Here is a 111,196-nt window from a genome sequence, read left to right as displayed (position 1 = left end):
ACCAGCGCACGGCGCAGGAGTACATGGGCCGGCTGGCGGAGACGCCGGATTTCCTCGATTCGCCGCGTTCGGGCGAGCCGCGGGTCACGCCAGAGGGCCTGCGCCTGACGCTGTCGCCGGAGGACACGCGGCTTTACCTGGAGACCCTCAAGACAGGGCTCGAGAACACTCTTGCGCAGGCCCCCGACGCCACCGCGGTTTCCGACTATCTGACGATGGTGGATGAGCTGCTGGCCTATGGCGACGCGAACCCGCAGCCGCGGTCGGTCCCCTATGGTCCGGGCGAGGGCCCGCAGACGCCAGGCGGGGCGCCGCTCGAACCGATGGGCAGGACGGTGCCCACCCCGGTCCAGGATGCCTCCGTGCTCGACGTGACGGGGCCGTCCGTGCCGCAGACGCCCGGACCGGGGCTCTTCTCGGCACCCGGCCTCGGCCTCGACAACGTGACCTTCCCGCAGGCCGGCGCGGGCGTGGCGGCACACACCGCGGTCGCCTTCGCCGATGCGGCCATCCCCAGCCTTCCGGGCTTCGACCGGGCCGCGGGCGATCCGGGCCAGCGCGGTTCCTATGCGCAGACGCTCGGCCGCCATCTGTCGGAACAGAGCGGCGGTACGCAGGAGGGCATGGCCGCCGCGCTCGACGCCCTGCGCAACGACCCGGCGCAACTTGCCGACCTCGCGGAGACGGCGCAGGCGGTCTACCTGCGCGACCGGGCGGAGGTGGCGCTGGGCGAGATGCTGCCGGCCGATCTCTACGGTGCACTTTCGGCGGAGGAACTGGGCGCGATGGAGGGCGCGCTGGCGGCCCGCATGGCGGCGGAGACCGACGGCACGCCCGCCGGCATCACGGCATGGCTCGGCACGCTCGACGCAGCGACGCTGCCGTCGAGCCTGCTCGATGCCTCCGCGCAGGATGCGGGCGAGGGCAGCCGCTATATTTCGCTCTTCGGCGACCCGGACTTCAGCCTTTCGTCCCTTCAGGATGCCTTCCGCTACATGGGCAACCGGGTGAGCGGCGCGGTCGATCCCTCGCACTATCCGGTCTATGAGCCGGGCATGGAGGACGAGGGCCTGGGCGTCGAGGTGCGGCTGCGCCAGATCACCCCGCGCGAGAACGATCCCGACCAGCCGATCCTCAACTGGATCAACGACAACATCCTGCAGAGCGGGCCGGTCAAGGCCTTCCTGCAGACGCGCGGCATCCGCGACGTCTATCTCGCGGAGACGGGCTTGCGCGTCGGCACGACCTATCCGTTCGACCAGCGCCGCCAGTTCATGGAGATCGACGATGCCGCCCGCCTGCTGCGCAAGGGTGTCGCCGACATCGCAGGCGCGCTGCGCAGCGGCGACATGGGGCAGGTGAAGGCGGCCTGGGCCGACCTGAAGAACGAGCTTTACGTGAGTTCGGACCTCGCCTTCCGTCCGAACCGCGGCACGCTGTCGGAACCGGTGCAGGCCCCGGCGCTCGACCAGGGGGCGTTGCTCGGCATCACGACCGCTCTGGGTGAACTCCTTCCCGCCCTGCCGCCGACCGAAGCCGCCCGCTCCCTCTTCGTCGAGATGAGCCTGAAGAACAACCAGCAGACAGGCGGCATCGTGGAGGATCCGAACGCGCCGTCGGGCTATCGCATGAATGTCGCGCGCGACGAGGCGACGGGCGAATACGTGGTCCTGAAGCCCATCGTGATGAAGTCGATCCTGCAGTTCGAGACCTACTCGCAACTGCCTGAAGCGATGAACCCCATGCAGTTGCCGTTCGTTGGCGGCATCTATCCGTCGCTGGAGATGCGCACCATGGACTATGTGGGGCCGAACGCGGGCTACTGGGTCATCCCGCCCGGCCAGCGCCTGACCGAGCGGCAGGTCGCGCTCTTGCAGGAGGGGATCGTCGATCCGGCGCTCTTCTCGGAGAACGGCAGTCTGCCTGACGCCTGGCGCCCGCTGTTCCGGGGCTTCGAGTCCGATTCGCTCTTCGGCCTCAACGTCCGCAACCGTGACGACCACATGACGCAGCTTGCGCCGGACGCGCGCCCGGCCACGGGCGAGCCCTATCGCACGCGCATGGACTTCGAGGTCGGGGCCGACGTGGTGCTTACCCCGACGGCGGGGACGCCGCTGGCGCCCTTCGGTGCCTATATCGGGGTTTCGCCCTTCCGCATGGGCGGGGGCGCGGTGGTGAAGGCCGACGTGTTCCCGGAACCGCCGGGCGTGGGCCGCGTCATCACCATGAACGACGCGGGCGAGATCGTCGACCGGCCGGGCCGCGACGGGGTATCCTTGCGCAACCGCACCTTCGAGAACCGGCCAGACGGCCTGACCACCGTGTTCGTGCCGCCGGAGCTTCAATCCTCGCCCAACGCGATGCCGGACGAGCAGATCGTCGTGAACCTGCCGAGCCAGACGGCGTTTGCGCTGGTGCCGGAGATCGGCCGCTGGGGCAAACACTCGGAGGAAGCGACACTTGCCTGGCTGTCGTCGCTCTCGGACGACGCCGACCCTGGCGTTTCGGCGGCCGCGGCGCGCGCGCTCGTCGTCTGGGGCCGCCAGCCGGCCAACCCGGGCAGCCGCATCACCGAGGATCAGCGCACGGCGATCGGAAACGTGGTGACGGCGCTGATCGACCTCTACCAGCGGGCCGAGCCGGTGCGACTGCCTGAGGCGGAGGCCGGCCCGGGCGCGGGCGCCATCCAGATCGAGCGGGAAGACGACAGCCTGGACGATTTCTGAAGGTTGCCGGGACCACTGTCCCGGATGTAAGAAAACTGACAAGCGAGGGGAGGGGGCGGCTGCGAACCGCTCTCTCCCGTGTGCTTTGCGGGAGAAAGCCGCGTGACTACGGTGGGATGGCGGGCCGGGTGGAAAGAATCGCTTGGAATGTCATAAAATTCTCATAGAGCGGGGGTACCCCCTCCGTTATCGTTTCCCGGGGCGGAAACGGGCCTGTCTGGCCTGTGCCCCGGGTCTCAGCACAATCAGGTACGGTCGCACGTGTTCGTCATCACACTGATCTATCTCGTCTTTCTGGCGGCGCCGATTGTGCTCCTGTTTGTGGGCTCGTTCGGGGCGAGCTGGACGAACACGCTGCTGCCGAGCGGGTTTACCGACCGCTGGTACATGGAGGTCTTCAGCGACCCCAGCTTCCAGCGCGCGTTCACGACCAGCCTGCAGGTCGTTGCGGCGACGTGCCTCATCAACGCGCTGCTTGGCGTGCCGCTCGCCTACGCGATCTTCGCCGCCGCCCACCGGGGCGTGCAGGTCGCGGCCCGGATCATGTCGCTGCTGCCGATCGCGGTGCCGGAACTGGTGCTGGCTTTCGGCTTCATCCTTGTGTTTTCGAGTGACACGCTGCCCTTCCTCGGCAGCGTCTGGCTGCTGATCGCGGCCCATGTGGTGGTGACATTGCCTTACCTTCTGAACACGCTGCTTGCCGACATGCGCCACCTGGGCCTCGGCGAGATGGAGCGCGTGGCCGACACCCTCGGCGCGAGCTTCGCGAACCGCTTCTTCGACATCGTCCTGCCGTCGCTGCGCTACAGCCTGCTGTCGGGCCTCATCATGGTGGCGGCGATCTCGATCGGGGAGTTCCAGATCTCCAACCTGGTCGCGGGCTTCCTTTCGCGCACCTATCCGGTGGTGCTGTTGCAGGCGTTCTACGGCGCGACCGGCTTCGCCTGCGCGGCGACGGTCGTTCTGCTGGTGCTGGCGTTCGTGGCAGCCGGCGGCGGGGCGCTTGCCGCCCGCGCCGGCCACGCGCGCTGAGCGGGGAGGGCGGTTCTTGTCGGTTTCCTTCCAGAACGTCAGCTACACCTACCCGGGCACGGAGAACGGGGTCAGCAACATCTCCTTCGACATGGCGCCGGGGGAGCTGCTTGCCGTCATCGGCCCGTCCGGTTCGGGCAAGAGCACGATTCTCAACCTGCTCGTGGGCTTCATGAAGCCGGACGCGGGGCGCATCCTCATCGATGGCGTGGACATCACCGATCTGCCGCCGCGGGCGCGCGGCGTGGGCGTGGTGTTCCAGTCCTACGCACTCTTCCCCCACATGACCTCGTGGCAGAACGTCGCCTATCCGCTGAAGGTGCGCGGCATGGCGGTGGAGGAGCGCAAGGCCCGCGCACTCAAGGCGCTCGAAGCGGTGGGGCTCGCAGCCTTCGCGGAGCGGCCGCCGCGCAACCTCTCGGGCGGCCAGCAGCAGCGCGTCGCGCTGGCCCGCGCGCTGGTGTTCGAGCCGCGCGCGCTCCTGCTCGACGAGCCCCTGTCCGCCCTGGACGCCAACACGCGGGAGGACATGCGCGACGAGATCATGCGGGTACAGCAGCAAGCGGGCATCGCCACGCTGCACGTCACCCACGACCAGGAGGAAGCGCTCTCCATCGCGCACCGGGTCGCGGTGATGCATTCGGGCCGCCTGCTGCAGCTTGCCGCGCCCAAGGAACTGTACGACAACCCCGTGGACCGCACGGTCGCGGCCTTCGTCGGCCACGCAAACCTGTGGGACGGAACGGTGGGCGAGGGCGGCACGGTCATGACGCCCGTTGGCCCGCTCACCTGCGACACGGGCGGCTACCGGGCCGGCCAGCCCGTGACGGTTCTCGTCCGGCCCGAGCACGTGATCGCCCACGCGGACGCGGTCGCGGCTGCCGGGGCGGCCAACCTCTTTGACGGAATGCTCGACCACGACCGCTTCCTCGGCGCCGTGCGCCGCTTCGACCTTGCTGTCGCGGGGGGGAAGATCCGTGGCGAGACACGAAATCGGGACGCGCTTACCGCCGTCTCGATACCGCCGGAACACGTCCGGCTTCTACCGCCTGTGGTGTAATCGTCTGCGCTTTCAGCCTGGGGAGGCAAAATCATGCGGACTTGGATGATCGGGGCCGGTCTTGCGGCCATGATGACGGTGCCGTTCGCGGCGCACGCATTCGAAGGGCCAGAGCTTTACGAGGGCGAGAAGGCCCTCTACGAAGCTGCGGCCGCGGAAGGTCTGGTGGTGTCGTTCGACACCGGTCCGACCTGGGCCAACTGGGCTGCCCAGTTCAAGGCCTTCAAGCAGCGCTATCCGGGTGTCGAGATGGTCTACAACGACCTCGGCTCGGCAGCGACGGTCGTTGCGCTCGACAAGTCGCGCAACCGTCCGCAGGCCGACACGGCCTACTACTTCGCCGGTTCTGCGCTCGATGCGGTCGACAAGGACGTCGTCGCGCCTTTCGAGCCGGTGAACTTCGACAAGCTGCCGGCTGCGTTCAAGCACCCGGAAGGCAAGTGGTTCACGATCCACACGCTCAATGTCGCGTTCCTTGTGAACACCAAGCTCGTCAAGAACGTGCCGACGAGCTGGGCCGACCTGATGAAGGACGAGTACAAGAATGCCATCGTCTATCTCGACCCGCGTTCGACGGGACAGGGCCAGGTGGTGACGTTCGGTGCGGCCTTCGGTAACGGCGGCAGCATGGACGACGTGCAGCCGGGCATCGACTACCTCGCCAAGCTGCACCAGGCGGGCAATGTGCTGCGCGTCGTGGGCACCACGCCCTACGCCCAGTTCCTGAAGGGCGAGATCCCGATCTGGATCGGCTACGAGAACGACGGCCTCAAGGCGAAGTACCGGGACGGCATGGGCGACGACATCGCGGTCGTGATCCCGGCGGAAGCCTCCGCGGCCGCGCCCTATGCGATCAGCCTCGTCAAGGGTGCGCCGAACCCGAACGCCGGCAAGCTCTGGCTCAACTACATCATGACCGAGGTGGGCCAGGCGACCTTTGCCGACGGCTTCGTGCGTCCGTCCGTGCCGGGTGTGACGCTGCCGGAAGCGGTGGCCGACAAGATGCCGGCCGCGCCGCAGCTTCAGCCGCTCGACGTGGCGAAGGCGAAGGCGAAGAAGGCCGAGATCGACACGGCCTGGGCCAAGGCCGTTCTCGGCCAGTAAGCGTCACGTGAAGCAAGGGAGACGGCGGGCATGACACCGCGGCACATCCTGATCTGGCTGAGCCTGCCGGCCGCCGTCTTCCTGTTTCTCTTCTTCGTGCTCCCGCTCTCGGTCCTGGTGGTCGAATCCTGGGAGGGCGGCGGGGCCGCGTACGGGCGGCTGGTTGCCGATCCGGTGTTCTGGAAGGGGCTGCAGGGCAGTCTCGTCCTCGGCGTCGCGGCGCCGCTCTTCTCCGTCCTCGTGGGCCTGTGCGTCGCGCTCTATCTCGCGCGGCTGGGCGAAGGGGCGCGGACCACGCTGCTGTTCGTGATCTCGCTGCCGCTCACCTTTTCCGGCCTGATCGTCGCCTATGGCTTCATCCTGGTGTTCGGGCGCGCGGGCTTCTTCACGATGTCGGTGGCCAAGCTGGGCGCGGACCCGGCGGTCGTCGGCGGTTTCATCTACTCGCCGCTCGGCCTCGGCTTCGCCTATTCCTACTACCTCATCCCGCGCGTCGTGATGGTGGTTCTGCCTGTCGTGCAGAACTTCGACCATGCGCAGCTTGCCGCCGCGCGGTCGCTCGGCGCGGGCAATCTGCGCGCCTATCTCGACATTCTTATCCCGCAGATCTTTCCCTCGCTGCTGACCGCGTTCTGCCTGACCTCGGCGGTGGCGATCGGGGCCTATGGCACGGCGCTCGCGCTGGTGGGTACGCAGGTCAACATCCTGCCGCTGGTGCTCTATTCGAAAATCTCGGAGACCGGATCGGACTTCCCTGCGGCGGCGGCGATCTCGGTCGTGCTGATGGCGATCACCTGCGCGATCATCGCGGTGGCGGAACTGTTCGGCGGGCGCGACGCGGCCCGCGCTGCCACCCGCCGCAAGCCGGCCTGAGGCCGCGCGCCCCTCGCCCCGGCCAGCCGTCATCGGTCTGGCCGATGATCTACATTCCGAATTTCTATTTGAACGGGGCGTCCTGTGGCGCGACCTTCGGGTACCTGCGCCGGCCCCGCGTCCCTTTCCGCGGTCCGCGCGCGCACCGAAAGACCGCCCGGACGAAACTCCGGCCCCAGGGATGAGAGAGCGCGCATCACGATGAAGGTCATCTTCAACGACGCCCAGCGTCGGCACGACCCGAAGTTCTTCCTGTCGAGCGGCGCCCCGCGCCCGAACCCGGAGCAGCCGGCCCGTGTCGACCGCCTGCTGGCAGGGGCGAAGGCGGCGGGGCTCGCGCGCATGGAGCCCGTCGAGCATGGCCTCGGTCCCATCGCGGCGGTGCACACGGCCGAATACATCCAGTTCCTCGACACGATCCGGGAGCGTTGGGCGCGCATCGACGGCGCCTCGGAAGAGGTGATCCCCAACATCCACCCCGACCGGCGCGGAGGGGCCTATCCGGCGTCTGCCGTGGGGCAGGCGGGCTATCACCTGGCGGACACGGCCTGCCCGATCTCCGAGCATACATGGGAGAGCGCGAAGGTCAGCGCCTGGACCGCGGTCACGGCCGCGGACGAGGTGGCGGGTGGCGCGCCTGCCGCCTACGGCCTCTGCCGTCCGCCGGGGCACCATGCGTTCAAGGATCTCGCGGGCGGCTTCTGCTACCTGAACAATTCCGCGATCGCCGCGGAGCGTCTGCGCGCGAAGGGGGCAGCGCGGGTCGCCATCCTCGACGTCGACGTGCATCACGGCAACGGCACGCAGGGCATCTTCTACGACCGGGGAGACGTGCTGACCGTCTCGCTCCACGCCGACCCGGTGCGCTTCTACCCGTTCTTCTGGGGCTATGCGGAGGAGCGGGGCGAGGGGGCGGGCCTCGGCGCGAACCTCAACATTCCTCTGCCGCGAGGGACCGCTGACGACGCCTACCTGGAAGCGCTGGAGGCGGCGCTGAAGCGCATCCGCGCCTTCGCGCCCGATGCGCTGGTGGTCGCGCTCGGCCTCGATGCCTATGCGGGCGACCCGTTCCAGGGCCTCGCGATCACCACGGAAGGCTTCGGACGGATCGGCGCGGCCATCGCGGCGCTCGGCCTGCCCAGCGTGCTGATCCAGGAGGGCGGCTACCTGAGCGACGAACTGGGCGACAACCTCGCGTCCTTCCTCACCCGTTTCCGGGACGCGCACGGGAAGCAGGGCTGAGGCGCGCACGCCCCATGCGCCCTTGACGGACCGGGCGGGGTCGGCACTCTCTGCGGCTGTCTTCAGCAGAAAGGACCGATCCCATGACCATCACCCGCATCGACCAGGGCCCGCGCATGAGCCAGGCCGTCATCCACAACGGCCTCGTCTGGCTCGCCGGCCAGGTGGGCGAAGGCGCGACCGTGACGGAGCAGACGCAGGACGCACTCGCCCGCGTCGACAGCCTGCTCAAGAAGGCGGGCACGTCGAAGTCGAAGCTGCTGTCGGTGCAGGTCTGGGTCGCCGACGTGGCCGACGTGGCGGAGATGAACGCCGTCTACGACGCCTGGATCGACCCGGACAACAAGCCGGCGCGTGCCTGCGGCGAATCGAAACTCGTCCAGCCGCACTACAAGGTCGAGTTCCTGGTCGTCGCGGCGCTCTGACCTTTGCGGCGATGAGCCTTACGGCAACCGGACTGCTTGCGGTCGCGGCGGGCGGCGCGCTGGGGGGCGTAGCCCGCGCAGCGGTCTCCGGCGCGGTGGCGCGTGGCGTGGGGGAACGGTTCCCTTGGGGTACGCTCAGCGTGAACCTGACGGGCTCGTTCCTGATCGGCCTGCTGGCAGCTGTTCTGGCGGGCCGTCCAGAGGCGGCAACCCTCTGGACCTTGCTCGCCACGGGTCTGCTCGGAAGCTACACGACGGTCTCCTCATTCAGCCTGCAGACGCTGGCGCTGATGCAGGCGGGCGACTGGCCGCGCGCGGGTGCAAATGTCGCGGTGTCGCTTGGCGGATGCATCGGGGCGGCGGCAGCGGGCTGGCAGGCCGCGCCGGCGCTGGGGCTGTCCTAGATGGATGGCGCGCTCGCCCGCCATGGTGCCATTGCAGCCGGTGCGGCGTTGGGCGCGGTGGCGCGCGCAGGACTGGGCGCGGCGCTGGGTGGCGGGCTGCTTGCGGGCACGCTGGCCGCCAATGTGCTGGGGTCGGTGGCCATCGGCCTGTTCGCGGGGCTGACCGTTCCCGGCGGGCGCTACGAGCCCTCGCCGGTCGCGCGCCAGTTCGTCATCACGGGGCTTTGCGGAGGGTTCACCACCTTCTCCATCTTCAGCCTCGAAGCGCTGGAGATGCTGATATCGGGCCGTGCGGGCCTCGCAGCAGGTGCCGTTGCGCTGTCCGTCGCGCTCTGGCTTGGCGGTGTGTGGGCCGGGTTCCGGCTGGGCAAGGGGCTTTCGGGCCGCCCGCCCGCAGGCGCGTGAGCCGGGAGCGCAAATTGCCCCCGGCCCATTGGCTTGCCTGTCAGGCAGTGCGCCGGCGGCTGAGGCCCAGCGCGGCGAGGCCGAGCGCCAGAAGGGTAAGCGGCGCGGGCGCGGGAACCTGCGTGCCCGGTTGCGCCTGGGTCAGAGGTTCGCTCTCGCGGCTCTCGGACACGACCAGCGTTTCCTCCCCGGCATAGCTCGTGCCGCCCGCGTCGTCGTATCCCATGGCCCGCACCAGCGCGTTGCCCTGCGCATCCATGCGCAGGTCGAACCAGCCGAAGAGCGTATCGGTCGCGGTCGCCAGCATGATGCCGAGGAAGCCGTCGGCAATGGCCGTGCCTGCGTTCCACTCGCCATTGTAGGAGATGTAGGTTCGGCTCGGCCAGCAGCTGCGGCGGAACCAGCTGCCCGAGCAGCCGCCCGGAGAGTAGGAGTAGTTGTAGTCGGCCAGATGCCGTGTGCTGGTGAAGCCGAGCGCGGCGTCGATCGCATCGCCCGCCGACAGCGGTCCGCCGGTCGCGATCTGCGCGCCGTTGAGCCCGGTCACATGGAGGTCCGACCAGCGCGAATAGTAGGAAGAATAGCCGTAGGACTTGTCGAAACGGACGTCGTCGATGCCGTCGCCGTTGATGTCGTAGGTGCGGCTCGTCGAGCCGCTGATCCAATGGTTGATGTCGGTCCTGACCGGCGCGGCCTCGGCAGCCGCGACCGTTCCGAGCGCCAGCACGAGCGCGGCCGCAATGGTCTTGATGCGTGTCACCCCTGGGTATTCCCTGCGTTCTTGTCGGATCCCCCCGGCGATTGCCGGGCGCCGATGAAAAAAGCAGGGTTCGTGCCAAGCGCATCGCATGGCAGGAAACCGCCCGTTCCATGGGCGGTTATATGGTTAACGCCGGGCCCGTGGCGCGGGCGATGTGTCAACGAGACGTGACGCCTGTGTCAGCATCGGTCAGGTCCGGGCCGGTGGAGGGCCGTTGAAGGGCGTGCCCGCGTAAGGCTTCGCCAGCGCGCGGGCCACCATCTCCAGCCGGTCCTGGCCGTAGAACATGTCGCAGTCGACGACATAGGTGGGCGAGCCGAAGACCGAGCGGGCGATGGCGTCCGCCGTGTTGGCATCGTAGACCGCGCGCACTTGCGCTGTGTCCGCCGCGGCGAGCAGGGGGGCGGGGTCGAGCCCGCATTCGCGCGCGAGGCGCGCTAGCGTCGGGGCGTCGGCGAGGTCGGCGTCGTCGCGCCAATGCGCCTCCAGCATCCGGTGCGCGAGGCGGTCGATGGTGTGCCCCGTCTCCATCGCGGCGATCAGCAGGCAGTTCGGCAGCCCGATATCGTTGGCGTGGTGCGTTGGGAAGCCGTCCATAACGGGTGCGTTGCGCTCCTCCGCCCAGCGGACGATCTCGCGCCCGAAGAAATAGGCCATGTGTGCGGGGCTGCGGTCGCGGAAGGGCACGGGGCTCGCCGCCGCCACGACGCGGCGCAGGTCCATCGGGCGGTGGACGATCTTCACGCCCGCCGCGCCCGCGATCTCCATGAGCCGGGCCGATCCGAGGTAGGCAAAGGCGGAATGGGCGGAATAGAAATATTCGAGGAGGGGCATCAGGTCGCCTTCGTGATGGACAGGGGCAGGTGCGGAGGACAGGCCGTGACGGGAGACGACGCAACGCCGGTGGCGGGCACGCTGGTTCTCGTGGCCGGGCCGTCGGGTGCCGGCAAGGATACGCTGCTTGCAGGCGCGCGGGCCAGCCTGGCGCACGATCAGGGCTTCGTCTTCGTCCGCCGCACGATCACGCGGGCCCCGGACGCTGGCGGGGAGGCGCATGACGCCATGACGCCCGAAGCCTTTGCCGATGCGGAGGCGGCGGGCGCCTTCGCGCTGTCGTGGCGGGCGCACGGGCTTGCGTACGGTCTGCCCGCCGCGATCGGGGACGATCTCGCGGCGGGGCGCGTGGTGGTGGCGAACGTCTCCCGCACTGTCGCGGACGAGGCGCGGGCGCGCTGGCCCCGCGTTCTGGCGGTGCTCGTCACGGCCTCGCCCGACATCCTCGCCCGCAGGCTGGCGGAACGGGGCCGCGAGGGCGGCCAGGCCCTGCGCGACCGGCTGGCCCGCGCGGCGGAAGGCGAGGCGGTCTTCGCCCCCGACGTGCGCATCCTCAACGACGGGGTTCCCGAGGACGGGATTGCCGCCCTCGTGGAGGCCCTGCGGGCGGTGCGGTCCTAGCTGCTGCTGCCGGACTTCGCGTTCGGGAAGAACAGCTGCTGGCCGTCGAGCTTGTAGTCGGCGATGGCCTTCTGCCCCTCGGCAGAGATCAGCCAGTCGATGAAGGCCTGGCCGTCGTCCTTCTTCACGTGTGCGTGCTTCTTCGGGTTCACGAGGATCACGCCGTACTGGTTGAAGAGCGCTGGATCTCCCTCGACCGCGATTTCCAGGTCGGCCTTGTTCTTGAAGCTGATCCAGGTGCCGCGGTCGGTCAGCGCATAGGCGGGAAGCTGGGCGGCGGTGTTCAGCGTCGCGCCCATGCCGGAGCCCGTCTCGCGGTACCAACTCCCCTTGGGCTCGATGCCCGCCGCCTTCCACAGGTGCAACTCGGCCTTGTGGGTGCCGGAATCGTCGCCGCGGGAGGCGAAGGTGGCGGAGGCTTCCGCGATCTTCGTCAGCGCCGCCGCGGCGTCGGACATGCCCTTGACGCCGGCCGGGTCGGCCGCCGGCCCGGCGATCACGAAGTCGTTGTACATCACCTCGTTGCGGACGACGCCGTAGCCCTCGGCGACGAACTTCTTTTCCGCGGCAGGCGCGTGGACGAACACCACGTCGGCGTCGCCGCGCCGCCCGGTCTCCAGCGCCTGGCCGGTGCCCTGCGCGATCACGCGCACCTCGATCCCGGTCTTCTTCTTGAACAACGGCAGGATATGCTCGAACAGGCCGGAGTTCGCCGTCGAGGTCGTCGAGGCGACGGTGATGAAGCGGTCGGCGGCCGTCGCCGGAACGACGGCAAGCGCCGCGAGGCTGGCCAGGGCAGCGACCGCTGTGCGGCGGGTCAAGGTCAGCATGCGTTTTCTTCCCTTTGCGGCATGTTGTGTCGGATGGCTCACGAGAGCAGGTCGCCGTTCAGGAAGCGGCGCGCGTCCTGCGTCGCGGGCGCGGTGAAGAACCGCTCCGCCGGTGCCTCCTCCACCAGGCGCCCCTTGTTCAGGAACAGGATCCGGTCGGCCATGCGCCGGGCCTGCCCCATCTCATGTGTCGTCATCACGATGGTCATGCCATCGGCGTGACAGGCCATGATCATCTCCTCGATCGCGCGCGTGGCGGTGGGGTCGAGCGCCGACGTCGGTTCGTCCAGCAGCAGCACCTCCGGCCGCATCGCCCAGGCGCGCGCGATGGCAAGCCGCTGCTGCTCCCCGCCCGACAGCACCCGCGCCGGGCGGCGGGCAAGGTGCGTGAGTCCGAAGCGGGCGAGCGAGGTGGCCGCGCGCTCCTCGCGCTCCGGGCGGGCCATGCCCTGCGCGCCCAGCGCGTGCGTGATGTTGGCGAGCGCGGAGCGGCGCAGCATCAGCGGGCGCTGGAAGACCATTGCGCGGCGCTTCAGCGCCAGGGCTCCGGGCGCCGTCCCCCACGAGACGCTGCCCGAAGCAGGTGTCAGCAGCCCGTGGCAGAGCCGCAGCAGCAGGCTCTTGCCCGCGCCGTTGGGGCCGATCACGACCAGGCGCTCGCCCGGCTGCAGATCGAAGCTCACCCCGTCGAGCAGGCGGGCGCCCCCCGCCTCGAAGGAGAGGCCGCGGACGTAGAGCGGCAGGACGCCGAGGGGGCCGTGCATCGCCGTCACCCTCCCGCGATCCGTTGCGCGACGCGCGCCGTTGCAAAAGCCGCTGCGTTGAGGCCCAGCGTGATCGCCAGAAGGATGATGCCGAGGCCGAGCGCGAGCGCGAGATCGCCCTTCGACGTCTCCAGCGCGATGGCCGTGGTCATGGTGCGCGTGTGGCCCGCGATGTTGCCGCCGACGATCAGCACCGCACCCACCTCCGCGCTCGCCCGCCCGAAGCCCGCGAGGATGCCGGTGACAAGGCTGAACCGCCCGTCCCACAGAAGGGTGGGGATCGCCCGCATCCGGCTCATGCCCAGCGCGCGCAGATGCTCCGCATACTCCGCCCAGAGATCCTCGACCGTCTGGCGCGTCAGCGAGACGATGATGGGCAGAATCAGGATGGTCTGTGCAGCCACCATCGCTTCCGGCGTGAACAGAAGCCCCAGAAAGCCCAGAGGCCCGGCCCGCGACAGCAGCAGATAGACGGCAAGCCCCGCCACCACCGGCGGCAGGCCCATCAGGGCGTTGACCACCACCACCACCACGTTGCGCCCAGGAAATCTTGCCAGTGCCAGCGCCGCACCCGCCGGAAGGCCAATGAGCAGCGCGATCCCCAGCGCCGACAGCGTGACGCTCAGCGACAGCGCGACGATCTGCGCCAATTGCGGATCGCCGGAGAGAACGAGCGCGACGGCGGTGGCGAAGGCGTTGTCCTGCATGAGGCTCCCTGTTCCTTGCGGCAATTATGGGTCTGGTGTAGCCTTTTTCAAATATCCGTAATCCTCGCAATACAGCGCATTAAAATGCAGGCAAAAGGCTATCTGACGACGGCCGAGGTCGCGGCCTATCTCCGCCTCAAGGAGCGGACGATCTATGACCTCGTGGCGCGCCGGGCGATCCCGTGTTCGCGCGTGACGGGCAAGCTTCTTTTCCCGCGCCGGCTGGTCGACCGTTGGGTGGAGGACGCGGTGGAGATGACGGGGCGCGTGCCGGTGACGCCGCCGCCCATCTTGGCGGGGTCGAGCGATCCGCTGCTCGACTGGGCGCTGCGGGAGTCCGGGGCGGGGCTCGCGGCGCTCTACGAGGGCTCGTCGGCGGGACTCGCGCGCTTGGCGGGCGGCGAGGCGATGGCGGTCGGCCTGCACGTGCCCGACCGTTCTGCCGCCACCTTCAACCTGGAGGCCGTGCGCACGCTCTCGGACATCACGGATCTCGTGCTGATCCGCTGGGCGCGGCGCCAGCAAGGGCTGGTCGTGCCCGCCGGCAATCCGAAGGGACTTGCCACGCTCGCCGACGTGGCGCGGACGGGTGCGCGCATGGTGATGCGACAGGCGGGCGCGGGGGCGCAGATGCTGCTCGGCCGGCTGCTGGAAGCGGAGGGTATCGACCCCGACACGCTGACGCCTGCAGAGGGCCATGCGCTGACCGAGGCGGACGTGGCGAGCGCAGTCGTCTCCGGCGCGGCCGATTGCGGACTTGCCGTCGGCGCGGTCGCAAGGGGACGCGGTGTCGGCTTCGTGCCGCTCGCGTGGGAGCATTTCGACATCGCCTGCCGCCGCCGCGACTGGTTCGAGCCGCCCTTGCAGGCGCTCTTCGCCTTCGCGCGCACGCCGGTGTTCGCGCGCCAGGCCGACGCGCTCGGCCACTACGACATATCGGTCACCGGCGCGGTCGCCTACAACGCGTGAGCGTGGGCTTTGCGCGGGCGCGCGGTGCGGGCTAATGTCCGCGGCCTGTCGCTTTCGCCTGCCGGGGGATCCTCGCCGCCATGAATCGCCTGTTTTCGGCCTTGCCCACCACCGTTTTCGAGACCATGTCCTGCCTCGCGCGGGAGCATGATGCGATCAACCTCGGCCAGGGGTTCCCGGACGATCCGGGGCCGGAGGCGGTGCGCCGCGCGGCCGCCGATGCCGTGGTGGACGGGTGGAACCAGTATCCGCCCATGATGGGCCTCGATGCGGCGCGGGAAGCACTGGCGGCATTCTACGCCGCCGAGCAGGGCATCGCGCTCGACTGGCGGGCGGAGGTGATGGTCACGTCGGGCGCGACCGAGGCGCTGGCGGCAGCCATGTTCAGCCTGATCGAGCCGGGCGACGAGGTGATCCTCTTCCCGCCCATGTACGACGCCTACCTGCCGCTGGTGAAGCGGGCGGGCGGCGTGCCCGTCTTCGTGCCGCTGGAGCCGCCGTCCTGGCGCTTCGATGCAGACGTGCTGCGCAAGGCGTTCACGCCGAAGACCCGCGTCGTCCTGCTGAACAACCCGGTCAATCCGTCGGGCACACTGATCCCGCGCGAGGACCTGGAACTTCTGGGCGCGCTCACGGCGGATGCAGGCGCCATCGTCGTCTCCGACGAGGTGTGGGAGGGGACGGTCTACGACGACGCGCCCTTCACCAGCGTCCTGCACATCGACGCCTTGCGCCACAGCGCGGTGAAGATCGGCTCGGCGGGCAAGCTCTTCTCGCTCACCGGCTGGAAGGTCGGCTGGGTGTGCGCCGCGCCGGCGCTGACCGCGCAGCTTGCCCGCGCGCACCAGTTCCTGACCTTCACGACCCCGCCCAACCTGCAGGCGGCGGTGGCCTTCGGGCTCGGCGAGGGGCGGGGCAGCATCGCGGAGACACGCGCCATGCTGCAGGGGCGGCGCGACCGTTTCGCGGGCGGGCTGGAACGGCTGGGCTTCCGGGTGAACCCGTGCGCGGGCACCTACTTCCTGACCATCGACACCCGCGGCGAGGACGACGTGGCCTTTTGCGAGCGTCTCGTGCGGCAGGGAGGTGTCGCGGCGATCCCGGTCAGCCATTTCTACGCCGGGCACGATCCGCAGCGCGGGACCGCGCGGCTGTGCTTTGCGAAGTCGCCGGCCACGCTCGACGCTGCGCTCGACCGGCTCGCGGCCTTCGTGGCCAAGGCTGCCTGAGCGGGGAGGGGGAAGGACATGCCGGCACGCGACGTTCTGGTACTTCCGCGTCTGCCCGACTATGTCGGCCGCGCGCTCGACGCCCGCTTCACCGTGCACCGTCCCTGGGAGACGGCCGACCCCGACGCCGCGCTCGACGCGGTCGCGGACCGGATCGGCGCGGTGGTAGCCTGCCCGATGTGCGATCCCGTGACGGCGGCGCTGATCGACCGGCTGCCAGGTCTTTCGATCGTGGCGAACTTCGGCGTCGGCTACGACACGGTGGACGTGGCCCACGCGAGCCGGCGCGGCCTGATCGTCACCAACACGCCCGACGTGCTGTCGCAGGAAACGGCGGACACCGCCTGGGCGCTGGTGCTGATGGCCGTGCGCCGGTTCGGCCATGCGGAACGCTGGCTGCGCGAGGGGAAATGGGAACGCACCGGCCCCTTTCCGCTGTCGCCCCTGTCGATGCTGGGGCGGACCGTGGGGGTCGCGGGCCTCGGCCGTATCGGGGGGGCGATCGCGCGTCGGGCGGCGGCGTCCGACGTCGAGGTCGCCTACACCGCGCGCACGCCCAAGCCGGACGTGCCTTATGCCTATTACCCGGACATCCTCTCGCTGGCTGCGGCGGTCGACACCCTCGTGCTGGCGACGCCGGGCGGGCCGGAGACGCAGAACCTCGTCGATGCGCGCGTGCTCGACGCGCTGGGTCCGCGGGGCGTGCTCGTGAACATCGCGCGTGGGTCCGTCGTCGACCAGGAGGCGCTGATCGCCGCGCTGAAGGAGGGCCGCATCGCGGCCGCCGGTCTCGACGTCTACACGGACGAGCCGCAGGTGCCTGCGGAGCTCATGTCGCTCGACAATGCCGTGCTCTTCCCGCACGTAGGCTCCAGCACGCAGGCCACGCGCGAGGCAATGGCGGACATCGTCGTCGACAATCTCGTGGCGTGGGAGGAGGGGCGCCCGCCGCCGACGCCGGTGGCCGAGACGCCGTTTTCAGGCTGGTCGTAAGAAGAACAGGCCGAAGGAGGTCTCTTGGGATGCTGCAACCGATCGAGGGCATGGACCGCATCGGGGAGGAGAACGCCTTCGCCGTTCTCGCCCGGGCGACGCAACTGGCGACCCAGGGCCGCGACATCGTCAACCTGGGGATCGGCCAGCCCGACTTCCCGACGCCGCCGCACATCGTCGAGGCCGCGGTCAAGGCGCTGCGCGACGGGCATCACGGCTACACGCCCGCGACCGGTATCCTGCCGCTGCGCGAGGCCGTCTCCGCCGACCTGCACCGACGCCACGGCGTCGAGGTGAGCCCCGACAATGTGGTCGTGGTGCCGGGCGGCAAGGTGACGATGTTCTTCGCCATCCTGATGTTCGGCCGGCCGGGCGCGGACATCCTCTATCCCGACCCCGGTTTTCCTATCTACCGCTCGATGATCGAGTTCACGGGCGCGCGCCCCGTCCCGGTACCCCTGCGCGAGGAGACGGGCTTCGGCGCGACGGCGGACGACGTGCTGTCGCGGCTGACGCCCGCGACGCGCCTCGTGATCGTCAACTCGCCCGGCAATCCGTGCGGCGGCGTGATGCCGAAGGCGGAGGTGGCAAAGCTCGCCGCCGGTCTGGCGCAGCGGCCCGACGTGGCGATCCTCTCGGACGAGATCTATTCCTGCATGACCTATGACGGGGAGGCGCACGAGAGCCTTCTGAAGTACCCGGAGATCCGCGACCAGCTGATCATGCTGGACGGCTGGTCCAAGACCTATGCCATGACCGGCTGGCGTCTCGGCTACGCCGTGTGGCCCGACCAGCTTGTGGGCCATGCGCGCAAGCTCTGCGTCAACGCGCATTCCTGCGTGAACGCGCCCGCGCAATGGGCGGGCAAGGCCGCGCTCGAAGGCCCGCAGGACGCCGTCGCCGAGATGCTGGCGGCCTTCGACGCGCGCCGCAAGGCGGTGGTCGCAGGGCTCAATGCGCTGCCGCATGTCACCTGCGCGACGCCCAAGGGCGCGTTCTATGCCTTCCCCAACATCTCCGGGACCGGCTGGAAGGCGAAGCCGCTCGCCTCGGCCCTGCTGGAGGAGGCGGGCGTGGCCACCATCGGCGGACCCGACTTCGGCATCCACGGCGAAGGCTACATCCGCATCTCCTACGCGAACTCGCTGGAGAACATCGAGCGTGCGCTGGGCCGCATCGGCGATTTCCTGGGCGAAAGGGATAAAACGGCATGAGCAGGACGGCAGAAACGGCGGAGATCCCGCGCGCGGCGGCCTGGCTCGGGGGCCTGGGGCTGCTGCCCTTCGCGTTCGGGGCGGGCGCGGCGCTGCTGGGCGACCCGGTCTGGCGGACGGTGGGCGGGCATGTGCTGCTGGGTTATGGCGCGGTGATCCTCGCTTTCATGGGTGGCGCGCAATGGGGCGCGTCCATGCACCATGAGCCGGGGATCGCCCGCCGCCTCACGCTCTCGGTTGTGCCCGCGCTCGCGGCCTTCGGCGCGCTGCTGCTCGGGCCGCAGGGGCTGTGGGTGTTGATCGCGGGCTTCTGGGGTGTGCTTGTCGTGGACATCGGCCTTGCGCGCGACGGGCTTGCGCCCGCCTGGTACCCGCGCCTGCGGATCGCGCTGACCGCGACCGTCAGTCTTCTGCTGCTGACGGGGGCGGCGGCACCTTTCCTCTAGGGCGCGCGCGCCGGCAGGCGTCGGAGCAATAGCGCACCTCGTCCCAGACGTCGGCCCATTTGCGCCGCCACGCGAAGGGGCGCCCGCAGGCCGCGCAGGTCTTCTGCGGCAGGTCGGACCTGCGTCTCATCCGGGCCATCGTCACCTCGCGTGCGGGGGTCGCCCGCGTTGCCACCGGCCCTATATGGTTCGCAGCGGCGGAACGGGCGAGCATGCGCCCGGCGCGTCCGCGGGAGGGGATGCACATGGACTGGATCATGGCCGGTACGGTCGTGTCTGGCGGACTGCTGCTCGGCGGGATGGTTTTCTTCTCCGCCGTCGTCGCGCCGCTCGTGTTCGTCAAGCTGCCGGAGCAGGAGGCGGCCCGCTTCATCCGGGCGCTGTTTCCCTTCTACTACCTCTATGGCGCGCTGACGGCGGCGGCGTGCGCCGTGCTCATGTTCGCGGTCAACATCACGCTCGCCGTCGTCGTGGCGCTGGTGGCCGGTCTCTTCGTCTATGCACGCCAGGTCCTGATGCCGCAGATCAACGCGGCACGGGACGCCGAACAGGGCGGCGACGCAGCAGCGGGGCGGCGTTTCAGGTACCTGCACCGCTGGTCCGTCACGCTCAACGCCGTTCAGCTTCTGGGCGTTCTGGCCGCACTCGCGCGGGTCGCCGGAAGCTGAGTGCTGGGACTAGGCAGAAAGGTGGATATGTCGCGCATGCAGCCATCTTGCGGACGCGGCGATTTCGGGTCACGCTGACCCGCAATCGGGCCGCCGTTCCGGACGGCCCGCGGCGCGCCGGCGCCCAAGCAACATCGTGCAAGCGAGCCCAACGACTACGGGGCCAATTTTTCAGGTGGGAGGCTTTTAATGCCAAAAGTTACTATGAGTGTGAACGGTCGCCAGGTCTCCGGCGAGTGTGAGGATCGCACTCTGCTGGTGCATTTCCTGCGGGAGAACCTGGGTCTTACCGGCACGCATGTCGGCTGTGACACCTCGCAGTGCGGCGCCTGCGTCGTTCACGTCGACGGGCTCGCGGTCAAGTCCTGCACGATGCTGGCGGCGCAGGCCGACGGCAGCAACGTGACGACCATCGAGGGGCTGGCCAAGGGCGATGAACTGCACCCGATGCAGGCCGCCTTCCGCGAGCATCACGGGCTCCAGTGCGGCTTCTGCACGCCGGGCATGATCATGGCGGGCATCGACATCGTGAACCGCAAGGGCGGGCCGAACCTCGACGAGAAGACCGTCCGCGAGGAGCTTGAGGGCAACATCTGCCGCTGCACGGGCTATCACAACATCGTCAAGGCGATCCTCGACGCGAACGCGAAGATGAGCGGCGCCCAAGCCGCCGAATAATCGCCGACAGGGATCGACAGGGAGGAAGATCATGGGAGCTGACGGACTGGGTCAGCGCGTCCTTCGCAAGGAGGACAGGCGCTTCATCACCGGAAAGAGCCGCTACACCGACGACATCGCCGTGGCGCGCGCCACGCACGCGGTCTTCGTGCGCTCGCCCTACGCGCACGCGCGCATCCGCAACATCGACGCGTCCGAGGCGCTGGCCATGCCGGGCGTCCACGCGGTGCTGACGGGCAAGGACTTCGCCGAGGACAAGCTCGGCAGCCTGATCTGCGGGTGGATGATCCATTCGAAGGACGGCACGCCGATGAAGGTCGGCGCGCATCCCTCCATCGCCGCCGACACGGTGAAGCACGTGGGCGACCAGGTCGCCGTCGTGATCGCCGACACGCGGGAGCAGGCGCGCGACGCCGCCGAGAAGGTGGCCGTCGACTACGAGGAACTGCCCGCCGTCATCGACCCCGTGAAGGCGATGGAGCCCGGCGCACCGCAGATCCATCCGGAGGCGCCGAACAACCACATCTTCACCTGGCCGATCGGCGACGAGGCGGCGACGGATGCCGCCTTCAAGGACGCGGCCCACGTCGTGAAGATCGACGTGGTCAACAACCGCCTGATCCCGAACGCGATCGAGCCGCGTGCCGCACTCGCCGTCTATGACGAGGCGGAGGAGAGCTACACCCTCTACAACACCACGCAGAACCCGCATGTGGCGCGCCTGGTGCTGTCGGCCTTCGTCGGCGTCGCGCCGGAGCACAAGCTGCGCGTGGTCGGCCCCGACGTCGGCGGCGGCTTCGGCTCCAAGATCTACGTCTATCCGGAGGAGACGGTCTGCCTCTGGGCCTCCAAGAAGGTCGGCCGCCCGGTGCGCTGGACGGCGGAGCGGACGGAGTCCTTCCTGACTGACGCGCACGCGCGCGACCATGTCACCCACGCCGAGATGGCCTTCGACGCCGACCACCGCATCATCGGCTTCAAGGTGAACACGATCGCCAACATCGGTGCCTACATGCAGATCTTCTCGTCGGTCACGCCCACCTATCTCTATGGCACGCTGCTCTCCGGGCAGTACGACATGAAGAACATCTATTGCGAGGTGACGGCGGTCTACACCAACACGAACTGCGTCGACGCCTACCGCGGCGCGGGGCGGCCGGAGGCGACCTATCTGCTCGAACGCCTGATCGAGAAGGCGGCGCGCGAGATGGGCGTCGACCGTGTGGAGTTGCGGCGGAAGAACTTCATCAAGTCCTTCCCGCACCAGACGCCGGTGATCATGAACTACGACTCCGGCGATTTCGACGCGCTGATCGAGAAGGCGCTGGAACTGGCGGACTACAAGGGTCTGCCGGCCCGCAAGGAGGAGGCGAAGACGCGCGGCAAGCTGCGCGGCCTCGGCTTCTCGACCTATATCGAGGCGTGCGGTCTCGCCCCATCGGCGGCGGTCGGTTCGCTCGGCGCCGGCGTCGGCCAGTGGGAATCGGCGGAGGTCCGCGTGAACCCCACCGGCAATGTCGAGGTTCTGACCGGCAGCCACAGCCACGGCCAGGGCCATGAGACGGTCTTCGCCCAGCTGATCGCCGACCGTCTCGGCATCGGGGTGGAGAACGTGCAGATCGTGCACGGCGACACCGACAAGGTGCAGTTCGGCATGGGCACCTATGGCTCGCGCTCGGGCCCCGTCGGCCTCAACGCGATCCACAAGGCGCTGGAGAAGGTCGAGGCGAAGGCGAAGAAGATCGCCGCGCACCTGATGGAGGCGGCGGAGGACGACATCGTCATCGAGGGCGGCAAGCTGAAGGTCGCGGGCACCGACAAGGAGCTGAGCTTCGGCGAGGTGTCGCTCGCGGCCTACACCGCCCACAACCTGCCGCAGGGGATCGAGCCGGGGCTGAAGGAAGGCGCCTTCTACGACCCGATCAACTTCACCTTCCCGTCGGGTTGCCACGTCTGCGAGGTCGAGGTCGACCCCGACACCGGCCACACGGAGATCGTGAAGTTCACCGCGGTCGACGACTTCGGCAACATCATGAACCCGATGATCGTCGAGGGGCAGGTCCATGGCGGCCTGACCCAGGGCATAGGCCAGGCGATGTTCGAGGGCTGCATCTATGACAAGGAGACGGGCCAGCTTCTGACCGGCTCCTACATGGACTATTGCATGCCGCGCGCGGCCGACGTGCCGTCCTACACGCTCGGCCATTCGACGACCGTCTGCCCGTCGAACCCGCTGGGGCTGAAAGGCTGCGGCGAGGCGGGCGCGATCGGCTCGCCGCCGTCTGTCATCAACGCGATCATCGACGCCACGGGAAGCGACAACATCGCCATGCCCGCGACGCCGGAGCGTGTCTGGCGCGCGATCCACGGCTGATCCGGGTGCCTCTCTCCGTCCCGCCGCGACCGGCGGGGTGGGGGCGGGCGGCCCGCACGAACATCAGGGAGAAACGAGAACCATGTATTCCTTCACCTATCACCGGCCCACGAGCCTGTCGGAGGCCAAGTCCCTGCTCGGCGGGGCGGAGGACGGCAAGCTGCTGGCCGGCGGGCAGACGCTGCTGCCGACGATGAAGCAACGCCTTGCCATGCCCTCCGACCTGGTCGACCTCGCCCAGGTTGCCGAGCTTCAGGGCATCGAGGTCACGGGCGACGCCGTCGTGATCGGGGCGGCGGTGCGGCACGCCGACGTCGCCTCCTCGGCGGAGGTGCGCAAGGCGATCCCCGCGCTCGCCGATCTCGCCTCGCACATCGGCGACCCGCACGTGCGCCATCGCGGCACGCTCGGCGGCTCGGTCGCGAACAACGACCCGGCTGCGGACTATCCGGGCGCGGTGCTGGGCCTCGGCGCGACCGTGTACACCGACGCCCGCCAGATCGCTGCGGACGACTTCTTCAAGGGCATCTTCGAGACGGCGCTGGAGGATGGGGAGATCATCACGAAGATCTCCTTCCCGATCCCGGCCAAGGCGGCTTACGCCAAGTTCCCGAACCCGGCCTCGCGCTATTCCCTCGTCGGCGCCTTCGTCGCGCAGATGAAGGACGGCTCGGTGCGCGTGGCGATCACCGGCGCTGGCGCGAGCGGCGTCTTTCGTGTAGCCGAGATGGAAAAGGCGCTCGCGGGCAACTTCTCCGCCGATGCCGTCGCCAATGTGAAGGTGTCGCCGGACGACGTGAACGGCGACATCCATGGCTCGCCGGAGTATCGCGCCCATCTCGTCACCGTGATGGCGAAGCGCGCGGTGGCGGCTGCCGGCTGAGGCGGTCCCGGCGCGTTCGGCTGGACGCGCGGCCCCTTCGAACCCATGTCAGGCGGGGGGCGATCCCCGCCTGATGCCGTTCAAGGGAGGCCCGACCGATGACCCTCGCCCGCCTTGCCGCCGCTGCCGCCGCCGCGCTTGCCATCGTGCCTGCCGCGGCATCTGCCGCCACGCCCGAACAGGTCGCGAGCCTGCGCCTGCCCGACGGCTTCAAGGCGGAACTCTTCGCCGAGGTGCCGGGCGCGCGCGAGATGGCCGTGATGGACGACGGACGCACGATCTTCGTCTCCACGCGCGGCGAGACGGTATGGCGGCTGGACGACGTGGACGGCGACGGGCGGCCCGACGCGCGCACCGCCGTCATCACGGACGGCAAGATGCCGCACGGCATCGACATCGGTCCGGACGGCCGCCTCTATGTCGTCGAGACGCACCGGGTCCGGCGCTTCGCCCTCAGCGAGACCTGGCCGCGCGAGCCGGGGCCCGGAGAAATGCTGCACGAGGGGCTGATCGACCGGCGGCACCACGGCTGGCGCGCCGCCGAGTTCGGGCCGGACGGGCTGCTCTACGCGGCTGTCGGCGCGCCCTGCAACATCTGCGCGGTGGAGGGGCTCGCGGCGACCCTCGTCCGCTTCGATCCCCGGACCTGGGAGCCCGAGACGATCGCGCGCGGCGTGCGCAATTCGGTCGGGTTCGACTGGCATCCGGAGACGGGCGTCCTCCATTTCACCGACAATGGCGGCGACAACATGGGCGACCATATCCCGCCGGACGAGCTGAATCGGCTCGACGCGCCGGGCCAGCACTTCGGCTTTCCCTTCGTCTGGGGCAAGGCGGAAAAGCCCTATCCGCAGTTCGCCGATGCGACGCCGCCCGAAGGCACGGTTACGCCGCTCGCCGAGATCGAGGCGCATGCGGGCGCGCTCGGCATGGTGTTCTACACGGGCGCCATGTTCCCGGAGGAGTACCGCAACGACGCCTTCATCGCGCTACAGGGCAGCTGGAACCGCGATCCGATGGACCCCTCCGGCTATCAGCTTCTGCGCGCACGCTTTTCCGCCGATGGCGGCTTCGAGCGGCTGGAGATCTTCGCCGACGGTTTCCTCGCCGGGCAAAGCTCGCGCACGGCCTGGGGCAAGCCCGCGCAACTGGCGCTGCTGCCCGATGGATCGCTGCTGATCGGGGACGACTACGCGGGCGCGATCTACCGCATTTTCCACGAAAACTGAGGACTATGGCGGGCCGAAGGGGCTGGTTTACGCCCTCTTCACCCTTCTGCCCTAAAGTTCGGGAACCGGGAAAAGCGATGCGGAATCGCGCCCGTAAACGAATCACTTGTTGAGTCTCGTTAAGAACGTTGCTTCAATTGTAAAGGGTTTCTTTGGGGCACTTCGGACGCAGCCAGCAAGGGGTCACCATGTCCGTACGTCACCTCGCCATCGCAGAGTTTCGCGATGCCACGCGCGTCTCCGGCGGCACGATGCGCCGCGGCGGCCGCCCCGAACGCGATCCGGACAAGCCGATCGGCGCCGTCCTGCGCGAACGCCGGATCGGCCGCAACGAGGACGCGCACGACACCGCATCCAAGCTCTGCCTGACCAAGACCTATCTCTTCGCGCTGGAAGAAGGCGCCTACGACCGGCTGCCGGCCGCCTGCTACACGGTTGGCTATGCCCGCGCCTATGCCCGCCACCTCGGCCTCGACGCCGACGAGGTCGCGGGCCGCGTGAAGGCCGAACTGGAGCAGGCCGGCCGGACCGAGGAGATGGAACTGCCGAAGGGGGAGGCGGAACGCCGCGCTCCGCGCAAGAGGTTCCGTATCGGGGCGGCGGCCATCGTCGGCCTGTCGCTCGCCGCCGTCGTGGTGCTGGCGAGCGTGGCAGCGCTGGCTGCCGTTACCATCTTCTGAGACGCTTCAGCCGCTGAACGGCGTGAGGAAGGATGAGCCCGCGCGCGGGCCATTTCGCGGCTGTACGCTTGCGTGCCCCGGTGAGCGTGCGGCCTTGGGCATGTGCGCGGCAGGGCGCGCGCGGCGCCTTACGCCGCCGCCCGCCCCGACCTGATCCAGTTCTCGATGTTCTTGCGCGAGACGCGGAAGCCATAGTGGCCGCAGGTCGCGCCCACCTCGTCCTTGAAGAAGGCGACGGCGTCCTTGTCGGTACGGTCGACCGGCCAGTCGATATGCGACCATTTCTGCTTGGCCGCGATGTGGAAGAGGCCGTTCACGAGGTCTTCGGCCAGGCCATCCGCGCCCGCCGCCTCGGTGACATAGATCGTCTGCACCTGCGCCCCGGCCGACATGGTGTAGGGGTCGTAGGTGTGAGAATACATCAGCATGCCCGACGGGCGGGCCCGATGGAATCCGATCAGGCACTCGAACAGGCCCTTTCCGCCGGGTCCGTCCTCCTTCAGGCGCTCGGCGACCTTGTCGCGCTCGATCCCGTCGCCGCCCTCTGTCTCAGACAGCATCTTGAGGACGATATAGGCGAGGGCCTGAGCGTCCTCCGCGCCCGCGGCACGGATCGTTTGACCTGACATGTTCGGTCCCATCCCTGAAAGGCCGTTAGGTCACTTGATAAGACCACGGCGAATCTTAAGGGGAGATTGACGGGGACCGCACCGTCAGCGGTTCAGCAGCCCCCGCAGCAGATCTTTCGGAGATGGTGGCGACGAGGAGGGTGCCGGCTCCTCCTGCGTCGTCGTCGTGCCGGACGGGCTCTCCTGCGCGGGTGCTTGCTGCGTCTGGCTGCCGCCAAGCACCTTGTCGAGCACGCCGCCCAGCGGACTCTTCGTGCCTTCGGTGGTCCCGCCCTCCGACGTTCCGCCGCCGCCGAGCAGGCTGCGGATCGCATCCGTTCCGCCGCCCTTCAGCCCCTCCAGCCCCTGTTGCAGGGCCTGCGGATCGCGCAGCGCACCCGTGATGGCGCCCGTGAGGTCGGGCCGGTAGGAGAGGTTCGACCACGGGCCAGACACGACCACGGGCACGACGATGCCCTTGAGGTCACCCTGGCCGCCCTGCCCCTGAAGGCTCGCCACCGCCTTGGGCTCGATCCGGTAATCGACAGTGCGCGCGGGAAGGTCGACCGTGCCGGCACCCGTAACCCGCAGCAGCGGCCCAACGAGCGCGAGGTCGTTGTTGGTCACGATGCCCTTCGCGATGGTGTAGGTCGCGGTCAGCGCCGCGAAGTCGGTCTTCTGCGTCTCGCGCGCCGAGGAATCGAGGAAGGCGTTCGCGGCATTTCGCACCATCGCCGCCAGGTTGATCCCGACTATGGCGCCGTCGCGCACGTCGATCGCGCCCTTGCCGCCCAGCGCGGACACCATCTGCTTCACGCTGCCGCCCGCCGTCGTCACGTCCATCTCGACATTGCCGGTGCCTTCCAGGCGGGTGAAGTCGGCCGCGTCCTTGAGGAGGGGGCCAAGCTGCACGCCGGCCAGTTTCAGCGCGCTCGCAAGCTGCGGTGCCGCCCCGCCCGCGGCCAGCGTGATGCGCCCGCCGCCGGTCCCGCCATATAGGCCCAGGTCGCTGAGGTCGAGCCGCAGCGTGCCGTCCTTCAACAGCAGGCGCGATGCGGCCTTGTCGAGCTTGAGCCCGCCTGCCCGCACGTTCGCCGCTGTCAGTTTCAGGTCCGCGTCGGCGAGAGACAGGGCCGACAGGTCGATGGGTGCGTCGCTCCATCCGTCCTCAGCGGGCTTTGCCTGTGCCGGCGCGTCTCCGCCGCCAGCCGCACCGGCAAACGCGTCCACGTTGAGATTGGCGAGTGCCAGTGTGCCCTTCACGTCCGGCCGGCCGTTGAGGCCCGCGGCGCGGATGTCGCCCGTGACGCTCGCCTCGTCCAGGTTAAGCGTCAGCGCCTCCAGCGCGACGCGCGCGGGCGTCGCGTCCACGCCCGTCTGCAGCGCGAGCGCACCCAGAGTGCCCTGCGGCGTCTCCACCGGGATCTCGAGCCAGGCGAGAAGATCGCGCACCGACGGGCTGTCGACGGTCAATCGGCCCTTCACCGCCGGGGCGTTGCCCGCCGTGCCCGTGCCCTTGAACGTCGTGGTGACCTTCGGCGAGGCGACGGCCGCGTCGATCGCGATGGGAACGCCCGCCATCGGGTCGCCCGCCGCGTTGGCTGTCAGCGTGATGGCGAACGGCTCCCCACGCCAGGTGAGTGCCCCCTCGCTCGTTGCCTCCAGCGCAGCATCCGTGCGCTTCACGCGGCCCTGGAACGAAATGCCGGACAGCGCGGCGAGCGTCGGGCTGACCGGCTGGCCCAGCCAGGTGCCGAGGTCGGCAGGCGCGGGCACGCCGAGGCTGTAGGTGCCATCGAGAAGCGGCAGGGCGTCGGTCATGGCGACCGTGCCCGCATAGCTCGCGCTCAACAGGTCGGAGGTGACCTTCGCGTCCAGCGCGACCGGCGCGCCGCTGCGCGGATCGCCCTCGCCGCGCGCGGTGACATCCACCGTCATCTGCCGTCCGTTCCAGCCGGCAGCGCCCTTCACCTCGGTGTCGACGCCGTCCGCGTCCGCGCGCAGCCGTCCTGTCACGTCGATGCTTTCGAGCGGGGCCGCGTCGTCCGGCAGGCTCTGACCGGTCCATTCCGCCAGCGCGTCGGTGGACGGGACCTTGAGTTCGAACGTGCCGTCGACGGCGGGCAGGGGCCCGCCCGGCTGCACCGTTCCCGCAAACGCGATGGTCGCAAGCTGCGAGGCGAGGCGCGCCTCGATGCGCGTGCGTTCGCCCGCCTGCGCCGACGCAAGCGTGTCGAGCGTGACGTCGATGTCCGCCTGCTCCCCGTCGAGGCGCAGGCCGCCCTTGGCGGTCAGCGGCTGGTCGATGGCGGGCAGCGACACCGCAAGATTGATTTCGCTCGCCTCGCGCCGCTCTCCGGTGCGCCGGTCCGTGAATGTGACGAGACCGTCCACGATCTCGACGTTTTCCAGCGAGATGTTCCGGGGAAGCTGGCCCGCCCCCTCCGATGCATCGCCGCGGCCCTCGCCAGCGGGTGCCTGACGCCCGGCCGTGCCCCCTTCGCCGCCGGGCTTGCCGAACATCCAGTTGGGGGTGCCGTCCTCGGCCACCTCGAGATGAATGACGGGCTTCACCAGCCGGAAACCCTCAACCTTCACCTCGCCGGTCAGCAGCGGCATGAGCGCGAGCTTTGCGGTGATCTGTTCCGCCGCAATCATGTCGGGATCGCTTGCCCCCTCCGCGTTGGAGAGGGTGATTCCGCCCGCCTCGACCCCGAGACTGGGGAAGACGGACGGCGCGACGTCGCCACTGATCGTCAGGGTGCGGCCGGTGGCGCGTTCGACCGCAGACGCCACTTGCGTCTTGATCGTCTCCGCCGGGATGAGGAAGGGCAGCGCCACCACGCCTGCGATCAGCACCACCACCAGAATGCCGAGGCCGATCAGAATCCGCTTGAGCATGGCTGCGACTCCCCTTCGCGTATCTTGCCGGAAAGCTATGCACAATCGGGATGGCGAAACAACGGCGGGCCGTGTTCTTCCGTAAGCCCGGCCCATGCGCCCCGCCATCCCCCGGGGGCCTTGCGGGCAGCGGGGGCGCGAGGCCATAAAGGAGCGCAAGGGAACCGTCGCGCCAGCAAGAGCCGGGGAGGATGCCGCCGCCATGACCACGCCCATGTGGACGCCCGATGCCCAGCGCATCGCCAATGCCAACATCACGCACTTCCGGGAGCAGGCGGCGCGCGACTGGGCGGTGGACCTGCCGGATTACGACGCGCTGCACGCCTGGTCCGTCGACCGGCCGGAGCAGTTCTGGTCGAGCCTCTGGGACGGCTGCGGCGTCGTTGCCAGCGCCCGCGGCGACACGGTGATCGAGAACGGCAAGGCGATGCCGGGCGCGCGCTTCTTCCCCGGTGCGCAGCTCAATTTCGCGGAGAACCTGCTGCGCCGGCGCGACGGTGGGCCGGCGATCATCGCCCATGCCGAGGACAAGACGAAGCGGACGCTGAGCTGGGCGGAGCTTTACGACGCGGTCTCGCGCATGGCGGCGGCGCTGAAGGCGATGGGACTTGAGCCCGGCGACCGCTGCGCCGGTATCGTGCCGAACGGCCCGGAGGCGGTGGTCGCCATGCTCGCGGTGACGAGCCTCGGCGGCGTGTGGTCCTCGTGCTCGCCCGATTTCGGCGTGCAGGGCGTGCTCGACCGCTTCGGCCAGATCGAGCCCCGCGTGCTCTTTGCCTGCAACGGCTACTGGTACGCGGGCAAGACGTTCGAGCTGGGCGCGAAGGTGAAGGAGATCGCCGCGCAGATGCCCTCGCTGGAGCGCGTCGTCTTCTTCGACCACCTGCAGCACGGCAAGACGCCCGAAGGGATCGACAAGGCCCTGAGCTGGGAGGCGATGGTGGCGGACCATCCGGCGGGCGAGATCGATTTCGTCCAGCTTCCCTTCGACCACCCGCTCTACATCATGTTCTCCAGCGGCACGACCGGGGTTCCGAAGTGCATCGTGCATTGCGCGGGCGGCGCGCTGCTCCAGCACCTCAAGGAGCACCGGCTGCATTGCGACATCCGCAAGGACGACCGCGTCTTCTGGTTCACCACCTGCGGCTGGATGATGTGGAACTGGCTCGTGACCGCGCTCGCGTCCGAGGCGACGCTGCTGCTGTTCGACGGCTCCCCGTTCCATCCCAAGCCCACCGCCGTGCTCGACTTCGCCGACGAGACCGGCATGACCTGGTTCGGCACGTCCGCGAAATACATCGACGCGATCAAGAAGGAGGGCCTGCGCCCCGTCGACACCCATTCGCTGGCGAGCGTGCGGGCGATCGGGTCCACGGGCTCGGTGCTGGTGCCGGAGAGCTTCGACTATGTCTACGAGGCGGTGAAGCCCGACGTGCACCTCGCAAGCGTCTCGGGCGGGACGGACCTGCTCGCCTGCTTCGTCGGCTGCGACCCCACTGCTCCCGTGTACCGCGGCGAGATCCAGGGCAAGGCGCTCGGCATGGCGGTCGAGGTCTGGGACGACGAGGGGCACGCCGTCCTCGGCGAGAAGGGGGAGCTTGTCTGCGTGAAGCCGTTCCCCTCAATGCCCATCGGCTTCTGGAACGACAAGGACGGGCAGAAGTACCACGACGCCTATTTCGCCCGCTTCCCCGGCGTCTGGGCGCATGGCGACTTCGCCGAGATCCGGCCCGACACGGGCGGCATCATCATCTACGGTCGCTCCGACGCGACGCTCAATCCGGGCGGCGTGCGCATCGGCACCGCGGAGATCTATCGCCAGGTCGAGCAGATCCCCGAGGTGATCGAGGCGCTGGCCATCGGGCAGGACTGGGACGGCGACGTGCGGGTGGTGCTGTTCGTGCGTCTGGCGGAGGGCGTCCCGCTCGACGCCGACCTGCAGAAGCGCATACGCACGCGCATCCGGGAGGGCGCCTCTCCCCGCCACATGCCCGCCCGCATCGTCGCGGTCGCCGACATCCCGCGCACCAAGTCCGGCAAGATCACCGAGCTTGCGGTGCGCGACATCGTCCATGGGCGCGAGGTGAAGAACAAGGAGGCGCTCGCCAATCCGGAGGCGCTGGATCTCTACCGGAACATTCCGGAGCTTCAGCGCTAGCGGCGCGGGGCCTCAGGCGCCGGGCGCGCGCCGCACCTCGCGCGTGCGCCCGCTGGCGCGCGCCAGCAGCAGCACAGGCAGGATGCCCGCCGCCACGATCATCAGGGCGGCAGGGGCCGCGCGCTCGATCTGTTCCAGCGAGGCGAAGACATAGACGTGCGTCGCCAGCGTCTCCAGCCCGAACGGGCGGAGCAGCAGGGTCGCCGGCAATTCCTTCATCGCGTCGACGAAGACGATCAGGGCGCCCGTCAGAAGCGACCCGCGAATGAGCGGCAGATGCACCTCGCGCAGCACGCGGAACGGACCGCGGCCGAGCGTGCGCGCCGCCATGTCCATCGAGGCGGTCACGCGCGTCAGGCCCGCTTCCGCAGTGCCGTAGGACAGCGCCATGAACCGCACGGTCAGCGCAAAGACCAGCGCCGCCACGCCGCCCGTCAGCAGCAGTCCCGTGGACAGCCCGAAGGTCGCCCGCATCCAGGCATCGAGCGCGTTGTCGAAGGCCGCGAGCGGGATCAGAACGCCCACCGCCAGCACAGCGCCCGGCACTGCGTAGCCGAGTGTCGCGATCCGCACCGCCCAGCGCAGCGGGCCGCGTGGGCTCAGGCGGCTCGCATAGGCAAGCAGCAGCCCCGCCGCGATGGCTGCCGCCGCGGTCAGAGTCGCGACCGTCAGGCTGGCGCCCGCCAGCGGCACGATGTCGGAGAGCCAGCGCGACGGATCGCCCGCCCGCGACAGCGAAACCAGCATGGCCACCGGCGCGACGAAGCCCAGGGCCACAGGCAGCGCGCAGGCGAGAAACGCGAGCCAGCGGGCGACCGGGCCCAGCGCGCTGCGCGGGATCGCCTGCCGGCGGCCCGTGGTGTGGTGGTACTGGCGGCCGCGCCGCGAGGCCCGCTCGGCCAGCAGCAACACCAGCACGAAAGCGAGCAGCACCAGCGCGATCTGTGCCGCGCCCGCGGCATTGCCCATCCCCATCCACACGTCGAACACGCCGCGCGTCAGCGTCGGCACCGCGAAATGTTCCACCGTGCCATAGTCGTTCAGGCACTCCATGAGCGCGAGCGCCACCCCGACGACGATGGACGGGCGCGCCAGCGGCAGCGCGACCCTCAGGAACCTCCGCCAGGGCCCGAGCCCCAGGGTGCGGGCAACCTCAAGCACGCAGACCGATTGCTCCAGGAAGGCCGAGCGGGCCGCGAGATAGACGTATGGGTAGAGCGTGACGCCCATCACCGCAATCGCACCCCACAGGCTGCGCACCTGCGGGAACCAGTAGTCACGCGCACTCTCCCACCCGAAGAGATCGCGCAGGAGGCTCTGCACCGGACCGGCATAGTCGAACATGCTGACCGCCGCATAGGCGACGATGTAGCTCGGCATGGCGAGCGGCAGCAGCATCGCCACGTCGAACACTCCGCGGCCCGGGAAACGGAACATCGTGACCAGCCACGCCGTCCCGATGCCGAGGACGAGCGTCGTCAGCGCCACGCCCAGCATGAGCGCCAGCGTCGTCGTCACATAGGTGGGAAGAACCGTCGAGGCGAGGTGCGGCCAGATGTTCTCCGCCGGCGTCAGCGCGATCCAGACGACGGCGCCAAGCGGCAGGAGGGCAAGGGCCGTTACCAGCAGGACCGGTCCGAACAGCCCCACGCGCGCCGCCGCACCTGTACCGGCACGCACCGCTGCCCGCCGCCACGCAGGGTCCAGCGTCTCGAGGTTCGGATCGGCGGCAAGCGTCATGGCGCTCCCGGCAGGGGAACCCTGCTGCGTTTGAGAAACATTCGCAAACAGCACTTAGGCCCGCGCACGCGATCTGTCGAGTGCCTTGATACCGCGGGACTGCGTTGCGGAGGGTGCGGGGATCAGACGCCGGCCACGCACTCCGGCCCGAAGATGATATGCACGGCGGTGCCCTTGCCCTTCTCGCTCTCGATCTGGAAGCGCGCCTTCATCGCCTCCGCCAGCGCGCGGGCAAGGGGGAGGCCCAGCCCGGTGCCCGCCTGGTCGCGGCGCACGTCGCTCTTGACCTGTCCATAGGGCTCCAGCGCCTCGCGCAGTTCCTCCGGCGTCATGCCGATGCCGGTGTCGCGCACCACGATCTCGACGCCGCCGCCTTCCGCCCGGCGCACCCACATGGACACGCGGCCGCCTTCGCGGGTGAACTTAACCGCGTTCGAGGCGAGGTTGATGATGATCTGGCGCAGGCTGCGCTCGTCCGCGCGGATCAGCGGCAGGCCGTCGACGACGCGGGTCTCCAGCGCGACCTTGCCGGCCATCGCCTGCGGGCTTACGAAGCGTTCGCTGGCCTTGACCACCTCGCCGACGTCGAGCGGTTCGAGATGCAGGTCGAGGCGGCCCGCCTGCGCCTTCGACAGGTCCAGCAGGTCGTTGACGAGGCTGAGGACGTGCAGGCCGCTGTCGTGCACGTCGTTGAGATACTCCACGTATTTCGCGTTGCCCACCGGGCCGAAGGTTTCCTTCAGCATCAGGTCGGTGAAGCCGATCATGGCGTTGAGCGGGGTGCGGATCTCGTGGCTGACATTGGCGAGGAAATTACCCTGGAAGCCGCCACCCATCACCCGCGCCTGGTCGAGCTGGTCGACAAGCCGCTTCTGCTCCGACATGTCGCGGACGACGGCGACCAGCCGCTCGGCGCCCTTGCCCTCGATCCGCCGCAGGACGAGCGAGAGGGGCAGCGTGGTTCCGTCGAGGCGGACGCCCTGCACTTCGCCGCCGCTTTCGAAATTGGTCGGTGCCATGACCGGACCGAAGCGGAGGAAGCTGTCGAGACGGCGGGCCGAGGGCTCGTTCAGGAAGCTGGCAAAGCGCCGCCCGATCGCATCCTCGGCATCGATGCGGAACAGGTGCGCCGCACCGTGACTGATCGCCACCACGTCGCCCGCGGCATCGAGCGTGAGGATGCCCGTCCCGGCGGCGTCGAGCGCGGACATGATCGCCTGCTGCGTCGCAGCCTCGCCGGTCTCCGCCGCCGGGGCGGGACGTGCGGCGGCCGCCTCTTCCTGCGGGGCCGCGGCTTCCCCCAGGAGGGAGCCCAGCGGCGGCAGGCCGGAACCGGGCGTCAGCGCGCCGAATGGCGAGGCCGGTGCCTCGGCGCGGGTGGCGGAACGGGCGGCCTGCGCTGCCGTGCTGCGGGACAGGACCTCTGTCCCGGCGCCGTCCGCCTCCGCCTCGGCGGCGTCCGGTCCGGCGTCGTCCGGCGCGTCGCCGGCCGTCCGGGCAGTCATGACGGGTGCGGGTGCGCCTGTCTCCGCTGTGCGGAGGGTATCGGTGCCGACGGCATAGGCCGCCGGGGCGGCGCCTGCCTCCTCGAACACCGCGATGATCGACGTCTCGCCGGTCTTGGGATCCGTGAAACGGCGCATGGCGACCCGCATCCGCGCAGGGCCCACCTCGGTCATGACGACGCAGACACGCGCCGCCGAGCCGTTCGACAGTGCGCTGGCGAGCAGCGTGCGCGTCCGCTCCGGGTTCATGATGCGCCGCGTCAGATGCCCGCGGGAGGCCGGGCCGAACAGGCGGTCGGCCTCCTCGGTCTGGAAGCGGGCGCGCCCCTCGGCCGAGTAGACGGTCATCGGGACCGGAGAGAGCCGCACGAGAGCCTCGAGCCGCAGCACTTCCGGGGCGCGGCTCGTATCGGGTTCGGCCAGCACGAAGACCACCTCGCGGCCCGACGAAAGCGTGACCCCCGCCAGTTGCAGGGCGGCGGGAATGGCCTCGCCGTCGCGCAGGATCGTCGCCCGGCGGGCAACGATCTTGCCTTCGGACAAGGCGGCGCGGGACGCCGCGATGAGACGGGCTGCCGGATCTTCGCTGCCGAAGTCCCGTACCCCCAGGTCGGCGGCCGACTCCTCGCGCCAGAAGTCGAGCGCAGGCCTGTTCGCCCAAAGGATGCGTGCGCGCACCGGATCCCAAAGCCATGCAGGCCGGGGGTCGGCCTCGAAGGCGCGGATCGCGTCTTGTGCGGGTTTCAGGCTCACGCGCGCGGTTCTCTCTCTGACGTGCTTCGTGTCTGCGGGCGTCCCATGTCGGGACGTGACGAGGTGCTTCGCCGGAAGGGCTGCAAGCCTCGTACCATTGGCGCAAAGCGCGCGTGCGCGGAAGAGGGCATGCGCGCGCTTGATCGTCGCCGCGCCCTTTGTTATTGCAGTGCAGCAGAGCGCGTGCAGCACGTTGCCGTGCGCCGCGCCATCCGCGGAATCCAGCCATCGGAGCCTGAAACAGATGAGCGACCAGCCGCAGACCGTGAACGAAACCCCCGAAACAGACGCTGCCCCGGCGAACATTGCCGCCGCAGAGGCGCCGCAAGCCGGGCCCGCGGCGGAAGCCGTATCCGAGCCTAAGGCCCGACCGAAGGCTCAGCCCAAGGCGCAGCCGAAGGCTCAGGCCAAGGCGCAACCGAAGGCCAAGTCGCGCACGGCCGCGAAGACATCTGAATCTGCTGCGCCTGCGAAGGCCGCAGCCTCTTCCGGGCCCGCTCCGCGCAAGGCCAAGGCCGCCCGTCCGGCGCCGCGTCCGGCCGTCCGCAGCCCGCGCAAGGCGCCGGCCGCTGTAAAGACTGTAAAGTCCGCTGTTCCCGCCGATGTCCGCGGCGAGGCCGCCCAGGCACTGCCCTTCGATCCGTTTGCCGGCTCCCGGAAAGGGGTCGAGTCGCTGCGCCGCATGGCGGACGCGATGCAGGCGGCAGCCCGCGAGACGCGCGAGAGCCTGGCCGAGGCACAGAGCGCCGCACAGACGGGCGTGCGCGACCTCAATCGCCAGGTTCTGGGCTTTGCGCAGGACCGTGTAAATGCCGGCATCGCCGCCATGCGCGACACGATGACGGCCGGCACGCCGGCCGAAGCGGCGCGGGTGCATGCGGACTTCCTGCAGGACGCAGCGCGCGCCTACCTGGCGCAGGTGCGCACCCTCACCGGCGAGGCCACACGCCTGGCGGAGGAAAGTGCGGCCCCGATCCGTGCCGCGATGACGGCGTCCTACGCGCAAATCGCCGAAACCGTCCGCCGCTGACGGATGCCGCGTCGAGAGACGCTTGAATTCCCGCGGGCCCGGTTATAGTTTCCGGGTCCGCGTTGCCGGGCACCCGTAGCTCAGTTGGTTAGAGCGCCAGATTGTGGATCTGGAGGTCCCCCGTTCGAGCCGGGGCGGGTGTACCATCTCCCAGCGTGACGTTCGGCCGGCACGAAACGCGAAAGGCGCCCCGTGGGGCGCCTTTGCCGTTTCCGGTCTGTGCCGCCTGCGCATGGCGCGGGCAGGGGCGGTGCCGTCAATGGGCGGTCTGCTTTACGGTCGACGGATCCGCCCAGTAACGCATCAGGAATTCCGCCCCCTCCCACTTGATCTGGTCGAACAGGCGGCCGAGGTTGTCGGCGTGCGAGAACGGCTTCGGCGCGCCGCCGCGCACCCGGTCGAGCGCAAGGAAAAGCTGCACGAACTGTGTCTTCTGCATGCCGAGCGATTTCGCAAGCAGGGCAAGTGCCTCGCCGCTCTCGTCATGGGCCATGCGACGCGCCGTCTCGCGCGAGACCCGCGCCGTGCGGGCAACCGCGTCGACGACCGCCTCGATCCGGCCGGAACGGATAGCGGTGGCCAGTGCATCGGCACCCGACTGCCCGTAGACCGGCTGGTCGCGCAACGTGTTGACGGCGGCCGCCGCGACCGGGTCGGCCTGCAATTCATAGAGCGCGTCCTCGGCCCCTTCCTGGAACCGCCGCTTCAGGACTTCGAGGTCGAGGTCGAACCTGTCGAGGATCTTGCGCCGATATTCGCTCGCCACCGCCCAGAACAGGTCCGCCAGCAGGTTGCGCGGCGCGTCCTGGCGGGCGATCATGAGTTTTTGGAGGTCGGCATCTCCCTCGCTCGTGCGGCAGATGCGGCGGAAGGTGCTGCGCGAGATGCGGGCGGAGCGGTTCTCCAGAAGCGTCCGGACGACGGGCGCTTCGCCCTGTTCGACCAGGGCTGCCGAGACGGGGGCGGAGATGTTGCGCCGTTCTGCCACGGCCATCCGATGCTCCACGGTCAGGCGGCGGACGATGTCGACGAGATCGACGTCCGACAGCCCCTGTCCGCGGGACAGCACGGGTTGTGCCACCTCCGCCTCGTCGAAGGCAAGCGCCCGCAGGATCTGCGCCGGCGGCATCTCCATGTCTGCGACCCGTTCCGAAAGCGTCCGGCGCAGCGTTGTCTCCATGTGGCCGATCAGGCGCACGAGAATGTCGTCGAGCAGGCGCCATTCGTCGTCGCTCAACGCGGCATCCGCGGTCGCGAAGCGCACGAGATGTTGCGCGAGTTCGCTGCGCGCGTCCTCGGCACGGTCGCGCGACAGTTCAACGAGCGAGGCCACGTCCGCCCGCGCAAGCGGGGGAAAAAGGGCGGCCGGATCGCGGTCGAGCGGGCTTGGCATTCTGCATACTCCGTCACGCACGAAAGGCCCGAAGGGACTCTGGTTCACAACAAATGTTGGTTTGACACTCTTCTTTGTCAAACTGAAAATACTGAAAACTCTAGAAGATAAAATTACGTGAAATTCTATGTTTAACGAATAATAACCATGCAAGAGGCCTTGCAATTTCTTGCCGGGGTGTGGCGGGTCAGCGCGCTTGTGGCCGCCGACGCGATGGGGTAGGAACGGCGCCGAAACGCCAGCCGTTCTGCGCCATTCACGCGGTTCTGATACACCCATGCCGAAGATCACCGACCAGGAAGAGACCCGGCCGCAGGCCCGCCTGCCGCGCGGATTCCGCGACATTCCCGCTGGCGACGTGCGTGCGCGCGGCGCGATGCTCGCCACCATCCGGGAGGTGTACGAGCGGCACGGCTTCTCCGCGCTTGAAACCCCGGCGATCGAGTATCTCGACGCGCTCGGCAAGTATCTGCCGGATGTGGACCGCCCGATGGGCGGTGTGTTCGGCTTCCAGGACGAGGACGGCGACTGGCTGGCGCTGCGCTACGACCTGACCGCGCCGCTCGCGCGCATGGTGGCGATGGCGGGCGACCGGCTTACCAAGCCTTATCGCCGCTACCAGGTGGGGCCCGTCTATCGGAACGAGAAGCCGGGCCCGGGCCGGTTCTGCGAGTTCTTCCAGTTCGACGCCGACACGGTCGGCACGCCGGTCATGGCCGCCGATGCGGAACTGACCATGATGGTCTCCGCGACGTTCGAGGCGCTGGGCATCCCGCGCGGCGACTATGTCGTCCGTGTCAACAACCGCAAGGTCCTCTCCGGCGTGCTGGAGGCGATCGGCCTCGGCGAGGATGGCGACGCGGCCCAGCGCGGAACGGTGCTGCGCGCCATCGACAAGCTCGACCGACTGGGGGCGGACGGGGTGCGCCTGCTGCTCGGCAAGGGGCGCCGCGACGAGTCGGGCGACTTCACCCAGGGCGCACACCTGGGCGAGGCGCAGATCGGGACGGTCCTGGCCTTCGTCGCGGCGGGGGCGGGCACGAACGCGGAAACGCTGCAAAAACTGCGCGACCTCGTCGGCGGCAGTGCGGTCGGCGCAGAAGGCGTGGCAGAGCTTGAGGAGATCGCGGCCCTCGTCGATGCGGCGGGCTTCGCCGAGGACCGCATCCTGATCGATCCCAGCGTGGTGCGCGGGCTTGCCTACTACACCGGCCCGGTTTTCGAGGGGGCGCTGACCTTCCCCGTCCAGAACGAGCGCGGGGAAACCGTGCAGTTCGGCGCGGTTGCGGGCGGCGGGCGCTACGACGACCTCGTGAAGCGCTTCACAGGCCAGGAGGTGCCGGCGACAGGCATCTCCATCGGCGTCGACCGGCTGCTGACGGCGCTGGTCAGCCGCGGCCTCGTGCGCACCGATTCCGAGGATGGGCCCGTTCTGGTTCTCGTCCTCGACCGGGGCGAGATCGCGCGCGCCCAGGCGATGACGGCGGAACTGCGCGCCGCGGGGATCCGCGCGGAAATGTATCTCGGCACCTCCGGCATGCGCGCCCAGCTGAAGTACGCCGACCGCCGCACCGCGCCGATTGCGGTGATCGAGGGCACGGACGAGCGCGAGAAGGGCGAGATCACGCTGAAGGACCTCAAACTCGGCGCCGAGCTTGCGAAGTCCATCGAAAGCCACGACAAGTGGAAGGAGCATCCGTCGCAGGTGACCGTGCCGCGCGGCGACCTGGTGGCCAGCGTCCGTCAGATGCTGGCGGCGCAGGCCGCGCGCCAGGAGGGATAGCCCAGATGTCGCGCGCACTTTCCGAACGGCTGATCGGCATCGCCGGCGCGGGGGCCTATGTCCGCGTGGACCCGCCCGTGCTGCAGCCGGCCGATGTGTTCCTCGATCTGTCGGGCGAGGACATTCGCCGCCGCCTGTTCCTGCTGGACGACACGGGCGGCGAACGGCTCTGCCTGCGTCCCGACCTGACGATCCCCACCGCGCTCGCCTATCTGGGCGATGCGGACCGCGCGGGGCTGCCTGCGCGCTTCGCCTATGCGGGCAAGGTATTCCGCCAGCAGCTTGCAGGCTCGACCCGCCCGCGCGAGATCGCGCAGGTCGGCTTCGAATGCTTCGGCGAGGTGGACGCGGCCTCGGCGGACGTGGAAATCCTCGGCCTCGCGGTCGAGGGCGTGCGCGCGGGCGGTGTTGCGGACGCGCGTCTCGACCTCGGCGACCTGGGGCTGCTGCACGGGGTGATCGATGGCCTTGACATGCCCGAGCGCTGGCGCGCCGCGCTGAAGCGGACCTTCTGGCAGGGCGGCAAGTTCCGCGCGCTGCTCGACCGGCTGGCGGATGGCGACACCGCGCCCAACGCGGCGGACCGGCGCGCGTTTCTGGCCGCACTTTCCCGTCTCGACCGCGACGCGGCGCAATCCATGATCGAGGGCGTGCTGGAGTTGGCAGGGATCCCGCAGACCGGCGGGCGGACGCCGGGCGAGATCGCGCGCCGGTTCCTCGACCAGGCGGCGGACGCAACGGCCGAGCCGCTGGACGCCCGCGCCCGCGCTACCATCGAGGCAGTGCTGGAGGTCGACGGCGCGCCGCGGCCCGCGCTCGACCGCGTGCTGGAGATCGCGCGCGGCGCCGCTCTCTCGATCGATGCTGCGGCGGACGCCTTTACCCGGCGGCTCGACCGGATGGAGGCGGCGGGACTCGACACGGCCTCCATGCGCTTCTCCGCCGATTTCGGGCGGCGGCTCGAATACTACACGGGCTTCATGTTCGAGGTCGTCGCCGTGCGTGGCGGCGAGGACGTGGCGCTCGCCGGCGGCGGGCGCTACGACCGGCTGCTGCGCGAACTGGGGGCGGAGGTGGAGACGCCAGCGGTCGGCTGCGCCATCCGTATCGACGATCTGGCCCGGCTTGGTCAGGGAGACTGGGCATGAGCGCGCGCCTGACCATCGCGGTGCCGTCGAAGGGGCGGCTTCAGGAGAAGGCCATCGGCTTCTTCGCGCAGATCGGCACGCCCATCGAGACGGCGGGCGGCGCGCGCGACTATGTCGGCCGGCTGGGTGGGCTCGACGGCGTGGAGGTACTGTTCCTGCAGGCCGCCGAGATCGCCGACCGGCTGCGCGACGGGACCGTGCATCTCGGCATCACGGGCGAGGATCTGCTGCACGAGCACGAGGCGACGCCCGGCGAGAAGGTGGAGATCCTGAAGCCGCTGGGCTTCGGGCGTGCCGACCTCGTGGTCGCCGTGCCGAAGACCTGGATCGACGTGGACACCATGGCCGACCTGGACGAGGTCGCGGCGGGCTATCGCGCGCGGCATGGGCGGCGGCTGCGCGTGGCGACCAAGTACCTGAAGCTGACGCACGGCTTCTTCGTGCGCCATGCCGTCTCCGACTACCGGATCGTGGAGAGCCTCGGCGCGACCGAGGGTGCGCCCGCGTCCGGCACTGCGGAGATCGTGGTCGACATCACCTCGACGGGCGCGACGCTCGCCGCGAACAATCTGAAGATCCTGAACGACGGGGTCATCCTGCGCTCGCAGGCCGTGCTCGGCGCGTCGCTGAAGGCGGCGTGGGGGGAGGGGGCGCTGGCCGCGCTCGCCCGCATCCTCGACCTCGTCGCCGCGGACGAGACCGGGCGCCGGGAGCGGATCGTTGAAGCCTGGCCGAAGAGCGCCCCGTCCGCCGATCTTCTGGCGCGGCTCGAAGACGCAGGTCTCTCGGTCATCGCGAGCGGGGAGGGCCGTCTCGTCGGCCTCGCGCGCGCGGATGCGTTGGCTGACATCGCGGACGTGTTGCGCGCGGGCGGCGCCGACCCGGTCGTCGTGCGCGAGGCGGAAGCGGTGTTTCATACTGCTGCGCCTGTGTTAGATCGCTTTCGGGTGTCCCTCGGTCGTTAACTGTCGCGGCGGTTTACCTCACCGTAAGCCGGGTGGCGCAAAGTGCGCTGCAACACGGAGACGGCGAACTGGAGCGAGCAGGTCTTATGGCGCGTACGTGGCGAGTGTGCATTGTCGGGACCGGAAATATCGCCGCGGCTCATGCCGAGGCCCTGAAGGGTATTGATGGCGTCCGGATTGGTGCGGCGGTGGACCCTTCGGAAGCTGCGCGCACAGCCTTTGCTGCCAAGTGGGGCGCAGAGGGGGCGTTTGCGAATGTCGAGCAGGCACTCGCGTCAGGTAGTTTCGATGCCGCACATATTCTCACTCCGCCCGATCATCACAGCGCGCCCGCGCTTGCTACCCTCGCTGCCGGGCTGCCGACGCTCGTGGAGAAGCCGCTCGCGGTCTCGACGGCGGAGTGTGACGCTCTGATCCAGGCAGCTGAAGCGGGTCGCGCAACGCTCGCCGTCAACCAGAATTTCGTGCATCACCCCTCGTTCAGAAAGTTGCGCGCCCTAATGGAGTCGGGGGCGATCGGGCCGATCAGCCATGTTGCGTGTGTCTACCGGGCACCCTTGCGCCAGCTGGCCTCGCGCCAGTTCGGCCACTGGATGTTCCGCAAACCGGTGAACATCCTGTTGGAGCAAGCGGTGCATCCGTTGTCGCAAGTCCGGGCCCTGGTCGGGCCGCTTGGAGGCTTTGTGACGCGCGCAGGCAGGGTCGACAAGATCGGTTCGGACATTCCCCTGCTGAGACAAGCCGACGTGATGTTCGAGGCGGAGCGGTGCCCGGTCAGCCTGCATTTCGAAGTGGGTGCCGACTTTCCCGTGTGGCAGTTGACCGCCTATGGCTCCGACGGGATCGCAATTGCCGACATGTATCGTGGCCAGTGTTACGTCACTGGTCGCACGCGCTGGATGGAACCGGTTGACTTGCCGCTGACGGCGCTGCGGACTGCTTCGAGCATGATCGCCGATACGGTCGGTCGCACAATCCGATATAGCCTCTCGCAGATAAAACTCGTGCGCCGGTCAGATGTGTTCTTTGAATCAATGGCGTCATCCGTCGCGGATTTCTACGATTGTCTTGCCAGTCAGCAGGTGCCGGAAACCAATGGAGCGTTTGGCGCAGAACTCGTCCGGGTATGCGAAGAGATCGCGCACGAGATCGCGCCCGCCCCTGCAGAGGCTACGGCAGTCGCCGCTGAGGGGCCGGAAGCGTGGGATGTGGCCGTGCTCGGCGGTACCGGATTCATTGGGACGCATACGGTGCGTGCGCTGGTCGACCGGGGCTGGCGCGTTGGCGTGATGGCGCGCAACACCGTTAATCTCGACCCCATCTTCTCGCATCCGAACGTTCGGGTCCTTCGAGGCGACGTCAAGAACCCCGACGATATCTCACGTGCCATCGGCCCTGCCCGTTTCGTGGTCAATCTCGCCCATGGCGGCGGTGGCGCCAACCTCGACCAAATCCGTGCGGCGATGCTGGGCAGCGCGCAATCGGTTGCCAATATCTGCCGCGAAAAGAAGGTCGAGCGACTGCTGCACGTTGGGTCGATCGCCTCGCTCTATCTGGGGCCGGACGCCGGGATCGTGCGCGACGACACGCCCTCGGACCCATATCCGGAGGCGCGCAACGACTATGCCCGGGTGAAGGCGGAGACCGATACCTGGCTGCTCGATGCACACAAAACAGATGGGCTTCCTGTCGTCATCCTGCGCCCGGGGCTTGTCGTCGGTGAGGGTACCTCTCCATTCCACGGGGGCCTCGGCATTTTCAACAATGAACAGCACTGTATTGGCTGGAGCAGTGGGCGGCATCCGCTTCCTTGGATCCTCGCCGAGGATGTCGCGAGCGCCATTGTCCAGGCGCTCGAGGCACGCGGTATCGATGGCAAGACCTATAATCTGGTAGGCGATGCCCGCCCTTCGGCGCGCGAGTTCCTGGAGCAATATGCTCGCGTTTCGGGACGTCCGCTCGTCTATCACTCAGGTTCACCTACTCGGTTGTGGCTGACCGATGTGGCAAAGTGGATGATCAAGCGGATTGGTGGCAGGCGTGTGGCATTGCCCTCGCGCCGGGATGTCGTATCCCGTGGCCTCTATGCCATATTTGATTGCGGTGCGGCCAAGGCCGATCTCGATTGGTCGCCTGTGAGTGAGCTAACCGTTTTTTATGAGCGGGCACTTCCGCGTCCGGGCGCCTAATCGCAGGACGTCGAGACATGACAGGCCCACGTCACCTGCTGCACGTATATGCCACATTCGCAGTCGGCGGCCCGCAGGTCCGGTTCCTGAGCCTGGCCAAGGCGATGGGGGCGGGCTTTCGGCATTCGATCCTGGCGATGGACGGGGACTATGCGTGCGCGGCGCGGCTCGATCCGGCGCTCGACGTGACGCTGCTGAAGGACGTGTCCGTCACCAAGGGCGATACGCTCGGCAACCGCAGGCGCTTCCGCGCCGTGCTGAAGGAGATGCGGCCCGACCTGCTGCTGACCTGCAACTGGGGCTCGATCGAATGGGCGCTGGCGAACACGCCGCGCCTCGTGCCGCACCTGCATTTCGAGGACGGGTTCGGGCCGGAGGAGGCGACGGGGCAGATCCCGCGCCGGGTGTGGATGCGGCGGATCGCGCTGCGCGGCAAGACGGTGCTGCTGCCCTCCCACACCCTCTACCGGATCGCCCGGGACATCTGGCGGCTGCCGGAGGACCGCCTGCGCCTCGTCCCCAACGGCGTCGACGTGGCGCGCTTTCCGGGCACGCCTGCGCCCGAGCTTCTGGCGAAGATGGGCGATCCGGCCATGGGGCCGCTGCTCGGCACCATCGCGGCGCTGCGGCCGGAGAAGAACCTGCCGCGCCTGGTCGAGGCGTTCGCGAAGGTCAATGCCGAACGGCCCTGCCGCCTGGCCATCGCGGGGGAGGGCAGGATGCGCGAGGCTGCCGAGGAGACGGCGCGCAAGCTGGGTGTGGGGACCCGCGTCTTCTTCACCGGCTATGTCGCCGACCCGGCGAGCGTCGTGGGGGCGTTCGACCTCTTCCTCTTGTCCTCGGATACCGAGCAGATGCCCGTGAGCGTGCTCGAAGCCATGGCGAGCGGCCTTGCCGTTGCCACCACCGACGTGGGCGACATCGCGCAGATGGTGGCGCCGCAAAACCGGCCCTATCTGGTGGCGAAGGACGCGGGCGCGCTGGCCCGCTCGGCGCTAGCGCTGCTGGCCGACGAGGCCCTTCGCGCGCGCATCGGTGCGGCGAACCGGGAGAAGTGTGAACGCGACTATTCCCTCGACGCGATGGTCGAAAGCTGGCGGACGCTGTGGGAGGGGAACGTCTGAGCGGCGTCCTGCCGCGGGAGCGCGCAATGAGAAAGGGCGGACCCTCGGGTCCGCCCTTTCCGCGTTTCCAGGACGTGTCCGGCCGAACTTAGAAGTCCATGCCGCCCATGCCGCCCATGCCGCCCATGTCGGGAGCGCCAGCGCTCTCCTTCTTGGGCTTCTCGGCGATCATGGCTTCCGTCGTGATGAGCAGGCTGGCGACCGAGCCCGCGTCCTGCAGGGCGGTGCGGACGACCTTGACCGGGTCGATGATGCCGGCCTTCACCATGTCGACGTAGGTCTCCGTCTGGGCGTCGAAGCCGAAGTTGTCGTCCTTCGACTCGAGCACCTTGCCGACCACGACCGAGCCGTCGACACCGGCGTTCGCCGAGATCTGGCGGATCGGGGACTGCAGCGCATGACGGACGATGTCGATGCCGCGCTGCTGGTCCGGGTTGTCGTTCTTGAGGTCGGCGAGCTTGGCGGATGCCTTGAGCAGGGCCACGCCGCCGCCCGGGATGATGCCTTCCTCGACGGCTGCGCGGGTTGCGTTGAGCGCGTCGTCGACGCGGTCCTTTCGCTCCTTCACTTCCGTCTCGGACGCACCGCCGACGCGGATCACCGCGACGCCGCCGGCGAGCTTGGCCAGACGCTCCTGCAGCTTCTCGCGGTCATAGTCGGACGTGGTGTCCTCGATCTGCTGCTTGATCTGCGAGACGCGCGCCTGGATGTCGTCCTTGGAGCCCGCCCCGTCGACGACGGTCGTGTCGTCCTTCGTGATGCGGACCTTCTTGGCCGTGCCGAGCATGTCGAGCGTGACATTCTCGAGCTTGATGCCGAGGTCCTCGGAGATCACCTGGCCGCCCGTCAGGACCGCGATGTCCTGCAGCATGGCCTTGCGGCGGTCACCGAAGCCCGGGGCCTTCACGGCGGCGATCTTCAGGCCGCCGCGCAACTTGTTGACCACCAGCGTGGCGAGCGCCTCGCCTTCCACGTCTTCCGCGATGATGAGGAGCGGACGCGAGGACTGAACCACCGACTCGAGGATCGGCAGCATGGACTGCAGGTTGGAGAGCTTCTTCTCGAAGATGAGGATGTAGGGCTCGTCCAGTTCCGCCACCATCTTGTCGGCGTTGGTGACGAAGTACGGCGAGATGTAGCCGCGGTCGAACTGCATGCCCTCGACGACCTCGAGCTCGGTCTCGAGCGACTTGGCTTCCTCGACCGTGATGACGCCCTCGTTGCCGACCTTCTGCATCGCCTCGGCGATCATCTGGCCGATCGCGGCCTCGCCGTTCGCGGAGATCGTGCCGACCTGCGCCACTTCGCTGTTCGACTTGATCTTGTTGGCGCGGCCCTTGAGGTCCTTGACCACTTCGGTCACGGCAAAGTCGATGCCGCGCTTTAGGTCCATCGGGTTCATGCCGGCGGCAACCGCCTTCATGCCCTCGCGCACGATCGCCTGGGCGAGCACGGTCGCCGTCGTGGTGCCGTCGCCGGCCAGGTCGTTCGTCTTCGAGGCCACTTCGCGCACCATCTGCGCGCCCATGTTCTCGAACTTGTCGGTCAGCTCGATCTCCTTGGCGACGCTAACGCCGTCCTTGGTGATGCGCGGCGAACCGAACGACTTCTCGATGATGACGTTGCGGCCCTTCGGACCGAGCGTCACCTTCACGGCGTTCGCGAGAATGTCCACGCCGCGGATGATCTTTTCACGCGCGTCGGCGTCGAACTTCAGTTCCTTGGCAGCCATGGCCAATACCCTCTATTTCTTTTCGTGTTCCAACAGGATCTCGGCGAAGGATGCGGCGCCCGAAGGCTCAGGCCGCCTTCTTCGCCTTGTCGCCACCTTCGATGATGCCGAGGATGTCGGCTTCCTTCATGATCAGCAGCTCTTCGCCGTCGACCTTCACCTCGGTGCCGGACCACTTGCCGAACAGAACGCGGTCGCCGGCCTTGACGTCGAGCGCGCGCACCGAGCCGTCCTCGCGGACCTGGCCGCTGCCCACGGCGACGATCTCGCCTTCCTGCGGCTTCTCCTTCGCGGTGTCCGGAATGATGATTCCGCCGGCGGTCTTGGTGTCGCTTTCGATGCGCCGGACCAGAACCCGGTCGTGCAACGGACGGAAAGCCATGATGAGCCTCCTTCGAGATGATCGCATTGACTGCGCTTGTTGATGCCCTGTTAGCACTCCCTCACGGTGAGTGCCAACGTCGTCCGCGGAGTTAAGGAGCGCGGCAAAAACCGTCAAGAGGGGATTTGTGAGAAAATCGCTTTCCGGCGCACACGGCAGGGCCGCGCGGGGGCCGGTCTTGCCCGGCGGTGCGGTCACTGGTGAGGCCGCGCGCGCTCTGATAACCTGATCGCAACGAGGATGATACCCCTGCATGCCCGTGCGGGGATGAGAGGGAGACCCAGGGGATGCTGGACAAGGACATGGCGGACGCGCGCAGCGGGGGCGGCACCGTGCCGAACGACCTGGAGGCGCTGTGGCTGCCCTTCACCCCGAACCGGCAGTTCAAGCGCGAGCCGCGCATGATCTCGCGCGCGAAGGACATGCACTTCTACACGCCCGAGGGGCGCGCGATCCTGGACGCGACGGCGGGCCTCTGGTGCTCCAACGCCGGCCATTGCCGCGAGCCGATCGTGCGCGCGATCCAGGAACAGGCGGCGGAACTGGATTTCTCGCCGTCGTTCCAGTTCGCCCATCCGAAGGGGTTCGAGGTTGCGAGCCGGATCGCGCAGCTTGCGCCCGGCGACCTCGACCACGTGTTCTTCGCCAATTCGGGCTCTGAAGCCGCGGACACCGCGCTGAAGATCGCGCTCGCCTACCAGCGGTCGCGCGGCGAAGGGACGCGCGTGCGCCTGATCGGGCGGGAACGGGGCTATCACGGTACGGGCTTCGGCGGCATCAGCGTCGGCGGCATGCCGAACAACCGCAAGTTCTTCGGCCCGCTGCTCGCCGGTGCCGACCATCTGCCGCACACCCACCTGCCCGAGAACCGTTTCACGCGCGGAGAGCCGGAGCATGGCGCGCACCTGGCCGACCGGCTGGAGGACCTGGTGGCGCTGCACGATGCGTCCACCATCGCCGCGGTGATCGTTGAACCGTTCGCGGGCTCGACCGGCGTGCTGCCGCCGCCGAAAGGCTATCTCAAGCGGCTGCGGGAGATCTGCGACAAGCACGGCATCGTGCTGATCTTCGACGAGGTCATCACCGGCTTCGGCCGCATGGGCACGGCGTTCGGCGCGGAATACTGGGGCGTTCAGCCCGACATCATGACGTTCGCCAAGGGCGTGACGAGCGGCACGGTCCCGATGGGCGGCGTCGTGGTGCGCAAGCACATCTACGAGGCGTTCCAGACCGGGGCCGACCACGCCATCGACCTGTTCCACGGCTATACCTACACGGCGCATCCGCTGGCCTGCGCTGCGGCGCTGGCGAGTCTGGACGTCTATCGCGACGAGGGCCTGTTCGAGCGGGCGGGCCAGATGGCGAAGGTGCTGGAGGATGCGATCCACACGCTGAAGGGCCACCCGCTGGTCGCCGACATTCGCAATTGCGGGCTGGCCGCGGCGGTCGACATCGTGCCGCAACCGGGCAGCCCGGGCCTGCGCGGCTTCGAGTCCATGAAGCGCGGCTATTTCGACCACGACATCATGTTGCGCATCACCGCCGACACCATCGCCGTCTCGCCTCCCTTCATCGTGACGGAGGACCAGATCGGCCAGTCGGTCGAAGCGATCCGCGCGATCCTGACGTCGCTCGACGGAGGCTGAGACAAAGGGGGCGATACAAGGACCCCCGGCGCCATGACTTGCCCAGCGTGTTAACCCGGTTGCGCCACCATTGGTTAACCGTATCGCAAGACCTCGCGGCGATGCTGGTGCCGGGACAGGTCTGCCGCCTTCGCGGCGGACCCATGCCCGCCGGTCTCAGAAAGCGGCCGGCCGAGGGTTCGAGCAAGGGGCAGAGTCGAGCGTCATGGTTCCGGTCTCCCACGGAGTATTCATCGTTCTGAACGCCATCATCGCAGGCGCCGTCGCGGCGCTGGCGCACTGGATGGGCGGGTCGGGTGCAGCGGCCTTCGCGGTGTTTCTTGCCGCGTTCGCGCTGGCCTGCCTCGTGCAGTCGGTCCTGAGCGCACGCAGCCAGGTGCGCACCTTGCGCCGGCGCGTCGCCGCGCAGGACGAGCTGCTGACGGCGTTCAAGAAGGAATTCAAGGTCACGCGCACGCTGCTCAACCAACTGGCAGACTCGCTGGAGGACGTGATCCGTCAGCGCGACCTGCCGAGCGCACCCGCCGAGCCGGTCGCCCGCGCCGACGCCGGACCGGCCGCCCAGCCGCGCATGCCCCGGCAGGAGCGTCCCTCCGGCATGGCCGCAGCCGAACCCGCACCCGCCGTGACCCGCGAGACCGCCCGCGCCGAAGTCCCGGTCGGCGGCATGCAGACGCCGACAGCGACGTCGAACCTCGACGCCATGCTCTCGCTCGACGAGGGCGCGGGCTGGTCCAGCCCTGCGCCTGCCGCACCGCAGGCCTTTCATGACGAAGCGGAGGAAGAAACGCGGCTCGTCGCCGGCGGCGGAGCCCGCTATGGCATGACCGCGCCGCGCAGCCGCACGGCGCCGGAGCGCACGGCACCCGCGCAGGCCGCGCCCGCAGTCCCTGCGTTCGACGATGACTTCGACGACGATTTCGGCGGCGATCTGCTCGACGATCCGACCGAGCAGGTGCCGCCGATGGAAACCCCTTCGCTGGCCTCCGCGCTGCGCGAAACCGCCGAGGAACTTCAGGCCGAACGGGGCCAGCCCGACCGTGGCGGCCCGGCCCGTGTCGATCCCTTCGCCTTCCTCGACGAGCCGGAGGCCGCCGCCGCACCCGCGGCCGACCACCGGGCAAGCCGGGATGCGCTGGCCTCCATCCTCGACGAACTGGAGCGCGAGGATGACGCCGTCATCCTGACGCGCACGCCGCCACCGCAGGCGCCTGCGCCGGAGGCCGAGGCTCCGCGAGCGACTGCACCGCAAACGCCCGCACCGCGCGCCCAGGCCCCGCGCGCACCGCAGGCGCCCGCACCCCAGCCGGAAAGGGCGCTTGCGCCGCAGCCCGTGCAACAGCCGCCGCGGCAGGCGGCAAGCCCGGCCCGCGAGGTCCCGGTTGCAGCGCCCGCACCCCAGCCGCCGCTGGAGGGCGAGGCAGCCGGACTGCGCAGCCGCATCGCGTCGGCGCTCAACCGGCCCGCACGCGCCGAGGAATCCGCGCAGAGCTTCGCGGCCGAGCCCGTCCGGTCCGCTGCGTTCGAGTCCGTCGAGGACGAACCGCGCGACAGCACTCTGGGCCTGCCGCTCGATTTCGATGCGGAGGACGACGGCGACTTCGTTGACGTGACCGCCCACTATTCGGGCCGCGAGCTCGATCTCGACATGCTGGCCGCGACACCCGCGGCGGAGGTTCCTGCCGAGGCCGGGCCGCAGGCGGGCACGCCCGCACCGCAGCCGCAGCCGGCCGCGCAGGCGCCCCAGCCCTTCGAGACAACGGCTGACGAGGAGCCTGCATCAGACACGCTGGCGCCGTCCCTCAGCGCATGGATGCAGGGCATCGAGAGCCAGAACGGCGCCGAGAAGCCGGCTCTGCGCTCGGCCACCGAGGAGTGGACCGACACGCCGGACAGTGCGTCTGCCTGGGATGACAGTGCCTGGGATGCGCCGGACTCCGATTCCTATGCCGGCGACGAGACGGTCTATGCGGGCGAACCGCAGCAGACCCCGGCCGCATCCGCCGTGCCCACCCCGGCGCCGGCTGCCCTGCCGAGCCTGGGCGAGGTGCTGGGCGCGCCTGCGGAAGAGAGCGCGACATTCGACGAGGACGACCTGCCGGTCGAAGGCGTGCGCCGGACGGCGAGCGCGTTCGGACGCCGCGGCCGCCCGGCTGCGCCGCCGGCGGCATCCGCACAAGCGCCTGCGCAGAACGCACCCGCTCCCCAGGCGACCGCCCAAGAGCGCGTACCCGCACAGCCGGTATCCGCGCCGCAGCCGCCACGGAAGCAGGTGGAGCCGAAGACGCCGGCTGCGCCGCCGCAGATCCGTCTCGACGTGATCGACACGCTCAACTGGGCGATCAGCCAGAACGCCGTCGACCTGTTCCTGCAGCCGGTCATCAAGGTGCCGGAGCGCAAGGTGCATTATTTCGAAGGCTTCAGCCGCGTGCGTGCGCCCGACGGGCAGTACTTGATGCCCGATCGCTACCTGAAGCCCGCGGCCGAGTCGGGCCTGATCGGCACGATCGACAACCTGATGCTGTCGCGCTGCATGCAGCTCGTGCGCGCGATGAAGCGCGCGGGCCGCGACATCGGCGTGTTCTGCAACATCTCGGGCAACACGCTGAAGGACGAGGTGTTCTTCGAGGAATTCCTGACCTTCATGCGCGAGAACCGCGATCTCGCCCGCTCGGTCATCTTCGAGATGACGCAGGCGACCGTGAAGGAGGCTGGCGAGGAGGAGTGGGAGCGCGTGCGCGAGCTTGTCCGCCTCGGCTTCCCGCTCTCCATGGACAATGTCTCGGACTGGGTGATCGACTTCGGCCTGCTGGCCCGCCGCGGCTTCCGCTTCATCAAGGTGGATGCGGCGACCGCGCTGCGCGGCATGGCCGACAATGGCGCGATGATCCGCCCGAACGAACTGCGCGACAAGCTGCACCAGCGCGGCATCTCGCTCATCGTCGAAAAGATCGAGGACGAGGACACGTTCAAGCGGGTGCTCGCCTGCCACGTGGACTATGCCCAGGGCTATCTGTTCGGTGCGCCCGAGAGGATCGACGAGGGCGAGCTGGGCTGATCCCGGCTTCCGCCCGACACACTTGACGAGGCATGGGGCGCAAGGGTCTATGTGCGCCCCATGACCATTTCCGAACACCCTTCCTCCACCCCATTTGCCGTTCCCGCGCTGACGGGCATCGCCAGCCTTGCGGGTCGCTACGACGCGCTTGTCTGCGATCTCTGGGGCGTCGTGCACGACGGCATCGCGCCCCATGAGAGCGCGGTCGACGCGCTGATCCGCTTCCGTGCCGGCGGGGGACGTGTGGTGCTCCTGTCGAACGCACCGCGGCCGCGCGGCTCGGTGGCGGCGCAGCTTGCCCGCATCGGCGTGGACCGGGGCGCGTGGGACGCCATCGTCTCTTCCGGCGACCTTACCCGCGCCGAGCTTGCAGTGCGGCCGGGCGCGCAGGTTCACCACATCGGACCGGACCGCGACCTCGCGATCTTCGAAGGCCTCGACGTCGCGCTCGTCCGGCTGGAGGAGGCGCAGGCGCTCGTCTGCTCCGGCCTCGACGACGACGAGGCGGAAGGGCCCGAAGACTACCGCGACAGGCTGGAGGCCGCGCTCGCGCGCAAGCTGCCGATGCTGTGCGCGAACCCCGACCGGCGCGTGATGCGCGGCGACCGCGTCGTCTATTGCGCAGGCGCGATCGCCGAGCTTTACGAGCGCATGGGCGGTGAGGTGGCCTGGCTCGGCAAGCCCTATCCCAAGGCTTACGCGATGGTGGAAGAGGTGCTGGCCGAATTGCCCGGGGGGACCGTTCCCCGTGCGCGCCTGCTCGCCATCGGCGACGGCCTGCACACCGACATTGCGGGCGCGCGGGATGCGGGCATCGACGCGGTGCTCGTCACCGGCGGCCTGCATGCCGAGGAGTTCGGCGGCGCGGAGACGCCCGACGCGGCGCGCGTGGCGCGGGCATGCGCGGACATCGGCGCGCGGCCGCTGGGCTTTCTTGCCCGGCTTGCGTGGTAGCGCCTAGCCCAGCAGGGCGTCGACCTGTGCCTGGCTCACCCCGTCGCCGTCAAGCGCGGGGCCGTTCAGGAGGGAAACCCTTGCGGCGGTCCCGGCAGAAGGTGCGGAAGGTACGTGCGGGGCGGGCGCATCCCCGCTCTCGGACGTGACGCGGACCAGATCCGTCAGGCGGCTGTCGATGTGGTCGAGCGTCTCGATGACCTTGGCGATGCGCTGTCCGGTGATGTCCTGGAAGGAGCAGGCCTCGAAGATTTCCGTCACCTTGGCGTCGATCAGGGCGCGGTAGTCGTCCACCGTCTCGGCCCGGGCGTTCATCAGGGCTTCGGCGGCTTCCATGATCGCATGGGTCGCCTGCTCGGTCTGCGACACGATGGCGGTCAGTTCGCGGCCGGCGCGGGGTAGCTGTTCCTCCTTCAGGTCGCGCGGCTGAAGCGCTAGAATTTCCGCCTTCGCGCGCGCCACATAGTCCGCCATGTCCCGGAATTCGGCATAGAGGCGCGTGTCGAGGCCGCCGAGGAAGGCTTGCAGCGAGCCGATCAGTACCTCCGCGATGCCCGCCACCTCGGCCACGGAGACCGGTGCGGCGCGGTTGGCGCGCAGATGGTCCGCCAGCGCCGCGACGTGGTCGCGCAGCACGTGGCCGGTGGCTGTCTCAGCCCTCGCCGAGGACGGCATGGATCTTCGCCTTGAGCGTCGCCGCGTTGAACGGCTTGACGATGTAGTTGGAGACGCCGGCCTGCTTGGCGGCAATGACGTTGTCGGCCTTGCTCTCGGCCGTCACCATGATGAAGGGAAGGCGCGTCAGCGCGGCCTCGGCGCGCACTGCCTTGAGCAGGTCCAGGCCGGTCATGGGCGCCATGTTCCAGTCGGAAATGACGAGGCCGAAGGGACGGGTCTTCAGCTTCTCCAGCGCCTCGGAGCCGTCGGACGCCTCGTCCACGTTCTCGAACCCGATCTGCTTCAGCAGGTTGCGGATGATCCGCACCATCGTGCGGTAATCGTCCACCACCAGGATCGGCAGGGAGGTATCTACGGTCATTCTTGTCCCGTCGCGTCTGGATGCCGGTCAAATCCTGTGCGAAAGGTTACGGAGCGCCGCTTGAAGAAACGGTTAAGCCTGTTGCGGGCTGGCGCTGCGCGAAACGCCAGATCGAAGGGGCAGGGAACATGAGCGGCGGCTGGTTCATCGAGGACATGAAGGTCGGTCAGAGCGCCGACTATGTGCGCACGGTCACGGCGGAGGACATCGAGGCATTCGCCCGCGTCTCCGGCGACACGAACCCGGTGCACCTCGACGAGGAGTACGCCAAGGCGACGCCATTCGGCGGGCGCATCGCGCACGGCATGCTGTCGGGGGCGTTCATCTCCACCATTCTCGGCACGAAGCTGCCCGGGCCGGGCACGATCTACCTCGGCCAGACGCTGAAGTTCCGCGCTCCCATCCGCATCGGCGACGAGGTGACGGCGCGCTGCACGGTGCGCGAGATCGTGGCGGAGAAGCGCCGCGTGGTCATGGACTGCGTCTGCCTTGTCGGCGGCAAGCCGGTGACCGAGGGCGAGGCGACCGTGATGGTGCCCTCGCGCAACGCCTGATCAGGCCGCGCCTGGTACGCCCTTCGTGGTCGAATATTCGAAGTGCAGCGCCTCGCCCGGATGGACGAGCGGATGGATGGCGTGCGCGGCGGACGCCGCCTCGGCGAAGCCCGTGAGGATCAGCTTCAGCTTGTGCGGATAGGTTGCGATGTCGCCGACCGCGAAGATGCCGGGCACATTGGTCTCGGCCGTCGCCTGGTCGATCAGCACGTGGTTGCGCTCGAGCCCGAGACCCCAATCCGCGATCGGTCCCAGCGTCATGGCAAGGCCGTAGAAGGGCAGGAGTACATCGGCCACGAGCCGCCGCTCCTCGCCCGCCAGATCCTTCACGATCACGGTGTCGAGCGTTCCGTTCTCCCCCTCCAGACGGGAAAGCTGGAAGGGCACGACCATCTCCACCTTGCCGGCTTCGGCGAGGCCGCGCAGGCGGCTGACCATTTCCGGCGCGGCGCGGAACTTGTCGCGCCTGTGGACGATGGCGACATGGGCAGCGACCTCGGCCAGCGACACCGCCCAATCGACCGCGGAATCGCCGCCGCCAGCGACGACGACGCGCTTGCCCGCGAAATCCGCCCGGCGGGTGACGAAATAGCGCACCGCACCCGTCGCCTCAAAGGTCTCGAGGTCGTTCAGCGGCGGACGGTTCGGGCCGAACGCGCCCGCGCCCGCCGCGACGATCACAGCCCGCGCTGCAATCCGCGCGCCCGCGTTGGTCGCGGCAAGGAAGCCGCCGCCGGCCTGCTTCTCCAGCGCGACGACCTGCTGGCCGAGATGATAGACGGGCTCGAACGGCGCGGCCTGGGCCACGAGTTCGTCGACCAGCGCACCCGCCTCGATCCGCGGATAGCCCGGAATGTCGTAGATCGGCTTCTCGGGATAGAGCGCTGTGCACTGGCCGCCTGCGGCGTCGAGTGCGTCCACCACATGGCAGCGCATGCCGAGCATGCCGCACTGGAAGATCGCGAACAGGCCCACCGGGCCTGCGCCCACGATCAGCACGTCGGTCGTGTGGGTATCGCTCATGCCGCGCGGGCTCCCTTGCGTTGCCGCCACCTGATGCCTTGGCGGTTATAGGGTTCCGCGCCGTCCTGTCCAAGGGGGCGCGCGCCGGGGCTTACGCAGCGGGGTCCCGATGGGGTAGGTGAGGGCGCATGACCACGAACGAGCCCTTCTGGCGGACGAAGCGCCTCGGCGAGATGACGCGCGCGGAGTGGGAGTCGCTCTGCGACGGCTGCGCCAAGTGCTGCCTCGTCAAGCTGGAGGACGAGGACACGGGCGAGATCGCCTACACGCGCCTTGCCTGCCGCCTGCTCGACATCGCCGCGTGCCGCTGCACGGACTACGCCAACCGTGCCCGCCGGGTGCCGGGGTGCGTGGTGCTGACGCCGGAGAAGATCGGCGACCTCTCCTGGATGCCGTCGACGTGCGCCTACCGGCTGCTGTCGGAGGGCAGGAACCTGCCGGACTGGCACCCGCTGGTGACGGGCGACCCCGAGAGCGTGCATCGCGCCGGCGCGAGCGTGCGCGGGCGCGTGCGCAGCGAACGCGGCGTGCCCGAGCACCGGCTTGCCCGCTATGTCGACGAGAGCCTGGGCTGAGGCGCAGGCGCCTCCCGCATGGCAGGCGCGAACCGGGGCGCGGTTGACACTGGCGCCACCGGTCCTGTGTTCTGAAGCGGCATGGATGCGCATGAGCCGTCATGCCGTGGCTGTTTTCCCGGTCTCCGGAGGGTGCGTCCCCTTGTTCTTTGCGAGCGACAATTCGAGCGGGGTGGCCCCGCAGATCCTCGACGCCATCGTGGCCGCGAACGCGGGCTACACGTCCGGCTATGGCGCCGACGCGCTGACGAAGCGGGTCGAGGCGCGCCTGTCGGAGATGTTCGAGCGCGAGGTGACGGCATTTCTGGTCGCGACGGGGTCGTCCGCGAACGGGCTGGCGCTGTCGGTACTGACGCCGCCCTACGGTGTCGTCTATTGCCACGACCACGCACACATCCAGGTGGACGAGGCGGGCGCGCCGGAGTTCTACACCGGTGGCGCGAAACTCTGGCCGCTGCCGGGTGAGGCGGGGCGGATCGACCCGGCCGCGCTCGACCATGTTCTGACCTATCTGCAGCGCGGCAACGTCCATAATCCGCAGCCGGCGGTACTGTCGCTGACCCAGGTGACGGAGTGGGGCACGGTCTATTCGCTCGACCGGATCCGCGCGCTCACCGACCGGGCGAAAGCCGCCGGCATGGCCGTCCACATGGACGGCGCGCGCTTTGCGAACGCGGTCGCCGCACTCGGCTGCACGCCCGCGGAGATGACGTGGAAGGCGGGTGTCGACGCGGTCGTCGTCGGCGGCACCAAGAACGGCTGCATGGGGGTCGAGGCGGTCGTCTTCTTCGACAAGACGAAGGCGGCGGACTTCGCCTTCCGGCGCAAGCGGGGCGGGCACCTGTTCTCCAAGATGCGGTTCCTGGCGGCGCAGATGGACGCCTATCTCGAAGGCGGCCTGTGGCAGGACCTCGCCACGACGGCGAACGCGCGCGCGGCCCGGCTGGCCCGGGGCCTGGAGGGGGCGGGCGTGCGCTTCGCCGCGCCGGTCGAGGCGAACGAGGTCTTCGCGCTCATGGAGCAGAAGGAGGCCGACGCCCTGCGCGCCGCGGGCGCGGTCTTCTACGACTGGCCGTTCGGGGCGAAGGTGCGCCGCTTCGTCACGTCCTTCGCCACGCGGGAGGAGGATGTGGATGCGCTCGTCGCCGAGGTGCGCAGGATGAGGAAGGCTGCCTGACATGCGCGCGATCGTCATCGGTGCAGGGATCATGGGGCTGTCCGCTGCGCGCGCGCTGATCCAGCGCGGCGCCGAGGTGACTGTGCTGGAGCAGGCGGCCAGCGTGCCGAACGAGGCGGGCTCCTCCGTCGACGAAAGCCGGCTCATCCGCTACCCCTATGGCGCGGAAGCGGGCTACACGGCCATGGTGGAGGACGCCTTCGCCGCCTGGGACCGGGTGTGGCAGGACATCGGCCGCACGCACTACACCGAGCGCGGCACGCTCTGCCTCTCGTTCGAGGACGGGGACTGGACGCACCGCGCCGAGGGCCTCATGTGCGACCGCGGCATCACCTATTCGCGCCGCACGGGGCCGGAGCTGGAGGGGCTCTATCCCCAGTTCGACATGGGCGACATCCACGCCGCCTTCACGACGCCGACCGGCGGCATCCTGGAGGCGCGGGAGATCGTGGCGGACCTCGCGCGCTGGGTGGCCAAGCGCGCCCGCATCCGGATGGGCGCACAGGTGACGGACCTCGATCCGGGCAAGGGCACGGTGACGTTGGCGGGCGAGGGCACGCTCTCCGCCGACTCGCTGGTGATCGCTTGCGGGCCGTGGGCCGCAAAGCTGCTGCCGTCGCTCGCGCCGCGTGCCATCCCCTCCCGCCAGGTCAGCGTCTGGCTGCAGGTACCTGACGCGTGGCGCGACGAGTGGGCGCGCGCGCCGCTGCTGATCGACATCGCCCCGGGCAGGGGTTTCTACGCCGTGCCGCCGAACGCGCAGGGGCAGATCAAGCTCGGCGACCACAGCTTTGCGATGACCGGCGATCCGGACGCCGACCGTGCAGCGGCAGAGGCCGAGGTGGAGGCGATCCTCGCGCTCGCCCGCCAGCGCATCCGCGACTTTGGCAGCTATCGCGTGACGGCGTCGAAGGCATGCTTCTACACGGTCGCGCCGGAGGAACGCTTCGTGGTCGAGCCCCTGGGCGAAAAGGCCTGGGTGATGGCCGGCTTCTCCGGCCACGGCTTCAAGTTCGGCCCGCTGCTGGGCGAGGCGGTTGCCGCCGCGTTCCACGGGGCAGCGGACGCGGACGCCATCCCCCGCTGGGCGGCGGGGGAGGCGGTCGCGATGCCGTTTGCGCCGGGCGCGTGAGGGCGCAGAACCTCACCAGCTTCCGGTGTTCTCCATGCTCGCCCACGGCTCGGCCTTGGGCAGGGCGTCGCCCTTCTGGAGCAGCTCGATCGAGATTCCGTCGGGGGAACGCACGAACGCCATGCGCCCGTCGCGCGGCGGGCGGTTGATCGTGACGCCGCCGTCCATCAGGCGCTGGCAGGCCGCGTAGATGTCGTCGACCTCATAGGCGAGGTGGCCGAAATTGCGCCCGCCGCCATAGGTTTCCGGATCCCAGTTGTAGGTCAGCTCGACCATGGGCGCGCGGTTCTGCTTCGCCGCCTCGACATCCTCGGGCGCGGCAAGGAAGATGAGGGTGAAGCGGCCGGCCTCGGACTCCTTGCGCATCACCTCGGCAAGGCCAAGCTTGTTGCAGAAGAAGTCGAGCGTCTTGTCGACGTCCGACACGCGGATCATGGTGTGCAGGTAGCGCATGAGAACTCCTCCGGTGGATTCGGATGACAAGCTAGGCATGGAGGCGCACGCTGGCCACCCCTGGACAGGCGGAACGGGCATGCGGGCCGCGTTCGCGCAAGCCGAGGCCGCGGGCGCGCGGGGCGAGGTGCCCGTGGGCGCGGCAATCGTCGACCCCGCGACGCGGGAGGTGATCGCCGCCGACGGCAACCGCACGCTCGAACTGAAGGATCCGACGGCGCACGCGGAGATGCTGGCGATCCGCGCGGCCGCCGCGAAACTGGGGTCGGAGCGGCTGGCCGGGCACGACCTCTACGTAACGCTCGAGCCGTGCCCGATGTGCGCGGGCGCGATCTCGTTCGCCCGCATCGCGCGCGTCTATTATGGCGCGGAGGACCCCAAGGGCGGCGGGGTCGACCACGGCCCCCGCGTCTTCTCCCACCCGACCTGCCATCACGTGCCGGAGGTTTATGGCGGCATCGGCGCGCTGCGGGCCGCCGACCTGCTGCGGTCGTTCTTTTCCGGGAAACGCTGAGTTCGAAGTAAAGGGCATTGTTTCCCGATTGCGGGCGGGGCATATGCCAGTTTCACAGTCCGCCGCACAGGGGCCGAACCATGACCGAAACAACAGCGCAGCCCGCCGTCTTCGTCTCGCACGGCAGCCCGATGATCGTCGTGGAGGAGAGCCCCGCAGCCCGTTTCCTCAAGGGCCTGGGCGACGAGATCCCGCGTCCCTCGGCGATCCTCGTCGCCACGGCGCATTGGGAGACGGCGGAGCCCACGGTGGGCGGGAACGCCGCGCCAGAGACGATCCACGATTTTCGCGGCTTTCCGAAGGCGCTCTACGACATGCGCTACCCCGCGCCCGGCGCGCCCGAGGTGGCGGAGCGGGCGCGCGCGCTGCTGACGGAGGGCGGGTTCGCGGCAGGCGTTGATGCGGGCCGCGGCCTCGACCACGGGGTCTGGACGCCCTTGATGCTCGCCTGGCCCGATGCCGGCATTCCCGTCGTGCCCCTGTCGGTGCAGCCGCACCGGGGCGGGGCGTGGCATTACCGCGTGGGCCGGGCGCTGGCCCCGCTGACGGAGGAGGGGGTGCTGATCCTCGGCTCGGGTGCTGCGACGCACGATCTCTCGCGCTGGCGCGGCCAGCCGCTCGACGCCGACCCGCAGGAGGACGTGCAGGCCTTCCACGACTGGCTGATGGTCGAAACGCAGGCCGACGACCGGCTTTCGCTGCTGGGCTGGCAGCAGGAGGCGCCCTTCGGGGCAGAGAACCACCCGACGCCGGAACACTTCATGCCCTTCTTCGTGGCGCTGGGCGCGGCCCACGGGCGCGGACCCGCGCGCGTCCTGCACCACAGCATCGCGCACGGCGTCATCTCGATGGCGGCCTTCGCCTGGGGCTGAGCGGGGGTGCGCCTTCGTCACGGTGACGGCTCGGGCTCCGCGCGCTAAGGTGCCTCGCAAAGACGCGGAAAGAACAGGGCGCGGGGGCGAGCGGGTTCCCTCGTGCCGGATATGCGAGGGACGCCCATGGATTTCGCCTATACCCCCCGTGCGCAGGAGCTGATGACGCGCGTCCAGGATTTCATGGACGCGCACATCTATCCCAACGAGCACCTCTATCACGAGCAGCACGCCGCCTTCGGGCCGGACAACATCTGGCAGGTTCCGCCCATCGTGGACGAGCTGAAGGCCAAGGCGCGCAAGGCGGGGCTGTGGAACCTGTTCCTGCCGGAATCGGAGCGTGGCGCGGGCCTCCTCAACGCCGAGTACGCGCCGATCTGCGAGATCATGGGCCGCGTCCACTGGGCACCGGAAGTGTTCAACTGCAACGCCCCCGACACCGGCAACATGGAGACGCTGGAACGCTACGCGACCGACGCGCAGAAGGAGGAATGGCTCGATCCCCTGCTGGAGGGCAAGATCCGCTCCGCCTTCCTGATGACCGAGCCGGACGTCGCCTCCTCCGACGCGACCAATGTCCAGACCGAGATCCGGCGCGAGGGCGACGAGTACGTCATCAACGGCCGCAAATGGTGGTCGTCCGGCGCGCCCGACCCGCGCTGCAAGCTGCTGATCGTCATGGGCAAGACCGACCCGGGCGCCGACCGCTACCGCCAGCAGTCGATGATCCTCGTGCCGCGCGACGCGCCGGGGGTGAAGATCGTCCGGCACCTCACGGTCTATGGCTACGACCACGCGCCGCACGGCCATGCCGAGGTGCTGCTGGAGAACGTGCGCGTGCCTGCGAGCAACATGCTGCTGGGCGAGGGGCGCGGCTTCGAGATCGCGCAAGGCCGCCTCGGCCCGGGGCGCATCCATCACTGCATGCGCACGATCGGCGCCGCGGAACGCGCGCTGGAGATGATGTGCAAGCGGCTGATGTCGCGGCATGCCTTCGGCAAGCTGATCGGCGAGCATTCGGTCTGGGAGGAGCGGGTGGCCGACGCCCGCATCGAGATCGAGTGCGCGCGGCTCCTCACCCTCAAGGCCGCGTGGATGATGGACACGGTGGGCAACAAGGTCGCCCGCTCCGAAATCGCGATGATCAAGGTGAAGGCGCCGGTGATGGCGCTGAAGGTGATCGACGACGCGATCCAGGCGCACGGCGCGGCCGGTGTGAGCCAGGACCCGGGCCTTGCCGCCATGTGGGCCCACATCCGCACACTGCGCTTTGCCGACGGCCCGGACGAGGTGCACCGCCGCACCATCGCGCGGCTGGAGTTCGGCAAGCACGTCGACATGAAGGCCGCGCGCGGACGCTGAACAGCCATCGATGGGCAAGAAAAAGGGCCGGCGGGAGCGATCCTGCCGGCCCGTCGTGTTTCTTGGGGAGAGGGGGCTACTTCGCCCCGGCGGCGCGTGCGAACTCCCACGCGAGTTTCGCAAGGCCGGGGATGCCCTTCACGGTCTGTTTCGCCGCGTCGCTCGTCGCCGTGCCGTCGCGGACGCGCCCTGCGATGCCTTGCAGGATCGCCGCGATCCGGAAGGCGTTGTAGGCCATGAAATAATCCATGTTGCGGATCATCGGGCGCTTCGTGCGCGCGCAATAGGCCTCGGCATATTCGGCCTCGGTCGGGATGCCGAGCGCCGTCAGGTCCGCGCCCGCCATGCCGGGAAAGGCGCCCTCCGCCGGCAGCCGCCAGAGCATCAGATGATAGGTGAAATCGGCCAGCGGATGGCCGAGCGTCGACAGTTCCCAGTCGAGGATGGCCAGCGCCTCGGCGCTGTCCTTCGCAAAGACCACGTTGTCGATGCGGTAGTCGCCGTGGACGATGCAGGTTTCCTCCGTGCGCGCCTCGTCGGGAAGTGCGCCGGGCAGCCAGTCGATCAGGCGGTCCATCTCCGGGAGCGGGTCGGTCTCGGACGCCTTGTACTGCTTCGACCAGCGGCCGATCTGGCGCTCGAAATAATTGCCGGGCTTGCCGAAGTCCGCGAGGCCGACCGCCGCCGGATCGACCGTGTGCAGGGCGGCAATGGCGGCGTTCATGGAATCGTAGACCGCCGCGCGCTCCTCTCCCGACGAGGCGGGCATCAGCGGCTCCCAGAAGATGCGGCCCTCGGCGAAGGACATCACGTAGAACATGGTGCCGGCGATGCTCTCGTCCTCGCACAGGTGCAGGGCCTGCGGGACGGGCACGGGCGTCGGGCCCAGCGCCTTCATCACGCGGTATTCGCGGTCGACGGCGTGGGCCGAGGGCAAAAGCTTGCCCGGCGGCTTGCGGCGCAGGACATATTTGCGCGAGGGCGTTTCCAGCAGATAGGTCGGGTTCGACTGGCCGCCCTTGAACTGGCGGATCGTCAGGGGGCCGGAAAAGCCCGCGATGTGCCGCGCCAGATAGGCCTCGAGCCGGGCGGCATCTATCGCCAGGTTCTCCGAAACCTCCTTGGTGCCGCTGAATGTTTCCTGCCTGGACGTCGCCATCCCGTGTTCATCCTCCCCGTCTGGCGCGGTGATTGCCTATCGCGGGCGACAGGATGCGACGGCGGGGCGGGCGAGGGCAAGGCGCGACGCACGCCGGGCCGGGTTGCGGGTGGGGCGCGCTAGCTCTCCCCACGCTCCCGCGCGACCGCGCGCCAGCCGATGTCGCGGCGGCAAAAGCCTTCCGGCCAGTCGATCCGGTCGACGGCGGCATAGGCGCGGGCCTGGGCGTCCGCGACGCACTGCCCCCGCGCGGTGACGTTGAGCACGCGGCCCCCCGTCGCGACCAGCCGGCCGTCTTTCAGCGCGGTGCCCGCGTGGAAGACGCGCACGCCCTCCATCTCCTTCAGCGCGTCGAGGCCGCGGATCTCGCTCCCCTTGTCATAGGCGCCGGGGTAGCCCTTCGCCGCCATCACCACGGTCAGCGCCGCCTCGTCGAACCAGCGTACGCTCACCCGGTCGAGCGTGCCGTCGCAGGCCGCGAGCATTAGTGTCAGGATGTCGTCCTTCAGCCGCATCATCAGCACCTGCGCCTCCGGATCGCCGAAGCGGGCGTTGTATTCGACGAGCTTCGGCCCGTCCTTCGTGATCATCAGGCCGGCATAGAGCACGCCGACATAGGGCGTGCCGCGCGCCTTGAGCGTTGCGACCGTCGGGCGGACGATCCGCTCCATCGTCTCGGCGACGAGGGCGTCCGTCAGCACCGGCGCGGGCGAGTAGGCGCCCATGCCGCCCGTGTTGGGGCCGGTGTCGCCGTCGCCCACGCGCTTGTGGTCCTGCGCGGTGCCGAAGGGCACGACCGTCTCCCCGTCGCAGAGCGCGAAGAAGGAGGCTTCCTCCCCCTCCATGAATTCCTCGATCACGACCTCCGCACCCGCCGCGCCGAACGCGCCCTCAAAGCAGGCGTCGACGGCGGCGAGCGCCTCCTCGACGGTCATGGCGACGGTCACGCCCTTGCCCGCGGCAAGCCCGTCGGCCTTCACGACGATGGGCGCGCCCCGTGCCTCGACATAGGTGCGGGCGGCGGCGGCGTCGGCGAAGCGGGCGTACGCCGCGGTCGGGATGCCCGCCTCGTCGCAAAGCGCCTTGGTGAAGCCCTTGGACGCCTCGAGCTGCGCGGCCTCCCGCCCCGGTCCGAAGGCGCGGATGCCCGCGCCCGCGAGATCGTCGGCGAGGCCCGCGACCAGCGGTGCCTCAGGCCCGATCACCACCAGTTCCACCGCGTGCGCGCGGGCGAAGCCGATGACGGCGGCGTGGTCGGCGACGTCGAGCGCGACGCACGTCGCCACCTCGGCGATCCCGGCGTTGCCGGGCGCGGCGTAGAGCGTGCCGAGCAGCGGGCTCTTCGAGATGGCCCAGGCCAGCGCGTGCTCGCGTCCGCCCGATCCGATGATGAGTACGTTCATGGCTGCCCGTCCCTGCCCTTACCGTTGCGCCCGCCCTCCTATATGATCGCGGGCATGAGCGCACAACCGCCCGATCCCATTGCCGAACCCACGTCTTCCTCCAACGCGCCCGAATGGAGCGTGTCGGAGCTGTCGTTCGCCCTGAAGCGCACGCTGGAGGATGCCTTCGGCTTCGTGCGTCTGCGTGGGGAGATCTCGGGCTTCAAGCGGCATTCGTCCGGCCATTGCTATTTCACGCTGAAGGACGAGAACGCCAACATCGACGCCGTGATGTGGCGGGGAAACGCCGCACGCCTGCGCTTCCGGCCCGAGGACGGGCTGGAGGTGATCGCGCAGGGCAAGATCACGACCTATCCGGGCCGGTCGAAATACCAGATCGTCGTCGACAGCCTGGAGCCCGCAGGCGTCGGTGCACTGATGGCGCTGCTGGAGGAGCGGCGCAAGGCGCTCGCCGCGGAAGGCCTGTTCGATGCCGACCGCAAGCGCGCGATCCCCTTTCTGCCGCGCGTGATCGGGGTGGTGACCTCCCCCACGGGCGCGGTGATTCGCGACATTCTCCACCGGCTCGACGACCGGTTCCCGCGCCGGGTGCTGGTCTGGCCCGTCGCTGTGCAGGGGGAGGGCGCGGCGGCGCAGGTGGCCGCCGCCATCCGCGGGTTCAACGCGCTCGCGCCCGCCGGGCCCGTGCCCCGTCCCGACGTGCTGATCGTCGCGCGCGGCGGCGGCAGCCTGGAGGATCTCTGGGCCTTCAACGAGGAGGTCGTGGTCCGCGCTGCGGCGGAGAGCGCGATCCCGCTCATCTCGGCGGTCGGGCACGAGACGGATACGACGCTGATCGACTTCGCCTCCGACCGGCGCGCACCGACGCCGACGGCGGCGGCGGAAATGGCGGTGCCGGTGCGCGCGGACCTGCTGGCGACGGTCGCCGACTTCGCGCGGCGCCAGCATGCGGCAGCGGCGCGCCTGATGACGGAACGGCGGGAGAAGGTGCGGGGCCTCGCCCGCGCCTTGCCGCGCCCTGACGACCTGCTGGCGCTGGCGAGCCAGCGTCTGGACACCGCACGCGACCGGTTGCCCCGGGCGCTCAAGGGGTTGCTCGACAAGGGCAGGGCGGACCTCGGCGTGCGCGGGGCTTTGCGGCCCGCGGTGCTGTCGCGCATGGCGGAGGATCGGCGGGCGCGCCTCGACGACGTGGCGGCGCGTCTGGCGCGCGCGCGCGGGCGCGCGGCGGCGGACACGCGCGAGGCGCTGGCCCGCGACCGGCAGCGGCTCGTCGAGCTTCAGGCGCGCAGCACCCGCGCCGTGCGGCAGCGGATCGCGGTATCGGCCGAGCGGCTGACCGCGACGGCGAAGCTGCTCGACACGCTGAGCTATCGCGCGACGCTCGCACGAGGGTTCGCGCTGGTGCGCGACGCGGACGGGCGGCCCGTGCACGCGGCGGCAGGGATCGCCGGCGGTGTCGCGCTCGACATCGAGTTCGCCGACGGACACGTCCGGGCGACGGCGGAGGGCGGCGGCGGACCAACACTCCCGAAGCAGAAGGCGCAACCGAAACCACCGACGCCCGCAAAGCAACAGGGCAGCCTCTTCTAATTGCTGCCCGGAATGATTACAGAGAGCACATGAACGACACACCGATCCTGCATGGCCAGGCTGCCGAACTGATCTACGACGACGGGCAATTCCATGTGCGCACGGCGGGAACGCATGTGTTGTGCGCCGTCACAGGGCGGCCCATCTCGCTGACCGAGCTGAAATACTGGAGCGTGGAGCGGCAGGAGCCCTATGCCACGGCGGCGATCGGTCTGAAGCGCATGCAGGAGCTTTCGGCGGCGCGCAAGCGCGAGGGCTGAAGCGGCCTGGGCCTACGCGCCCGTCCGGTGCCGGGCGGGCAGCATGTCGAGCAGCGCCTCGACCTGGTCGTCGCTGTCGAAGCGCAGCTCCACCGTCACGATCCGCACTTCGCCGCGCAGGTGCGCAGGGATGCGGACCATGTCCTTCTCCGTCGTCACCGGCATGGCGCCCAGGTCCTGGGCCTCGCGCACCAGGCGTTCCACGATCAGGCGGCTGTAGGGATGGTGGTCGGGGAAGGGGATCGTGCGGACAAGGCGCGCGCCCATCGCCTTCAGCGTCGCGAAGAACTTCTCCGGCCGCCCGATCCCGGCGAAGGCGAGGACGGACACGCCTGTCAACGACATGCCCTGGGCGAGCGGGGCGAGGCGCCCACGCATGAGGCGCGGGTCGCGCGGATCGAGCGGGGGCGGCACATGCCCAGCGCCGATCAGCACGATCCCGTGCGCCTTGGCGAGCGCGGCGGCGGCCGGTTCCCGCAAGGGCCCCGACGGCATCACGCGGCCATTTCCGAAGCCCTGGGCCGCGTCCACCACGAGGATCGCGAGGTCGCGGCGCAGGCTCGGATGGTTCTGCAGCCCGTCGTCCATGACGATGACGTCTGCCCCGGCTGCATCGGCGGCCTTCGCGCCCGCGACCCTGTCCTTCGCGATCCAGGTGGGGGCGTAGGCGGCGAGCAGCAGCGGTTCGTCGCCCACCTCTGCGGCGGTGTGCGCGATGGGGTCGACCTGCAGCGGTCCCGTTTCCGAGCCGCCATGCCCGCGGGAGAGGAAATGCACGGCGTGCCCGCGCTCCATCAGCCGGCGGCCGATGGCGATGGCCGTGGGCGTCTTGCCAGCGCCGCCCGCGACCGCATTGCCGATGCAGACGACAGGCGCGCGGCCCTCGTATCCGCCTGCACCACGGAACCGGAGCCTGCCCGCGAGCGACCAGAGCGCCGAGACAGGCGCCAGCAGCCGCGCGGCCAGCGGCATGCCGGCTTCCTCCGGCGGATACCAGAAGCCCGGGGCCTTCATGGGCCCGGTTCCGGTGCGGGCAGGAGCGGAGCCAGCGCCGAAACGATCCGGTCCACGACGCTGCTTTCGTCGACGGCCAGCGCGCGGGCCGCGTCGCCCATGCGCGCCAAGATGTCGGGCGCTGCGGCGAACTCCGCGATCCGTGTCGCGAGCGCATCGGCGTCCGCCACCGTCGCGGCCCCGCCCGCTTCATCGAGACGGGCGTAGATCTCGGCGAAATTGCCGACGTGGGGGCCGTGCAGGATGGCACAGCCGAGGCGCGCTGCCTCCAGCGCGTTCTGCCCGCCGTGCGGCACCAGCGAGCCGCCCAGGAAGGCGAGTGCCGCCGTGCGGTAGAAAAGCCCAAGCTCGCCCAGCGTGTCGGCGACATGGACGGCAGTTGCGGGGCCGATCGCCTCGCCCGCCGACCGCAGCGTCACGGCGAGGCCCTGGCCGCGCGCGAGTGCCGCGACCTCCGCCCCCCGTTCGGGGTGCCGGGGCACGAGGATCAGCAGCGCGTCCGGCGCAGTCCTGCGCAGGTGCGCGTGGGCGCCGAGCACTTGCGTCTCCTCGCCCGGGTGCGTGCTGGCCGCCACCCAGCGCGGCCGGCTTCCAAGCTGGATGTCGAGGGCGGCCACCTCTTCCGCGTCGGCAGGCAGGGGCGGGGCGGCGTACTTCAGGTTGCCCGGTACGGCGACGTCGCGTGCACCGAGCGCCCGCAGCCGTTCGGCAGTCGTCGCGTCCTGGGCGAGGATGCGGGAAAAGGCGGCGAAGAGCCCGCGCGGCGCGCCGGGCCATGTCCAGCGGGCGGCGGACCGGGCCGACAGCCGCGCATTGACGAGCGCGAGCGGCACACCCCGCGCCCGTGCCATGGCGATCAGGTTCGGCCAAAGCTCCGATTCGAGCAGCAGCCCCGCATCGGGCCGCCAATGACCGAGGAAACGCGCCACGGGGGCTGGCGCGTCGAGCGGCGCAAACTGGTGCAGCGCGCGCGGCGGCAAGCGGCGGGCCATCATCTCGGCGGACGTGCGCGTTCCCGTCGTCAGCAGCACGTGCAGGCGCGGATCGCGGGCGAGCAGCGCCTCGATCAGGGGCAGCGCGCTCACCGCCTCGCCCACGCTCGCGCCATGCAGCCAGACGAGCGGTCCCGCAGGGCGGGCCTGCGTGTAGCGGCCGAGCTTCTCGCCCATGCGCGCGCGGTCTTCCTTGCCGCGGGCGGCGCGCCGCTCCAGCAGCCCGGGCAGGAAGGGCAGCGCGGCCCGCGTCGCCAGCCGGTAGAGCGGCAGCAGCGCCGTTCCGGGCAGGGCGCTTGCGCTTTCGGGTCGCCTGCTCATGGCCGGTCACGCGGCGCCGCGGGTGGGATGGGCGCGCGGCCCATCTCCCGGTCGGCGGCTTCGGAGAGCGCATTGAGCCTCGTCTCGACGAGCAGGCGCATCTCCTCCGGGTCGCCGTCGCGCGGAAGGACGATCGGCGCGTCCCAAAGGATCAGCCCGCGTCCGAAGGGCAGTGGCATCACGAAGCGGTCCCAGCTTCCGAACCTGATGCCGCGCCGGACGGCGCCGGTGACCGGAACGATGGGTGCGCCCGACATGCGGGCGAGCGTGACGACCCCGTCCTGCGCGCGCTGGCGCGGTCCGCGGGGACCGTCCGGCGTGATCGCGACGACCGCACCCCGTTCGAGCCGCGCCAGCATCGTTTTCAGCGCCTCGCGCCCGCCCTTGTGCTTCTGGGGCTTGCGCGGATCGCGCGAGGAGCCGCGGATCGCGCCGATGTTGAGAGGGGCGACCGTCTCGGCGATCAGGCTGCCGTCGAGATTGTTGGAGATCATGACCTCGACGGGGAAGGGATGCGGGCGGCAGTGCACCAGCATCATGATCCGCCCGTGCCAGAAGGGAATTATGAAGGGCTTTCCCGCCGCGATCAGGGCCTGTGCCTCCGGGTGGATGCGCCGCTCCCAGCGTACCGCCCAGCCGGTCAGGCGGATGTACTGCCGCGCTGCCCAGGTGAGCAGCCGCCAGCCCGGTCCGAGCGGGCGCGGCGCCACCGGCAACGGCTGTGCCTCCGCCGCAGCGGTGCCGGGCCGATCATCCGCGCGCGGCTGCACGGGGCTCCTCCGGTGCGGGCGTCCCGGCCGTGTCGGTGTCGTCCGACAATTGCGTCTGGTAAAGGCGCGCGTATAGGCCGTCGAGAGCCAGAAGCTCAGCGTGCGTACCCTGTTCGGCCACCCGGCCGCCGTCGAGCACGAAGATCCGGTCGGCGTCGATCACGGTGGAGAGGCGGTGCGCGATGACGAGCGTCGTGCGCCCGCGCATCAGGCGGCGCAGGGCGGCCTGCACCTGGCGTTCGGATTCGGTGTCGAGCGCGCTCGTCGCCTCGTCGAGCAACAGGATCGGCGCGTTCTTCAGCATGGCGCGCGCGATCGCGATGCGCTGGCGCTGTCCGCCGGAGAGCTTCAGCCCCGCCTCGCCCACGCGGGTGTCATAGCCCTGCGGCAGGCCCTCGATGAAGTCGTGAGCGGCGGCGTCGCGGGCGGCTTGCACGATCTCCGCCTCGCTGGCGCCGGGGCGGCCATAGGCAATGTTGGCGCGGATCGTGTCGTCGAACAGGAACGGCTCCTGCGCGACCAGCGCGATGGCCCCGCGCAGGGAGGCAAGCGTCGCCGCGCGCACGTCGGTGCCGTCGATCCGCACCGCGCCCGCCGTCGCGTCGTAGAAGCGGGGGACGAGGTTCAGCACCGTGCTCTTGCCCGCGCCGGACGGGCCGACGAGCGCCGCCGTCGTGCCCGCGGGGATGTCGAGCGTCACCTCGGCCAGCGCAGGCGGTCCCTCCCCGCCATAGGAGAAGGAGACGCCGTCGAACCGGATCTGCCCCTGCACGGCCTCCAGCGGACTGGCATCCGGTGCGTCCTTGATGGTCGGCGCGAGGTCGATGATCGCATAGAGACGTTCGGCTGCTGCAAGGCCTTCCTGAAGCTGCGTCTGAAGACCGGCGAGCGCGCGCACCGGCTGATAGGCCATCATCATGGCGGCGATGAAGGAAACGAACTCGTTCAGTTCCATCGCGCCCGACTGGCCCTTCCAGCCCGCATAGGCGATGGCCGCCGCGATGCCGATGCCGGTCAGTGCCTCGGTAAAGGGCGTGCTGGCCGTGCGCGCGCGGATCGCCTTGACGAGGTGGGCGAGGCGCCGTTCGATCGAGGCGGTCGCCTTCTCCGTCTCGTGCGCCTCCTGCCCGTAGGCGCGGACGATGCGCATGCCGGTCAGCGCCTCCGACACGAGCGTCGAGAGCGTGCCCGTCTCCTCGAACGTGCGCTGGGAGGCCTTGCGGGTGCGCCGCGACAGCCGCTTGACCATGCCGACTGCCGGCACCAGCACGAAGAGCGCGATGCAGGCAAGCTGCCAGTCCTGGTAGAACATGACGCCCGCCAGCACGACGACCGTCAACGCCTCCTTCACCAGTCCGGCGATGATGCGGGAGGCGGCGTCCCGCACGTGGATCGCGTCGTTGACGAAGCTGGACACGACCCGGCCCGAGTGATTGGCGTTCAGCCAGGCGAGGTCGGCGCGCATGATCGCCTCGAACATGCGGATCTGCAGGTTCGAGACGATCCGCTGGCCGAGCGAGGACATCAGCATCGCCTGGCCGTAGGACGCCACCGCCTTGACCATCGACACGACGATGACCGCCGCCGGGATCAGGATCAGCATGTCCGGATCGCGGTCGAGGAAGATGCTCTTGATCGCCGGGTCGAGCAGCCAGGCCGTCGCGCCCGTGGTCAGCGCGACCACCACCATGCACGTGATCGCCACCGCCAGGACGCGCCAGGCGGGTCTCAGTTCCTCGCGCGCGAGCCGGGCGACAAGCTCCCGGCCGGTGCGGGGACGTTCGGTCGGGGTGCCGGTCACGCGCTCTCCGGTGTCTTGGCCGGGTCGTCGGCCGTGCGCAGGCGCGTCAGGTCGGCAACGAAATAGCGCACCATCGCGTTGTCGACTGTCGCCTGCGCAGCCGCACGCCAGGCCGACAGCGCCTTGGCATAGCTCGAATAGATGCCCACGACCTCGATCTCGTCGGGATTCACGAAGTCGGTCCCGTCGAGCGATTTCAGTTCGCCGCCGAACACGAGGTGCAGTCCGCTTTGGGCCATGATGCTCTCAACTCCCGCTGACAGGGCGGCCGGGCCGGAGGAGCCCGCACGCCGCCAAAGAGTACCGGAACACGGTGACGCTGGGGAGAAGCGCCCAAGCGCCGCTCCCTGTCAACACCCGCGAGATGGCAAACCGCACAAGGGGTGCGGGGGCTCAGGCGCCCGCGACCGTCATTCCCTCGATCGCCAGGGTCGGTGCGTTGGTCGCGTTGCGGAACACGAGGTCGTCCGCAGGCGTCAGGCTGGCGAACATGTCGACCAGGTTTCCGGCCACGGTAATCTCGCTGACAGGGTATGCGATCTCGCCGTTCTCGATCCAGAAGCCCGCCGCCCCGCGGCTGTAGTCGCCGGTGACCCCATTGACGCCCATGCCGATGAGTTCCGTGACATAGAGACCGGAGGCGATACCGGACATCAGCTCCTTCGGCGTGACGGCGCCGGGGTGCAGGTAAAGCTCGCTCGCGCCGGGCGAGGGCGGGCTGCCCACGCCGCGCCGGGCGCGCCCGTTGGTCGCGAGCCCGAGCTGGCGCGCGCTCGCGGTGTCCAGAAGCCATGTCTCCAGCACGCCGTCGGCCACAAGGTCGAGCGGGCCGGTCACCACGCCCTCGCTGTCGAAGGGATGGGCGCCGAGGCCGCGCACGCGGTGCGGATTGTCGGTAATGCGGATGCCGTCGCGGAAGATCTTCTGGCCGAGGCGGGCACGCAGGAAGCTGGTCTTGCGGGCGACCGACGTGCCGTTGACCGCGCCCGCGAGGTGGCCTACCAGGCTGCTCGCCACGCGCGGGTCGTAGACGACGGGTACGCGGGCCGACTTCGCCTTGCGCGGGTTGAGGCGGCGCACGGCCCGCATGGCGGCCTCTCTCCCGACTTCCTCCGGGCTGCGCAGGTCGCCCGCGTGGCGGGCGCGGCTGACGTCGTAGTCCCGCTCCATGCCCGTGCCCTTGCCGGCGACGAGCGAGGCGTGCAGCGCGTGTCCCGTCGCACGGTAGGCGCCTGCGAAGCCTCCGGAGGTGACGAGCGCCATGCCGCCCAGCGTGAAGCTCGCGCCCGCGCCGTCGCTGTTGGTGACGCCCTCGACCGCGCGGCCGGCGTCCTCGGCTGCACGCGCAGCCTCGATCAGCGTCTCGGGCGCTGGCTCCACCGGGTCGAACAGGTCGAGATCGGGCCAGGAGGTCGCGAGCCGGTCCGGGTCGGCAAGTCCGGTGTAAGGGTCGGGCGGGGCGGCACGCGCCATCGCGACGGCGCGGTCCACCAGCTCGCCGAAGCTGCCGGACGTGAAGTCGGTCGTCGACACGGTCGCCTGCTGCTGGCCGATGAAGACGCGCAGGCCCATGTCGCGGCTTTCTTCCCGCTCGATGTCCTCGACCTTGCCGAGGCGGACGGAGGCCCCCAGCGCGCGGCTTTCGATCACCACGGCCTCCGCGGCGTCGGCGCCGGCGGCCTTCGCCCGCGCCACCAGGTCGGCGCCGAGGTCGAGGAACGGGCTCATCGCGTCGGCGGCGAGGTCTGTCATGGGCAATCGGGTCCTCTCGTGGTCCTGGCCCGATGCACCGGGCCGGTCAGGGTCGGCGGGGCCGGACGAGCCGGCGCAGGCGGGCGAGCGCCCCATGCTCGGCGATCCAGTCCGCATAGGCGACATAGACCGGGTCGCGCCGCAGGTGCCGCTCCTCCGTCCTGGCACGGAGGTAATAGATCAGGTTGACCCCGGCAAGGAGAAGCGACAGGCGCAGCGCTTCCGCCGGTCCCTCCGCCGAAAGGAACGGCACCGCCAGCAGCCACCAGGAAATGTTCTTGGAGATGTAGGCCGGGTGCTTCGTCCAGCGGAACGGGCCGTTGGTGAGGACGCCCCGGTGCGTCAGGTTCGAGAAGCGGATGCCGAACTGCACGGTCGCCCAGGCGTAGATGCCCACGCAGGCGAGGATCATCAGAGACCAGGCGAACCGGATCCACTCATGGTTCCAGAACCAGGCGCCCCAGGCGAGATTGTCGGCGTCGTAGGCAAGGTATTGCCCCGACACGACACCCCAGAAAGGCGGGTAGCAGACGAGGCACACGAGCCAGCCGAGCAGTGTCGGCTCGGTGGAGCGGATCTGCGCGTCGAACAGGCGCAGCGTCAGCAGATAGCCAACGGTCGCAAACGCGACGTCGACCATGAACATCGACCGGTAGAGCCATTCATAGAACGCCATCCACTCCGCCGCGCCCGCGCCCGGCTGGAACAGGGCGAACACGTCGCGGCTCCACCAGACGTCCAGAAACCATTGCAGGTCATTGGCATAGAAGGACAACATGAGAGGCAGGAAGAAGCCCTTCACGAGCCAGCCGAGCGCATGCTGGCGCAGCACGTCGCCGTCCGTATCCGCCCATCGGCCCGTGACCAGAAGCCCTGTGTGCAGGTAGCCGTCCTCCGGCCGCTGCATCCGCGCATCGGTCACCCAGACATAGAGTGGCGCGATCAGCAGGAAGGGCAGCCAGAGAAGCTCCACCAGCCGCAAGAGGAGCGCGGCCTGACCGTCGCGGTAGACGGGAAACGCCCAATAGACGGCAAGCACGGCGGCAAGCGTTGCGCCGAGGCCCAGAAGCTTCAGCCCCACGCGCGCCGTGCGGTCGCCGACGCGCACCGCGTTCACCGGTGGGTCGACCGGGCGGAAGGGGATGCGCATGACGCCGGTCGCCCATTCCAGCACCACGATGGGAACGGCAATCCCGGCGAATGTGAGCAGCAGCGCCCATTCGGGCTGCGGCCGCCAGGTATTGACGGCCCAGAGCGCGAGCGCAAAGCCGGCGAGCCCGGTGAAATTGATCCAGGAAACCGTCGCCGAGGGCGGCGGCGCGGGCCGGTCCCGCGCAGGCGTGCCCGCGATCGTTTCTGCGGGGGCGGTGGCTGGGGTGGGGCTTGTCGTCTCGCTCATCGGCGGCACTCTAGCGCGCAATCGCAAAAAAAGCGCAACCGAAGGGAGAGCCCTCGCCTGTCATTTTCGCCAGATCGACTTGCCCGATCCGGGCAGGCCGAGACGGTCCCACATGGCGTCGACCTTTTCGACCACGGCCTCGTCCATGGCGAGTTTCTTGCCCCACTCCCGATGCGTCTCGGGCGGCAACTTGTTGGTGGCGTCGAGACCGATCTTGCCGCCGAGCCCCGACTCCGGCGAGGCGAAGTCGAGATAGTCGATGGGCGTGCCCTCCACGACCGTGATGTCGCGCGCGGGGTCCATGCGGGTCGAGAGTGCCCACATCACGTCCTTCCAGTCGCGCGCGTCGATGTCGTCGTCCACCACGATGACGAATTTCGTGTACATGAATTGCCGCAGGAAGGACCACACGGCCATCATCACGCGCTTGGCGTGACCGGGATAGGCCTTCTTCATGGAGACGACGGCGATCCGGTAGGAGCAGCCCTCCGGCGGCAGCCAGAAATCAACGATCTCCGGGAACTGCTGGCGCAGCAGGGGGATGAACACCTCGTTCAGCGCCTCGCCCAGCACCGACGGCTCGTCCGGCGGACGGCCGGTGAAGGTCGAGAGATAGATCGGGGCCTTCCGCATCGTGATCGCCGAGACGCGGAAGACCGGGAACGGCTCCACGGAATTGTAGTAGCCCGTGTGGTCGCCATAGGGTCCCTCGTCGCCATACTCGTCGAGCATGACGTGCCCCTCGATCACGATCTCGGCCTCCGCCGGGACCTTCAGCGGCACGGTCTTGCAGTCGACAAGCTCCACCTTGCGGCCGCGCAGGAGCCCTGCGAACTGGTACTCGCTCAGCGTGTCCGGCACGGGCGTCACGGCGGCGAGAATGGTGCCCGGATCGGCGCCCAGAACCGCGGCGGCGGGCAGCGGTTCGGGCCGTTCCTTCTTCCAGCGCTGCCAGTGCTGCGCCCCGCCGCGGTGCTTAAGCCAGCGCATCAGCGTCGTGTCGCGGCCTGTCACCTGCATCCGGTAGATGCCGAGGTTGAAGTCGTCCTCCTTCGCCTCCGACGGCCCCTTCGTGACCACGAGCGGCCAGGTGATGAGGGGTGCGGGCTCCCCCGGCCAGCAGCCCTGCACCGGAAGGCGCGACAGGTCGATGTCGTCGCCGGTCAGCACGACTTCGTGCACGGGCGCGCGGCGCACGGTCGCGGGCCGCATCGCCATGACGGTGCGGGCGAGCGGCAGCAGATCGAGCGCCTGGCGTAGGCCGCGCGGCGGTTCCGGCTGGCGCAGGAAGGCCAGCGTCTCGCCCACCTCGCGCAGCGCCTCGCCGGTGCGCCGCTCGGTCCCGCCCATGGTGACGCCGAGGGCGACCCGCTCCACCGTGCCGAAGAGATTGACCAGCACCGGCATCTCCGCGCGGGATCCGTCGGGGTTCAGCGGATGCTCGAACAGGACCGCAGGCCCGCCCTCCGCGAGCAGCCGGGTCTGGATCTCCGTCATTTCCAAGTGGGTCGAGACGGGCTCCGTCACGCGGACGAGCAGCCCCTGGTCCTCGAGGATCCTCAGGAACTCCCGCAAGCTCGCATAGGCCATGACGCTTTCCCCCGTTCGGCGCCCCGCGAAGGTAAGCGCCCCCGCCCGCCGGTCAAGCCGCCGTTCGCCCGCACGGCAATCATTCCTGGAGACGTTAACGGGTTCTTAGGCGGCGATGATGTTTCTGAGATGCGGTGAGTTGTGTGAGGCGAGTTCAATCATGCCCAATGTCGGTGCGTTCCTTCAGGATCGCGGTGCCGCAGTTGCGGTGATCTTTGCGCTTTCGCTCGTGCCCGTGGCGGGCGTGGCAGGCATTGCGCTGGATTACGCGACGGCGCGGTCGGCCCAGCGCCATCTCCAGGCCGCCGTCGATGCCGCAGCCCTTGCCGGCGCGGCCCGCCTCGGCGCACCGGCCGGCCAGGTCAAGAAGACGGCCGAAGACTCCTTCTCCACGAACATGTCGGCCTTTCCCTATGCCGGCGAGATCAAGACGCCCAAGGTCGAGGTGAGATCCGATCGCGTCGAGGTCTCTGCCGCGGTCGACGTTCCGACGAGCCTGTCGGGCATCCTCGGCATCTCGCAGATGAACGTCGCCGCCGATGCGATCGCGTCCACGGTCTCCGGCCAGCCACTGGAGATCGTGTTCGTCGTCGACGTTACCCAGTCCATGGGCTGGAACGGCTCGTTCGACACCGCGCGAACCGAAATCGGCAACATGCTCGACGGCCTGCAGGCCCGCATGGCCGGCGGGGACGACATCGTCATGTCCTTCATCCCCATGTCGGACCGGATCAATGTCGGCACGGCGCGGGGGGCTGCCTGGCTTAGCGCCCCGGCCCCCGGCAACTGGCAAGGCTGCGTCGAGCCGCGTGTCGAGGCGGAGACGGGGTATCCCTTCATGGAATCCGCGCGCGCGCCGTCCGAACTGGGCTTTGTTCCCACGCCGGGACAGTTCAGCATCCTGCGTGCCGCGGGCATCCCGCAGGAAATGCATACGCGCGGGTGCAAGACGGCGATCATTGGTCCGACCACCAGCATAAACGACCTGCGCACGGCCATGAACAGCATCCAGAAGGATGGCACCGGCCGGATCGACCAGGGCATCGTCTGGGCGTGGCGGATGCTGTCGCCCGCATGGCGGGGGGAGTGGGGGCGCTCCGGATATCCCGCCAACACCGGCGAGCGGCGCAAGATCGCCGTGCTGATCGGCGACGGACATTCCCACGGTTACTACTATGAAATGGGCGGAACGAACGGCAATCCGCCCGCCGGCGAACCCTATCTTGGCAATGTCCCCACCTTTCTTGCGCTGGAGCACATGCAGGAACTCTGCAGCCGCATGAAGGCCGACGGGATCGAGATCTTCGTTCTCTACCTGAACGGGACCGAGCGGGCGCGTCCCTACATGCAGGCCTGCGCCAGCGATCCGAACGCAATGTATTCGGTGAGCGATACCAGCGGGTTGGAGCAGGCATTCCAAGATATCGGGAGCTCGCTTGTCGCGCAGGGGGGGCCCCGCCTCGTCCGTTAACCGGAGGCTGCGGGTCCGCCGCACTTCCCATCCGTGGAGTTGAGACATGAAATCGGTCCGCAGCTTTCTTTCGGATAGCAATGCCGCAGTCGCCTTGCTGTTCGGTGTGGCCCTGCTGCCCGTGATGGGGCTTGCGGGGGTTGCCGTGGACTATGCCACCGCGCGCGACGTGCAGCGCTATCTCCAGGCGACGGTCGACAGCGCGGCACTGGCCGGCGCAGCCGCGATCAAGGAGCCGGAGGGGCAGATCAAGAAGATCGTGAAGGACAGCTTCGGCACCAATGTCGCGGGCATCCCCTTCGAACTGACGCCATCAAACCCGAAAATCGTGCCGACAGGGAGCCAGGTCGAGGTCGAGGCGAGCGTGGCCGTGCCGACGACGCTCAGCAAGCTGCTCGGCATCAACGAAATGTCGGTTTCGGCGCGTGCCGTCGCGGGCAACGCCGGCGTCGACCCGGTCGAGATCGTCTTCGTCATCGACATCACCGAATCCATGGGCTTCAACGGTGCCTGGGAAAAGGCCCGCACCGAAATGGACAAGATGCTCGACGAGATCAAGAAGGCTGCGGAGGATGGTGACGACGTCATCATGGGCCTCGTGCCTTTCTCCGACCGCGTGAACGTCGGCGTGGCACGGGCCGAGAACTGGATTACGGGAAAGGCTCCCAAGGATTTTCAGGGATGTCTGGAGCCGCGCGTGGAATCGGAAATCGATTTTCCGCACATGGAGAGCGCGGCTTCTCCCTCGGACATCGTATTTACGCCGACGACCCCGAAGAATTTCGGTATCTTCAGAACCGTGCGCGGATGGAATTGGGCAACCGCAGGCTGCCTCGACAGCCCGATCGTCGGTCCCACCACCGATGTCAAGGACCTGCGAACCGCTTTCCAGAAGATCAAGAAGGGCGGGACGGGGCGCGCCGAACAAGGGCTTCTTTGGGCCTGGCGGATGCTGTCGCCGGACTGGGCAGGCCAATGGGGCATGGCCAATTTCCCGGCGGCCAAGGGCGAGAAGCGCAAGGTCGTGGGGCTGATCGTCGATGGCCGAAGCGAGGGCTATTATTGGGAAATGGGCGGGAGCAAAGGAAATCCGCCCGCGGGAGAGAAGTACGTCAACAACTCCCCAACCGCCTATGCAATGAAGCACTTTCAGGAAATCTGCAAGCGCATGAAGGGCGATGGGGTCGAGATCCATGTTTTCTATGTCAACGGGGAGGCGCGCGGCAAAGATTACTACAAGGCCTGTGCGAGCGACGAGAACACGATGTATTCCGCGGACAACATGCAGTCGCTGACCGACGCCTTCTCCAGCATGAAGCTGTCGTTGAGCGGCGGTTCCGGACCGCGTCTGGTCGAGTAGTCTTCAATGCACGATGGCTGATTCCGGCGCTGCATCCTTGTCTGCGAACCTCGGCCCGCTGCCTTCGGGTGTGCGGGTCGAGCGCGTTGCGGAGGACGGGTCCATACGTCTCGCCATCGGGCTTTCGGGGCGGCGCGCGGGCGGCGTGATCGGGCTTGCCGCGGCGCTGCCGCTGGCGGTGCTCGGCTCCGGCCTGTGGCTCGCGCCCGATCTCTGGCGGCCCGTGCTGACGCTCTCGCTGATCCTGGCCGCGCTGGTGGCTGTGCTTGGCCTGGTGCTGCGCCTGAGCGGGCGGCGCGGGCTCCTGCTGACGGCCGATGGGGTGTGCCTCGACCAGCCGGTTGCACGGGTGGGTGCGCGTGCGGCGTCCATCCTGCCGGTTGCGCGGAAAGGTTTCCTGCCGCCGGTCGCGGAACTTTCGCGTGCCGAGGTGCGCCGCGTGCGCCGGGCAGCGGTGCCGGGCGCGCCTGGCGAGGCGCTGATGATCGAGGGGGAGGGGGCCGCGATCTACGTGCCCTCCGGGCTTGCCGGTCCGCGCCAGCTCGGCTGGGCTGAGCGCTTCCTCAAGGCCGAGCTTCTGCCCGGCGGTCAGGCGGATGCGGGGGCAAGCCGGTAGACGCGGGCGTTGCGAACGTCGGTGTCCTCCAGTTCGCGCGAGGTTTGCACCGCATAGGCCGCCACCTCCGCCAGGTGCGCGCGCGGCAGGTAGGTCCGGCCCGGATCGCCCACCAGCACGTCCGCGCCGCGGTGCGCAAGGTCCGTCAGCCACGCGAGCAGGCGGTCGGCGAGCGGCTTCTCGTAGCAGACGTCGCCGCACAGCACCACGTCCCAGCCGCCGTCCGTGCCGATCAGGTCTTGCGTCGTCACGGCGATCTCCACGCCGTTCAGGCGCGCATTGAGGCGCATGGCGGCCGCCGCGAAGGGGTCGATGTCGGCGGCTGTCGCCTCGCCCGCGCCGGCCATCATCGCTGCGATGGCGACGAGGCCGGAGCCCGCGCCGAAGTCGAGCACGCGCTTGCCCCTGACCGTCTCCGGCTCATCGAGGATGTGACGCGCGAGCCCCTGTCCCCCCGCCCAGGCGAAGGCCCAGTAGGGCGGCGGCAGACCGGTCTCTTCAAGCTCGGCTTCCGTCATCTGCCAGAGGGCGATGACCTCGCTCGCCAGGTGCAGCCGAACCTCCGGGATGAGCGGCGGCGTCAGGATCTGCGTCTGGGTGCGGACGAAGGTTTCGGGATCGCGTGCGGCGGAGGCGAGCGGGGCGGGCTCCATCGCCGTCCTCAGGCGGGGGCGGTGGCGCGCGACGTCGCCATGCGCAAGACCGCGAGATAGCCCGGCTTCGTCTCCATCCTTGCATGCATGCCCGCCTCGCCCAGCGCCTTGTGCAGCCTCGGAAGCTGCCAGCACGGCACGTACATGTAGAGGTGGTGGTCCACGTGATAGTTCACCCAATAGGGCGCGAAGAACACGCGCTCCAGCAGGTTCGCGTGGGTCGTGCGGGCGTTGCGGAAGGGGTCGTCGTCGTCCGGCACCATGGCATGTTCGGCGATGTTCCGGATACGCAGCACGAACTGGTACCAGGTCGCAAGCGGCACGATCCAGAAGGCGAGATAGACCCACCAGTAACCGCTGAGCGCGAGGGCGGCGAACAGCCCCGCGTTGACGGCGAGCGGTCCCCACAGCGACGGCGTGCCGAACGCCTGAACCGCGCCGGTTGTCTCGTCGGCGTTCTTCTGCGCGTCGAGCGTCATGCGCACCTGCGCGGCGCGCTGCTTGAAGGCGGTCTGTCCGGTCAGGTCGCGGACCGCCTTGCGCCAGAAGCTGGTCCGCGTCACGGGGAAGGGCTTCGACAGCACGAGGTCGGGGTCTTCTGGCTGCTGCGTGTAGCGGTGGTGCTTCAGATGGTAATGGCGGTAGGCGGCCATGTCCGCGAACACGGGGTAGGCGCAGGCCCAGGTCCCCACCGTCTCGTTCAGCGCCTTGGTCCGGAACAGCGCGCCGTGGGCCGCGTCGTGCATCAGGATGGCGAGCCCCATCTGGCGCGAGCCGATCACCATGATGGCGAGCACGACAGTCACCGGATTCGGCCAGATCGCCGCGACCGCCGCCGCGCCCGCGATCACAGCCCAGGCGTGAAGGACGAGCCAGGCCCCGCGCGCGTCAGAGCGTTCGGAAAGCGCCCGCACCAGCGGTTTCGGCAGGATGTCGCGGCCCGTTGTCATGCCCTCTAAGGTGACGCTTGCGTCAACCCATTTCAAGCGATCAGAAGCGCCGCCGCGATCAGCAGGCCCGCATCGCGGTTCGCGCGGAAGCGGGCGAGGCAATTGTCGCCGTCGTCGATGTCGAGCGTGCGCTGCTGCCACGTGAAATGCGCGGCCGCGGGCGCGAGCAGCAACGGCGTCCAGGCCGCGCCCGCGCTTGCGATCATGGCCGCCGCCACGAGGGCCAGGGTAGCGGCGTAAAACACCGCGATGGCCGCGGGCGTCGCGTTGCCGAGTTTCAGCGCGGAGGACTTCACGCCGACGAGCACGTCGTCCTCCTTGTCCTGGTGGGCGTAGATCGTGTCGTAGCCGAGCGTCCAGAAGATCCCCGCCACGTAGAGCAGGACCGCCGGCGCCTCCAGCGCGCGCGTCACCGCGACCCAGCCCACCAGCGCCCCCCAGTTGAACGCGAGGCCGAGGAAAATCTGCGGCCAGTAGGTCACGCGCTTCATGAACGGATAGATCGCGACGAGGCCCAGCGACGCGATTCCCGTCCACACTGCCGCCCAGTTGAGCTGCAGCAGGACCGCGAGGCCGATCAGGCACAAGCCCGCCATGAACGCCGCCGCGCCCGTCACGCTCACGTCGCCCGACGGGATCGGGCGCTTGGCCGTGCGCGCGACGCGCCCGTCGATGTTGCGGTCGACGATGTCGTTGAAGACGCAGCCCGCCGCCCGCATCACCACGCTGCCCACGGCGAACAGGATGTAGAGACCGGGCCGCTCCCACGGCATCGCGCCCGCCAGCGCCAGGCCCCACCAGCACGGCAGCAGCAGCAGCCAGGTGCCGATGGGACGCTCGATCCGGGCGAGACGCAGCCATGGCCGCGACCACGCGGGCGCGCGATGGTCGACCCAGTTGCCCTTCACGGCGTCGGCGATGTGCGTGCGGTCTGTCATGGCCCGCGAGGGGTAGCACGTCGCGGGCGTCTTGTGGATTCCCTCGCGCGGGCGATTCTGGCCGCTACGGGTCGCCCTCGGGCCTGTCCCGAGGGCCCATGCCCGGGGTCTGTGCAACAGGGGCAGGGCGGTGGCCGCCGCTTCGCTTTGGCACGCAGACGGCAGTGTTCATGGATCCCCGGGGCAAGCCCCGGGGATGACGGTTTCTCATGGGGCGTCGTCCCCGGCCCCCGTGCCGGGGACCCATGCGCGGGGCGGTGGCGGGTTTGTCGAAGGCCCTGCAAACACGCCCTCTCCCCCCTCGCGCGGCGGGGAGGGAGCGCGCTATAAGCACCCCATGAGCACTCCCACGACGCCCCGCGCGAAGATCCGCCTGTACGTGCCCGCGCCCTATGCGCCGGGTGCAGAGGTGCCGCTCGCGCCCGAGCAGGCGCATTATCTCGCCAATGTGATGCGGCAGAAGCCGGGCGACACGGTCGGCGTGTTCAACGGAGCGGACGGCGAGTGGTCGGCGGAGATCGCCACCCTCACCCGGAAGGGCGGTACGGTGCGCCTCCTCGCGCAGACGGGGCCCCACCGCGCGCCGCCCGACGTGTGGCTGCTGTTCGCGCCGCTGAAGAAGGCGCGCACGGACTTCGTCGCACAGAAGGCGACGGAGATGGGCGCGGGGCTCATCCAGCCCGTGATGACGAAGCGCACCATCGCCGACCGGCTGAAGCTCGACCGGCTCGCCGCCAACACGGTCGAGGCGGCGGAGCAATGCGGCCTCACGGCTCTGCCGCAGGTGCGGGAGCCGGAAACGCTCGACCGCCTGCTGGACGGCTGGGATGCCTCCCGCAAGCTCCTGTTCTGCGACGAGGCGGGGCAGGGGGCCGCGCCCATCCTCACGGCACTTGCGGGCCGCCCGCGCGGGGAGCCGTGGGCCATCCTGATCGGGCCGGAGGGCGGCTTCGACCCGGCGGAGGCGGCGCGGCTGCGCGCCCTGCCCTTCGTCGTGCCCGTGACGCTCGGCCCCCGGATCATGCGGGCCGACACGGCGGCCATCGCCGCGCTGGGCGTCTGGCAGGCGGTTCTCGGCGACTGGGAGGGCTGAGCGCGCGCCGTCGCACGGCTGTCATGTCGCCGCAGGAAACAGTCACTGGGCAGCTTTGCCGGATTTGTGACTTGCCGGATGAGGTCGAGCCCCGATATTCCGCCAACGGAAACGCTTTCGCGCGAGGGATACATGTCGGGACCACAATCGGCGGCCGGGGAAATCGGCGACAAGACCGATCTCATTGCCTATCTGGCCGCGGGCGCCAAGCCGCGCGCCGACTGGCGCATCGGGACCGAGCACGAGAAGTTCGGCTTCTGCCGGGAGCGGCTGACCCCGCTGCCCTATGAGGGCGATTGCTCCGTGCGCGCCATGCTGGAGGGGCTGACCCGCTTCGGCTGGCAGCCGGTCTACGAGGGCGAGACGCTGATCGCGCTGACCGACGGCACGGGCGCGTCCGTCACGCTGGAGCCAGGCGGCCAGTTCGAGCTGTCGGGCGCACCGCTCGAACATCTCCACCAGACATGCGCGGAGGTGAACACCCACCTCGCCCAGGTGCGCGAGGTCGGCGACGAGATCGGCGTGGGCTTCCTCGGCATGGGCTACCAGCCGACATGGACCATGGACGAGACGCCCATGATGCCCAAGGGCCGCTACCGCATCATGAAGCGGTACATGCCCACGGTCGGCCAGTACGGCCTCGACATGATGTTCCGCACCTGCACCGTGCAGGTGAACTTGGATTTCGCGGACGAGGCCGACATGGTGCGCAAGATGCGCGCCTCGATCGCGCTGCAGCCGCTGGCGACGGCTCTCTTCGCCAATTCGCCGTTCCGCGAGGGCAAGCCCAACGGCTTCAAGTCCTTCCGGTCGGAGTGCTGGCGCGACACCGACCCCGCGCGCTCCGGCATGATCCCCTTCGTGTTCGAGGAGGGTTTCGGGTTCGAACGCTATGTGGACTATGTCCTCGACGTGCCGATGTACTTCGTCTACCGCGACGGCAAGTACATCGACGCGGCGGGCCAGTCGTTCCGCGCCTTCCTCGACGGGAAACTCCCCGCCCTGCCGGGCGAGCGGCCGACCATGTCGGACTGGGCCGATCACCTGACGACCGTGTTCCCTGAGGTGCGGCTCAAGCGCTACATCGAGATGCGCGGGGCGGACGGCGGGCCGTGGCGCAGGCTTTGCGCGCTCCCGGCGTTCTGGGTGGGGCTGCTCTACGACGACGCGGCCCTCGACGCCGCCCTCGACCTGACGAAGGACTGGACGGCAGAGGACCGGCAATCCTTGCGCGACCAGGTGCCTGCGAAGGCGCTGGAGGCGAGCGTGCGCGGTCGTTCCCTGCGCGATGTCGCGGCGGACGCGCTGGCCATCGCGCACGGTGGCCTGAAGGCGCGCGCGAAGCTCTCCGCCTTCGGGGAGAACGAGACGCACTTCCTCAACACGCTCCACGAGATGGTTGAGGAGGGGCGCACGCTCGCCGACGAGATGCTGGAGAAGTACCATGGAGAATGGGGCGGCGACGCCTCGCGCGCGTTCCGCGAATACGCCTACTGAGGCGGGGCGGCGGCAACCGCCTCCATCGGGACAAGATCGCCCCGCGCATGGGCCCTCGGGACGAGCCCGAGGGCGACCCTGAAAGTTCAGGCGAAGGCCTTGAAGGTGATGATGGTGAAGGTGTCCCGCACACCCGGAATCGGATGCACCTTCTCGTTCACGAAGCGGCCGATATCCTCGTCCGCGCCGAGGTAGAACTTGGCCAGAAGGTCATAATGGCCGGACGTGGAATAGACCTCGCTGGTCTGCTCCACCTCCTGGACGAGCTGGTCGGCGACGGCATAGGCCCGCCCCAGCTCGCACTTGATCTGAACGAATACCGGTTTCATGGGGCGAGAGCGTTGCGCGCGAGAGGCGCGCCCGTCAAGCGCCTGTTGCCCGTCGTCCCCGGCCCCCGTGCCGGGGACCCATGCGCGGGCATGCATGCCTTGATGGAGGCGGTTGCCACCGCTTCCCTTCTGCACGCGTCCGTCAATGTTCATGGATCCCCGGGACAAGCCCGGGGATGACGGTCTTTTGGCTGTGTCGTCCCCGGCCTTTGTGCCGGGGACCCATGCGCGGAGCCTTGGCGTGATGCGGGGCGGTGTCTACGCCGCTTCCGCCGTGCCGCCGACGGTCATGCCGTCGAGCTTGATGGTCGGCTGGCCGACGCCGACGGGCACGCCCTGACCCGCCTTGCCGCAAGTCCCGATGCCGGGGTCGAGCGCCATGTCGTTGCCGATCATCGAGATGTGCTTGAGGCTTTCCGGGCCGGAGCCGATCAGCGTCGCACCCTTCACCGGCGCGGTGATCTTCCCTTCCTCAACCATGTACGCCTCGGTGCAGGAGAAGACGAACTTGCCAGACGTGATGTCGACCTGCCCGCCGCCGAAATTGACCGCGTAGAGGCCCTTCTTCACGCTCGCCAGGATCTCCGCCGGGTCATGCTGGCCGCCCAGCATGTAGGTGTTTGTCATGCGCGGCATCGGCATGTGCGCGAAGGATTCGCGCCGTCCGTTGCCGGTGGGCGTCATGCCCATGAGGCGGGCGTTGAGCCGGTCCTGCATGTAGCCGCGCAGGATGCCGTCCTCGATCAGCACGGTGCGCGACGACGGCGTGCCCTCGTCGTCCACCGTCAGGGAGCCGCGGCGGCCGGGAATCGTCCCGTCGTCCACGACGGTGACGCCGGGGGCGGCTACCCGCTCGCCCATCAGTCCGGCGAAGGCCGATGTCTGCTTCCGGTTGAAGTCGCCCTCGAGGCCGTGCCCCACCGCCTCGTGCAGCAGGATGCCGGGCCAGCCGGGGCCGAGAACCACGGTCATCTCGCCCGCGGGCGCAGGCACGGCTTCGAGGTTCACCAGCGCCTGCCGGATCGCCTCGTCGACCGCGCCGCGCCACGTTTCCTCCTTCAGGAACTCCCCGAAGCCCGTGCGCCCGCCGGTCCCGTAGCTGCCGGTTTCCTGCCGGTCGCCCTCGCCGACCATGACGGAGACGTTGAGGCGGACGAGCGGCCGGATGTCGCGCACGATCTGCCCGCCGGCGCGCACGATCTCGACCGCCTGCCAGGTGCCCGCGAGCGAGGCGGAGACCTGCCGCACCCGCGAATCGGCCCCGCGGGCGTAGGCGTCGATCTGCTGCAGGACCTTCAGCTTCTGCGCGAAGTCATGCTCGCCCAGCGGATTGAAGTCCTCGTAGAGGCGCAAATTGGTGCCTGTCGGCCCGTCGGCGACCTTGCCGGCATGGCCCGACTTGACGGCCTGCACGGCCTCCGCGGCGCGGCCGATGGCGGCTTCCGACAGCTCGGACGCGTGGGCATAGCCCGTCGCCTCGTCCGCGACCGCGCGCAGCCCGAAGCCCTGGCCCACGTCGAAGTTCGCGGTCTTCAGGCGCCCGTCGTCGAAGCCCAGCACCTCGGACTGGGTGTATTCGAGGAACAGTTCGCCGTCGTCGGCACCCTTCAGCGCCTCGTCGACCGTCCGCTGCACGCGGGCGCGGTCCATCCCCGTACGCTCGAAGAACAGGTGATCGGGGGTGTGGGTCATGTCGCGCGCGCCTCCGTCGTTGTGTCGCATCGTCAAACTTATCCTCGTTGGGCATATTGTGCGTTAAAAGGCGCTTGTCACGGTCTGGTTCGCCATGACCGGAAGGCATTGCGACAGTGTGTCCGAAACAGGGGCGGCGGGCGTGTGGCGCTTGCGGGCGTTCGCCATTTGTGGTTTCTGATCAGGCGCGGGCTATTATACCGCGGCGATATGTAAATAAGGGGCGTCTCCGGCGCGGCCGGCGGCAGGATTGAATGGCGGGTCTTGCGGGGCCCGCGACTCAGGGACGACAAGGACGGGTCTGATGGATCGGTTTGGTAGGCGACTTTTCGCGGGGTTCCTTGCGGGCGCGTCGGCGCTGGCGGCGGGGGCCGCCTCCGCGGCAGAGCCGAAGGACTGGCAGCTCGGGTTTCAGGACGCCGCGACGCCGGTGATGGAGCACATCGACGCCCTGCACAACCTCCTTCTGCCGATCATCACGGTGGTGTGCATCCTCGTCCTGGGGCTGCTGATCTACGTGATGGTGCGCTTCAACAGCCGCGCCAACCCGACGCCGTCGCGGACCAGCCACAACACGGCGATCGAGGTGATCTGGACGGTCGTGCCGATCCTGATCCTCGTCGTGATCGCGGTTCCGTCGCTGCGGCTGCTCTATTTCCAGGACGTCATTCCGGAGCCGGAACTGACGATCAAGACCACGGGCTACCAGTGGTACTGGGGGTATGAGTATCCGGACAACGGCGGCTTCGACTTCCTGTCGATCATGCTGACGGACGACGAGGCGGTGGAAAAGGGTCTGCCGCGCAAGCTCGCGACCGACACGCAGGTCGTCGTTCCGGTCGACACGGTCGTGAAGCTGCAGGTGACGGCCGCCGACGTGATTCACAACTGGGCGATGCCGGCGTTCGGGATCAAGATGGACGCGGTTCCCGGCCGCCTGAACGAGACCTGGTTCAAGGCGCAGCGCGAAGGCACCTTCTACGGCCAGTGCTCGGAGCTGTGCGGCGTGAATCACGCCTTCATGCCGATCATGGTGAAGGTCGTCTCGAAGGAGAACTTCGAGAAGTGGGCCGCCGCCGCGCAGGACGATCTGGAGGCGGCGAACAAGCTCCTGGCGGAGCTTGAGGCTGCCCAGCCGCAGAAGGTTGCGGCTGCAGGGAAGGCAGACTGACGCGCGGGACAGGGTTTGCGGGCAGGCTCCGGTTCGGGCCGCCCGCCGCAGAACAGGTAAAGCGGGACGATAACGATGGTCTACTCCACGCACGCGAGCCACGATGAACATGTGCCGACCGGGTGGCGCAGGTGGGTCTATTCCACCAACCACAAGGACATCGGCACGATGTACCTGATCTTCGCCATCGTCATGGGGCTCGTCAGCTTCGTGATGTCCGGCCTGATCCGGATCGAGCTGGGTGCCCCCGGCGACGGCATCCTCGGCGGCGACCATCACCTCTACAACGTGCTGGTGACCAACCACGCGCTGCTGATGATCTTCTTCATGGTCATGCCGGCCATGATCGGGGGCTTCGGCAACTGGTTCGTGCCGCTGATGATCGGCGCGCCGGACATGGCGTTCCCGCGGATGAACAACATCTCGTTCTGGCTTCTGCCGGCGTCTGTGTCGCTCCTCTTCCTCTCGATGTTCGTCGAGGGTGACGGCGGCCTCGGCCATGGTGGCGGCTGGACGCTCTACGCGCCGCTGTCGACCTCCGGCTCGCCCGGCCCGGCGATGGACCTGCTGATCCTGTCGATGCACATCGCGGGTGCGTCCTCGATCCTCGGCGCGATCAACTTCATCACCACGATCCTGAACATGCGCGCGCCGGGCATGACCCTGCACAAGATGCCGCTGTTCGTTTGGTCGGTGCTGGTGACGGCATTCCTCCTGCTGCTGTCGCTGCCGGTCCTGGCAGGCGCGATCACCATGCTGCTGACGGACCGCAACTTCGGCACGACCTTCTTCGACCCGGCCGGCGGCGGCGACCCGATCCTCTACCAGCACCTGTTCTGGTTCTTCGGCCACCCGGAAGTGTACATCCTGATCCTGCCGGGCTTCGGGATGATCAGCCACATCGTCGCGACCTTCTCGCGCAAGCCGGTGTTCGGCTACCTCGGCATGGCTTACGCGATGGTCGCGATCGGCGTGGTCGGCTTCATCGTCTGGGCGCACCACATGTACACGGTTGGCCTCGACGTCGACACGAAGGCGTATTTCGTGGTGGCGACCATGGTCATCGCGGTTCCGACGGGCGTGAAGGTGTTCTCGTGGATCGCGACCATGTGGGGCGGCTCGATCGAGTTCCGCACCCCAATGATCTGGGCGATCGGCTTCATCTTCCTGTTCACCGTCGGCGGCGTGACGGGCGTCGTGCTCGCGAACGCCGGCGTGGACCAGTCGCTGCACGACACCTACTACGTGGTGGCGCACTTCCACTACGTGCTGTCGATGGGTGCGGTATTCGCGATCTTCGCGGGCTGGTACTACTGGCAGGGCAAGATGTTCGGCGTGCAGTACAGCGAGTTCCTGGGCAAGCTGCACTTCTGGCTGACGTTCATCGGTGTGAACCTGATCTTCTTCCCGATGCACTTCCTGGGCCTCGCCGGCATGCCGCGCCGTTACGTGGACTATCCGGACGGCTTTGCCGGGTGGAATTACGTGGCGACGATCGGCTACTACATCACGGCCGTGAGCGTGCTGCTCTTTGTCTACATCCTCTACGATTCCTTCGCGAAGAAGCGGAAGGTCGAGGCGAATCCCTGGGGCGAAGGCGCGACGACGCTGGAATGGACGCTCTCCTCGCCGCCGCCGTTCCACCAGTTCAACGAGCTGCCGCGCATCAAGTAGGCGCGCGCGACCGGAACGAAGGATACGGGGCCGGGCGGCTTGCCTGGCCCCGTGCCATGACAGGCGAAGCAATCCGGGCATACAGCCCGCAACGTGACACGGACGCCAGGGAAACCAGACGAGGTGACATGAGCGACACCGCCCTCGACATTGGCAGCGAGCAGGCACACGACGGCTTTTCCAGCGCGTCGGATCTGTTCCAGCTTCTGAAGCCGCGCGTCATGTCGCTCGTGGTGTTCACGGCGCTGGTGGGCATCGTGCTGGCGCCGGGCGATCTGCATCCGATCCTGGGCTTCACGGCGCTGCTTTGCATCGCGGTGGGCGCTGGCGCATCGGGCGCACTCAACATGTGGTACGACGCCGACATCGACGCGGTCATGCGCCGCACGCAAACGCGGCCGATCCCGCGCGGGGCCGTGACGGCGCGGGAGGCGCTGGCGCTCGGGATCGCGCTGTCTGGCGCCTCGGTGCTTCTGCTCGGGCTTGCGGTCAACTGGCTCGCTGCCGGGCTGCTGGCCTTCACGATCTTCTTCTATGCCGTGATCTACACGATGTGGCTGAAGCGCTGGACGCCGCAGAACATCGTGATCGGCGGCGCGGCGGGTGCGCTGCCGCCGATGATCGGCTGGGCGGCCGTGACCGGAACCGTGACGGTCGAGCCGGTGGTGCTTTTCGCCATCATCTTCCTGTGGACGCCGCCGCATTTCTGGGCGCTCTCGCTTTACAAGGCGGAGGAGTACGCGGGTGTCGGCGTGCCGATGCTCCCGGTCGTGGCAGGCAAGGCCGCGACGCGCCGGCAGATCCTGCTCTACAGCCTCGTGATGGCGCCGGTCACGCTGTTGCCGTGGGGGCTGGGTTTCGCGGGACCGGTCTATGGCGTTCCCGCGCTCGTTCTCAATGCGATCTTCATCGGGCTCGCGGCGAAGCTGTGGCGCGGCGGCGACGCGGGCGAGGAGCCTGCGGCGAAGCGTCTCTTCGCCTTTTCGATCCTTTACCTGTTTATTCTCTATGCGCTCCTGCTCGTCGAGGGCATGACGCCGTCGTTGGGCTGAGGAACACCGGATGCCGCTGCACCGTGAGCACAAGCGCCGCAAGGGCCGCAACATCGCGGTGGCCCTCGTTCTTGGCGCGCTGGTCGTCCTGTTCTTCCTCATCACGGTTGTGAAGGTTGGGGTGCAGATCTTGGATCGCCCGCTCTAGGGACCGGGGAGAGAGACCGATGAACGCAGCCGGAGAGAAAGATCGCACGCGCATGCAGGCGCGGATGCGCAACACTGTCGTGGTACTCGTCGGCATCGCGGCAGGCATGGCCGGCCTCGCCTATGCGGCTGTCCCGCTCTACGACCTCTTCTGCCGCGTGACGGGTTATGGCGGCACGACGCAGGCCGCGCTCGAGGCGCCGGGAGTGGCGGGCGAGCGTGTGATTCGCGTGCAGTTCGACGCCAACACCGCGCGCGGGCTCGGCTGGCACTTCAAGCCGGAGCAGCGGTCGATCGACCTGAAGATCGGGGAGGAGAAACTCGCCTTCTACAGGGCCGAGAACCGCACCGATCACGCCATCACCGGCACGGCGACCTTTAACGTGACGCCGCACAAAGCCGGGCTCTATTTCTCGAAGATCGAGTGTTTCTGCTTTACCGAGCAGCGGCTGGAGCCCGGTGAGAGCGTCGACATGCCGGTCACCTTCTTCATCGACCCGGCGATCATGGACGATCCGAACCTGGACGATGTCACGCAGATCACGCTTTCCTACACCATGTACCCGGCCGATCCGCCGCAGACCGCGCACGCTGGCGCGAACGGCGCGGTTGAAGGGGGCGGGGAGTTGAATTAAACGAGATCGCCAGGGGCGAGGGGAAGGGCCGGCCGGCCGTTTCCGCCCAGGGCTTCAGGGGTGTCTTTGAGGGACGGGGACGAACATGGCCGACACGCACGCCAAAGGTCACGACTATCATCTTGTTGATCCGAGCCCGTGGCCGATCATCGCCTCGGTCAGCGCGTTCGTCATGGCGGTCGGCACGGTGTTCTACCTGCACGACATGATCGGCCCCTATGTCGCGATCGCCGGTCTGCTCGGCATCCTCTACACGATGTACGGCTGGTGGCGCGACGTCGTGAACGAGGCGGAGCACAAGGGCGACCACACCCCCGTGGTGCAGCTTCACATGCGCTATGGGATGGTGCTGTTCATCGCCTCCGAAGTGATGTTCTTCGTCGCCTGGTTCTGGGCCTATTTCGACGCCTCGCTGTTCCCGGGCGACGCGCGGCAGCTTGCGCGGGCCGACCTGACGGGCGGCGTCTGGCCGCCGCAGGGGATAGAGACGTTCGACCCCTGGCACCTGCCGCTCATCAACACGCTGATCCTGCTGCTTTCGGGGACGACCGTGACGTGGGCGCACCATGCGCTGCTGCACGGCGACCGCAAGGGCCTCGTCAACGGCCTGATCTGTACGGTGGCGCTGGGTCTTCTGTTCACCTGCGTGCAGGCCTATGAGTACAGCCACGCAGCCTTCGCCTTCTCGGGCCACATCTACGGCGCGACCTTCTACCTGGCGACGGGCTTCCATGGCTTCCACGTCATCGTCGGCACCATCTTCCTGATCGTCTGCCTGGCGCGGGCGCTCAAGGGTCATTTCAAGCCCGATCACCACTTCGGGTTCGAGGCGGCAGCCTGGTATTGGCACTTCGTCGACGTGGTCTGGCTGTTCCTGTTCGCCTCGATCTACGTCTGGGGGGCCTGACCGCGCGGCGGGCCTGGCCGGCCGAAGGGAGCCTGATGAGCGATCATCCGTCACCCGTCTCGACCGGGCTTGCGTGCAAGTGCCCCCGCTGCGGCGAGGGGCGCCTGTTCAAGGGGTATCTCACCGTGCGGGAGAGGTGCGAGGTCTGCGGCCTCGACCTCTCCCGCGCCGATTCCGGGGACGGGCCTGCGATCTTCATCATCCTGATCGTGGGTGCCATCGTGGGCGCGGCCATCCTCTATCTCGAATTCACCTGGCAGCCGGCCTATTGGGTGCACGCCGTGGTGGCGGCTGTGCTGGGGATCGGTCTGCCGCTCCTGCTGCTGCGGCCCTTCAAGGGTGTGATGATCGCGCTGCAATACCGCCACAACGCGGCCGAGGGGCGGCTCGACGAATGATCGCGGGCCGCGCCCTGCCATGAGCTTCCGTCCCATGCTGTGGCCGAGCGTGCTCGCCGCCCTCGGCCTCTCCATCCTCTGTTCGCTCGGCGTGTGGCAGCTTCAGCGGGCGGAGTGGAAGGGTGCGCTGCTCGACCGGGTGGGCCAGGCCGTCGAGGCGGCGCCCGTACCGCTTGCGCAGGCGCTGCGTGCGCCCGACCCCGCCTATGCCCATGTCCGGCTGCAGGGCCGCTTCCTGCACGGGGAGGAGCGTTATGTCTTCACCTCGCGCGACCGGGTGCCGGGCGTGCTGGTCTTCACCCCCTTCGTGCCGGACGGCCAGGAGGAGGGGCAGCCGGTGATTCTGGTCAACCGCGGCTTCGTGCCGGAGCCATTGCGCAACCCGGAGGTCCGGCAGGAGGGACAGGTGCCGGCCCCCGCCACCGTGACGGGCATCCTCCGGCCGGGGGAGAGCAGCGGCCTCTTCGTTCCCGACCCGCAGGAACGCACGCGCACGGCCTACGCCATCGACCTGGAGGTGCTCGCGGGCCTCGGCGAGGTTTCCGTGCGTACCGACTGGTTCGTGGAGGCCGACGAGAGCCCCGTGCCCGGCGGTTTGCCCAGGGGACGGGACCCCGCCACCATTGTCGCCAGCATCCCCAACAACCACCTGAGCTACGCCGCGACCTGGTTCAGCCTCGCCCTGGTGCTTGCGGGCGTCTATGTCGCGTGGCACATCCGGGAGGGGCGGCTTGGCCGCGCCGCTTGACGCGGACGCCTCAGGCGCGCAAGGAAAGCCCGGCGTGAGACGGCAAGGAGCCAAGGCATGCGCTATGTGAGTACGCGCGGACGCGCGCCCGTCCTGGGGTTCGAGGAGGTTCTGCTGGCCGGGCTCGCCCGCGACGGCGGCCTCTATGTGCCGGAAAGCTGGCCGCTGTTCTCGCTGGACGAGATCTCCGACTTGGCAGGCCGGTCTTACGAGGACGTCGCGGTGCGCATCCTCGCGCCCTATGTCGGCGACGCGATCGGCAAGGACGACCTCGCAGCCATCGTCGCCGACGCCTACGCGACATTCCGGCACAAGGCGGTCGTGCCGCTCGTCCAGACGGGCGCGTCCGACTGGCTGATGGAGCTGTTTCATGGCCCCACGCTCGCCTTCAAGGACGTGGCGATGCAACTCATCGGGCGGCTGTTCGACCATGTGCTGACGAAGCGGGGGGAGCGGGTGACCATCGTCGGCGCGACTTCGGGCGACACGGGCTCGGCAGCCATCGAGGCGTTCCGCGACCGTGCGGCGGCCGACGTCTTCATCCTCTTCCCGCACGGCCGCGTGTCGGAGGTGCAGCGCCGCCAGATGACCACGGTCGACGCGCCCAATGTGCACGCCATCGCGGTCGAGGGCACGTTCGACGATTGCCAGTCGCTCGTGAAGGCGATGTTCAACGACCACGCCTTCCGCGACGGGATGCGGCTCGGCGCGGTCAACTCGATCAACTGGGCCCGCGTCATGGCGCAGGCGGTCTATTACTTCACCGCCGCGACCGCGCTGGGCGCGCCCTCGCGCTGCGTCTCCTTCTCCGTGCCGACGGGCAATTTCGGCGACATCTTTGCGGGCTATGTGGCGACCCGCATGGGGCTGCCGGTCGAGCAGCTTGTGATCGCCACCAACGCCAACGACATCCTCGCCCGGACGATCGAGACCGGGACCTATTCCATGGGCGAGGTGGTGAAGACCCTGTCGCCTTCCATGGACATCCAGGTCTCGTCGAACTTCGAGCGGCTGCTGTTCGAGGTCATGGGACGCGACGGCGCCGCCGTCCAGGGGCTGATGGACGGCCTGCAGCAGTCGCGCGCCTTCACCCTGCCCGGACCGGCTCTGGAGGAGGTGCGGCGCACCTTCGACGCGGGCAGCGTCGACGACGACCGCATCCTCGCGACGATCCGCCGGGTCCATGCCGAGACGGGCCTGACCATCGACCCGCACACCGCGGTGGGCGTGGCGGCGGCGGTGGGCGTGCGCCGCGATCCGCTGACGCCGATGATCCACCTTGCCTGCGCGCACCCGGCCAAGTTCCCCGACGCGGTCGAGAAGGCAACCAAGGCGCGTCCCGGCCTGCCGCCGCATCTCGCCGACCTGTTCGACCGGCCGGAGCGGATGAGCGTGCTGCCGAACGACCTCGCCGCGATAAAGCAGGCGATCGGGGAGAAGGTCGCAAGCACCGCATGAGCGTCGAGATCACGCAGCTTCCCAACGGGTTGACGGTCGTCACCGACCCGATGCCGTCGCTTGCGTCCGCCGCACTCGGCGTCTGGGTCGAGGTTGGCGCCCGGCACGAGCGCGGCGACGAGCACGGCCTCTCCCACATGCTGGAGCATATGGCGTTCAAGGGCACCGCGCGGCGCAGCGCCCGCGGTATCGCGGAGGAGATCGAGGCCGTCGGCGGCCATCTCAACGCCTACACGAGCCGCGACCAGACCGCCTATCACGCCCGCGTGCTGGCCGAGGACGTGCCCCTCGGCGTCGACATCCTGGCCGACATCCTGCGCAACTCGACCTTCGCGCCGGTGGAACTCGAACGCGAGCGTGCCGTGATCCTGCAGGAAATCGGCGAGGTCGAGGACACGCCCGATGACCTGATCTTCGACCTGCTGCAGGAAATCGCCTATCCGGAGCAGGCGGCGGGCCGTCCGATCCTCGGCACGCGCGACAGCGTGGGCGGCCTGACGCGGGACGCGATCCGGGACTTCCTTGCCCGCCACTACGGCGCGGCGGCGATGACGCTCGTCGCTTCGGGCCGTGTGGTCCACGGGGAGGTGGTGGCGCTCGCCGAGGCGGCGTTCGGCGACATGGCGCCCGGCGCGCGTCCGCAAGGCGCGCCCTTGCGCTTTGCCGGCGGGGAGGTGCGCCGGCGGCGCAAGCTCGAACAGGCGCACATCGCGCTCGGCCTCGACGGCGTGGGATATGGCGATCCCGACTATTTCACCTCGCAGGTCTTTTCCGTCGTCTATGGCGGGGGCATGTCCTCGCGCCTGTTCCAGTCGGTGCGGGAGGAGCGCGGCCTTGCCTACACCGTCTTCTCCTTCGCCTCCTCGCTGGCCGACGGCGGCATGGTCGGCGTCTATGCGGGCACCGGCGCGTCGGAGGCGGCGCATCTGCTCGCGGTCGTGGTGGACGAGCTTGAAAAGCTTGCCGGCGACGCGACGGAGGAGGAGGTGGCCCGCGCCCGCGCCCAGATCAAGGCGGGGCTGCTGATGAGCTACGAGAGCCCCGCCGTCCGCGCAGAGCAGATCGCCCGCCAGCTGTCTGTCTGGGGCCGCGTGATGGGCGTGGACGAGGTGGCCGCCGCCATCGACGCGGTCGACGCAGACGCCGTGCGCCGTTTCGCCGCGCGGCTGATGCATGGCGGCCCGCCCGCGCTCGCCGCGCTCGGCCCCGTTCAATCGCTCGAAAAGTACGCTACACTCAAGGCGCGGTTCGGCTGACTCGGCATCGCCCCGGCGGGGGAGGGGTGGGCGGTTTCGGCCGGGTTGCGTGCAATGGGGAGGGCGGGGACCCGGGGACCATGGCGCTGCTGCGCGGCTTCGGCCGCACGGATGTCGAGCCCGTGCTCGAAACCGACCGGCTGGCCCTGCGCCCGCCGGAAGCAGCGGATTACGCCTCGTGGGCTGCCATCCGGCGGGAGAGCCGCGCCTTTCTCCAGCCCTGGGAACCGCTCTGGCCCGTCGACGACCTCACCCGCATGGGCTACCGCCGCCGCCTGAAGCGCATCCAGAAGGACCAGCGCGAGGGCACGGCCTTCACCTTCCTGCTCTTTCTGCGGACCGGGCGCACCGGCGATGTGCTGGGCGGGATCACGCTGGGGAACATCCGCCGCGGCGTGGCCCAGTCGGGATCTCTCGGCTACTGGATGGGGGAGCGGCACGCGGGGCAGGGCTACATGGGGGAGGCGGTGGACGCCGTGCTCGCCTTCGCCTTCGCCGACCTCGACCTCCACCGGGTGGAGGCGGCCTGCCTTCCGGCGAACGAGGTGTCGCGCATGCTGCTGCTGCGCCGCGGCTTCACCTGGGAAGGCCACGCCCGCCAGTATCTCAAGATCGCGGGCGAATGGCGCGACCATCACCTGTTCGCGCGTCTCGCCTCCGACGACCCGCGGGGGACGGCGTGAGGGCGGGGGCGGCAGCGAGGCATCTTGCCCTGGGCGCGGCCGTGCTGGCCGCCATCGGCGCGTCATGGCCGGCGTTTGCCTTCTCGCTCACGGCGCTTCTGCCGCCTGAGATGCTTGAGGCGCGCGGCTGGCTTCTCGGCGTGCGCATCGGTCTGGTCGGCGCGGTCGCGGCCTACCTGCTGGCCCGCTGGACGCTGGTGCGCGATGCGGGCGCGATGTCGCTGCTGGGCCTGCTCGGGACCGTCCTCGCGTTCGACATGGCCGCGCAGGACCAGATCGCGCTGCTGAAGATCCCGGACTTCGCCCATCTCGGACGGCTTTCGCTCTTCGTGGGCGTGCTCGTTCCCGTTTCGGCGATCTTCTTCGCGCGGCGCTACATGCGGCTCGAACGTCTGCGGCCGCGCCTCAATGCGGCCCTGCGCGGGGTCGAGGCGATCCTGGGTGCTGCGGGCGCCGTCGCGGCCATCGTGGTGCCGGAACTGGCGGCGCCGGTCCTGCTCGCGATCTGGCTCGGCGTCTCGGGGCTCGGCTTCGTCGTGCTGGCGGCGCTGGCCGTGCGCGGTGTCCGGCGCGCGGAACTCGTGCTCGTGGCCTGGCTGCCGGTCGTCGGCGGTGCGCTGTTTGCGCAGAGCACCGGGGGCGCTGCCAGCGGTTCGGGCCTGCTCGTCGCGGCGCTCGCCGACGGCGGCCTGATCTTCGGCCTTCTCTATTACACGCTGCTCGTGCGCATCGACAGCGGCGCGGCGCTGCGCATGGGGTCGCAGGGCAGGGTGTCGGACCTCGCGTCGGACCGGTCGGAGACGGCGACCCTCTCCTGGGACATGCGCGGCGACCGCATCACCTATTCGAAGGGGGCCCGCCAGCTTCTCGGCCTGGAGCCGAGCCTTGCGGAACAGACCACGGAGGAGGGGACCGGAAGCTGGTTCGAGCGGCTGCACCCCGCCGACAGGGAGCTTGTGGTCGCCGCCATCGAGAACGCGCGCGCCCGCCGGCGGGAGGTTTTCAGCCTCGATTTCCGCATCGCCGACGAGGGCGGGCGGGGCTGGCGCTGGCTGCGCTTCGAGGGGCGGACCTTCATCGGCCCGGACCGGGAAGCGGCGCGCTGCGTCGCCACGGTGGAAGACGTGACGCTGGAGAAGCAGGCGGAGGAACGGCGCATCCGCGACCTCGTGCGCGATCCCGTCACCGGCCTTTCGAGCCGTGCGGTGTTCCTGCAGCGGCTCCAGCGCCTGACGGAGCGGGTCGAGGATACGCCCGCGGGCGAGGCGGCCGCGGCCTTCACCGTCCTCCTGCTCGACATCGACCGGTTCCACGCGCTCAACGACAGCCTGGGGCCGGAGGGCGGCGACGCTGTCCTGGCAGGGGTCGCCGCGCGCATGGAGGACATCCTGGGCGGGGGCGCGCTATGTGCCCGCTATGGCGACGACCGCATCGTGGCGCTGATGCCCGACATCCGCCACGAGGGGGAAGTGCAGGGCCTCGCCGAGGCGATCTCTGCCGCGATCGCCCGGCCCTATGCGATCGGCCGGCGCGAGATATCTGTCACGGCGGGCATCTCCGCTCTGATCGTGGGCCGTGCGCCGGGCGACGTTGCCGACCTTATGGCGGATCTCGAGACCGTGCTGCTGCGCGGCAAGCTGTCCGGGCCCGGCGCCATCGTCGTGGAGCGCCGCGCCGACGCGGCGCCTGCGGCGGACGCGGGGCGTCCGGACCAGAACCTGCGCCGCGCGCTGGAGCGTGACGAGCTCGAATTGCATTACCAGCCGATCTTCCGTGCCGCCGACGGCACGCTCGCGGGCTTCGAATCGCTTCTGCGCTGGCGTCATCCGGAGCGGGGCCTCATGTCGCCCGGCTCCTTCATCACGCTTGCGGAAGAAACGGGGCTCATCGGCGACATCGGCCGCTATGTCCTGTTCGAGGCGGCGCGCCAGCTTGCCGCCTGGCAGGGGCGCAAAGGCATCGGCAGCGACGAGCCCCTGTTCGTCAGCGTGAACGTGTCCAGTCTTCAGCTTCTGGGCCGCGGCCTCGTCACGGACGTGCGCGATGCACTGCGCCGGCATGCCCTCGAACCCGGGACGCTGAAGCTCGAACTGACCGAGAGCCAGGTGCTGACCGACCCGCACGGGGCTGCCCGCCTGCTGGAGGAGATCCGCAACCTCGGCGCCGGTCTCGCGCTCGACGATTTCGGAACGGGCTACGCCTCGCTCGCGACGCTGAAGCGGCTGCCGTTCGACACGGTGAAGATCGACCGAAGCTTCGTCGCTGGTCTCGCCAAGGGCGAGGATTCGGCCCGTGCCATCGTTCGTGCGGTGGTCGACCTGGCGCACGACCTGAACCTCGCCGTCGTTGCCGAGGGGGCGGAGGACGCGGAAAGTGCGCGGATGCTGCGCGACTATGGCTGCGACTACGTTCAGGGATACGCCGTCGGCCGGCCCGTTCCCGCGCACGAGGCGGAGCGCTTCCTCACTGCCGACCCGCGCCGCGCGCTGGCCTGAGCGGGGTCAGGCGCTGCCCTGCGTGCCTGAGAGAAGCGCGGGATCGATTCCGATCCGGCGCAGCGCGGTTTCCCACTTCGCGGCGTCGTCGCCCGCAAACAGGATATCCGGGTCCGGCGGGCAGACCAGCCAACCGTCGGAGCGCAATTCCTGTTCCAGTTGCCCCGGCATCCAGCCCGCATAGCCCAATGCGACCAGCGACCGGCGCGGTCCCCGTCCGCTCGCCATGGCGCGCAGAATGTCCACGGTCGCGGTCAGGCCGATCCCGGCCTCGTTGTTCATGTTCGACTCCGGCCCCACGTAATCGTCGCTGTGCAGCACGAAGCCGCGGCCCGTCTCGACCGGGCCGCCGAAATGCACGCGGATCGCGTTCGCATCCCCGCCGGGTGCGATCTCCAGCTGCTCCAGAAGTTCCGTGAAGGTGATGTGTTCGACCACCTTGTTGACCATCAGGCCCATCGCGCCCTGCTCGGAATGGGCGCACATGTAGATCACCGATTTCTCGAAGCGCGGATCCGGCATGCCGGGCGTCGCCACGAGCATCTGGCCCTCGATGTAGCCGTCCTGGCCCAGGGTCATCGTGCCGGTCTTCATGCGGACGTCGTTCCCTCGCGCTTGCTGTTCCTCGTGCGTCATGCACATAAACTTAGGCCATGCTGACGGGACAACAAGAAATCCCGCCCGGGCCGCCAGGGGCCATCATGCGGGCGCAGTCCTTCCTCGCGGGTTTACGGCGCGGGGCATCCCTTGCCTTGTGTGCCGCCGCCCTCTGCTTCGGCGCAGCATCCGCGCAGGAGGGGCCGGTTTCCGGTGCCTGGTCGGACGGCGTGCACGCCGGTCTGCGCCTGATCGCTGCGGACGCAGGCCTCGGCGAGGACGGTGCGGTCATGGCCGGGATCGAGGTTCGCCTGGCGCCTGGCTGGAAGACCTATTGGCGCGATCCGGGGGCGGCAGGCATTGCGCCGGAGTTCGACTGGTCGGCCTCGGCGAATGTCGGGCGCGTGGAGGTGCTCTGGCCCGTGCCGCAGCGGTTCGACACTGCCGGGCTGCCGTCCATGGGCTATGCGGGCGACGTCATCGTGCCCGTCCGCGTCACCGCTGCCGACCCGCGCAAGCCGGTCGAGTTGAAATTGGCGGCGGCATTCGGCGTCTGTTCGGACCTCTGCCTGCTGGAGGAGGCGTCCGCCGCGCTGACCGTGCCGCCGGGCCGCGACACGCCGTCGGCGCACTGGACCGCGCTTCTCCTCGCCGAGACCGCGGTGCCGCGCGACGGGGCGGCGGCCGGGCTTTCGGCCACGGCGGTGCCCGCGGACGGCGGCCTCCACGTGACGGTCGCCGGGCCGGGGGCCGAGGACGTCTCCGACCTTTTCGTCGAGGGAAAAGGGGACCGCGTCTACGGTGTGCCGCTGCGCCTTTCCGCCATGCCGGGCGAAAGCGTCTGGCGCGTGCCGGTCCGGACCGGCGGCCCGCCGGTGCCGGGGACGCCGCTGCGCTTCACGCTCGCCGCACCCGAAGGGCAGCGTGGCGGCCATGTGCTGGAGGTCACCGTCGGCCCGCAATCCTGACCCGCGAGGTCTTTTTCCCGAGGGTGTGGCGCGCTACATGGTGAGGCACGGCGCGGGTTCGGGGGATAGCCTGCCTGCGTGCGTCCGAGATCATCCGCAAGACAACAAGAGGCATCTCATGACGATCAAGGTCGGCGACACGCTTCCCGAAGCGAAGTTCTTCTACATGAGCAGCGAGGGTCCGAAGACCATCACGACGGACGAGCTGACCAAGGGCAAGACCGTGGTCCTGTTCGCGCTGCCGGGCGCCTTCACGCCCACCTGCTCGGCCAAGCACGTGCCGGGCTTCGTCCAACAGTACGACGCGATCAAGGCCAAGGGCGTCGACACCGTCGCCTGCCTTTCGGTCAACGACGCCTTCGTCATGGGGGCATGGGCCAAGGACCAGGGCACCGGCGACAAGGTCATGATGCTGGGCGACGGCAATGCCGACTTCACCAAGGCCGTTGGCCTGGAAATGGACGGCTCCGGATTCGGCATGGGCACGCGCTCCAAGCGTTACGCCATGGTCGTGAAGGACGGCAAGGTCACGCACCTCGCGGTCGAGGAGCCGGGCGAGTTCAAGGTCTCCTCGGCGGAATCGGTGCTGGGCGCCCTCTGACCGCTCAGGACGCCTTCCGGAACGGGGCGAGGCCGGCGTTCGCGAGCGCGTCGGCCCGCTCGTTCCCCTCATGGCCCGCGTGGCCCTTTACCCAGTGCCAGTGGACGTCGTGGCGCGCGGCCTCTGTCTCCAGGGCCTGCCAGAGGTCGGCATTCTTCACCGGCTTCTTCTCCGCCGTCTTCCAGCCGTTCGCCTTCCAGCGCCGGAGCCACTTGGTGATGCCGTCGCGCAGATAGGCGGAATCGGTCCACAGGTCGACACGGCAGGGCCGCTTGAGCGCCTTGAGCGCCTCGATCGCCGCCGTCATCTCCATCCGGTTGTTGGTCGTCTGCGCCTCGCCGCCCGTGAGTTCCCGCTCGCCCTTGTTGTGGACCAGCAGCGCGCCCCAGCCGCCGGGGCCGGGATTGCCCGAGCAGGCCCCGTCCGTGTAGATCGTCACCCGGTCCATCAGGCGTGCTCCAGCCCATAGGCGGCGGCGCTCTCGACGCCCAGGTGGAAACGCAGCTTGCGCGCATATTCGCGCGGATCCTTGGGCCGCACGAAGGCCGCCGGGTCGTGGTGGATCAGGTCGTGCGCCCGCGTCAGCAGGAAGCGCAGCGCCGCGCCCCGCGCCAGCACGGGCAGCGCCGCGATCTCCGCCGCGCTAAGCTTGCGCTCGGCATCGTAGGCCGCGAGCAGCGCGCGCCCCTTGGTCACGTTGTAGCTGCCGTCGGCCTCGAAGCACCAGGCGTTGAGGCAGATCGCGATGTCATAGGCGAAGGCGTCGGTGCAGGCGAAATAGAAGTCGATGAAGCCCGACAGCTTTTCCTTCACGAAGAAGACGTTGTCGGGGAAAAGGTCGGCATGGATCACGCCCGTGGGAAGACCTTGCGGCCATCCGGCCTCCAGCCGGTCGAGCGCGCCTGCGATCAGATCCTCCAGCCCTTGTTCGATCCCGTCGGCGCGGCCCCGGAAGCGGTCGTAGAGCGGCCGCCATCCGCCGACCGACAGGTCGTTCGGGCGATCCATCGGGAAATCTGCGCCCGCGTGGTGCAGGCGGGCGAGGCCGCGGCCAAGCTCGGCGCAATGGGTGACGCCCGGGCGGCGCACCCAGACGCCGTCGAGGAAGGTGACGATGCACGCCGGCCGTCCTGCGAGCGTCCTCAGCGCCTGGCCGTCGCGGCCCTTGACCGGGACCGGGCACTTCAGGCCGCGCGCGGCCAGGTGCTCCATCAGCCCGATGAAGAACGGCAGGTCGCCCGCGTTCACCCGCTTCTCGTAGAGCGTCAGGATGTAGAACCCCGTCTCCGTGTGCAGGAGATAGTTGGTGTTCTCGACCCCCTCCGCGATGCCCTTGATCGACAGCGCCTCGCCCAGCGGATACTCGGCCAGGAAGGCTTCCAGTTCCTCGTCCGTGACGTCGGTGTAGACGGCCATGGGCGTCAGGCGGGCTCGGACGCGGTCAGCGCACGCGGCAGCTTGAAGCTCACGTTCTCCTCGCGCACCCGCACCTCCTCGACCCGCACGCCGCGATGCGCGCGGAACGCCTCGATCACTTCCTCGACCAGGATCTCCGGCGCCGAAGCGCCTGCCGTGATGCCGAGCGTGCGCACATCGTCGAACGCGGTGCAGTCGAGGTCGGCGGCGCGCTGCACCAGTTGCGCGCGCGCGCAGCCCGCGCGTTCGGCCACTTCGACGAGCCGCATGGAGTTCGAGGAGTTCGGCGCGCCGATCACCAGCATCGCCTCGACCCGTTCGGCGAGGATCTTCACCGCTTCCTGGCGGTTCGTCGTGGCGTAGCAGATGTCTTCCTTGTGCGGGCTTGCGATCTCCGGGAAGCGCGCTTTCAATGCTTCCACGATGGCGGCGGTGTCGTCGACCGACAGCGTGGTCTGCGTGACATAGGCGAGACCCGCACCCCGGTCGTCCTTGCCCGGCAGCGTGGCCACGTCCTCCACCGTCTCCACCAGGCTGATCGACCCGTCCGGCAACTGGCCCATGGTGCCGATCACCTCCGGATGGCCGCGGTGGCCGATCAGGATGACATGGCGGCCCGCCCCGTGGTGCCGGTCGGCGTCGACGTGCACCTTGGAGACGAGGGGGCAGGTTGCGTCGAGGTAGAAGAGCCCGCGCGCCTCCGCCTCCGCCGGGACCGATTTCGGCACGCCATGGGCGGAGAAGACGACCGGCACGCCGTCCGGCACCTCCTCCAGCGTATCGACGAAGACCGCGCCGCGTGCCTGAAGGCTTTCCACGACATAGCGGTTGTGCACGATCTCGTGGCGGACGTAGACGGGGCGGCCATAGCGCTCCAGCGCCCGGTCCACGATCTGGATCGCGCGATCGACGCCCGCACAGAAGCCGCGCGGCGCGGCCAGCAGGATATCGAGCGGACCGGGGCCGCCTGCGGTTTCGGTTTTCGGATCTGCCATTGCGCCTCGGTCCCGTTGCACGCCCGGCGAACTCCCCGCCGGACCTTGTCGCGCCCGCGTGCTGCCCGTAAAGTCCCGGCACGCCGAAAGGGCGCCGCCCTGGCCGATCCGGGCCCGCGCGCCATAGAGATACGAGCCGCCGTCTCCCTGTCAAGGAAGCCGCGCGCCTGCCGCTGGAAGAGAGGTCCGTTGCCCATGACGTTCCGCATGCTCATTGCGCTGGGGGCAGCAAGCCTGCTGGCGGCCTGTTCCGGACCTTCCAAGGAGGAGGAGGCGGCCACGGCCACGCTCAAGGCGTGCCCCAAGGCGGTGATCCTGGGCGATGCCTCGCGCTATGTCCGCTTCTCCGACCCGACTTCGCCCGCGCGCGAGAATGTCGCGGTGGCGGCCGAGATGACCTATGTGCGGTCGGCCTGCGAGCACGAACAGGGTGCGGTGCGGACCGCCCTCGGCGTCGACGTGCGCGCTGCGCTCGGGCCCGCCGCCAGCGGCGAGGTTGCCACCATGCCCTTCTTCGTCGCGGTCCTCGGCCCCGACGGGCGCATGCTGACCAAGGGCGTCTACGAGATGCAGAAGGGCTTCGACGCAAGCGGCGCGATCGAGTTCGTGGAAGAGGTCGGCACCGTGACCATTCCCCTCGCCGAGGGTGCCAATCCGGCCGCCTATACGATCTACACGGGCTTTCAGCTCGACGAGGCGCAGGTCGCTTATCTGCGCGAAAGGTTCGCAAACTGACAGGCGCGGCTTGACTGGCGCGCCCGGTCAGCCATTATCGGACGATCTTCCCAGCGGGAGAGACCGGCCCCGCGCCGGCGCCGAAGGAGCAACCGCCCCGGAAACTCTCAGGCAAAAGGACCGCTGGGGGGCAATGCGCTCTGGAAAGCGGGTGCGGCATCGTGTGACCGCCGGCACCCCACCGAAGGAGTAAGGCAGGCAGGTCCGATGGCCGCCGCCGAATCTCTCAGGTTCCCGGACAGAGGGGGCGAAACGCGCAGACGGCGGGACTCCGCCCCGCGCGGTTCGGTTCCTTAAACACGGGTCTCGGGAAAGGCGCGAGGGGCATCCATGGCACAGCATCCGATGGGCGATCTCCGCCGCACAGCCCTTCACGCCCTGCATGTGGAGCTTGGCGCCCGCATGGTCGGCTTCGCGGGCTGGGACATGCCGATCCAGTTCGCCGGCATCCTGGCCGAGCATGCCCATGTCCGCGGCGCGGGCGAGGGGCCGTGCGGCGCGGGTCTCTTCGACGTCTCGCACATGGGGCAGATCCGGCTGTCGGGCGAGGGCGCGGACGCCGCGCTCGAGGCGCTGGTTCCCGCCGACATCCGGGCACTGAAGGACGGGCGCACCCGCTACACCCAGTTCACGACCGAATCGGGCGGCATCATCGACGACCTGATGGTCACGCGGCTGGGCGAGGATCTCGTCCTCGTGGTCAACGCGGCGCGCTTCGACGTCGACCTCGCGCATCTGAAGGGGCGGCTGCCCGGGGCCGTGCGGATCGAGGTGCTGGACAGCCTCGCCCTGCTCGCGCTGCAGGGGCCTTCAGCCGCGGAGGTGCTGGCGCGCCACGCGGGCGGCGTGGAGGGCCTCTCCTTCATGCAGACCGCCGAGATGGACATTGCGGGCGTGGCCGCGCGCATCTCGCGCTCCGGCTACACGGGTGAGGACGGGTTCGAGTTCGCGGTTCCCGCCGACGAGGCGGAAGGCATCGCGCGCCTGTTGCTGGCCGAGCCCGAGGTTGCGCCCATCGGCCTCGGCGCGCGCGATTCGCTGCGCATGGAGGCGGGGCTCTGCCTCTACGGACAGGACATCGACGAGACGACGAGCCCCGTGGAGGCGGGTCTCGCCTGGTCGATCCAGAAGCGCCGCCGCGCCGAGGGCGGCTTCCCCGGCGCAGACCGCATCCTGAGGGAACTGGAGCAGGGCACGGCCCGCACCCGAGTCGGCCTGCGCCCCGACGGCCGTGCCATCGCGCGCACCGGCACGCCGGTTCTGGCGGGGGAGGAGCGCATCGGCGCCGTCACCTCCGGCGGCTTCGGGCCGAGCGTCGGCGGACCCATCGCCATCGCCTATGTGCCCCCCGCGCACGCTGCTGCGGGCACCGCCGTGTCCCTCGACCTGCGCGGCCGGGCAGAGCCTGCGCGCGTCGTCGACCTTCCCTTCGTTCCCCATCGCTATCACCGCTGAGGAGAGCTTCGCATCATGGCAGCCACCATCCGCTACACCGAGGATCACGAGTGGGTCCGCGTCGACGGCGACATCGCGACCGTCGGCATCACCACCCACGCGCAGGAGCAGCTGGGCGACATCGTCTTCATCGAGCTTCCCGACGTGGGCCGGACCTTTGCGCAGAAGGACGAAGCGGGCGTGATCGAATCGGTCAAGGCGGCGAGCGAGCTTTACGCGCCTGTCTCCGGCGAGATCGTCGAGACGAATGCGGCCATCGTCGACGATCCGGCGCTGGTCAACCGCGACCCGATGGGCGAGGGCTGGTTCGTGAAGATCCGCCTCGCGGACGCGGGCGAGCTTGACGGCCTGATGGACGAGGCCGCCTACGCCGCGCACGCCGGCTGAGACCAGGACAGGACCGAGGACAAGAGGGCGCCATGACGGGCCAGCACGACACCGCGATGCACGATCTCGAGGGACGCGACATCTTCATCCGCCGGCACATCGGGCCGGGGCCGGAGGATCAGGCGAAGATGCTGAAGGCGCTGGGCGTCGACAGTCTCGACGCGCTGATCGGCACGGTCGTGCCCCCGGCGATCCGGCGCGAAGGGGCGATGGCGCTCGACCGCCCGCTGACGGAAGCGGAGGTTCTGGACGAGTTGCGCGGTCTTGCCGACCGCAACCGGCGCATGATCTCGCTGATCGGGCAGGGCTATCACGGCACGGTGACGCCGCCCGTCATCCAGCGCTGCGTGCTGGAGAACCCGGCCTGGTACACCGCCTACACGCCCTATCAGCCGGAGATCAGCCAGGGCCGTCTGGAGGCGCTGATCAATTTCCAGACGCTCGTGACCGATCTCACCGGCCTCGACATCGCCAATGCCTCGTTGCTCGACGAGGGCACGGCGGCGGCCGAGGCAATGACCCTCTGCCACCGGCAGGCGAAGGCGAAATCCGACCGCTTCTTCGTCTCGCGCCATTGCCACCCGCAGACCATCGCGGTCGTCGAGGCGCGTGCCGAACCGCTCGGCATCGAGATCGTCGTGGGCGACGAGGCGAGCGACCTCGACGCAGGTGCGGTCTTCGGCGCGCTCTTCCAGTATCCCGGCACGGACGGGGAGGTGCGCGACCCGCGCGCGGCCATCGCCGCGCTGCACGAGGCCGGCGCGCTGGCCGTCATTGCCTGCGACCTGCTGGCGCTGACGCTGCTGGAGGCGCCGGGCGCGCTCGGCGCCGACGTTGCCGTGGGCTCGGCCCAGCGGTTCGGCGTGCCGATGTTCTTCGGCGGCCCGCACGCGGCCTTCTTCGCCACGCGCGACGCCTTCAAGCGGTCGATGCCCGGCCGTCTCGTCGGGGTCTCGGTCGACGCAGACGGGCGGCCTGCCTACCGCCTCGCGCTGCAGGCGCGCGAACAGCACATCCGCCGCGAGAAGGCGACGAGCAACATCTGCACCGCGCAGGTGCTGCTGGCGGTCATCGCGGGCTTCTACGCCGTCTATCACGGGCCGGAGGGGCTATCCCGCATCGCGCGCCGCACCCACGCGCGCGCCGCGACGCTTGCGGCGGGGCTTGCCCAGGCAGGCGAGACGGTGCCGACGCAGAGGTTCTTCGACACGATCGCGGTCGACGCGGGGCCACGCGCGCGCCAGATCATCGAGGCCGCGCGCGCGTCGGGGATCAACCTGCGCGACATGGGCGTGGGCCGCATCGGCATCGCGACGGACGAGACGACCTCGCCGGAGACGGTGGAGGCCGTCTGGGCCGCCTTCGGGCACGCGCTGCGCTACCGCGACGTCGCGCGGGAGGCGGGCGAGGCGCTGCCGCAGGACCTCGCACGCGCGGGTGCGATCCTGACCCATCCCGTCTTCCACCTCTACCGGTCGGAGACGGAGATGATGCGCTATGTCCGCCGCCTCGCGGACAAGGACATCGCGCTCGACCGGGCGATGATCCCGCTCGGCTCCTGCACCATGAAGCTCAACGCGGCGGCCGAGATGCTGCCCGTCACCTGGGGCGGGTTCGCCAATGTGCATCCCTTCGCGCCGCTCGACCAGGCGGAGGGGTATCTCGAGCTGATCGCGCGGCTGGAGGACTGGCTGGCCGAGATCACGGGCTATGACGCCGTCTCTCTCCAGCCCAATTCCGGCGCGCAGGGCGAATATGCGGGGCTGCTCGCCATTCGCGGTTATCACGCGGCGAACGGGCAGGGGCACCGCGACGTCTGCCTCATCCCGTCGTCGGCGCACGGCACGAACCCGGCCTCGGCGCAGCTTGCCGGCATGCGGGTCGTCGTCGTCGCCTGCGACGAGAACGGCAATGTCGATGTCGCCGACCTGAAGGCCAAGGTCGATCAGAACCGTGCGAACCTCGCTGCGCTGATGGTCACCTATCCCTCGACCCACGGTGTGTTCGAGGAGCAGATCCGCGAGATCTGCGCGCTGATCCACGACGCGGGCGGGCAGGTCTATCTCGACGGGGCGAACCTGAACGCCCAGCTTGGCCTCGCGGCGCCCGGCCACTATGGCGCGGACGTCTCGCACCTCAATCTGCACAAGACCTTCTGCATCCCGCACGGGGGCGGCGGTCCCGGCGTCGGGCCGATCGGCGTGCGTGCCCACCTCGCGCCCTATCTGCCGGGGCACCCCGCGCTCGCCGACGCGCCGGAGCGGCATCGCAGGACGGGTCCCGCCGTGTCGGCGGCGCCCTTCGGGTCGGCGGGGATCCTCTCCATCTCCTACGCCTTCATTCGGCTGATGGGCGCGCGCGGCCTGACGGATGCATCGCGCGTCGCGATCCTCTCGGCCAACTACATCGCGCATCGCCTGAAGGACGCATTCCCGGTGCTCTACGCGGGCCGCGGCGGGTTCGTGGCGCACGAATGCATCCTCGACACCCGCGTCGCCAAGGACCGGGCGGGCGTGACCGTTGACGACATCGCCAAGCGTCTGATCGACTTCGGCTTCCACGCGCCGACCATGTCGTGGCCAGTGCCGGGCACGCTGATGATCGAGCCGACGGAATCGGAGCCGCTGGCCGAACTCGACCGTTTCTGCGACGCCATGATCGCGATTGCAGGGGAAGTGGCGGAGATCGAGGCGGGCCGCATCGCGCATGCCGACAGCGCGCTCGCACACGCTCCGCACACGGCCGAGACATTGCTCGCGCCTGACTGGAAGCGCGCCTATCCGCGCCACCGCGGTGCCTTCCCGGCCGGCAAGGCGGGCGTGGAGGGCAAGTACTGGCCGCCGGTCGCGCGCATCGACAACGCCTATGGCGACCGCAATCTCGTCTGCACCTGCCCGCCGCTGTCGGCCTATGAGGAAGGGTTGGGAGCCGCCGCGGAGTAGGTGGGGAGAGTAGCTGGGGCGGCACGCTACGCCCCGCACCCGGGCAAGGCATCAGGCAAGGGCGGCTTCGGCCGCCCTTTCGCATTGTGGCACTCTCCGCCGGCAGGGCCCCGCACAAGAAAAAACCCCGGCCGCGGGGCCGGGGCGAGGTACGGCGGGGTTGATCCCCCGCACGTCATCCGGTGTCGGGCCTAGTGGAAGCGTCCCTTCAGCCCGGAAATCGCATCCGTCACGAGCTTGCCGCGCGCCTTGTCGTCCAGTTCCTCGGAGATGACCCGGCGGGCGGCATTGACGGCGAGTGTCGCGGCAGAGTTGCGCACGTCGCGGATCGCATCGGCCTCGGCTTGGGCGATCTTCTCTTCCACCGACTTCAGGCGGCGCTCGATACGCGCCTCGAGCGCCTCCTGGGCCCGCTTGGACGCAGCCTCGGCCTCGCTCTTGGCCTGGGTGACGATGTCCTGCGCTTCCTTCTCGGCGTCCTGGCGCTTGCGCTGATAAGTGGCGAGCAGCCCCTGCGCCTCTTCGCGCAGGCGGCGGGCCTCATCAAGCTCGTTGCGGATGCGGCTGGCGCGCGCATCGAGTCCCGCCACGATCTTCGAGGGCACCTTCAGATAGAAGACGATCGCGAAGAACAGGACGAAGGAGACGGCAACCCAGAAAGTTTCATCGAACATGGTGCGCTCCTCAGGCCTTCGTCTCTGCGTCGACAGCGGCCTTGATCCGGTCGGGATCGGCCTTGCCGAGCAATTCGGCCACGATGGCCTCGGCCGTGTCGACCGCGACCGCGGAGATGTTGGCCATGGCCGCGTCGCGGGTCTTGGCGATCCGCTCCTCTGCCTCGGCCAGCTTGGCGGACATCTTTTCTTCCGCCTTGGCCTCGGCCTCGGCAGCGCGGGCCGCCACCTTCTCGCGGGTGTCGGCGGCGATGGCCTGGGCCTTCGCACGCGCTGCCGCGAGTTCTTCCTCGTATTCCTTGAGCGCCGTCTCCGCCTCGTCGCGCAGATCTTTCGCCCGGTCGAGGTCGTAGTCGATCGCGTTGCGCCGCTGCTCCAGCACGCCGCCGATGCGCGGCAGGGCCACGCGCGACATGAGGAGGTAAAGCGCGACGAATGTCAGGACGAGCCAGACAAGCTGGGGCGCGAAGTCCTCAGGCTTGAACTGGGGCAGGGTGCCCTTCGCGTGCTCCGCCTCAACCAGGGTGGTTGCGATGGTGCCGTCTTGGGTCTTCGGTTCGGTCGCCATGGGCCTCGCCTCGGAATGGCGGTCCCTGATGCCTCAGGGGCCTGAATCCGCAGGCGGGTGGAAGCCACCCGCCGGCCTCTCGTGCCGTACCGTCCAGCCTTAGCTGAACAGGATGAGCATCGCGATGACGAAGCCGAACAGGCCGGTCGCTTCCGCCAGCGCGAAGCCGAGCAGCAGGTTGGTGCGCTGGCCGTCGGCAGCCGCCGGGTTGCGCAGCGCGGCGTTCAGGTAGTTGCCGAAGATGATGCCGATGCCGACGCCGGCGCCGCCGAGCGCGAGGCAGGCCAGACCGGCGCCGATGAACTTGCCGAGATCGGCGATGTTACCTTCCATGATACAAGCTCCTTTCGATGTGTGGCTGTCGAGAAGATGGAGTGAAGGCCGTGCGCCCGCTGAGTCGTATCCGCTCAGCGGTGCCCGGTCAGTGGTGCATGTGAAGCGCGTCGTTGAGGTAGATGCAGGTCAGGATCGCGAAGACATAGGCCTGCAGGAAGGCGATCAGGAACTCCAGTGCGGTGATGCCGACCATGGCCGCCATGGGCGCCCAGCCGCCGACCCAGCCGAGCGCGATGACGAAGCCCGCCATCACCTTCAGCATCGTGTGGCCCGCCATCATGTTGGCGAAGAGACGCAGCGCCAGGGTCACGGGGCGCGAGAGGTAGGAGATCAGCTCGATCACCACCATCAGCGGCAGCAGCCATACGGGCAGGCCGCCGGGAACGAACATGCGCAGGTAGCCCGCACCGTTCTTCACGAACCCCAAGACGGTCACGCCCACGAACACCACCGCCGCCAGCGCAAAGGTCACGATGATGTGGCTGGTCACGGTGAACGAGTAGGGGATCATGCCCAGCAGGTTGCAGGCCAGGATGAACATGAAGAGCGTGAAGACGAAGGGGAAGTAGCGCATCCCCTCGGGCCCCGTCACGTCGCGCACCATGCCGGCCACGAACTCGTAGGACATTTCCGCGATCGACTGCATCCGCCCCGGCACCATCGCGCGGCCGGACATGGACAGGATCGTCAGCGCCGAGACCGCCAGGACGGCGATCACCATCCACAGGCTCGAATTCGTGAAGGAAACGTCGAGCGTCCCGAACTTCATCTCGATGAGCCGGACGATCTCGAACTGGTGCATGGGGTCCGCCTTGGCCCCGGCTTCTGCTTGCGCTGCCACGTGTCCCGTTCCCCTACCGCGTACCGTTCCTGGTCACGCCTGTCCCCGGTCTTGCGCGCCGCGCATGTTCCGGTCGAACTGCTTCAGCACGCGGGTCATGTTCACATACGCCGCCGCCATGCCGAGGAAAATGAAAATCAGCATGAACAGCGGGCGGGTGCCCAATACCCAGTCGATACCCAATCCCATGGCCGTGCCGACACCCACGGCCGCAACGATCTCCGTCGACAGGCGAAACGCCAGCCCCAGGTTCGTCGACGGCCCGCGCGCCCGCGCGCCCGTGTCCGCCCGACGCGATCTCGCCTCACCGATCCGGCGCCCGAGAGCATCCAGATCGTCCGGTCCGTTTCCGCCCTTCTGCGGCTTGCCCGACTGCGCCATGCCGACCGCCTTTCGTGGTCCCGACGTCACAGCCCCCGGCCCGCTGCCGCGCGGATACGGACGCCCCGGAAACGAAACGTCCTGAGAAGCACGAAGACCGGTT

General features: G+C 69.1%; 104 protein-coding genes, 1 tRNA gene and 1 riboswitch (1 of these 106 running past the window's edge). Of the genes, 64 read left to right on the top strand and 41 right to left on the bottom strand.

All coding sequences use genetic code 11. From position 1 onward, the window contains the following. From NJQ99_RS14825 to NJQ99_RS14785, 9 genes are all read left to right on the top strand, one after another. On the top strand, positions 1-2,726 hold part of the coding region annotated (locus NJQ99_RS14825) for a hypothetical protein (protein ID WP_269333650.1) (this coding region is incomplete at its 5' end). Its footprint begins 1,000 nt before the window's first position; 2,726 of 3,726 annotated nt are visible. 261 nt (positions 2,727-2,987) lie between these two features. Next, positions 2,988-3,758, top strand: a complete 771-nt coding sequence (locus NJQ99_RS14820; protein WP_269333649.1) for an ABC transporter permease — start codon at positions 2,988-2,990, stop codon at positions 3,756-3,758. Positions 3,759-3,774: 16 nt separating this feature from the next. Next, positions 3,775-4,818, top strand: coding sequence for an ABC transporter ATP-binding protein (locus tag NJQ99_RS14815; RefSeq protein WP_269333648.1), 1,044 nt, complete (start codon positions 3,775-3,777; stop codon positions 4,816-4,818). A 33-nt stretch (positions 4,819-4,851) separates the two neighbouring features. Beyond that, positions 4,852-5,922: an extracellular solute-binding protein gene (locus tag NJQ99_RS14810; protein ID WP_269333647.1), complete on the top strand. Its 1,071-nt coding sequence runs from the start codon at positions 4,852-4,854 to the stop codon at positions 5,920-5,922. Between the two features lie 30 nt (positions 5,923-5,952). Further along, positions 5,953-6,795, top strand: a complete 843-nt coding sequence (locus tag NJQ99_RS14805; RefSeq protein ID WP_269333646.1) for an ABC transporter permease — start codon at positions 5,953-5,955, stop codon at positions 6,793-6,795. Between the two features lie 201 nt (positions 6,796-6,996). After that, on the top strand, positions 6,997-8,037 hold the full coding sequence (locus NJQ99_RS14800; protein WP_269333645.1) for a histone deacetylase family protein: 1,041 nt from the start codon (positions 6,997-6,999) through the stop codon (positions 8,035-8,037). 83 nt (positions 8,038-8,120) lie between these two features. After that, positions 8,121-8,462 carry a RidA family protein gene (locus NJQ99_RS14795; RefSeq protein WP_269333644.1) on the top strand — a complete coding sequence of 114 codons (342 nt, stop codon included), beginning with the start codon at positions 8,121-8,123 and terminating at the stop codon, positions 8,460-8,462. Positions 8,463-8,473: 11 nt separating this feature from the next. Next, on the top strand, positions 8,474-8,866 hold the full coding sequence (locus tag NJQ99_RS14790) for a fluoride efflux transporter FluC (protein WP_269333643.1): 393 nt from the start codon (positions 8,474-8,476) through the stop codon (positions 8,864-8,866). Beyond that, positions 8,867-9,271: a fluoride efflux transporter FluC gene (locus tag NJQ99_RS14785; protein WP_269333642.1), complete on the top strand. Its 405-nt coding sequence runs from the start codon at positions 8,867-8,869 to the stop codon at positions 9,269-9,271. 40 nt (positions 9,272-9,311) lie between these two features. On the opposite strand, the gene NJQ99_RS14780 is transcribed toward NJQ99_RS14785, so the two are convergent. Both NJQ99_RS14780 and NJQ99_RS14775 read right to left on the bottom strand, forming a co-directional pair. After that, positions 9,312-10,031, bottom strand: coding sequence for a hypothetical protein (locus NJQ99_RS14780; protein ID WP_269333641.1), 720 nt, complete (start codon positions 10,029-10,031; stop codon positions 9,312-9,314). 189 nt (positions 10,032-10,220) lie between these two features. Then, a complete protein-coding gene (locus NJQ99_RS14775; RefSeq protein ID WP_269333640.1) occupies positions 10,221-10,865 on the bottom strand; it encodes a 2-hydroxychromene-2-carboxylate isomerase in 645 nt (214 codons plus the stop codon). Between the two features lie 45 nt (positions 10,866-10,910). On the opposite strand from NJQ99_RS14775, the gene phnN reads away from it, so the two are divergent. Further along, complete coding sequence (phnN, locus tag NJQ99_RS14770) at positions 10,911-11,486, top strand: phosphonate metabolism protein/1,5-bisphosphokinase (PRPP-forming) PhnN (RefSeq protein WP_269333639.1); 576 nt, start codon at positions 10,911-10,913, stop codon at positions 11,484-11,486. On the opposite strand, the gene NJQ99_RS14765 is transcribed toward phnN, so the two are convergent. From NJQ99_RS14765 to NJQ99_RS14755, 3 genes are read right to left on the bottom strand one after another with little or no spacing between them, the layout of a single operon-like run. After that, positions 11,483-12,316 (bottom strand): extracellular solute-binding protein, encoded by an 834-nt coding sequence (locus tag NJQ99_RS14765; protein WP_269333638.1) that lies wholly within the window; start codon positions 12,314-12,316, stop codon positions 11,483-11,485. The genes phnN and NJQ99_RS14765 overlap by 4 nt on opposite strands. Positions 12,317-12,354: 38 nt before the next feature. Next, entirely contained in the window at positions 12,355-13,080 is a 726-nt protein-coding gene (locus NJQ99_RS14760) for an ABC transporter ATP-binding protein (RefSeq protein ID WP_269333637.1), read from the bottom strand. A gap of 5 nt (positions 13,081-13,085) precedes the next feature. After that, positions 13,086-13,787 carry an ABC transporter permease gene (locus NJQ99_RS14755; protein WP_269333636.1) on the bottom strand — a complete coding sequence of 234 codons (702 nt, stop codon included), beginning with the start codon at positions 13,785-13,787 and terminating at the stop codon, positions 13,086-13,088. An 84-nt stretch (positions 13,788-13,871) separates the two neighbouring features. On the opposite strand from NJQ99_RS14755, the gene NJQ99_RS14750 reads away from it, so the two are divergent. From NJQ99_RS14750 to NJQ99_RS14730, 5 genes are all read left to right on the top strand, one after another. Continuing rightward, positions 13,872-14,756, top strand: coding sequence for a helix-turn-helix transcriptional regulator (locus tag NJQ99_RS14750; RefSeq protein WP_269333635.1), 885 nt, complete (start codon positions 13,872-13,874; stop codon positions 14,754-14,756). 80 nt (positions 14,757-14,836) lie between these two features. After that, positions 14,837-15,985: an aminotransferase gene (locus tag NJQ99_RS14745; protein WP_269333634.1), complete on the top strand. Its 1,149-nt coding sequence runs from the start codon at positions 14,837-14,839 to the stop codon at positions 15,983-15,985. Between the two features lie 18 nt (positions 15,986-16,003). Next, entirely contained in the window at positions 16,004-16,978 is a 975-nt protein-coding gene (locus NJQ99_RS14740) for a 2-hydroxyacid dehydrogenase (protein ID WP_269333633.1), read from the top strand. Between the two features lie 29 nt (positions 16,979-17,007). After that, positions 17,008-18,192: a pyridoxal phosphate-dependent aminotransferase gene (locus NJQ99_RS14735; protein WP_269333632.1), complete on the top strand. Its 1,185-nt coding sequence runs from the start codon at positions 17,008-17,010 to the stop codon at positions 18,190-18,192. After that, the gene (locus NJQ99_RS14730) at positions 18,189-18,638 is read left to right on the top strand and encodes a DUF3429 domain-containing protein (RefSeq protein ID WP_269333631.1); all 450 of its coding nucleotides are present in this window, start codon (positions 18,189-18,191) and stop codon (positions 18,636-18,638) included. Before NJQ99_RS14735 ends, NJQ99_RS14730 begins: the two co-directional genes overlap by 4 nt. On the opposite strand, the gene NJQ99_RS14725 is transcribed toward NJQ99_RS14730, so the two are convergent. Beyond that, a complete protein-coding gene (locus NJQ99_RS14725) occupies positions 18,595-18,777 on the bottom strand; it encodes a DUF2256 domain-containing protein (RefSeq protein WP_269333630.1) in 183 nt (60 codons plus the stop codon). The two genes, NJQ99_RS14730 and NJQ99_RS14725, sit on opposite strands and share 44 nt — an antisense overlap. Before the next feature lie 106 nt (positions 18,778-18,883). Here NJQ99_RS14725 and NJQ99_RS14720 point away from each other — a divergent pair, with 106 nt between their 5' ends. The 6 genes from NJQ99_RS14720 to NJQ99_RS14695 all read left to right on the top strand — a co-directional run bounded on the left by NJQ99_RS14720 (position 18,884) and on the right by NJQ99_RS14695 (position 25,150). Continuing rightward, positions 18,884-19,306 carry a DUF4149 domain-containing protein gene (locus NJQ99_RS14720; protein ID WP_269333629.1) on the top strand — a complete coding sequence of 141 codons (423 nt, stop codon included), beginning with the start codon at positions 18,884-18,886 and terminating at the stop codon, positions 19,304-19,306. Positions 19,307-19,495: 189 nt separating this feature from the next. Next, a complete protein-coding gene (locus tag NJQ99_RS14715; RefSeq protein ID WP_269333628.1) occupies positions 19,496-19,984 on the top strand; it encodes a (2Fe-2S)-binding protein in 489 nt (162 codons plus the stop codon). Positions 19,985-20,015: 31 nt separating this feature from the next. Continuing rightward, complete coding sequence (locus NJQ99_RS14710; RefSeq protein WP_269333627.1) at positions 20,016-22,358, top strand: xanthine dehydrogenase family protein molybdopterin-binding subunit; 2,343 nt, start codon at positions 20,016-20,018, stop codon at positions 22,356-22,358. An 82-nt stretch (positions 22,359-22,440) separates the two neighbouring features. Further along, complete coding sequence (locus NJQ99_RS14705; protein ID WP_269333626.1) at positions 22,441-23,241, top strand: FAD binding domain-containing protein; 801 nt, start codon at positions 22,441-22,443, stop codon at positions 23,239-23,241. A 98-nt stretch (positions 23,242-23,339) separates the two neighbouring features. Further along, a complete protein-coding gene (locus tag NJQ99_RS14700; RefSeq protein ID WP_269333625.1) occupies positions 23,340-24,470 on the top strand; it encodes a PQQ-dependent sugar dehydrogenase in 1,131 nt (376 codons plus the stop codon). A 188-nt stretch (positions 24,471-24,658) separates the two neighbouring features. Next, positions 24,659-25,150: a helix-turn-helix domain-containing protein gene (locus NJQ99_RS14695; protein WP_269333624.1), complete on the top strand. Its 492-nt coding sequence runs from the start codon at positions 24,659-24,661 to the stop codon at positions 25,148-25,150. Positions 25,151-25,278: 128 nt separating this feature from the next. Here the strand turns inward: NJQ99_RS14695 and NJQ99_RS14690 are convergent, their stop codons facing one another. Together NJQ99_RS14690 and NJQ99_RS14685 are read right to left on the bottom strand one after the other, a co-directional pair. After that, positions 25,279-25,779 carry a hypothetical protein gene (locus tag NJQ99_RS14690; protein WP_269333623.1) on the bottom strand — a complete coding sequence of 167 codons (501 nt, stop codon included), beginning with the start codon at positions 25,777-25,779 and terminating at the stop codon, positions 25,279-25,281. 84 nt (positions 25,780-25,863) lie between these two features. Then, on the bottom strand, positions 25,864-28,659 hold the full coding sequence (locus NJQ99_RS14685; RefSeq protein ID WP_269333622.1) for an AsmA family protein: 2,796 nt from the start codon (positions 28,657-28,659) through the stop codon (positions 25,864-25,866). A gap of 202 nt (positions 28,660-28,861) precedes the next feature. On the opposite strand from NJQ99_RS14685, the gene NJQ99_RS14680 reads away from it, so the two are divergent. Next, positions 28,862-30,817: an acetoacetate--CoA ligase gene (locus NJQ99_RS14680; protein WP_269333621.1), complete on the top strand. Its 1,956-nt coding sequence runs from the start codon at positions 28,862-28,864 to the stop codon at positions 30,815-30,817. A 12-nt stretch (positions 30,818-30,829) separates the two neighbouring features. On the opposite strand, the gene NJQ99_RS14675 is transcribed toward NJQ99_RS14680, so the two are convergent. Together NJQ99_RS14675 and NJQ99_RS14670 are read right to left on the bottom strand one after the other, a co-directional pair. Then, a complete protein-coding gene (locus NJQ99_RS14675) occupies positions 30,830-32,557 on the bottom strand; it encodes an ABC transporter permease (RefSeq protein ID WP_269333620.1) in 1,728 nt (575 codons plus the stop codon). A gap of 122 nt (positions 32,558-32,679) precedes the next feature. Next, positions 32,680-34,815, bottom strand: a complete 2,136-nt coding sequence (locus NJQ99_RS14670; protein ID WP_269333619.1) for a sensor histidine kinase — start codon at positions 34,813-34,815, stop codon at positions 32,680-32,682. A 139-nt stretch (positions 34,816-34,954) separates the two neighbouring features. On the opposite strand from NJQ99_RS14670, the gene NJQ99_RS14665 reads away from it, so the two are divergent. Then, the gene (locus NJQ99_RS14665) at positions 34,955-35,845 is read left to right on the top strand and encodes a phasin family protein (RefSeq protein WP_269333618.1); all 891 of its coding nucleotides are present in this window, start codon (positions 34,955-34,957) and stop codon (positions 35,843-35,845) included. A gap of 69 nt (positions 35,846-35,914) precedes the next feature. Then, positions 35,915-35,991, top strand: a tRNA-His gene (locus tag NJQ99_RS14660). A 110-nt stretch (positions 35,992-36,101) separates the two neighbouring features. On the opposite strand, the gene NJQ99_RS14655 is transcribed toward NJQ99_RS14660, so the two are convergent. Then, positions 36,102-37,238: a DUF2336 domain-containing protein gene (locus tag NJQ99_RS14655; RefSeq protein ID WP_269333617.1), complete on the bottom strand. Its 1,137-nt coding sequence runs from the start codon at positions 37,236-37,238 to the stop codon at positions 36,102-36,104. A 277-nt stretch (positions 37,239-37,515) separates the two neighbouring features. Here NJQ99_RS14655 and hisS point away from each other — a divergent pair, with 277 nt between their 5' ends. From hisS to NJQ99_RS14630, 5 genes are all read left to right on the top strand, one after another. Beyond that, positions 37,516-39,021, top strand: coding sequence for a histidine--tRNA ligase (gene hisS, locus NJQ99_RS14650; protein WP_269333616.1), 1,506 nt, complete (start codon positions 37,516-37,518; stop codon positions 39,019-39,021). Between the two features lie 5 nt (positions 39,022-39,026). After that, complete coding sequence (locus tag NJQ99_RS14645) at positions 39,027-40,169, top strand: ATP phosphoribosyltransferase regulatory subunit (RefSeq protein ID WP_269333615.1); 1,143 nt, start codon at positions 39,027-39,029, stop codon at positions 40,167-40,169. Then, entirely contained in the window at positions 40,166-41,134 is a 969-nt protein-coding gene (gene hisG, locus NJQ99_RS14640) for an ATP phosphoribosyltransferase (RefSeq protein ID WP_269333614.1), read from the top strand. Before NJQ99_RS14645 ends, hisG begins: the two co-directional genes overlap by 4 nt. 86 nt (positions 41,135-41,220) lie before the next feature. Then, positions 41,221-43,323: an NAD-dependent epimerase/dehydratase family protein gene (locus tag NJQ99_RS14635; protein WP_269333613.1), complete on the top strand. Its 2,103-nt coding sequence runs from the start codon at positions 41,221-41,223 to the stop codon at positions 43,321-43,323. A 17-nt stretch (positions 43,324-43,340) separates the two neighbouring features. Next, positions 43,341-44,447, top strand: coding sequence for a glycosyltransferase (locus NJQ99_RS14630; protein WP_269333612.1), 1,107 nt, complete (start codon positions 43,341-43,343; stop codon positions 44,445-44,447). An 88-nt stretch (positions 44,448-44,535) separates the two neighbouring features. On the opposite strand, the gene groL is transcribed toward NJQ99_RS14630, so the two are convergent. Together groL and groES are read right to left on the bottom strand one after the other, a co-directional pair. Next, a complete protein-coding gene (gene groL, locus NJQ99_RS14625) occupies positions 44,536-46,179 on the bottom strand; it encodes a chaperonin GroEL (RefSeq protein WP_269333611.1) in 1,644 nt (547 codons plus the stop codon). A 67-nt stretch (positions 46,180-46,246) separates the two neighbouring features. Beyond that, positions 46,247-46,561 carry a co-chaperone GroES gene (gene groES, locus NJQ99_RS14620; RefSeq protein ID WP_269333610.1) on the bottom strand — a complete coding sequence of 105 codons (315 nt, stop codon included), beginning with the start codon at positions 46,559-46,561 and terminating at the stop codon, positions 46,247-46,249. A gap of 287 nt (positions 46,562-46,848) precedes the next feature. On the opposite strand from groES, the gene NJQ99_RS14615 reads away from it, so the two are divergent. The 3 genes from NJQ99_RS14615 to NJQ99_RS14605 all read left to right on the top strand — a co-directional run bounded on the left by NJQ99_RS14615 (position 46,849) and on the right by NJQ99_RS14605 (position 52,219). Next, positions 46,849-48,207: an aspartate aminotransferase family protein gene (locus tag NJQ99_RS14615; RefSeq protein ID WP_269333609.1), complete on the top strand. Its 1,359-nt coding sequence runs from the start codon at positions 46,849-46,851 to the stop codon at positions 48,205-48,207. A gap of 205 nt (positions 48,208-48,412) precedes the next feature. After that, positions 48,413-51,265 carry an EAL domain-containing protein gene (locus tag NJQ99_RS14610; protein ID WP_269333608.1) on the top strand — a complete coding sequence of 951 codons (2,853 nt, stop codon included), beginning with the start codon at positions 48,413-48,415 and terminating at the stop codon, positions 51,263-51,265. A 60-nt stretch (positions 51,266-51,325) separates the two neighbouring features. Further along, positions 51,326-52,219 carry a TIGR01459 family HAD-type hydrolase gene (locus tag NJQ99_RS14605; RefSeq protein ID WP_269333607.1) on the top strand — a complete coding sequence of 298 codons (894 nt, stop codon included), beginning with the start codon at positions 51,326-51,328 and terminating at the stop codon, positions 52,217-52,219. 3 nt (positions 52,220-52,222) lie between these two features. On the opposite strand, the gene NJQ99_RS14600 is transcribed toward NJQ99_RS14605, so the two are convergent. Next, the gene (locus NJQ99_RS14600) at positions 52,223-52,894 is read right to left on the bottom strand and encodes a protein phosphatase CheZ (protein WP_269333606.1); all 672 of its coding nucleotides are present in this window, start codon (positions 52,892-52,894) and stop codon (positions 52,223-52,225) included. Continuing rightward, positions 52,872-53,258 (bottom strand): response regulator, encoded by a 387-nt coding sequence (locus NJQ99_RS14595; protein WP_269333605.1) that lies wholly within the window; start codon positions 53,256-53,258, stop codon positions 52,872-52,874. Before NJQ99_RS14595 ends, NJQ99_RS14600 begins: the two co-directional genes overlap by 23 nt. A gap of 128 nt (positions 53,259-53,386) precedes the next feature. Here NJQ99_RS14595 and NJQ99_RS14590 point away from each other — a divergent pair, with 128 nt between their 5' ends. Next, entirely contained in the window at positions 53,387-53,812 is a 426-nt protein-coding gene (locus tag NJQ99_RS14590; protein ID WP_269333604.1) for a MaoC family dehydratase, read from the top strand. Here NJQ99_RS14590 and NJQ99_RS14585 read toward each other — a convergent pair whose 3' ends face one another. Beyond that, positions 53,813-54,835 (bottom strand): NAD(P)/FAD-dependent oxidoreductase, encoded by a 1,023-nt coding sequence (locus NJQ99_RS14585; RefSeq protein WP_269333603.1) that lies wholly within the window; start codon positions 54,833-54,835, stop codon positions 53,813-53,815. A 128-nt stretch (positions 54,836-54,963) separates the two neighbouring features. Between NJQ99_RS14585 and NJQ99_RS14580 the strand changes: the two genes are divergently transcribed. From NJQ99_RS14580 to NJQ99_RS14570, 3 genes are all read left to right on the top strand, one after another. Continuing rightward, on the top strand, positions 54,964-55,410 hold the full coding sequence (locus tag NJQ99_RS14580; protein ID WP_269333602.1) for a YcgN family cysteine cluster protein: 447 nt from the start codon (positions 54,964-54,966) through the stop codon (positions 55,408-55,410). A 91-nt stretch (positions 55,411-55,501) separates the two neighbouring features. Beyond that, positions 55,502-56,587 carry a threonine aldolase family protein gene (locus tag NJQ99_RS14575; protein WP_269333601.1) on the top strand — a complete coding sequence of 362 codons (1,086 nt, stop codon included), beginning with the start codon at positions 55,502-55,504 and terminating at the stop codon, positions 56,585-56,587. A gap of 1 nt (position 56,588) precedes the next feature. Next, positions 56,589-57,719 carry an FAD-dependent oxidoreductase gene (locus tag NJQ99_RS14570; protein WP_269333600.1) on the top strand — a complete coding sequence of 377 codons (1,131 nt, stop codon included), beginning with the start codon at positions 56,589-56,591 and terminating at the stop codon, positions 57,717-57,719. Positions 57,720-57,731: 12 nt separating this feature from the next. On the opposite strand, the gene NJQ99_RS14565 is transcribed toward NJQ99_RS14570, so the two are convergent. Further along, the gene (locus tag NJQ99_RS14565) at positions 57,732-58,172 is read right to left on the bottom strand and encodes a VOC family protein (protein WP_269333599.1); all 441 of its coding nucleotides are present in this window, start codon (positions 58,170-58,172) and stop codon (positions 57,732-57,734) included. A gap of 79 nt (positions 58,173-58,251) precedes the next feature. Here NJQ99_RS14565 and NJQ99_RS14560 point away from each other — a divergent pair, with 79 nt between their 5' ends. From NJQ99_RS14560 to NJQ99_RS14550, 3 genes are all read left to right on the top strand, one after another. Further along, a complete protein-coding gene (locus NJQ99_RS14560) occupies positions 58,252-58,686 on the top strand; it encodes a nucleoside deaminase (RefSeq protein WP_269333658.1) in 435 nt (144 codons plus the stop codon). Between the two features lie 80 nt (positions 58,687-58,766). After that, positions 58,767-59,558: a DODA-type extradiol aromatic ring-opening family dioxygenase gene (locus NJQ99_RS14555; RefSeq protein WP_269333598.1), complete on the top strand. Its 792-nt coding sequence runs from the start codon at positions 58,767-58,769 to the stop codon at positions 59,556-59,558. 126 nt (positions 59,559-59,684) lie between these two features. Continuing rightward, on the top strand, positions 59,685-60,920 hold the full coding sequence (locus NJQ99_RS14550) for an acyl-CoA dehydrogenase family protein (RefSeq protein ID WP_269333597.1): 1,236 nt from the start codon (positions 59,685-59,687) through the stop codon (positions 60,918-60,920). A 76-nt stretch (positions 60,921-60,996) separates the two neighbouring features. On the opposite strand, the gene NJQ99_RS14545 is transcribed toward NJQ99_RS14550, so the two are convergent. Both NJQ99_RS14545 and purD read right to left on the bottom strand, forming a co-directional pair. Further along, entirely contained in the window at positions 60,997-62,079 is a 1,083-nt protein-coding gene (locus NJQ99_RS14545) for a phosphotransferase family protein (protein WP_269333596.1), read from the bottom strand. A gap of 119 nt (positions 62,080-62,198) precedes the next feature. Next, the gene (gene purD, locus NJQ99_RS14540; protein ID WP_269333595.1) at positions 62,199-63,482 is read right to left on the bottom strand and encodes a phosphoribosylamine--glycine ligase; all 1,284 of its coding nucleotides are present in this window, start codon (positions 63,480-63,482) and stop codon (positions 62,199-62,201) included. Positions 63,483-63,536: 54 nt separating this feature from the next. Between purD and xseA the strand changes: the two genes are divergently transcribed. Together xseA and NJQ99_RS14530 are read left to right on the top strand one after the other, a co-directional pair. Beyond that, positions 63,537-65,075, top strand: a complete 1,539-nt coding sequence (gene xseA, locus NJQ99_RS14535) for an exodeoxyribonuclease VII large subunit (protein ID WP_269333594.1) — start codon at positions 63,537-63,539, stop codon at positions 65,073-65,075. A 29-nt stretch (positions 65,076-65,104) separates the two neighbouring features. Next, positions 65,105-65,335 (top strand): DUF2093 domain-containing protein, encoded by a 231-nt coding sequence (locus NJQ99_RS14530; RefSeq protein WP_269333593.1) that lies wholly within the window; start codon positions 65,105-65,107, stop codon positions 65,333-65,335. Positions 65,336-65,347: 12 nt separating this feature from the next. Here the strand turns inward: NJQ99_RS14530 and lpxK are convergent, their stop codons facing one another. From lpxK to NJQ99_RS14490, 8 genes are all read right to left on the bottom strand, one after another. Beyond that, positions 65,348-66,349 carry a tetraacyldisaccharide 4'-kinase gene (lpxK, locus tag NJQ99_RS14525; RefSeq protein WP_269333592.1) on the bottom strand — a complete coding sequence of 334 codons (1,002 nt, stop codon included), beginning with the start codon at positions 66,347-66,349 and terminating at the stop codon, positions 65,348-65,350. Beyond that, positions 66,346-67,662 carry a 3-deoxy-D-manno-octulosonic acid transferase gene (locus NJQ99_RS14520; protein ID WP_269333591.1) on the bottom strand — a complete coding sequence of 439 codons (1,317 nt, stop codon included), beginning with the start codon at positions 67,660-67,662 and terminating at the stop codon, positions 66,346-66,348. Before NJQ99_RS14520 ends, lpxK begins: the two co-directional genes overlap by 4 nt. After that, the gene (locus tag NJQ99_RS14515) at positions 67,659-68,432 is read right to left on the bottom strand and encodes a lysophospholipid acyltransferase family protein (RefSeq protein WP_269333590.1); all 774 of its coding nucleotides are present in this window, start codon (positions 68,430-68,432) and stop codon (positions 67,659-67,661) included. Before NJQ99_RS14515 ends, NJQ99_RS14520 begins: the two co-directional genes overlap by 4 nt. Beyond that, positions 68,413-70,233: an ABC transporter ATP-binding protein gene (locus NJQ99_RS14510; RefSeq protein ID WP_269333589.1), complete on the bottom strand. Its 1,821-nt coding sequence runs from the start codon at positions 70,231-70,233 to the stop codon at positions 68,413-68,415. The genes NJQ99_RS14515 and NJQ99_RS14510 overlap by 20 nt, the downstream gene beginning before the upstream one ends. After that, positions 70,230-70,472: a DUF4170 domain-containing protein gene (locus tag NJQ99_RS14505; protein ID WP_269333588.1), complete on the bottom strand. Its 243-nt coding sequence runs from the start codon at positions 70,470-70,472 to the stop codon at positions 70,230-70,232. The genes NJQ99_RS14510 and NJQ99_RS14505 overlap by 4 nt, the downstream gene beginning before the upstream one ends. 154 nt (positions 70,473-70,626) lie before the next feature. Next, on the bottom strand, positions 70,627-71,985 hold the full coding sequence (locus tag NJQ99_RS14500; RefSeq protein ID WP_269333587.1) for a TldD/PmbA family protein: 1,359 nt from the start codon (positions 71,983-71,985) through the stop codon (positions 70,627-70,629). 46 nt (positions 71,986-72,031) lie between these two features. Next, entirely contained in the window at positions 72,032-73,384 is a 1,353-nt protein-coding gene (locus tag NJQ99_RS14495) for a methyltransferase family protein (RefSeq protein WP_269333586.1), read from the bottom strand. A 60-nt stretch (positions 73,385-73,444) separates the two neighbouring features. After that, positions 73,445-74,974 (bottom strand): UbiD family decarboxylase, encoded by a 1,530-nt coding sequence (locus NJQ99_RS14490; RefSeq protein ID WP_269333585.1) that lies wholly within the window; start codon positions 74,972-74,974, stop codon positions 73,445-73,447. A 160-nt stretch (positions 74,975-75,134) separates the two neighbouring features. Between NJQ99_RS14490 and NJQ99_RS14485 the strand changes: the two genes are divergently transcribed. From NJQ99_RS14485 to NJQ99_RS14475, 3 genes are read left to right on the top strand one after another with little or no spacing between them, the layout of a single operon-like run. After that, entirely contained in the window at positions 75,135-76,445 is a 1,311-nt protein-coding gene (locus NJQ99_RS14485) for a pilus assembly protein TadG-related protein (RefSeq protein ID WP_269333584.1), read from the top strand. A gap of 46 nt (positions 76,446-76,491) precedes the next feature. Then, on the top strand, positions 76,492-77,805 hold the full coding sequence (locus tag NJQ99_RS14480; protein WP_269333583.1) for a Tad domain-containing protein: 1,314 nt from the start codon (positions 76,492-76,494) through the stop codon (positions 77,803-77,805). Between the two features lie 13 nt (positions 77,806-77,818). Then, positions 77,819-78,421 carry a hypothetical protein gene (locus NJQ99_RS14475; protein WP_269333582.1) on the top strand — a complete coding sequence of 201 codons (603 nt, stop codon included), beginning with the start codon at positions 77,819-77,821 and terminating at the stop codon, positions 78,419-78,421. On the opposite strand, the gene NJQ99_RS14470 is transcribed toward NJQ99_RS14475, so the two are convergent. From NJQ99_RS14470 to ubiA, 3 genes are read right to left on the bottom strand one after another with little or no spacing between them, the layout of a single operon-like run. After that, a complete protein-coding gene (locus NJQ99_RS14470; protein ID WP_269333581.1) occupies positions 78,394-79,074 on the bottom strand; it encodes a class I SAM-dependent methyltransferase in 681 nt (226 codons plus the stop codon). The genes NJQ99_RS14475 and NJQ99_RS14470 overlap by 28 nt on opposite strands. 8 nt (positions 79,075-79,082) lie before the next feature. Next, complete coding sequence (locus NJQ99_RS14465) at positions 79,083-80,024, bottom strand: fatty acid desaturase family protein (protein ID WP_269333580.1); 942 nt, start codon at positions 80,022-80,024, stop codon at positions 79,083-79,085. Positions 80,025-80,056: 32 nt separating this feature from the next. Next, positions 80,057-80,962: a 4-hydroxybenzoate octaprenyltransferase gene (gene ubiA / locus NJQ99_RS14460; protein ID WP_269333579.1), complete on the bottom strand. Its 906-nt coding sequence runs from the start codon at positions 80,960-80,962 to the stop codon at positions 80,057-80,059. Between the two features lie 337 nt (positions 80,963-81,299). On the opposite strand from ubiA, the gene NJQ99_RS14455 reads away from it, so the two are divergent. Then, positions 81,300-82,055, top strand: coding sequence for a 16S rRNA (uracil(1498)-N(3))-methyltransferase (locus tag NJQ99_RS14455; RefSeq protein WP_269333578.1), 756 nt, complete (start codon positions 81,300-81,302; stop codon positions 82,053-82,055). Between the two features lie 132 nt (positions 82,056-82,187). Then, positions 82,188-83,552, top strand: coding sequence for a glutamate--cysteine ligase (locus NJQ99_RS14450; protein WP_269333577.1), 1,365 nt, complete (start codon positions 82,188-82,190; stop codon positions 83,550-83,552). Positions 83,553-83,638: 86 nt separating this feature from the next. Here the strand turns inward: NJQ99_RS14450 and NJQ99_RS14445 are convergent, their stop codons facing one another. Next, complete coding sequence (locus NJQ99_RS14445) at positions 83,639-83,881, bottom strand: Lrp/AsnC family transcriptional regulator (RefSeq protein WP_269333576.1); 243 nt, start codon at positions 83,879-83,881, stop codon at positions 83,639-83,641. Positions 83,882-84,139: 258 nt separating this feature from the next. Then, the gene (gene tldD / locus NJQ99_RS14440; RefSeq protein WP_269333657.1) at positions 84,140-85,531 is read right to left on the bottom strand and encodes a metalloprotease TldD; all 1,392 of its coding nucleotides are present in this window, start codon (positions 85,529-85,531) and stop codon (positions 84,140-84,142) included. Between the two features lie 346 nt (positions 85,532-85,877). On the opposite strand from tldD, the gene coxB reads away from it, so the two are divergent. From coxB to NJQ99_RS14380, 12 genes are all read left to right on the top strand, one after another. Then, entirely contained in the window at positions 85,878-86,744 is an 867-nt protein-coding gene (gene coxB / locus NJQ99_RS14435; protein ID WP_269333575.1) for a cytochrome c oxidase subunit II, read from the top strand. Between the two features lie 75 nt (positions 86,745-86,819). Next, positions 86,820-88,418 carry a cytochrome c oxidase subunit I gene (gene ctaD, locus NJQ99_RS14430; RefSeq protein WP_269333574.1) on the top strand — a complete coding sequence of 533 codons (1,599 nt, stop codon included), beginning with the start codon at positions 86,820-86,822 and terminating at the stop codon, positions 88,416-88,418. A gap of 128 nt (positions 88,419-88,546) precedes the next feature. Beyond that, the gene (locus tag NJQ99_RS14425; protein ID WP_269333573.1) at positions 88,547-89,470 is read left to right on the top strand and encodes a heme o synthase; all 924 of its coding nucleotides are present in this window, start codon (positions 88,547-88,549) and stop codon (positions 89,468-89,470) included. Between the two features lie 10 nt (positions 89,471-89,480). Continuing rightward, positions 89,481-89,618: a hypothetical protein gene (locus tag NJQ99_RS14420; RefSeq protein ID WP_269333572.1), complete on the top strand. Its 138-nt coding sequence runs from the start codon at positions 89,481-89,483 to the stop codon at positions 89,616-89,618. A 19-nt stretch (positions 89,619-89,637) separates the two neighbouring features. Beyond that, the gene (locus NJQ99_RS14415) at positions 89,638-90,252 is read left to right on the top strand and encodes a cytochrome c oxidase assembly protein (RefSeq protein ID WP_269333571.1); all 615 of its coding nucleotides are present in this window, start codon (positions 89,638-89,640) and stop codon (positions 90,250-90,252) included. A gap of 85 nt (positions 90,253-90,337) precedes the next feature. Next, on the top strand, positions 90,338-91,159 hold the full coding sequence (locus NJQ99_RS14410) for a cytochrome c oxidase subunit 3 (protein WP_269333570.1): 822 nt from the start codon (positions 90,338-90,340) through the stop codon (positions 91,157-91,159). Positions 91,160-91,194: 35 nt separating this feature from the next. Further along, a complete protein-coding gene (locus NJQ99_RS14405; protein WP_269333569.1) occupies positions 91,195-91,557 on the top strand; it encodes a DUF983 domain-containing protein in 363 nt (120 codons plus the stop codon). 34 nt (positions 91,558-91,591) lie between these two features. Next, positions 91,592-92,305, top strand: coding sequence for an SURF1 family protein (locus NJQ99_RS14400; RefSeq protein ID WP_269333568.1), 714 nt, complete (start codon positions 91,592-91,594; stop codon positions 92,303-92,305). 57 nt (positions 92,306-92,362) lie between these two features. Then, positions 92,363-93,763, top strand: a complete 1,401-nt coding sequence (gene thrC, locus NJQ99_RS14395) for a threonine synthase (protein WP_269333567.1) — start codon at positions 92,363-92,365, stop codon at positions 93,761-93,763. Beyond that, positions 93,760-95,019 carry a M16 family metallopeptidase gene (locus NJQ99_RS14390; RefSeq protein WP_269333566.1) on the top strand — a complete coding sequence of 420 codons (1,260 nt, stop codon included), beginning with the start codon at positions 93,760-93,762 and terminating at the stop codon, positions 95,017-95,019. Before thrC ends, NJQ99_RS14390 begins: the two co-directional genes overlap by 4 nt. 80 nt (positions 95,020-95,099) lie before the next feature. Further along, positions 95,100-95,702 (top strand): GNAT family N-acetyltransferase, encoded by a 603-nt coding sequence (locus tag NJQ99_RS14385; RefSeq protein ID WP_269333565.1) that lies wholly within the window; start codon positions 95,100-95,102, stop codon positions 95,700-95,702. After that, complete coding sequence (locus NJQ99_RS14380; RefSeq protein WP_269333564.1) at positions 95,699-98,197, top strand: putative bifunctional diguanylate cyclase/phosphodiesterase; 2,499 nt, start codon at positions 95,699-95,701, stop codon at positions 98,195-98,197. Before NJQ99_RS14385 ends, NJQ99_RS14380 begins: the two co-directional genes overlap by 4 nt. 6 nt (positions 98,198-98,203) lie before the next feature. Here the strand turns inward: NJQ99_RS14380 and NJQ99_RS14375 are convergent, their stop codons facing one another. After that, positions 98,204-98,791: a YqgE/AlgH family protein gene (locus tag NJQ99_RS14375; RefSeq protein WP_269333563.1), complete on the bottom strand. Its 588-nt coding sequence runs from the start codon at positions 98,789-98,791 to the stop codon at positions 98,204-98,206. Between the two features lie 158 nt (positions 98,792-98,949). Here NJQ99_RS14375 and NJQ99_RS14370 point away from each other — a divergent pair, with 158 nt between their 5' ends. Beyond that, the gene (locus NJQ99_RS14370) at positions 98,950-99,762 is read left to right on the top strand and encodes a protein-disulfide reductase DsbD domain-containing protein (RefSeq protein WP_269333562.1); all 813 of its coding nucleotides are present in this window, start codon (positions 98,950-98,952) and stop codon (positions 99,760-99,762) included. A 118-nt stretch (positions 99,763-99,880) separates the two neighbouring features. Further along, complete coding sequence (locus NJQ99_RS14365) at positions 99,881-100,363, top strand: peroxiredoxin (RefSeq protein WP_269333561.1); 483 nt, start codon at positions 99,881-99,883, stop codon at positions 100,361-100,363. A gap of 4 nt (positions 100,364-100,367) precedes the next feature. Here NJQ99_RS14365 and rnhA read toward each other — a convergent pair whose 3' ends face one another. Genes rnhA through ispH form a run of 3 tightly spaced genes read right to left on the bottom strand, consistent with a single transcriptional unit; the run spans position 100,368 to position 102,774 of the window. Beyond that, positions 100,368-100,811 (bottom strand): ribonuclease HI, encoded by a 444-nt coding sequence (gene rnhA / locus NJQ99_RS14360; RefSeq protein WP_269333560.1) that lies wholly within the window; start codon positions 100,809-100,811, stop codon positions 100,368-100,370. Continuing rightward, entirely contained in the window at positions 100,811-101,779 is a 969-nt protein-coding gene (locus tag NJQ99_RS14355) for a homoserine kinase (protein WP_269333559.1), read from the bottom strand. The genes rnhA and NJQ99_RS14355 overlap by 1 nt, the downstream gene beginning before the upstream one ends. A 5-nt stretch (positions 101,780-101,784) precedes the next feature. After that, entirely contained in the window at positions 101,785-102,774 is a 990-nt protein-coding gene (ispH, locus tag NJQ99_RS14350) for a 4-hydroxy-3-methylbut-2-enyl diphosphate reductase (RefSeq protein WP_269333558.1), read from the bottom strand. Positions 102,775-102,969: 195 nt separating this feature from the next. Between ispH and NJQ99_RS14345 the strand changes: the two genes are divergently transcribed. The 4 genes from NJQ99_RS14345 (at position 102,970) to gcvP (ending at position 108,293) form a co-directional block, all read left to right on the top strand. Beyond that, the gene (locus tag NJQ99_RS14345) at positions 102,970-103,509 is read left to right on the top strand and encodes a hypothetical protein (protein WP_269333557.1); all 540 of its coding nucleotides are present in this window, start codon (positions 102,970-102,972) and stop codon (positions 103,507-103,509) included. 44 nt (positions 103,510-103,553) lie between these two features. Next, positions 103,554-103,642, top strand: a riboswitch (glycine riboswitch). Between the two features lie 197 nt (positions 103,643-103,839). Then, positions 103,840-104,964 (top strand): glycine cleavage system aminomethyltransferase GcvT, encoded by a 1,125-nt coding sequence (gene gcvT / locus NJQ99_RS14340; protein WP_269333556.1) that lies wholly within the window; start codon positions 103,840-103,842, stop codon positions 104,962-104,964. Between the two features lie 15 nt (positions 104,965-104,979). Further along, positions 104,980-105,351: a glycine cleavage system protein GcvH gene (gene gcvH, locus NJQ99_RS14335; protein ID WP_269333555.1), complete on the top strand. Its 372-nt coding sequence runs from the start codon at positions 104,980-104,982 to the stop codon at positions 105,349-105,351. A gap of 56 nt (positions 105,352-105,407) precedes the next feature. After that, positions 105,408-108,293 carry an aminomethyl-transferring glycine dehydrogenase gene (gcvP, locus tag NJQ99_RS14330; protein ID WP_269333656.1) on the top strand — a complete coding sequence of 962 codons (2,886 nt, stop codon included), beginning with the start codon at positions 105,408-105,410 and terminating at the stop codon, positions 108,291-108,293. A 191-nt stretch (positions 108,294-108,484) separates the two neighbouring features. Here the strand turns inward: gcvP and NJQ99_RS14325 are convergent, their stop codons facing one another. The 5 genes from NJQ99_RS14325 to NJQ99_RS14305 form a co-directional block, all read right to left on the bottom strand. After that, positions 108,485-108,967, bottom strand: a complete 483-nt coding sequence (locus NJQ99_RS14325; protein ID WP_269333554.1) for a F0F1 ATP synthase subunit B — start codon at positions 108,965-108,967, stop codon at positions 108,485-108,487. Positions 108,968-108,977: 10 nt separating this feature from the next. After that, positions 108,978-109,535, bottom strand: coding sequence for a F0F1 ATP synthase subunit B family protein (locus NJQ99_RS14320; protein WP_269333553.1), 558 nt, complete (start codon positions 109,533-109,535; stop codon positions 108,978-108,980). Positions 109,536-109,634: 99 nt separating this feature from the next. Further along, positions 109,635-109,868, bottom strand: a complete 234-nt coding sequence (locus NJQ99_RS14315; RefSeq protein WP_269333552.1) for a F0F1 ATP synthase subunit C — start codon at positions 109,866-109,868, stop codon at positions 109,635-109,637. Positions 109,869-109,956: 88 nt separating this feature from the next. Next, entirely contained in the window at positions 109,957-110,712 is a 756-nt protein-coding gene (locus NJQ99_RS14310; RefSeq protein WP_269333551.1) for a F0F1 ATP synthase subunit A, read from the bottom strand. 33 nt (positions 110,713-110,745) lie between these two features. Further along, positions 110,746-111,093 carry an AtpZ/AtpI family protein gene (locus tag NJQ99_RS14305; RefSeq protein WP_269333550.1) on the bottom strand — a complete coding sequence of 116 codons (348 nt, stop codon included), beginning with the start codon at positions 111,091-111,093 and terminating at the stop codon, positions 110,746-110,748. Between the last annotated feature and the right edge of the window lie 103 nt (positions 111,094-111,196).

It is taken from the genome of Futiania mangrovi (genome assembly GCF_024158125.1).
GTDB classification, from domain to species: domain Bacteria; phylum Pseudomonadota; class Alphaproteobacteria; order Futianiales; family Futianiaceae; genus Futiania; species Futiania mangrovi.
This window is presented reverse-complemented; position numbering and strand designations above follow the sequence as displayed.

What these genes read in the sequence shown, in the direction of transcription:
- gcvH (WP_269333555.1), top strand. Translation starts at nt 104,980, where the DNA reads ATGGCAGCCACCATCCGCTACACCGAGGATCACGAGTGGGTCCGCGTC.
- rnhA (WP_269333560.1), bottom strand. Translation starts at nt 100,811, where the DNA reads ATGGACCGGGTGACGATCTACACGGACGGGGCCTGCTCGGGCAATCCC.
- NJQ99_RS14635 (WP_269333613.1), top strand. Translation starts at nt 41,221, where the DNA reads ATGGCGCGTACGTGGCGAGTGTGCATTGTCGGGACCGGAAATATCGCC.
- lpxK (WP_269333592.1), bottom strand. Translation starts at nt 66,349, where the DNA reads ATGAAGGCCCCGGGCTTCTGGTATCCGCCGGAGGAAGCCGGCATGCCG.
- NJQ99_RS14475 (WP_269333582.1), top strand. Translation starts at nt 77,819, where the DNA reads ATGGCTGATTCCGGCGCTGCATCCTTGTCTGCGAACCTCGGCCCGCTG.
- NJQ99_RS14575 (WP_269333601.1), top strand. Translation starts at nt 55,502, where the DNA reads ATGAGCCGTCATGCCGTGGCTGTTTTCCCGGTCTCCGGAGGGTGCGTC.
- NJQ99_RS14550 (WP_269333597.1), top strand. Translation starts at nt 59,685, where the DNA reads ATGGATTTCGCCTATACCCCCCGTGCGCAGGAGCTGATGACGCGCGTC.
- gcvT (WP_269333556.1), top strand. Translation starts at nt 103,840, where the DNA reads ATGGCACAGCATCCGATGGGCGATCTCCGCCGCACAGCCCTTCACGCC.
- NJQ99_RS14745 (WP_269333634.1), top strand. Translation starts at nt 14,837, where the DNA reads ATGAATCGCCTGTTTTCGGCCTTGCCCACCACCGTTTTCGAGACCATG.
- NJQ99_RS14810 (WP_269333647.1), top strand. Translation starts at nt 4,852, where the DNA reads ATGCGGACTTGGATGATCGGGGCCGGTCTTGCGGCCATGATGACGGTG.
- NJQ99_RS14700 (WP_269333625.1), top strand. Translation starts at nt 23,340, where the DNA reads ATGACCCTCGCCCGCCTTGCCGCCGCTGCCGCCGCCGCGCTTGCCATC.
- NJQ99_RS14560 (WP_269333658.1), top strand. Translation starts at nt 58,252, where the DNA reads ATGCGGGCCGCGTTCGCGCAAGCCGAGGCCGCGGGCGCGCGGGGCGAG.
- NJQ99_RS14315 (WP_269333552.1), bottom strand. Translation starts at nt 109,868, where the DNA reads ATGGAAGGTAACATCGCCGATCTCGGCAAGTTCATCGGCGCCGGTCTG.
- xseA (WP_269333594.1), top strand. Translation starts at nt 63,537, where the DNA reads ATGAGCGCACAACCGCCCGATCCCATTGCCGAACCCACGTCTTCCTCC.
- NJQ99_RS14580 (WP_269333602.1), top strand. Translation starts at nt 54,964, where the DNA reads ATGACCACGAACGAGCCCTTCTGGCGGACGAAGCGCCTCGGCGAGATG.
- NJQ99_RS14320 (WP_269333553.1), bottom strand. Translation starts at nt 109,535, where the DNA reads ATGGCGACCGAACCGAAGACCCAAGACGGCACCATCGCAACCACCCTG.
- NJQ99_RS14480 (WP_269333583.1), top strand. Translation starts at nt 76,492, where the DNA reads ATGAAATCGGTCCGCAGCTTTCTTTCGGATAGCAATGCCGCAGTCGCC.
- NJQ99_RS14470 (WP_269333581.1), bottom strand. Translation starts at nt 79,074, where the DNA reads ATGGAGCCCGCCCCGCTCGCCTCCGCCGCACGCGATCCCGAAACCTTC.
- NJQ99_RS14750 (WP_269333635.1), top strand. Translation starts at nt 13,872, where the DNA reads ATGCAGGCAAAAGGCTATCTGACGACGGCCGAGGTCGCGGCCTATCTC.
- ispH (WP_269333558.1), bottom strand. Translation starts at nt 102,774, where the DNA reads ATGGCAGATCCGAAAACCGAAACCGCAGGCGGCCCCGGTCCGCTCGAT.
- NJQ99_RS14730 (WP_269333631.1), top strand. Translation starts at nt 18,189, where the DNA reads ATGAGCAGGACGGCAGAAACGGCGGAGATCCCGCGCGCGGCGGCCTGG.
- NJQ99_RS14605 (WP_269333607.1), top strand. Translation starts at nt 51,326, where the DNA reads ATGACCATTTCCGAACACCCTTCCTCCACCCCATTTGCCGTTCCCGCG.
- NJQ99_RS14645 (WP_269333615.1), top strand. Translation starts at nt 39,027, where the DNA reads ATGTCGCGCGCACTTTCCGAACGGCTGATCGGCATCGCCGGCGCGGGG.
- NJQ99_RS14710 (WP_269333627.1), top strand. Translation starts at nt 20,016, where the DNA reads ATGGGAGCTGACGGACTGGGTCAGCGCGTCCTTCGCAAGGAGGACAGG.
- thrC (WP_269333567.1), top strand. Translation starts at nt 92,363, where the DNA reads ATGCGCTATGTGAGTACGCGCGGACGCGCGCCCGTCCTGGGGTTCGAG.
- NJQ99_RS14390 (WP_269333566.1), top strand. Translation starts at nt 93,760, where the DNA reads ATGAGCGTCGAGATCACGCAGCTTCCCAACGGGTTGACGGTCGTCACC.
- NJQ99_RS14375 (WP_269333563.1), bottom strand. Translation starts at nt 98,791, where the DNA reads ATGAAGACCGGCACGATGACCCTGGGCCAGGACGGCTACATCGAGGGC.
- NJQ99_RS14800 (WP_269333645.1), top strand. Translation starts at nt 6,997, where the DNA reads ATGAAGGTCATCTTCAACGACGCCCAGCGTCGGCACGACCCGAAGTTC.
- NJQ99_RS14610 (WP_269333608.1), top strand. Translation starts at nt 48,413, where the DNA reads ATGGTTCCGGTCTCCCACGGAGTATTCATCGTTCTGAACGCCATCATC.
- NJQ99_RS14690 (WP_269333623.1), bottom strand. Translation starts at nt 25,779, where the DNA reads ATGTCAGGTCAAACGATCCGTGCCGCGGGCGCGGAGGACGCTCAGGCC.
- NJQ99_RS14595 (WP_269333605.1), bottom strand. Translation starts at nt 53,258, where the DNA reads ATGACCGTAGATACCTCCCTGCCGATCCTGGTGGTGGACGATTACCGC.
- NJQ99_RS14655 (WP_269333617.1), bottom strand. Translation starts at nt 37,238, where the DNA reads ATGCCAAGCCCGCTCGACCGCGATCCGGCCGCCCTTTTTCCCCCGCTT.
- NJQ99_RS14385 (WP_269333565.1), top strand. Translation starts at nt 95,100, where the DNA reads ATGGCGCTGCTGCGCGGCTTCGGCCGCACGGATGTCGAGCCCGTGCTC.
- NJQ99_RS14760 (WP_269333637.1), bottom strand. Translation starts at nt 13,080, where the DNA reads ATGCACGGCCCCCTCGGCGTCCTGCCGCTCTACGTCCGCGGCCTCTCC.
- groES (WP_269333610.1), bottom strand. Translation starts at nt 46,561, where the DNA reads ATGGCTTTCCGTCCGTTGCACGACCGGGTTCTGGTCCGGCGCATCGAA.
- NJQ99_RS14735 (WP_269333632.1), top strand. Translation starts at nt 17,008, where the DNA reads ATGCTGCAACCGATCGAGGGCATGGACCGCATCGGGGAGGAGAACGCC.
- NJQ99_RS14720 (WP_269333629.1), top strand. Translation starts at nt 18,884, where the DNA reads ATGGACTGGATCATGGCCGGTACGGTCGTGTCTGGCGGACTGCTGCTC.
- NJQ99_RS14355 (WP_269333559.1), bottom strand. Translation starts at nt 101,779, where the DNA reads ATGGCCGTCTACACCGACGTCACGGACGAGGAACTGGAAGCCTTCCTG.
- ubiA (WP_269333579.1), bottom strand. Translation starts at nt 80,962, where the DNA reads ATGACAGACCGCACGCACATCGCCGACGCCGTGAAGGGCAACTGGGTC.
- NJQ99_RS14630 (WP_269333612.1), top strand. Translation starts at nt 43,341, where the DNA reads ATGACAGGCCCACGTCACCTGCTGCACGTATATGCCACATTCGCAGTC.
- NJQ99_RS14410 (WP_269333570.1), top strand. Translation starts at nt 90,338, where the DNA reads ATGGCCGACACGCACGCCAAAGGTCACGACTATCATCTTGTTGATCCG.
- NJQ99_RS14425 (WP_269333573.1), top strand. Translation starts at nt 88,547, where the DNA reads ATGAGCGACACCGCCCTCGACATTGGCAGCGAGCAGGCACACGACGGC.
- NJQ99_RS14790 (WP_269333643.1), top strand. Translation starts at nt 8,474, where the DNA reads ATGAGCCTTACGGCAACCGGACTGCTTGCGGTCGCGGCGGGCGGCGCG.
- NJQ99_RS14405 (WP_269333569.1), top strand. Translation starts at nt 91,195, where the DNA reads ATGAGCGATCATCCGTCACCCGTCTCGACCGGGCTTGCGTGCAAGTGC.
- purD (WP_269333595.1), bottom strand. Translation starts at nt 63,482, where the DNA reads ATGAACGTACTCATCATCGGATCGGGCGGACGCGAGCACGCGCTGGCC.
- NJQ99_RS14740 (WP_269333633.1), top strand. Translation starts at nt 16,004, where the DNA reads ATGCCGGCACGCGACGTTCTGGTACTTCCGCGTCTGCCCGACTATGTC.
- NJQ99_RS14465 (WP_269333580.1), bottom strand. Translation starts at nt 80,024, where the DNA reads ATGACAACGGGCCGCGACATCCTGCCGAAACCGCTGGTGCGGGCGCTT.
- NJQ99_RS14545 (WP_269333596.1), bottom strand. Translation starts at nt 62,079, where the DNA reads ATGGCGACGTCCAGGCAGGAAACATTCAGCGGCACCAAGGAGGTTTCG.
- NJQ99_RS14415 (WP_269333571.1), top strand. Translation starts at nt 89,638, where the DNA reads ATGAACGCAGCCGGAGAGAAAGATCGCACGCGCATGCAGGCGCGGATG.
- NJQ99_RS14715 (WP_269333628.1), top strand. Translation starts at nt 19,496, where the DNA reads ATGCCAAAAGTTACTATGAGTGTGAACGGTCGCCAGGTCTCCGGCGAG.
- tldD (WP_269333657.1), bottom strand. Translation starts at nt 85,531, where the DNA reads ATGGACCGCGCCCGCGTGCAGCGGACGGTCGACGAGGCGCTGAAGGGT.
- NJQ99_RS14680 (WP_269333621.1), top strand. Translation starts at nt 28,862, where the DNA reads ATGACCACGCCCATGTGGACGCCCGATGCCCAGCGCATCGCCAATGCC.
- NJQ99_RS14755 (WP_269333636.1), bottom strand. Translation starts at nt 13,787, where the DNA reads ATGCAGGACAACGCCTTCGCCACCGCCGTCGCGCTCGTTCTCTCCGGC.
- gcvP (WP_269333656.1), top strand. Translation starts at nt 105,408, where the DNA reads ATGCACGATCTCGAGGGACGCGACATCTTCATCCGCCGGCACATCGGG.
- NJQ99_RS14520 (WP_269333591.1), bottom strand. Translation starts at nt 67,662, where the DNA reads ATGAGCAGGCGACCCGAAAGCGCAAGCGCCCTGCCCGGAACGGCGCTG.
- NJQ99_RS14565 (WP_269333599.1), bottom strand. Translation starts at nt 58,172, where the DNA reads ATGCGCTACCTGCACACCATGATCCGCGTGTCGGACGTCGACAAGACG.
- NJQ99_RS14725 (WP_269333630.1), bottom strand. Translation starts at nt 18,777, where the DNA reads ATGGCCCGGATGAGACGCAGGTCCGACCTGCCGCAGAAGACCTGCGCG.
- ctaD (WP_269333574.1), top strand. Translation starts at nt 86,820, where the DNA reads ATGGTCTACTCCACGCACGCGAGCCACGATGAACATGTGCCGACCGGG.
- NJQ99_RS14420 (WP_269333572.1), top strand. Translation starts at nt 89,481, where the DNA reads ATGCCGCTGCACCGTGAGCACAAGCGCCGCAAGGGCCGCAACATCGCG.
- NJQ99_RS14590 (WP_269333604.1), top strand. Translation starts at nt 53,387, where the DNA reads ATGAGCGGCGGCTGGTTCATCGAGGACATGAAGGTCGGTCAGAGCGCC.
- NJQ99_RS14675 (WP_269333620.1), bottom strand. Translation starts at nt 32,557, where the DNA reads ATGACGCTTGCCGCCGATCCGAACCTCGAGACGCTGGACCCTGCGTGG.
- NJQ99_RS14600 (WP_269333606.1), bottom strand. Translation starts at nt 52,894, where the DNA reads ATGCCGTCCTCGGCGAGGGCTGAGACAGCCACCGGCCACGTGCTGCGC.
- NJQ99_RS14705 (WP_269333626.1), top strand. Translation starts at nt 22,441, where the DNA reads ATGTATTCCTTCACCTATCACCGGCCCACGAGCCTGTCGGAGGCCAAG.
- NJQ99_RS14530 (WP_269333593.1), top strand. Translation starts at nt 65,105, where the DNA reads ATGAACGACACACCGATCCTGCATGGCCAGGCTGCCGAACTGATCTAC.
- coxB (WP_269333575.1), top strand. Translation starts at nt 85,878, where the DNA reads ATGGATCGGTTTGGTAGGCGACTTTTCGCGGGGTTCCTTGCGGGCGCG.
- NJQ99_RS14455 (WP_269333578.1), top strand. Translation starts at nt 81,300, where the DNA reads ATGAGCACTCCCACGACGCCCCGCGCGAAGATCCGCCTGTACGTGCCC.
- NJQ99_RS14570 (WP_269333600.1), top strand. Translation starts at nt 56,589, where the DNA reads ATGCGCGCGATCGTCATCGGTGCAGGGATCATGGGGCTGTCCGCTGCG.
- NJQ99_RS14450 (WP_269333577.1), top strand. Translation starts at nt 82,188, where the DNA reads ATGTCGGGACCACAATCGGCGGCCGGGGAAATCGGCGACAAGACCGAT.
- groL (WP_269333611.1), bottom strand. Translation starts at nt 46,179, where the DNA reads ATGGCTGCCAAGGAACTGAAGTTCGACGCCGACGCGCGTGAAAAGATC.
- NJQ99_RS14585 (WP_269333603.1), bottom strand. Translation starts at nt 54,835, where the DNA reads ATGAGCGATACCCACACGACCGACGTGCTGATCGTGGGCGCAGGCCCG.
- NJQ99_RS14490 (WP_269333585.1), bottom strand. Translation starts at nt 74,974, where the DNA reads ATGGCCTATGCGAGCTTGCGGGAGTTCCTGAGGATCCTCGAGGACCAG.
- NJQ99_RS14345 (WP_269333557.1), top strand. Translation starts at nt 102,970, where the DNA reads ATGACGTTCCGCATGCTCATTGCGCTGGGGGCAGCAAGCCTGCTGGCG.
- hisG (WP_269333614.1), top strand. Translation starts at nt 40,166, where the DNA reads ATGAGCGCGCGCCTGACCATCGCGGTGCCGTCGAAGGGGCGGCTTCAG.
- NJQ99_RS14775 (WP_269333640.1), bottom strand. Translation starts at nt 10,865, where the DNA reads ATGCCCCTCCTCGAATATTTCTATTCCGCCCATTCCGCCTTTGCCTAC.
- NJQ99_RS14805 (WP_269333646.1), top strand. Translation starts at nt 5,953, where the DNA reads ATGACACCGCGGCACATCCTGATCTGGCTGAGCCTGCCGGCCGCCGTC.
- hisS (WP_269333616.1), top strand. Translation starts at nt 37,516, where the DNA reads ATGCCGAAGATCACCGACCAGGAAGAGACCCGGCCGCAGGCCCGCCTG.
- NJQ99_RS14555 (WP_269333598.1), top strand. Translation starts at nt 58,767, where the DNA reads ATGACCGAAACAACAGCGCAGCCCGCCGTCTTCGTCTCGCACGGCAGC.
- NJQ99_RS14785 (WP_269333642.1), top strand. Translation starts at nt 8,867, where the DNA reads ATGGATGGCGCGCTCGCCCGCCATGGTGCCATTGCAGCCGGTGCGGCG.
- NJQ99_RS14495 (WP_269333586.1), bottom strand. Translation starts at nt 73,384, where the DNA reads ATGAGCGAGACGACAAGCCCCACCCCAGCCACCGCCCCCGCAGAAACG.
- NJQ99_RS14765 (WP_269333638.1), bottom strand. Translation starts at nt 12,316, where the DNA reads ATGCTGACCTTGACCCGCCGCACAGCGGTCGCTGCCCTGGCCAGCCTC.
- NJQ99_RS14795 (WP_269333644.1), top strand. Translation starts at nt 8,121, where the DNA reads ATGACCATCACCCGCATCGACCAGGGCCCGCGCATGAGCCAGGCCGTC.
- NJQ99_RS14445 (WP_269333576.1), bottom strand. Translation starts at nt 83,881, where the DNA reads ATGAAACCGGTATTCGTTCAGATCAAGTGCGAGCTGGGGCGGGCCTAT.
- NJQ99_RS14305 (WP_269333550.1), bottom strand. Translation starts at nt 111,093, where the DNA reads ATGGCGCAGTCGGGCAAGCCGCAGAAGGGCGGAAACGGACCGGACGAT.
- NJQ99_RS14365 (WP_269333561.1), top strand. Translation starts at nt 99,881, where the DNA reads ATGACGATCAAGGTCGGCGACACGCTTCCCGAAGCGAAGTTCTTCTAC.
- NJQ99_RS14685 (WP_269333622.1), bottom strand. Translation starts at nt 28,659, where the DNA reads ATGCTCAAGCGGATTCTGATCGGCCTCGGCATTCTGGTGGTGGTGCTG.
- NJQ99_RS14505 (WP_269333588.1), bottom strand. Translation starts at nt 70,472, where the DNA reads ATGGCCCAAAGCGGACTGCACCTCGTGTTCGGCGGCGAACTGAAATCG.
- NJQ99_RS14615 (WP_269333609.1), top strand. Translation starts at nt 46,849, where the DNA reads ATGCTGGACAAGGACATGGCGGACGCGCGCAGCGGGGGCGGCACCGTG.
- NJQ99_RS14500 (WP_269333587.1), bottom strand. Translation starts at nt 71,985, where the DNA reads ATGACAGACCTCGCCGCCGACGCGATGAGCCCGTTCCTCGACCTCGGC.
- NJQ99_RS14695 (WP_269333624.1), top strand. Translation starts at nt 24,659, where the DNA reads ATGTCCGTACGTCACCTCGCCATCGCAGAGTTTCGCGATGCCACGCGC.
- NJQ99_RS14400 (WP_269333568.1), top strand. Translation starts at nt 91,592, where the DNA reads ATGCTGTGGCCGAGCGTGCTCGCCGCCCTCGGCCTCTCCATCCTCTGT.
- NJQ99_RS14325 (WP_269333554.1), bottom strand. Translation starts at nt 108,967, where the DNA reads ATGTTCGATGAAACTTTCTGGGTTGCCGTCTCCTTCGTCCTGTTCTTC.
- NJQ99_RS14485 (WP_269333584.1), top strand. Translation starts at nt 75,135, where the DNA reads ATGCCCAATGTCGGTGCGTTCCTTCAGGATCGCGGTGCCGCAGTTGCG.